The organism is Variovorax sp. DAIF25 (assembly GCF_050711835.1).
Lineage (GTDB): Bacteria > Pseudomonadota > Gammaproteobacteria > Burkholderiales > Burkholderiaceae_C > Variovorax.
In genome coordinates, this window is sequence record NZ_CP136636.1 from 2,193,117 (window position 1) to 2,308,459 (window position 115,343).

Sequence of the window (115,343 nt, forward strand, 5' to 3'; positions counted from 1 at the left end):
CCGCTGCCCGGCGACGTCGACCTGGTGCTGGCCTCCGAGCTGATGGAAGCCGGCCGCGCGGTGCAGCGCGGGCTGGTCACACCAGATCGAACCACGCTGATCGCCTCCACGCACCGCGTCTATTCGATCGCCGAGAAGAGCGCGATGGGCGACGGCCGCGTCGACAGCCGCGAACTGCTCGCGCATGCGGCGCGCGCCGCGCACCGCTTCATCCGCTTCGACATGGCGCAGGCCGCGGAAGACGCGGGCAGCGTGATCAGCGCCGTGCTGTTCGGCGCGCTCGCGGGCTCGGGCGTGCTGCCCTTCGGCCGCGCCCAGTTCGAGGCCACCATCGAGCGCGGCGGCGTCGGCGTGAAGCCCAGCCTGCGCGCCTTCGGTGCCGCCTTCGCGCGCGCCCAGGCCGAGGAGGGCGAAGCGCCCGCGCCGGCCCTGCCGCCGGCCGCGCCGCCGCAGCCGTGCCATCCCGCGGTGCGCGCGCTGGTCGAGCGCGTGCAGAAGGATTTCGCGCCGGCGCAGCAGGCGCTGCTGCTCGAGGGCGTGCGCCGCCTCATCGACTACCAGGACCCGGCCTATGCGGGTCTCTACCTCGACCGCGCCGCCGCGCTGCAGTCGCTCGGCAGCCCGGCGCTGCTCGAGGTCGCGGCGCGCCACCTGGCGCTGTGGATGTCCTATGAAGACACGGCGCGCGTCGCATCGCTCAAGATCCGCGCGACCCGCTTCGACCGCGTGCGCGACGAGTCGCGCGTGCAGGCCGACCAGCTGCTCGCGATCCACGAGTACATGCATCCGCGGCTGCAGGAGATCTGCGAGACCCTGCCCGCGGGCCTGGGTCGCTGGTTGATGCGCACCGGCTGGGCGCGCGGCCTGGTCGAGCGCTTCACGCGCAAGGGCCGCGTGGTGCAGACCAGTTCGCTGCACGGCTACCTGCTGCTGTCCACCGTGGCCGGCATGGGCCGCTGGCGCCGTTCCACGTTGCGCTACGCGGACGAGAACCGGCGCATCGAGGCCTGGCTGGCCGAGATCGCCGCCACCGCCGCGCGCAACACCGAGCTCGCGATCGAAGTGGCGCAGTGCCAGCGGCTGGTCAAGGGCTACAGCGACACGCACGAACGCGGCCTGCGCAACTACGACACCGTGATGGCGGCCCTGCGCCGCGCCGGCGATGCGCTCGCGCCGGCCACCTTGCGCGAGCTGCGCAATGCCGCGCTGGCCGACGAGCACGGCCACCAGCTGCAGGCGGCGCTGGTGCGCCACGCGCTGGCCTGAACGACGAAGAAGAGACGACACCCATGGCCTCCGATCCCACGCCCCTTCGCCTGCGCGTCGCCGAGGCGCGCGAACTCAATCCGCTGGTCCGGCTGTTCCGCCTGCGCGCCGACGATGGCGCCGCGCTGCCGGGCTTCGAGGCCGGTGCCCACATCCGCGTGCGCGTCGACCTCGGCAACGGCCAGTCGGACTGGCGCCACTATTCGCTGATCGACTTCGCGGCCGGCGGCCAGCCGGCACCGGCCGAGTACCTGATCGCCGTGCGCAAGGAGGCCGCGGGCCGCGGCGGCTCGCGCTTCATGCACGAGCGGCTGCGCGAGGGCGACGCCATCGAGGCCGAGCCGCCGAAGAACGACTTTCCGCTGCACGGCGGCGCGGGCCGCGCGGTGCTGCTGGCCGGCGGCATCGGCATCACGCCGCTCGCGAGCATGGCCGCGCACCGCCGCGCGCAGGGCCTGCCGGTGGAACTGCACTACGCGGGCCGCAGCCGTGCGCTGATGGCCTTCCTGCCCGAACTCGGCGAGCTGCTGGGCACCGACCTGCTGCTGCACGACGACGAATCGAAGGGCGCGCCTTTCGACGTGGGCGCGCTGCTCGCGCGTTGCGACCCGGCCGACCAGCTCTATGTCTGCGGCCCCAAGCCCATGCTCGACGCCGTGCTGGCCCAGACCCAGGCGCGCGGCTGGAACAGCGACCGCGTGCACTTCGAGCTCTTCACCGCACCCGTGGTGGAGGAAGGCGACCATGCCTTCGAGGTCGAGCTCGCCATGTCGGGCCAGCGCTTCACCGTGCCGGCCGACCAGAGCATCCTCGACTGCCTGATCGAGCACGGCTGCGATCCGATGTTCGACTGCAAGCGCGGCGAATGCGGCGTGTGCGCCGTGCCCGTGATCGACGGCGAGATCGACCACCGCGACTACGTGCTCACGGCACGCGAGAAGGCCGCGGGCAACGTGATCCAGATCTGCATCTCCCGCGCCAAGGGCCAGCGGCTGGTGCTCGACCTCTGAACCCAAGGAGTCCACGCATGACCAGCTACCGAGGCAATCCCGACGCGGTCCGCGCGCTGGTGCGGCCCGACCGCGTGCACCGCGACCTCTACATCAGCGAGGAAATCTTCGCGCTCGAGCAGGAGCACTTCTTCGCCAACACCTGGAACTACGTCGGCCACGAGAGCCAGTTGCCCAAGCCCGGCGACTACATCACCAACGAGATCGCGGGCCGGCCGCTGATCGTGGTGCGCCATGCCGACGGCAGCGTGCGCGTGCTGATGAACCGCTGCGCCCACAAGGGTTCGCGGCTGGTGAGCGCGCCCTGCGGCAACACCGGCAAGTTCTTCCGCTGCCCGTATCACGCCTGGACCTTCAAGACCGACGGCTCGCTGCTGTCGATCCCGCTGAAGAACGGCTACGAGGGCACGCAGCTGCACGACTGCGAGGCCTCCAAGGGCCTGGTGCCGGTGGCCGGCGTGCGCAGTTACCGCGGCTTCGTCTTCGTGAAGATCAACGACGTCGGCCCTTCGTTCGAGGAGTACTTCGGCGACTCGCTGAGCTCGATCGACAACATGGCCGATCGTTCGCCCGAGGGCGAGCTCGAGATCGCCGGCGGCTGCCTGCGCTTCACGCACCAGTGCAACTGGAAGATGTTCGTCGAGAACCTCAACGACACCATGCATCCGATGGTGGCGCACGAGTCCTCGGCCGGCACCGCCAAGACCATGTGGGCCGGCAAGCCCGCCGACGAGCCCAAGCCGATGGCGATCGAGCAGTTCGTGCCCTTCATGTCGGACTACAAGTTCTTCGAGGACATGGGCGTTCGCACCTACGACAACGGCCACAGCTTCACGGGCGTCAACTTCAGCATCCACAGCAAGTACAAGGCGATCCCCGCGTACGACGACGCGATGAAGGCCCGCTACGGCGAGGAGCGCACCGCGCAGATCCTCGGCATGGCGCGTCACAACACGGTCTACTACCCGAACCTCACGATCAAGGGCGCGATCCAGGCGATCCGCGTGGTCAAGCCGGTGTCGGCTGGCATGTCGATCGTCGAGAGCTGGACCTTCCGCCTCAAGGGCGCGCCGCCCGAGCTGCTGCAGCGCACCACCATGTACAGCCGGCTCATCAACTCGCCGTTCTCGGTGGTGGGGCACGACGACCTGCAGGCCTACCGCGGCATGCAGGCCGGCCTGCATGCCAGCGGCAACGAGTGGGTGAGCCTGCACCGCAACTTCGAGGACGGCGAGGCCGAGCGCAGCGGCGAGGCCACCACCGTCGGCACCAGCGAGCTGCCGATGCGCAACCAGTACCGCAGCTGGGCCCGTTACATGACGGAGACGATGTGATGAGCGCGAGCGTCACGCACCAGCAGCTGGCCGACTTCGTGGTGCGCGAGTGCCGCCTGCTCGACGCCAAGCGCTACGAGGAGTGGAACGCGCTCTTCACCGACGAGGCCTTCTACTGGGTGCCGCTGATTCCCGACCAGGAGGACGGCATCAACCACACCTCGCACATGTACGAGGACAAGCTGCTGCGCGAGCTGCGCATCGAGCGCCTGAAGAGCCCGCGCGCCTTCTCGCAGCAGCCGCCGAGCCGCTGCCACCACCTGCTGCAGGCGCCCACGGTCGAGGAGTTCGACGAAGCCGCCAACCGCTACGTGGTGCGCACGGAGTTCCACTACACCGAGTGCCAGGGCGACGAGCTGCAGTTCTACGTCGGCACCTTCTTCCACCACCTGCTGTGGCAGGACGGCGCGCTGCGCATGACGCTCAAGCGCGTGAACCTGCTGAACTGCGACGCGGCATTGCCCGCGGTGCAGCTCTTCATCTGAACGGACGGACACCGCGATGACGCATCCCACCGTCCATGCTGCCTTCGCCGCCTCGGCGGCGCGCACGCCCGAGGCCGAATTCCTGTGCGTCGAGCCGGTCACGGCCGCGAGCTATGGCATCGAGGCCGGCAGCATCCGCTGGCGCGAGGCCGTGGCCGAGGTCGATCGGCTGCGCGAAGCCTACGCGCGCGCGGGCTACGGCCATGGCCACCGCGTCGGGCTGCTGCTCGAGAACCGGCCGGCCTTCCTGTACCACTGGTTCGCGCTCAATGCGCTTGGCGTGAGCGTGGTGCCGATCAATGCCGAGATGCGCGCGGCCGAGCTGGCCTACCTGATCGGCCACAGCGGGATCGAGCTCGCCGTGAGCCTGTCGCAGCGCGCCGACGACCTGCGCGCGGCGGCGCAGCGCGAAGGCGCCACGCTCGACGTGATGCAGGCGTCGGACCTCGAAGTGCCGCCGGCCCGCGGCAGCGCACCGCGCGCGCACGAACCCGTCGGCCCGAACACCGAATGCGCGCTGCTCTACACCTCGGGCACCACCGGACGTCCCAAGGGCTGCATGCTGGGCAACGAATACTTCATCCGCGCGGGCGAGTGGTATGCGGGGATCGACGGCGTGTGCGAGGTGCGGCGCGACCGCGAGCGGATCATCACGCCGCTGCCGCTCAACCACGTGAACGCGATGGCCTTCTCGACCATGGTGATCCTGGTGGCCGGCGGCTGCCTGATCCAGCTCGACCGCTTTCATCCGAAGAGCTGGCTGCACAGCGTGCGCGAGACCGGCGCGACCATCGTCCACTATCTCGGCGTGATGCCCGCGATGCTGCTGGCCGCGCCCGCGTCGCCCTCCGACCGCGAGCACGCGGTGCGCTGGGCCTTCGGTGCCGGCGTGGACCGGCGCAACCATGGCGTGTTCGAGGAACGCTTCGGCTTCCCGCTGGTCGAGGCCTGGGCCATGACCGAGACGGGCGCCGCCGCCTGCGTGATGGCGAACCACGAGCCGCGCCACATCGGCACGAGCTGCTTCGGCCGGCCCGAGGATTTCGTGGAGCTGCGGCTGGTCGACGAAGCCGGCGCGGACGTGCCGGTGGGCACGCCGGGCGAACTGCTGGTGCGCAGCGCGGGTCCCGATCCGCGCCGCTATTTCTTCTCGGGCTATCTCAAGGACGAGGCAGCGACCCAGGAGGCCTGGGCCGATGGCTGGTTCCACACGGGCGACATGGTGCGCCGCGAATCCGACGGCAGCCTCTGCTTCGTCGACCGCAAGAAGAACGTGATCCGCCGCAGCGGCGAGAACATCTCGGCGGTGGAGGTCGAGAGCGTGCTGAACCAGCACCCGGCAGTGAAGAGCTCGGCCGTGGCCGCGACGCCCGATGCGGTGCGCGGCGACGAGGTGCTGGCCTGCATCGTGCTGCACGAGGCGGTGAATGAGGATGCTCGCTCCGCCATGGCGCTGAGCATCGTGTCGCATGCGCTCGACCAGCTCGCCTATTACAAGGCGCCTGGCTATGTGGCGTTCGTCGATGCCTTGCCGCTCACGGCGTCTCAAAAGATCCAGCGTGGGGAGTTGCGTGTGCTGGCCCAGGGTTTGCCTGGGCAGGTGCATTGCATCGATACGCGTGGGTTGAAGAAGAGGCAGGGGTGATTATGGAAATCCTCTGCGTTGTTCGTTCGGGACGGGCTCACGCCGACGAGGTACTCCCCTCCGCGAATGTCCTCCGGCCTGCGGCCTCCTCCTTGATTTCGCTGCGGGGAGTACCCCATCGACGTGAGCCTGGGACGCGCCGGTCGAACCGGCTGCACAACGACTGCGTCTCTCGTGCGGAGGGCATCGGGTGCTCCCCGCAGCGAAATAAAGGAGGAGCCGAAGGCGGGGGACATTCGCGGAGGGGAGTACCCGGTGTCCTCCGCACGCACCCCCGTCCGAACAAAGTGGAGCCCAACCAATGACCCACCGCCAATCCTACGAAGGCGTAGCCGTCGCGGCCCCCGTCACGGTGCCCTACCAACGCTACTCCACGCTCACAGCGCACTGGTTCCTGGGCCAGGCGATCGAGGCCCTCGTCAAGGACAGTGGCATCGAAAAAGACGCAATAGACGGCCTCTGCATCAGCAGCTTCTCATTGGCCCCCGACACCGCAGTAGGCGTCACCCAGCACCTGGGCCTCTCGCCACGCTGGCTCGACCACGTACCCACCGGCGGCGCCTCGGGCGTGATGTGCCTGCGCCGTGCCGCGCGCGCGGTGCAGAGCGGCGATGCCGATGTCGTGGCCTGCGTGGCGGCCGACACCAACCATGTGGACTCCTTCCGCCAGACCCTCGGCAGCTTCAGCAACTTCGCGCGCGATGCCACCTATCCCTATGGATCGGGCGGGCCCAATTCGATCTTCGCGATGATCACCGCGCACTACATGCGCCGCTTCGGTGCGAAGCGCGAGGACTTCGGCCGCATCGCGGTGGACCAGCGCGCCAATGCGCTGCGCAATCCCAACGCCATGTTCAAGAAGCCGCTCACGCTCGACGAGTACATGGACGCGCGGCCCATCGCCGAGCCCTTGCACCTGTTCGACTGCGTCATGCCCTGCGCGGGGGCCGAGGCCTTCCTCGTGATGAGCGAGGAGCGCGCGCGTGACCTGGGCCTTGCCCACGTCGCGATCCGTGGCGCCATCGAACGCCACAACGCCTATTCGGAAGACCCGGTGATGGTGCAGGGCGGCTGGCGCCGCGACCGCGACGACCTCTATGCCCAGGCCGGCGCCGCGCCCGCGCAGGTCGACTTCATCCAGACCTACGACGACTACCCCGTGATCGCCATGATGCAGTTCGAGGACCTGGGCTTCTGCGAGAAGGGCGAGGGCCCGGCCTTCGTGCGTTCGCACACCATGACCTGCGAAGGCAGCTTTCCCAACAACACCAGCGGTGGCCAGCTGTCCGCGGGCCAGGCCGGCGCCGCGGGCGGCTTCCTCGGCATGACCGAGACCATCCGCCAGCTCACCGACACCGCGGATGCGCGCCGCGTGCCCGACGCCAAGCTGGGCCTCGTCGCCGGCTTCGGCATGGTCACCTACGACCGCTGCCTGTGCACCGGCGCCGTCCTCCTGGGGAGAAGCCAATGACCATGCCCCTCATGCGCCCCCCGCGCAAGAACCCCGTGCTGCGCACGCGGCAGATGAACCTGCCGCCCTGGCAGCGCGGCCGCATCGCGCTGGGCATCACCGCCGCCGCGGCCGAGGGCCGCTTCGAACTGCAGACCTGCGAGGACTGCGGCACCGTGCAGTACCCGCCGCGCGCGGCCTGCCACAAGTGCCTGTCGCCGCACCTCGCCTGGCGCGAGCAGGACGGCGAGGGCGAGCTGCTGAGCAGCACCACGCTGCATCACAGCAACGACCTGTTCTTCCGCGAACGCCTGCCCTGGCGGCTGGGCCTGGTGCACCTCGATGCCGGCCCGACGCTGATGGTGCACCTGCACGGCGAGGTCGGCGAGGCCCCCTCGCGCGTCAAGGTGGGCGCGCGGCTCGACCGCGCGGGACAGGCGGTACTGATCGGATTCCCGAACCAAGGAAGTGCACACATGGCCGACGACAAGATGCTCAGAGAGATGACCAGCGACCCCAAGTTCCGCAAGGTGCTGGTGACCGACGGCAAGACCGAGGTCGGGCAGGCGATCGTGCGCGCGCTCGTCAAGGCCGGCGCCGACATCGTCTGGGTCGGCCATGCCGAACCCTGGAAGAAGCTCGGCGACGGCCTCGACGACATCGGTGCGCTGCCGCAGGTCACGCTGGTGCCGCTCGACCTCACCAACGGCCGGCAGGTGACCGAGCTCGCGGGCTCCATCGGCGGCAAGGTCGACATCGTCATCAACAACGCCGAGGTGCACCGCACCTTCGGCATCGCCTCGCGGCGCGGCACCGACGTGGCCAAGGCCGAGATGGACATCAACTACTTCGGCGCGCTGCGGCTGGCGCAGGAGTTCGGTCCCGCGCTCAAGGGCCGCTCGGCCGACGGCGCCACCGGCGCCACCGCCTGGGTCAACCTGCTGTCGATCTACGCGCTGAGCAACTACCCGGCGCACGGCACCTTCAGCGCCTCGAAGGCCGCCGCCTATTCGCTCGCCCAGTGCCTGCGCGCCGAGATGCGGCCGCCCGGCATCCGGGTCGTCAACGTGTTCCCGGGCCCGATCGACGACGAGTGGAACCAGCACATGCCGCCGCCCAAGCTCGGCGCCCCGGCGCTCGCGAGCGCGATCGTGAAGGCGCTGCGCGACGGCGTGGAAGACGTCTACCCCGGCGACGTGGCGCAGGAGTGGCTCGAGCGCTGGCGCGACAACCCCAAGGTGCTGGAACGCGAACTCGCGGCCGGCGGCAGCTGAAGACAGACAGAGACAGGAGCGCTCCCCGATGACCACCAGCAACCCCACGCTCACCCCGGCGCAGATCCTCGCGGGCCTGGCCGGCGCCCTGGCCGGCGGCGGCATCCGCGTGATCGACCTCACCCAGACCCTGACGCCCGAGTTCCCGCAGATCGCGCTGCCGCCCGAGATGGGCCAGTGCTGGCCGTTCCGCATCGAGGAGGTCTCGAAGTACGACGAACGCGGCCCGGGCTGGTACTGGAACAACTTCTCCTGCGGCGAACACACCGGCACCCACTTCGATGCGCCGATCCACTGGATCTCGGGCCGCGACCTGCCGAACAACTCGGTCGACACCATCCCCGTGCAACACTTCGTGGCGCCGGCCTGCGTGATCGACTGCTCGCCGCAGGTCAAGGACGATCCCGACTACCTGCTCACGCCCGCGGACATCGAGGACTACGAGGCGAAGCACGGCCGTATCCCGGCCGGCGCCTGGGTGCTGATGCGCACCGACTGGTCGAAGCGCCACGACCCCGAGGCCTACCAGAACTTCGACGAGACCGGCCAGCACACCCCGGGCCCGAGCACCGAGGCCGTGCGCTTCCTGGTCGAGCAGCGCGACGTGCTGGGCTTCGGCTCCGAGGCCATCGGCACCGATGCCGGCCAGGGCTACCACCTGCGCCCGCCGTACCCCTGCCACTACTACATGCATGGCGCGGGCCGCTACGGCCTGCAGTGCCTGAGCAACCTCGACCTGCTGCCGCCCGCGGGCGCGATGCTGATCTGCCCGCCGCTGAAGATCGAGAAGGGCAGCGGCAGCCCGCTGCGGGTGCTCGCGCTGGTGGGAGCGACGGCATGAGCGACGCACCGAAGACCGCCGTCGTCACCGGCGGCAGCGCCGGCATCGGCAAGGCCATCTGCCTCGACCTGCTCGAGCAGGGCTACGAGGTCGTCTCGCTCGCGCGCCGCAAGGCCGAGATCGACCATCCGAAGCTGCACAGCATCGAGGTCGACCTGGCCGACCGCGCGGCCACGGCCGAGGCCGCGAAGGAACTGGTGTCGCGCTTCGAGCTGACCACCGTGGTCCACAACGCCGGCGTGATCCGCGCCGCGCTGCTGCCCGAGGTCCAGCTGTCCGACCTCGACGCGCTGGTCGACCTGCACCTGGGCTGCGCGATCCAGCTCGTGCAGGCCGCGCTGCCCGCGATGCGCGCGCGCCGCTTCGGCCGCGTGGTGCTGCTGTCGTCGCGCGCCGCGCTGGGCCTGGCCACGCGCACCAGCTATTCGGCCACCAAGGCCGGCATGCTGGGCATGGCGCGCACCTGGGCGCTCGAGCTCGCGCCCGAGGGCATCACCGTCAACGTGGTGGCGCCCGGGCCGATCCGCACCGACATGTTCTACGACGTGGTCGAGGCCGGCAGCGAGAAGGAACGCGCGCTGGCCGCCAGCGTGCCGGTGCGCCGCCTCGGCGAATCGGCCGACGTGGCGCGCGCCGTGCGCTTCTTCGCCGACCCCGCCAACAGCTTCGTCACCGGCCAGGTGCTCTACGTCTGCGGCGGCACCAGCGTCGGCAGCCTCGCGCTCTGAATCCCCACCGAGTTCCCGTCACCCACCCCCATCACTCCAGGAGAAGAAGCATGACAGTCATGACCCGAATCCGTGCCCTCGCGGGCCTCGCCGTGGCCGCGGGTGCGCTCGCGGTATCGAATGCCTGGGCGGCAGACCTCAAGGTCGGTTTCATCACTTCGCTGTCGGGGCCGGTGTCCTCGCTCGGCATTCCCTACGACAAGGGCATCAAGGCCGCGCAGGCCTACAAGTCCGAGGTCGGCGGGCGCAAGGTGCAGCTGATCGCGCTCGACGACGCCTCCGATCCCTCGACCGCCGCGCGCAACGCGCGCAAGCTGATCGAGGAGGACAAGGTCGACGTCATCATCGGCACCGCCGGCGCGCCGGGCTCGCTGGCCATCGCCGGCGTGGCGCGCGAGACCAGGACCCCGCTGATCTCCATCGCCAACGCCGACCTGCCGGGCGAGGAGGGCGCGTGGATGGTGACGCTGCCGCAGCCCGCGCCGCTGATGATGGGCGCGATGGTCGAGAAGATGAAGCAGGCGGGCGTGAAGAGCGTGGCCTACATCGGCTACTCCGACGCCTGGGGCGACCTGGTCTACGACGCGCTCAGCAAGGCCGCGCCCGCGGCCGGTATCAAGGTGGTGAGCAACGAGCGCTATGCGCGCAGCGACTCCTCGGTCGCCGGCCAGGTACTCAAGATCGTCGCGCTGCGGCCCGACGCCGTCATCACCGGCGCCTCGGGCACGCCCGGCGCGCTGCCCTACCTCGCGCTGACCGAGCGCGGCTACAAGGGAAAGATCTACGGCATGCACTCGCTGATCAACCCCGACTTCATCCGTGTCGGCGGCCCGTCGGTCGATGGCCTGCTCGCGCCCACGGGCCCGGTGGTGGTGGCCGAGCAGCTGCCCGACACCAACCCGATGAAGAAGATCGCGCTCGACTTCCGCGCCGCCTTCCAGAAGGCCAACGGCGCGCCGCCCACCGACACCTTCTCGGCCTACAGCTTCGATGCCTGGCTGATCTACCTCGATGCCGCGCAGCGCGCGCTCGCCACCAAGGCCGAGCCCGGCACGCCGCAGTTCCGCCTCGCGCTGCGCGACGCCATCGTGAGCACCAAGGAGCTGGTGGGCACGCACTCGGTCTACAACTTCAAGCCCGACAACCGCTACGGCTCCGACGACCGCTCGCGCGTGGTGGTGCGGCTCGACAAGGGCCAGTGGAAGCTGGTGCCCTGAGCACGGCCCTTCGCGCGGCGCATCCCTTCCTTTCTTCCAAAGACACCACCCACCCATGAAACTCGCTCGCATCGCCGCGCTCGCGGCCGTCTCGCTCGCCGCGGCCCAGGCCTTCGCCGCCGACCTCAAGGTCGGCGTCATCAGCTCGCTCTCGGGCCCGGTCTCGGCGCTCGGCATTCCCTACGAGAAGGGCATCCGTGCCGCGCTCGCGCAGCAGCCGACCATTGCCGGCCACAAGGTCGAGCTGATCGTGCTCGACGACGCCTCCGATCCCACCACCGCCGGGCGCAACGCGCGCAAGCTGGTGACCGAGGACAAGGTCGACGTGCTGATCGGCACCTCGGGCGTGCCCGGTGCGATGGCGATCGCGGCGGTGGCGCGCGAGCTCGGCACGCCGTTGATCTCGCCCACGCCGGTGTCGCTGCCGGGGCCGGAGAACGTCTGGACCGTCTCGGTCTCGCAGCCCTTCGAGCTGATGGTGGCGGCGGTGGTCAAGCGCATGCAGCAGGCCGGCGTGAAGTCGGTGGCCTTCATCGGTTTTTCCGACGCGCTCGGCGACCTCGCCTACGACTCGCTGATGAAGAGCGCGGCCGCGGCCGGCATCAAGGTGGTGGCGAACGAGCGCTATGCGCGCAGCGATTCCTCGGTGGCCGGGCAGGTGCTCAAGATCGTGGCGGCCAAGCCCGACGCGGTGTTCGCAGGCAACTCGGGCACGCCCGGCGCGCTGCCCTACCTGGCACTGGCCGAGCGCGGCTACAAGGGCCAGATCTACGGTACGCACGGCCTGATCAACGCCGACTTCGTGCGCGTGGGCGGCAAGTCCATCGAGGGCCTGCAGGTGCCCAGCGGCCCGGTGCTGGTGGCCGAGCAGCTCGATGCGGCGAACCCGATCCGCAAGGTGTCGATGGACTTCCGCGCGGCCTATCAGAAGGCGCACGGCGCGGCGCCGGTCGATGCCTTCTCGTCGTACACCTACGACGCCTACCTGCTGCTGGCCAACGCCGCGGCGCGCGCCAAGGGCGAGCCGGGCACGCCGGCCTACCGCACATCGCTGCGCGATGCGATCAACGGCACCAAGGAGCTGGTCGGCACGCACGGCATCTACAACTTCAAGCCCGACAACCGCTACGGCTCGGACGAGCGCGCGGTGGTGATCGTGCGCATGGAAAAGGGCCAGTGGAAGCTGGTGCCCTGAGCGCCCGCACCTGACGCACGCCATGAGCCGCTACCGCGAACACCCCGAGGCGATCCGCGCGCTGGTCGAGGACCGGCGCGTGCACCGCGACGTCTACCTGAGCGAGGAGCTGTTCGCGCTCGAGCAGGAGCGTTTCTTCGCGCGCACCTGGCTGTTCGCGGGCCATGCGAGCGAGGTGCCCAAGGCCGGCGACTACCGCACGCTCGAGCTCGCGGGCCGGCCGCTGGTGATGGTGCGGCAGGCCGATGGCGCGCTGCGGGTGTTCTACAACCGCTGCGCCCACAAGGGCAGCCAACTGGTGAGCGACGAGCGCGGCAACGCCGGCAAGTTCTTTCGCTGCCCCTACCACGCCTGGACCTACAAGCTCGACGGCGCGCCGCTCGCACTGCCGCTGAAGTCGGGCTACGAGAACACCGGGCTCGCGCAGTGCGAGTCGGGGCGCGGCCTGTCGCCCGTGGCGGGCCTCGCGGTCTACCGCGACTTCGTGTTCGTGCGCCTGTCGCCGCAGGGTCCGAGCTTCGAGGACTACTTCGGCGGCGTGCTGCATGCCATCGACAACATGGTCGACCGCTCGCCCGAGGGCCGGCTCACGGTGGCCGGCGGCGTGCTGCGCAACATCGTCCACTGCAACTGGAAGATGTACCTCGAGAACATCAACGACACGGTGCATCCGATGTCGACGCACGAGTCGGCCACCGCCGCGGCGGAGGGCCTGTGGGTCGGCATCACGGCGGCCGAGCCCGAGGCGGCCAAGCCGATGGCGATGGAGCAGATCCTGCCCTTCGGCGCGGGCTACGACTTCTTCGACCGCATGGGCGGTCGCGTCTATCCCAACGGCCACAGCGTGCTGGGCATCCACTTCAGCATCCACTCGAACTACGCGCAACTGCCGGGCTACGAGGCCGCGATGCGCGCCGCGCACGGCGAGGAACGCGCCACCGAGATCCTGCAGCGCTCGCCACAGAACTCGGTGCTGTTCCCGAGCCTCTCGGTCAAGGGCTCGCCGCAGGCGATCCGCGTGATCCGCCCGCTCGCGGCCGACCGCACGCTGATCGAGGCCTGGAGCTTCCGCGCCGAGGGCGCGCCCGAGCTGCTGCTGGAGCGCTCGATGAACTACAACCGGCTCGTGTTCTCGCCGATGTCGGTGGTGGCGCACGACGACGTGCACCTGTTCGAGAGCATGCAGAAGGGCCTGCGCGGCGAGGGCAACGAGTGGGTGAGCCTGCACCGCGACTTCGATCCGGCCGAACTCGCGCAGGGAACGGCCGAGACCAACGGCACCAACGAGCTGCTGATGCGCAACCAGTTCCGCGCCTGGGCGAAGTTCATGGGCGAGCAGGGGGAGGGGGCATGAACGATGCCATCGACCTCGTGGTGCGAGAGGCCGCGCTGCTCGACGCGCGCCGCTTCGACGACTGGCTCGCGCTCTACGACGCCGAGTGCCTCTATTGGGTGCCGCTGCTGGGCGCCGCGCAGGCCGATCCGCGCAGTCACAACGCGATCGCCTGCGAGGACCGGCTGCTGCTGCAGCTGCGCGTCGACCGGCTGAAGAACCCGCGCGCGCATTCGCAGCATCCGGCGAGCCATTGCCAGCATGTGCTGCAGCGCTCGGTGCCGGAGGCCGGCGAAGGCGGCGAGGGCGGCGAGGCCGTGCTGCGCACTCCATTCATCTACATCGAGGCGCGCGGCGAGTCGCAGGTGCTGCTCACCGGCAGCTACCGCCATCGACTGGTTCGCATCGAAGACGGCTGGCGCATCCGCGAGAAGCGAGTCGACCTGCTCAACCCGGGCCAGGCCCTGCCGGCCATCCAGCTTTTCATCTAGTTCCCTCCCTCGTTCCACTCCCCACCCTTTCCTCCAGGAGCTTCGACATGACCCGCTTGATGCAGTCCCTTCGCCACGCCGCCGTGCTCGCGCTGGCCGCCGGCCTCGGCGCCGCCGCCTTCGCGGCCGACCTCAAGGTCGGCCTGAGCGTGTCGCTGTCGGGCCCGAACTCCTCGCTGGGCGTGCCCTATGCCAAGGGCATGCAGGCCGCGCTGGCCTACAAGGGCGAGATCAGCGGCCGCAAGGTGCAGCTGATCGTGCTCGACGACGGCTCCGACCCCACCACCGCGGGCCGCAATGCGCGCAAGCTGGTGGACGAGGAGAAGGTCGACGTGCTGATGGGCACCTCGGGCGTGCCGGCCGCGATCGCGATGGCGCAGGTCGGGCGCGATGCCAAGGTGCCGATGATCGGGCTCACGCCGATCCTGCTCGACCCGGCCGAGAACGGCTGGGTGATGACGGTCGCGCAGCCGACGCAGCTGATGATCGACGCAGTGGTCGAGCGCATGAAGAAGGACGGCGTGAAGTCGGTCGGCTACATCGGCTTCTCCGACGCCTGGGGCGACCTGGTCTACACCGCGCTGATGAAGGCCGCGCCGGCCGCCGGCATCCAGGTGCTGGGCAACGAGCGCTATGCGCGCGCCGACGCTTCGGTCACGGGCCAGGTGCTGAAGCTGCTCGCGATGAAGCCCGAGGCCGTGATGACCGGCGGCGCCGGCACGCCGGGCGCGCTGCCCTTTCTCGCGCTGCAGGAGCGCGGCTTCAAGGGCAAGGTGTACGGCCAGCACGGGCTGATCAACCCCGATTTCGTGCGCGTGGTCGGGGCCGCCGGCCAGGACGCGCTGATGCCCACCGGCCCGATCATCGTCGCAGAGCAGCTGCCGGCCGACCATCCCACGCGCAAGATCGGCCTCGAGTTCCGCAGCATCTTCCAGAAGGTCAACAACGCGCCCACCAGCGACGCCTTCTCGGCCTATTCCTTCGACGGCTACCTGGTGTTCGCCGATGCGGCGGCGCGCGCGCTCACGAAGGCCGAGGCCGGCACGCCCGAGTTCCGGGTCGCGCTGCGCGACGCGATCTTCAGCACCAAGGAGGTCGTGGGCACGCACGGTGTCTACAACTTCAAGCCCGGCGATCTCTACGGCGTGGACCAGCGCGCGCGCGTGATCGTGAAGCTCGACAAGGGTCAATGGAAGCTCGCCCCCTGAGCGCGCTGCCTCCGATCCTCCATCCACCCACAGCAAGCGAGAAGCGAGAGCGATGACGAAGCGAAGGACTGTGCAATGACCTGGGACGTGGCCCTCATCCTGGGCATCGACGGGCTGGCCAACGGGGCCATCTACCTGCTGGCCGGGCTCGGCCTGGTGTTGATCTTCTCGGTGACCCGGGTGGTCTTCGTGCCCTTCGGCGACATCGCGGCCTTCGCCGCGCTGACGCTGGCGGCCTTCGAGACCGGCAAGCTGCCGCCGACCATCGGCCTGGTGGCCGTGCTCGCGGCGCTGGCCGTGCTGACCGAGGTCGGCAGCCTGGTGCGGCGCGGCGAGGTGCGGCGCATTCCGAAGGCCGTGCTGGCCTGGGGCGTGCTGCCGCTGGTGCCCTGCGCCATCGCCTGGGCCGCGGCGAGCGCGGGTGTGCCGGCGCCGGTGCAGCTCGCGGTGTCGGTGCTGCTGGTGGTGCCGGTGGCACCGCTGCTGGCGCGCGTGGTGTTCCAGCCGATCGCCGATGCCTCGGTGCTGGTGCTGCTGATCGTCTCGCTGGCGCTGCACTTCCTGCTGTCGGGCCTGGGCCTGCTGTTCTTCGGGCCGGAAGGCTCGCGCACCAGCCCGCTGGCCTCGGGCACGCTCACGCTGGGCGACGGCTTCACCGTCAGCGGCCAGGTGATCCTGATGGTGAGTTCGGCGATCGTGCTCAGCGGCCTGTTCTTCCTGGTGTTCGAACGCACCGTGATGGGCAAGGCGCTGCGCGCCACGGCCGTCAACCGCGTCGGCGCGCGGCTGGTCGGCATCCGGCCCGCGCGCACCGCGCTGCTGGCCTACGGCTGCGCCTCGCTGCTGGCGGGGCTGATCGGCGTGCTGATCGCGCCGGTGACCACCATGTACTACGACTCGGGCTTCATCATCGGGCTCAAGGCCTTCGTGGCGGCCATCATCGGCGGGCTCGTGAGCTACCCGATGACCGCCATCGGCGCGCTGGCGGTCGGCGTGGTCGAGAGCTTCGCCTCGTTCTGGAGCGGCGCGCTCAAGGACGTGATCGTGTTCAGCCTGTTGATCCCGGTGCTGATGCTGCGCTCGTTCATGGCGCGGCACGTGGAAGAGGAAGAAGAGGAGGTGGACCAATGAGCCGCCGCCCAATGATCCTCTGCGCCGTGGTGATCGCCGCGCTGGCCGTGGTGCCGGCGCTGTTCGGCAGCTTCACCGTCTCGCTGCTCAACGACATCGGCATCGGCGCGCTGGTCGCGCTGGGGCTGGTGCTGCTCACGGGCGTGGGCGGCGCCACCTCCTTCGGGCAGGCGGCCTTCGTCGGCATCGCGGCCTACGCCACGGCCTGGCTCAGCACTACCCAGGGCTATTCGCCCTGGATCGGCCTGCTGTTCGCGCTGCTGCTGACCGGCCTCTCGGCGCTGGCCATCGGGCTGCTCACGCTGCGCCTGGGCGGGCACTTCCTGCCGCTGTCGACCATCGCCTGGGGCCTGTCGATCGCCATGCTGTTCGGCAACGTCGATGCGCTGGGCCGCCACACCGGACTGTCGAACATCCCGCCGCTGTTCATCGGCGGCTGGTCGCTGGCCGATCCGCGCGCCATGTACTACCTGATCTGGGCGATCGTCGGACTGGCCTTCCTGTTCAGCCACAACCTGCTGCGCTCGCGCCCGGGCCGCGCGATCCGCAGCCTGCGCGGCGGCGCGACCCTGCTGGCGAGCGTGGGCGCCGATGCCTACCGCGTGCGGCTGTCGCTGTTCGTGACGGCGGCGCTGTTCGCCGGGCTCGCGGGCTGGCTCTATGCGCACATGAACCGCTTCGTGAGCCCTTCGCCCTTCGACGTGCGCGCGAGCATCGAGTACCTGCTGATGGCGGTGGCCGGCGGGCTCGGCAGCCTGGTCGGCGCGCTGGTGGGCGCGGGCCTGGTGCTGGTGCTCAAGAACGGGCTGCAGGACGTGCTGCCGCTGATCACCCAGCGCGCCGGCCAGCTCGAGGCGGTGGCCTTCGCGGTGCTGTTCATCGCGCTGCTGCACTTCGCGCGCGGCGGGCTGATGGGCTTCGTGCGGCGGCTGCGCGGGCGCAAGGGCTCGGGCGCGGCGCGCGCACCCACGGCGCCGCTGGCGGCCGTCGAGCCGCTGCCGCACCGCGCGCTGCCGACACGCGGCACGCCGATCCTCTCGGTGCAGGGCGCGGTCAAGCGCTTCGGCGGGCTGGTGGCGGTCAACGACGTGAGCTTCGACGTGGCGGCCGGCGAGATCGTGGGCCTGATCGGGCCCAACGGCGCCGGCAAGTCGACCATGTTCAACCTGCTGACCTGCACCCTGCCGATGACCTCGGGCAGCGTGCGCTTCCTGGGCCAGGACATCGCCGGCATGCCGCAGCGCGAGGTGGCGCGGCTCGGGCTGGCGCGCACCTTCCAGCACGTGAAGCTGCGCCCGCAGATGAGCCTGCTCGACAACGTGGCGCTGGGCGCGCACTCGCGCACGCGCTCGGGCGTGCTGCGCGCGGGGCTGCGGCTCGATCGCGCGGAGGAGCGGCAGATCCTGCAGGAGGCGCAGCGCCAGCTCGAGCGCATCGGCCTGGGCGATCGCGCGCACGAGCTCGCGGGCAGCCTGCCGCTGGGCACGCAGCGCATCCTCGAGATCGCGCGTGCGCTCGCGGCCGACCCGGTGCTGCTGGTGCTCGACGAGCCCGCGGCCGGCCTGCGCCGCAAGGAGAAGATGGCCCTGGGCGAGCTGCTGCGCAAGCTGCGCGACGAGGGCGTGACCATTCTGATCGTCGAACACGACATGGACTTCGTGATGAAACTCGTGGACCGCCTGGTGGTGATGAACTTCGGCGCCAAGCTGGTGGAGGGCGCGCCGGCCGCGGTGCGTGCCGACGAGCGGGTGCAGGCGGCCTATCTCGGGAGCGTGGCATGAGTACGACGACCCCGATGCTGGAGATCGGCGACCTGCACGTTTCCTATGGGCAGGTCGACGCGGTGCGCGGCGTGTCGCTCGCGATGCGGCCGGGCCAGATCGTCTCGGTGATCGGCCCCAACGGCGCCGGCAAGACCACGCTGCTCGCGGCCGCGATGGGCTTGCTGCCCTCGAAGGGCGTGCTGCGCTTCGAGGGCGAGGACCTGCACGGCCTCGACGTGGAGGCGCGCGTGGAGCGCGGCCTGTGCCTGGTGCCCGAGAAGCGCGAGCTGTTCGGCGAACTCTCGGTGCTCGACAACCTGCAGCTCGGCGCCTTCTCGCGCCGGCTGCGCGGCAGCGTGCTCAAGAGCCGGCTGCAGGGCGTGTACGACCGCTTCCCGCGGCTGGCCGAGCGCCGCGCGCAGCGCGCCGACACGCTCTCGGGCGGCGAGCGCCAGATGCTGGCCGTGGGGCGCGCGCTGATGTCCTCGCCGCGCCTCTTGATGCTCGACGAGCCCAGCCTCGGGCTGGCGCCGCTGATCGTGCGCGACATCCTCGCGATCGTGCGCAAGCTGCGCGAGGACGGCGTGTCGATCCTGCTGGTGGAGCAGAACGCGCGCGCGGCGCTCGAGAGCTCGGACCACGGCTATGTGCTGGAAACGGGCGAGATCGCGCTCGATGGCGCCTCGCAGGACCTGGCCTGCGATCCGCGCGTGCAGGCCACCTACCTCGGCGGGGGCACGCACGATGAAGACTGAGCCGCACGCGCTGCCGCCCGCGCGACGCACGCTGCCGGCGATGCTCGAGCGGCAGGCGGCGCTGTTCGGCGAAAGGCCGCTGCTCGCGATCGCGGGGCGGCAATGGGTGCATGCCGATGCGCGCGCGGCCGCCGCATCGCGCGCCGGCGCGCTGGCCGCGGCGGGCGTGGAACGTGGCGACCGCGTGGCGCTGATGAGCGGCAACCGCCTCGAGGTGCTCGAGACGCTGGGCGGCTGCGGCTGGCTCGGCGCGGCGATGGTGCCGATCAACACCGCCTCGATGGCGCCGCAGATCGAGTACTTCCTGGCCGACAGCGCGGCGCGGCTGCTGGTGATCGAGAGCGCCTTCCTCGACCGGCTGGCCGGTGTCGACCTCGCGCGCACCGCGCTGCGCACGGTGTGGGTGATCGGCGAGGGCGGGATCGCGCTCGAGGGCGTGGCGGTGCAGGCCTGGCCGGCCGATGGCGAAGCGATCGCCGCGGCCGAGGTGCAGCCGGGCGACACGCTCGCGATCCTCTACACCTCGGGCACCACCGGCCCGGCCAAGGGCGTGACCTGCCCGCATGCGCAGTACTACTGGTGGGGCGTGAACAGCGCGGCCGTGCTCGGCGTGGGCGCCGACGACGTGCTGTGCACCACCTTGCCGCTGTTCCACATCAATGCGCTCAACACCTTCGCGCAGGCCGCGATCACCGGCTGCCGCGTAGTGTTCGAGGCGCGCTTCTCGGCCTCGGGCTTCTGGGAGTCGATGCGCGCGCACGAAGCCACGGTGGTCTACCTGCTGGGCGCGATGGTGCCGATCCTGTTGGCCCAGCCCGAGGGGCCGGGCGAGCGCGCGCACCGCGTGCGCGTGGGCCTGGGCCCGGGCGTGCCGGCGCATGCGATGCAGAGCTTTCTGGAGCGCACGGGCGTCCGGCTGCTCGAGGGCTACGGCTCGACCGAGACCAACTTCGTCATCAGCACCGCGCCCGATTCCGCGCGCGGCGGCGTGATGGGCTGGGTGCGCCCGGGCTTCGAGGCGCGCGTGGCCGACGCGCACGACGTGGAACTGCCCGACGGCGAGGCCGGCGAACTGCTGCTGCGCGCGAGCGAGCCCCATGCCTTCGCGAGCGGCTACTTCAACATGCCGGCCAAGACCGTCGAGGCCTGGCGCAACCTGTGGTTCCACACCGGCGACCGCGTGGTGCGCGATGCCGACGGCGCCTTCCGCTTCGTCGACCGGCTCAAGGACGCGATCCGCCGGCGCGGCGAGAACATCTCCTCCTTCGAGGTCGAGCAGGTGCTGCTGAGCCACCCGGGCGTGGCGGCGGTGGCGGTCTACCCGGTGCACTCGGAGCTGGCCGAGGACGAGGTGATGGCGGCGCTGATCGCGCGCCCCGGCACGGCGGTGGAACCCGCCGAGCTCGCGGCCTTCTGCGAGGCGCGGCTGCCGTACTTCGCGGTGCCGCGCTACATCGACATCCTCGAGGACCTGCCGCGCACCGAGAACGGCAAGGTCCAGAAGTACAAGCTGCGCGAGCGCGGCGTGACGCCCGGCACCTGGGACCGGCAGCCAGCGCGGCGCACCTAGGCCGGCGGCGGGTGTCCAGGGCCGCAAAACGCTAGAATGGTTTAGGACTAAATATTATTGCCATGCAAGCAAATTCTCTTTCCGGCCGCCATGCCCTGGTCACCGGTGCCGCGCGCGGCATCGGCGCCGAGATCGCGCGCACCCTCGCGGCCGAGGGCGCGGTGCTCACGCTGCTGGGGCGCGACCGCGAGGCGCTGCAGCGCGTGGCCGACACGCTGCCCGCCGCCGCCTCGCATCGCGTGGTGGCGGCCGACGTGGCCGACCCGGCGGCGGTGCAGCAGGCCTTCGCGCAGGCGCGCGCGGCGCTCGGCCCGCTCGCGATCCTGGTCAACAACGCGGGCGCGGCCGAGAGCGCGCCCTTCCTCAAGACCTCGGTCGAGCTCTGGCAGCGCATGCTGTCGGTCAACCTCACGGGCAGCTTCCTGTGCACCCAGGCGGCACTGCCCGACATGCTCGAGGCCGGCTGGGGCCGCATCGTCAACATCGCGAGCACCGCGGGGCAGAAGGGCTATGCCTACGTCGCCGCCTACACCGCTGCCAAGCACGGCGTGATCGGGCTGACGCGCTCGCTGGCGCTCGAGGTGGCGCGCAAGGGCGTGACGGTGAACGCGGTCTGCCCGGGCTACACCGACACCGACATCCTGCGCAACAGCGTCGCCAACGTGGTCGGCAAGACCGGCCGCAGCGAGGCCGACGCGCTGGCGGAGTTCTCGAGCGTGAATCCGCAGCGCCGCATCGTGCAGCCCTCGGAGGTGGCCGACGCGGTGCGCTGGCTGTGCGGCGAGGGCGCCGCCTCGGTCAACGGGCAGTCGATCTCGGTCTCGGGCGGGGAGGTCACATGAAGCACAACGATGCCTCGCATGCCGCGCTGAGCGACGCCGAGGAACTGGGCCACGAGGCGCGCGCGCGCACCGAGGACCATGCGGCCCTCAAGCTGTGGCTGCGCATGCTGGCCAGCACCACCCAGATCGAGGCAGAGATCCGGCGCCGGCTGCGCGAGCGCTTCGGCATCTCGCTGGCGCGCTTCGACTACATGGCGCAGCTCTACCGCCACAAGGAAGGGCTGAAGATGCGCGTGCTCTCGCGCTACCTGATGGTGACCGGCGGCAACGTCACCGGCCTCACCGACGAACTGGAGCGCGAGGGCGTGGTGGCGCGCGCGCCCAGCCCCGAGGACCGCCGGGCCTGGATCGTGAGCCTCACGCCCAAGGGCCGTACCAGCTTCGAGGCGATGGCCAGCGAGCACGAACAGTGGATCCTCGAGATGTTCTCGGGCCTGGACATGAAGACCATCAAGCAGATGCATGCCCAGCTCGGCGAGCTGCGCGTGCACGTGATGCGCAGCGAGCCCGCGGGCGAGGAGGGCTGAGCCATGGCCGAGACGCCCGCGCGCTTCGCCGAATTCAGCCGGCCGCGGCTGATCCGCTTCTCGGACTGCGACCCGGCCGGCATCGTCTTCTATCCGCAGTACTTCGTGATGCTCAACGGGCTGGTCGAGGACTGGGTCAACGAGGAGCTCGGCATCGGCTACGACGCGCTGGTCACCGGCCGCCGCGTCGGGCTGCCGACCGTCAAGCTCGAGGCCGATTTCCACGCCGTGAGCCGCATGGGCGACCGGGTGGCGCTGGGGCTGGCGGTCGAGCGGCTCGGTTCGCGATCGCTGACGCTGCGGCTGCGCTGCTTCGAGCCGGTGTCGGGCGAAGTGCGGATGCAGGTCAGCCAGGTGCTGGTGACCACTTCGCTGGAAACCCACAGGGCGATCGAGATTCCGCCCGACCTGCGCGCGGCGATCCTGCGGGGAGCGATACCTTCCTAAGCCCCGGGGAATGTCGATCCCTCTAAAGGAGGAGTTCCCCCTGCTTGTACTACCAGCGTACTGCTCCCACAATTCCGGGCCTGGGAAAATAAGGCGGAGATGAATGGGAACGGTTGATGAGAATTCTGCTGGTTGACGATCACGGCCTCGTGCGCGAGGGCGTGGCACTTCTTTTGCGCTCGCTCGATCCCAAGATCGGCGTGCACCAGACCGCCGACATCCACGATGCGATCGTGGCCATGCGCACGCACGGCCCGTTCGACATCGTGCTGCTCGACCTCGAGATGCCCGGCATGCGCGAGCTCGACTCGCTGCACCTGTTCCGTGGCCAGTTCCCCGAGCAGGCGGTGGTCGTGCTGTCGGCCAACGAAGACCCCAACACGGTGCGCCGCGCGATCGACGACGGCGCCATGGGCTACGTCAAGAAGTCGCTCGACCCGGCGACCATGATGCAGGCGCTGCGCGTGGTGCTCGACGACGGCATCTACGTGCCGCCGGTCTGCCTCGAGCCGCCGCGCACCGACGAGCCCTCGCCGGCCGACCGGCTCGCGAGCCTGCGGCTGTCGCCGCGCCAGGAGGAAGTGCTGCTGCGCCTGGCGCACGGCAAGTCGAACAAGGCGATCGCGCGCGAGCTCAACATCTCCGACACCACCGTGAAGTCGCACCTGAAGGTGGTGTTCGAGATCCTCGACGTCCACAGCCGCACCCAGGCCATGTACGAGCTCTCCCGCCTCGGCTGGCGCGCGATGGAAGCCGGATGAGGAACCGGGCCGCGGCGCTGGTCGCCGAGCAGGTCGGGTTGCTCGCGACCCAGTCGCGCAACGCCGTCCTCGGCTTGCTGGTCGGCTGCTCCTTCGTTTCCGCGATCCTGGCGCGGCACGTCTCTTGGGTGCTGATCGGCGCCTGGCTGGCGCTGTTCATCGGCGCCAATGCCTACCGCATGCGGCTGGGCGCGCGCCTGCTGAGCGACCGCGAGCCGCGCGATGCCGCGGCGCTGAGCAAGTTCTTCTACATCGCGCTGATCAATGGCATCTGGATCGGCCTGCTGCCCGTGATGTTCTTTGGCGTGCTGCCCGACGAGTCGCGGCTCGCGCTGACCGTGATCGTGCTGCTCGCGGCGGCCGGCGGCGCCGCCACCTATGCCTCGTTCGCGCGCGGCTACCTGTGCTTCCTGCTGGTCGGGGTGCCGCTGGTGGCGCTGGGCTGGGGCCTGCACGGCGGCCCGCGCGCCTGGGCGGTGGTGCTGTCGCTGCTGATGTACGCGGTGGTGATGGCGCGCTTCTCGACCTACCTCGCGAGCGTGTTCGAGCGCTCGGTGCTGATCCGCTTCGAGGCCGACGCGCAGCGCGAGCAGGCCGAGCGGATGCGCGTGATCGCCGAGGAGGAGCGCGGCAAGGCGGTGGAGGCGCGCCACGCGGCCGAGGAGGCGAGCCTGTCGAAGTCGCGCTTCCTGGCCAATGCCAGCCACGACCTGCGCCAGCCGGCGCAGGCGCTCGCGCTCTACACGGCGGTGCTCACGCACAACGCCGAGACCGACGAGCAGCGCCAGATCGCGCGCAGCATCGCCGAGGCCAGCCGCGTGCTGGGCGACCTGCTCGACAACCTGCTCGACATGTCGCGCCTCGACGCTGGCGCGGTGCAGCCGCGCGCGCAGGCGGTCGACATCGGCCAGATGCTGGCGCGCCAGGGCACCGAGGCACGCGCCATGCTGGCCGGGCGCAACGTGCGGGTGGAGGTGGAGGGCGGTGCCTTCGTGGCCCAGACCGACCCGGTGCTGCTCGAGCGCGCGCTGCGCAACATCGTCGGCAACGCGGTGAAGTTCACCGCCTCGGGACTGATCGCCATCCGCGCCCACATCGTCGGTCCGGTGATCCGCTTCGAGGTCGAAGACACCGGCCAGGGCATCGCGAGCGAGCACCAGACGCTGATCTTCGAGGAGTTCTTCCAGGTCGACAACAAGGAGCGCGACCGGGCCCGCGGCCTCGGGCTCGGGCTGTCGATCGTGCGCCGGCTGATCCACATGCTCGGCGGCGAGGTGAAGGTGGAATCGGCGGCCGGCAAGGGCTCGAAGTTCACGCTGACCATTCCCGCGCTGTTCACGCGCGCGCCCGACGAATCCGACCTGCGGCCCCGCCCCTCGGTGCCGATGCCCGACCTGCGCGGCCGGCGCGTGCTGGTGATCGACGACGAACAGATGGTGAGCAACAGCCTGAGCGCGCTGCTCCAGACCTGGGGTGCCGACGTCGACACCGCCGACGGCCTGCATGCGGCGCTCGCCCTCGGGCCGCCCGGCAACTGGCAGCTGTGCCTGTGCGACCTGCGCCTGCGCGGCGGCGAGGACGGCATCTCCACGGCGGCGCGGCTCAGCCGCGATGCGCCCGACCTGCCGATCGTCTTCATCACGGGCGACACGGCCCCCGGGCGCATCGAGCAGGCGACCCGCACCGGCCGGCCGCTGATGCACAAACCGGTGGACGAACTCCAGCTGGCCAGGCAGGTGCGCGCCTTGCTCTGAGCCCGACCGCCCAGGCTCACCGTCGGCGGGCCACGATTTCCTTTCTCTCGCTCCCGCCGTCCCATGTTCTCGCCCACCGCGCAGCCGCTGTCCATTCCCTTCGACGAATGGAAGCCTCCCGAGCCGCTGCAGCTCGATGCCGTCGTGATCGGCTCGGGCTATGGCGGCAGCGTGGCCGCGCTGCGGCTCGCGCAGGCCGGGCGGCGCGTGGTGCTGCTCGAGCGCGGCTCGGAGTTCCTGCCGGGCGAATTCGCCAACGACGTGGGCCAGCTGCCCAAGTACCTGCGCTTCCAGGGCCCGCAAGGGCCGATGGGCAGCCCCTGCGGCCTGTTCGAATGGCGTGCCGGACCGGGCATGGTCTCGCTGGTGGCCAACGGCTTCGGCGGCGGCAGCCTGATCAATGCCGGCGTGCTGGTGCAGCCCGACGACGACGTCTTCGCCCAGCCCGCCTGGCCGGCCCAGATCCGCCATGCGCTCGACGACGACAAGCCCGGCCTGCGCCTGCCGTCGGCCTTCGCGCGCGCCAAGGAGCAGCTGCAGGGCACGCGCTTCTCGATCCGCAGCGCGAACGGCGCCGAGGCCGAGCCGCTGCCCAAGTCGCAGGCCCTGGTGAAGCTCTGCGAGACGCTGCAGCGCGACAAGACGCTGCGCAAGCACGCGCCACGGGTGCACACGGCGGAGCTGACCATCGATCCGGCACGCTGCAGCCACTGCGGCGACTGCTTCACCGGCTGCAACACGCCCGGCGCCAAGCACACCCTGCCCACCACCTACCTGAAGCAGGCGGGCGAGCGGGGCGTGCAGTTCGTCAGCCGCTGCACGGTCTACGCCCTCGAGCCGCAGCGCAACACCGGCCGCTGGCGCTTCACCGCGGTGGAGACCGAGCGCAGCCGCGACCTGCGCAACATGGGCGACCTGGTGGAGCAGCACGGCCGTACCTTCGAGGCCGCGCTGGTGGTGGTCGCGGCCGGCACCTTCGGCAGCACCGAGCTGCTGATGCGTTCGCAGAAGGTGCACGAGCATTTCACGCTGTCGCCCACGCTGGGCACGCGCGTGAGCGCGAACGGCGACAGCGTGAGCGTGATCGCCGACCTCGAGACGCTGGTGAACAACGTGGGCCGCGGCGCGATCCCCGAGGCCAAGGCCGGCCCGCCCGTGGGGCCGACGATCACCACGCTGCTCGACCTGCGCGGCAGCGGCGACGACCGGCCGCCGTTGCAGGACCGCGTGATGCTGCAGGACGGTGCGGTGCCCGGCCCGCTGTCGCGCCTGTACGAGGAGATGCTGGCCATCGCCTGGACCCTGCGCCACATCGGCGCGCGGGCACCGGCGCCGCGCGCGCATGGCAACGGCATCGATCCGCTGGCCGCCTCGCCCGAGCTCGCCGCCCACAGCCAGCTGCTGCTGGCGATGGGCCATGACAGCTCGCAGGGGCGGGCGGTCTGGGTGCCCGAGATGGACGGCATCGCGCCCTACTGGCCGCGGCCGCAGGAGGCGCGTACCTACGCCGCGCAACAGCGCTTCTTCGACGCGGGCACGAAGCGCGATGGCGTGCACATGCACCTGCCGACCTGGCAGGCGCTGCCGCCGGGCGCCGCCACCTTGTTGTCGGGGCCGAAGCCCGACCCGTTCGCGATGACGGTGCACCCGCTCGGCGGCTGCCCGATGGGCGACAACCACGACTCGGGCGTGGTCGACCACCTGGGGCGGGTCTGGCGCGGCGACAACGAGCTCTGGCACGGCCTCCACGTGCTCGACGGCTCGATCGTTCCGACCTCGCTGGGCTGCAATCCGCTGTGGACCATCACCGCGCTGGTGGAACGCGCGATGGCGCACCTGGCCCCCGGACTGCGCGTGGCCGGCCCGACCGCCACGCCGACGCCCGTGCCGAAGCGCGGCCTGCCGCGCTCCACCGCGGGCTGGTCGCGGCCCGGACCGATGCGGGTCGAGGCCCGTGCGCGCGAGCGGCTGGAGTGCCGCGCGCTGCCGCTGCAGGGGCCGCTGCGCCGCATGCTGGGCACGCCGACGGCCGACTGCGACATGGTGGTCAGCATGCACACCTTCGACTGGCAGCAGCTGTGGAACGATGCGCGGCACCGCTTCACGGGCGTGCGCGGGTTGCTGCGCTTCGAACCCCTGGTCGAAGGTGCGGCCCTCGATGCCAGGCCGGCCAGCGAGCGCTTCGTCAACTACAAGATCCGCGGCGGCGCGGTCTCCATCCTCGCGGTGGAGCCTGGTGGTCCGCTCGCGACCCTGCGGCGCATCGCCAGCCTGCCGCGCACGGTGCTGACCTGGTTCACCTTGCGCGGCTACCTCGACTGGCGGCGCGGCGACACCGAGATCACGCTCGAGCGCAGCCGCAACATGTTCTGGGCCTGGTGGGCGGCGACCGAGATCCGTCACGTGGAATACGACCTCAAGCTGACGCTGCGCCCCGGTAGCGTGCCGCGGCCCGATCCGGTCCAGTGCCTGCGGCTGCGCGGCCGCAAGGAGATCGCCTATGCCGCGAGCTGGACCCAGCTCGTGGTGCATGGCGCGCAGCGGCTCTGGCAGTGGCGGTGGCTTGTCGACCATCCGGGCAAGGTCGTGCCGGCTGACCTGCGGCCCGACCTGTTCACCCAGCTCACCTGCCCGGTCATCACGCTCGATGCCGACGACCGGCCCGCGCCGTGGTGGTGGCCGTGGTGCAACCGTGCCGCGAAAGCGCGCTTCGCGTTCGACGTGGCGCATGCGGTGCGCAAGACCCCGATCGAGCTGCTCGGCGGCGCCGACGCCAGCTCGGCGATGGGCACGCTGGTGGCCTATCCGGCGCTGCTCGCGCGCTTCGCGCTGCAGACGCGCATGCTCGATTTCCGGCTGCCCGACTACAGCGGCAGTCCGCTGGTCGACATCGCCAGCCCCGAGGACCTGAAGCTGCGCGGCGAAGCCTGCGGCAGCACGCAGGGCGACGTCCATCCGCAGGCGCATTCGCTGTGGGTGCGGCGCGGCCGCTCGTCGAGCGACGACGGCACCGAGGCGGTGGAGAACGTGCAGCTTCGGCTGTGGCGCTACCGGCGGCCGGCCGCCGACGGGCTGCCGGAATTCGTGGGCGGAACGTGGTGCGGCGTGCCCGTGCGGCGCGCGCGCTCGGTGCTGCTGACCCATGCCTTCGGCATGTCGGGCCACACCTTCACCTTCAAGGGCACGACGCAGAACTTCGCCGAGTATCTGTACAGCCTGGGCTGGGAGGTCTGGGTGCTCGACACCCGCCTGAGCCCGCGCTCGCGGGCCTCGCAGGAGCCGGGTACTGCGGACCAGGTCGCGATGATCGACATTCCGCAGGCGGTCGATTTCGTGCTCGACCTGTTGCGCAGCGAGCGCGACCGGGTCGTCGGTCCCGAGGCCGGGCTGCCGCTGCCGCTGCAGCTCTACGCTTTCGGCCAGTGCCTCGGCGCGGCGGCCTTCCAGATGGCGCTGCTCGCCGGGCGGCTGTCCTATCCGATCGAGAGCGCCGGCTACGTGTCGGCCACCGGCGTGCGCCCGCTGCTGCCGAAGCTCGCGGGCCTGGTGAGCGCGCAGACGCACCTGTTCACGGTGGGCTCGCGCTCCTCGCAGGGCAAGACCTGGCTGCCGGCCTTCATCCGCAACCTGGCGGGCCGCACCACGGTGCCGCTGGCGGTGCGCGGGCCGGTCGAGTCGCTGGTCGAATCGCTGGTCGATCGCCTGTTCGCGGCGCTGCCGGTGCCACCCGGCGAACATTGCCCGGGCGAGGGCACGCTGGCCCGGCCGCACGACGACGATTGCGCGACCTGCAGGCGCGTGCGCTTCCTCGACGCCGAGCTGTTCAAGCACCGCAACCTCAACGCCCAGACCCACCGCGAACTGCCCAAGCTGTTCGGCAACGCCTCGGTGCGCGTGTTCGCGCATGCGGCGCGCTTCGTGGAGTACGAGCGGCTGGTCAGCGAGGACGGCTTCAACGTCTACGCCAACGACAGCGCGATCGCGCGCCACATGGCGCTGCCGGTGCGCTTCGTGCACGGCTGCGAGAACGAGCTGTTCGACAAGGAAGGGGCGCTGCGCTCGTCGCTGCAGTTCGCGCAGATTCATCCCGAATGGGTGCCGCTGTTCGGCAAGGCGGCTGACGGGCAGCCGCCGCACATGTGCGACCTGCTCGTGGGCTATGGCCACCTCGATCCGCTGATCGGCCAGGCGGCGATGGATCGCGTCGGCGGCGAAGCCAGTCCCTACGAGCGGCTGGCCGCCTTGCTGAACCAGGCCTGGGAGGCGGAGGCGCACGGCCCGGCCCTCTCTCCGTCGGAGAGCGATGAGGCGCTCCCGCCGGCGAGCCCGCATCCGAACCACGAGGTGCGCTTTCCGCGCGCCGGCCCCTGGGTCGGGCCGATCGAGCCGATGGAGGTCGATCCGCAACTGGCCCTGTATTGCGCCATGCCGCCGGGCCCGGCGCGCAGCGTGCGCGTGGCCTTCGTGGTCGACGACACCGCCGCCGATGCGCTGCTGAGCCGCGGGCTGGCGGCCAGCGCCATCGTGCATCTGGCGCAGCGCGTCTACCGGGTGCCGCTGGAGATCGTCGACTTTCCCGCGCCGATGGTGGCGCGCGACGGCTTCCTGCTGCCGCCGTCGCGGCGCCCCTGGGTGCTCGGCAGCGCCCAGGGCCGTACCGACGGCAGCAGCGCGATCCGCGTCGCCTGCGGCAGCATTCCGCTGCCCGAGGGCGGGGCGTGGGAGCGGGCGCGCATCGAGTGCGTCTCGCACGCACCCGCGCTCGATGCACGGACCGCCAGCCGGCCGCTGCAGCGATTGCCCGACGAGGTCGCGGAGGGGCTGCCGGTGGCGTTCTCGGCCGCCGCGGAGGCGGCCGAGCTGATGGCGCTGCAGGGCTCGATCCGCTTCGCCGCCGAAGCGGCGCTGCGCGAGCGCGAGGTGGGGCGTGGGCCCTTTCCCGCCTCGCTGTCGCACCAGCGCCGCAATGCGCCGCTGGCCGAGCATCGCTGGATCCGCCTCAGGCAACGCATGCTGGCCGAGCGCGACGGCGCGCTCTGCATCGCCATCGGCAGCTGCAGCTACCCGGGCTTCTCCTTCGACAGCGAGCCGGCCTCGGCCTCGTTCGAGCGGCTGTTGAAGACGGTGCGCAGGCTGGGGCCGGGCGGCCCCGAGATGCTGTTCATGCTGGGCGACCAGATCTATGCCGATGCGACCGGCGGCATCATCGATTCGACCAACCCGGTCGAGCGCTACACCGACCGCCACCAGCGGGCCTTCGCGCGGCCCGCGCTGCAGAAGCTGCTGGCGCGGGTGCCGTCGGTGTGCACGGTGGACGACCACGAGTTCACCGACAACTACCCGCTGGCCCGCTCGCTGTTCAAGCCGCATCTCGCGCGTTGCGGCTACAGCCAGTTGCGCGAGGCGCATGCACTGCGGGCCGCGCAGAACGCGCTGACCGCCTATCAGCTGATGCATGGCACCGAGAGCATGCGCCGCTTCGGCTTCGCGCGCTACGAGCGCGGTGGCGTGCGCTTCTTCGTGGCCGACACGCGGCGCTGGCGCAAGGCGGCGGAGCACAGCGAGCCGGGCAAGCCGGTCGCGGCGCGCACGCTGTCGGACCAGGCACGCGCGGCCTTCCATGCCTGGGTGGAGGAGGGCCGTCACAGCGACGCCTTCCATTGCCTGCTCACGGGCAGCGTGCTGCTGCCCGGGCTCGTGCCGGGCTGCGATCCCGCGAACCCCGGCCCGCCCGACTCGATGCAGGCCGCACCGGCCGAGCGCGCCGAGCTGCTGGGCCAACTGGCCGATGCGGTGCCGGGGCGCTTCGCCTGCATCTCGGGCGACTACCACCTGAGTTTCTCGGGCGCGGTCACGGTGGATGGCAAGCGCGTCGGCGCGGTGATGCTCGCGCCGGCCTTCTACGCGCCCTTGCCCTATGCCAACTGCTCGCCCGGCGATCTCTGGCTCGACGAGGCCCTGCCATTGCCGGGCGGCCGCACGTTGCGCCTCGAGGCGATCGATGGCGAGCTGCCGCAGCGCGGATCGGGCTATGGCCTGCTGCGCTTCGAGCGGCACGCCGGGGGATGGACGGCCGCGCTGTCGACCGACCTGCTGGTGCTCGAGGAGGGCACGACCCGGCAGCGCTTCGACTGGCCGAGCGTCGACCTCCGGTAGCGCCGCGCGGCGTTCTCCCCCAATTGGGGCATGCGCGCGGCACGGCGATGAACTCCAATCCCCGCATGCCGTTCAGCAGGGCCCGTGGGGTCCGCGTGCGGCGCATTGCAGTCTTCCAAAAAGAAAGCGCTCATGCCGGGACGGTTGGTTTCGATCGATGTGCCCTCGATCTACAAGGTGGCAGGCCAGTGGCTCGCGCTGCCGCGGCCCATGGCCTGGTGCACGCCCGACACGCGGCGCGCGCTCGCCGGCATCCGCAAGGAGGTCGAGCGCCGCGGCGGTCGCCTGCTGCTGTCCGACCTGTTCCATGACCGGACCGCCGAGTCCGGCCGGCCATCGTCCTTCGGTGCCTGCACGGGCGACGGCATGCACGAGGCCGGCCGCGCCTTCGACGTCGACCTCGGCGCGCTGCGCCTGCCGCTGGCCGAGTTCTGGGCGCTGGCGCGCGGCTTCGGCGTGGTGCCGATCCATCGCACGCCCGACCCGGCGCTCAGCGAGGCCTGGCATTTCGAATGCCGCGGCAGCCATCAGCGCGTGTACGACCAGCATGCGTCGAAGCCCGCGGGCCTGTTCAGGACGCCGTACCTCGCGATGGCCGCCAGCGCGACCCTCGCGGCCGGCCTGCCGCACGACCTGTTCATCCACAACGCCGACGAGGCGCGCCTGCAGAGCGGCCTGATCCGCCTGGGGCACGACATCGGCGGCATCGATGGCCTGATCGGCTTCCGCTCGATGCGGGCGCTGCGGGCCCTGGCGCTTGATGGCCTGTCGCTCGAGGCGCAACTGAGCGGGGTCGAGTGGTGGTTGCGGGGGATGTACCCCGCGGAGTACGGCGACGCGGAGTCGATGGAGACGGCGCTTGCGGCCTGAGCTTCCGGGGCTATTTCTTGTCCGCGGCGACGGGTGCAGCAGCTTCGGCGATCTTCTTCTTGAGCCAGCCCGCGAGTTCGCGCTTGCCCTTGGCATTGGCGGCGCGCCAGGCCTCGCGCGCCAGCGCGACGAAGCGCTCCTCGGCCTCGTCGGGCACTTCCGAAGGGCGGTCTTCCCGGTCGAGCCAGCCGGCCTCGACCTCGCAGTGCCGCTCGATCTGCCGCGCGAGGTTGTCGCCGATCGGCCGCGCGCTCTTGATCTGGCTCCACATGCTCGGCGACACCTCGATCTTCCGGGCGAAGGCCTGGTCGAGCCCCTTGGCGGGCAGGCCGGCGGCCACGGACGCTTCGAGAAAGCGGCGATGCAGCGCGAGCACATTGCGGCGGCGTGCGACGGTGAGATTGGGCACTGTTCAAAAACAACAACAAGACAAAAAAAGATTGTCCCGGTTGTTGACGCCCTCGTAAAGACTATTTACAGTGCAAGGCAATCGCAGGCCCAGGCCGCGAGAGGCCCGATCCCTCCACCCTTCTTCAAAGCGCGACAGCTTCAACCAAGGTCCCATCGTGAACACCGCACGCCAACTCTCCAGCATTCGACCCGTCTCGGGCCGGGCGCTCGTGCGCGCGCGTTTCAGCAAAGGATTCGACCTGCCGTTGCCCGCCACGAACCTGGGTCGCTCGTACGCCATGCATTCGCCGAACCACGCGAAAGCGCGCGTTGATGCATTCGAGGATCGACTGCCACCGGGTGGAGGTTGCGCTTAGGCGCTTGCCCTCCCCAGCTCTCTCACCAGAGGCCCGGACACCGAAAGGTTCCGGGCCTTTTTGTTTTTCGTCGCCGCATCCCGATGCGGTTCGCGTTCGCGGCGATCGTGCCGTGGCGGTGGTGTCTCCGGATGCCGTCGATGTTCTTCCACAACTTGCCGCGAGGCGCAGCCGTCACTGGATCGGCGCGCAGCTTCGCCATTTCGGGTGTGCCTTCACCACACCGCCAGGATCAGCCGCGTGGACGGTCTGGCGGGATGTGCAGGAGCGTGGACCACTCCTGTGCAGCGATGTCGCACGGGGCCTCGAGCGAGAGCGCGGGGCCTGTCGCGTGAGGACACAACCGAAATGGAAAGCGCCTTTTCCTCGATCACGTTCCGCTAACTCAGCGGCCAGAGTGCCTCCCTGTCTGGGGCCTGTTGACACTATGCAAGGGGTCGCGTTGCCCCGCAAAGGGGCTGGATGCAAGGCGCCCGCGCGCAGCAAGGCTGATGCCTTGCAAGCGCGGGCAACGCCGCAGACGGCCCCTTTGCGGGGCAACCCGAAGGGAAGCTCGCCAGAGCCCGCCCCTCGGCGTTGCGCTCCTAGCGTGTGCGGACGCACACGCGTCGTCGCGCGCCTTGATGGGCGGGCTCTGGCGAGCTTCGCGACCCCTTGCATAGTGTTAACAGGCCCCAAGAGGAAGCCAGGGGTTCGAGTCCCCTGCGGAACGCCAATGCTGTCACCACATCGCTCAACCCATACAACAAGGAGTCATCGCATGCGCAAGCGCAACAGCCCCATCCGCATGATCGCCGTGCATCCCGCGCCGGCGCGCAAGCCCTTCGTGTCCGCGCTGGCACGGCGCCTGGGCTTCGGTCGCAAGACCGATGTCCTGCGCGAGTCGGGCTCGCTGCGCGAGCTGCGGCTCGATCAGCTCGACCTCGACCAGCGCGTGCGCGAAGTCGGTGAGTGGTAGCGGATCTTTCTTTCTTTCGTTTTTCCATGGTGCGCGTAGCTCAATGGCAGAGCCGCGGGTTGTGATCCCGCTGACGACGGTTCGATTCCGTTCGTGTACCCCAGACTTTTCGACCATCGTTCGACATCGCCGCGAAAGGAGGCGAGCCATGCATTCACACGTCCTGCAACTCGACATTCAGGGCACGCCGCAAGCCTGGGTCTCGCTGGAGCAGGCGGTGCTGCACTACGCCTGCGACGACGTGGCCTGGGAAGACGGCGACGCGCCGCTGGCCACCATGCGCGGCGGCTTCAACGTGGCACGCGGCGTGCAGTCGCGCATCGAGGTGGCGCCGATCATCGCGCTGCGCGGTGCCTCGAAGATCAACCTCTTCGACGTCGTGCCCGGCCTCACCAAGCGCAAGCTGCTGCGCCGCGACCGCCATACCTGCGCCTACTGCGCGGGCGTGTTCCCGGAGCAGGTGCTGCAGTGCGAGCACGTGCTGCCGGCGTCGCGCGGCGGTGCCTGGAGCTGGACCAATCTCGTGACAGCCTGTGCCGCGTGCAACGGCCGCAAGGCCGCGCGCACGCCCGAGGAAGCCGGCATGCCGCTCGTGTACCTGCCGTACGTGCCGAGCCGCTTCGAGAACTTCCTGCTCGAGGGCCGCCACATCCGCGCCGACGTGCACGAATGGCTGGCCAGGCGGCTGCCGAAGGGGTCGCGGCTGCAATGAACCGGCGCCAATGCAAAGGCCCGCTGTCCTCGCGGACAGCGGGCCTTTTTCATGCGCGCCGTTCAGCGGCCGAGTCCGAAGTAGCGGTAGGCGATCGCACCGGCTGCCGCGAGGCCGCCGACGATCGCGAAGAGGACCTTGGCGGTGCGCCCGTTGCTGCGCCTGGAGCGCTGCCAGTGCTCCGGCCCGATCAGGTCGATGGGCACGGTGGGTTTGCCGATGTCGGGAGCCTTTTCCATGGGGCGGAAATATAGCGTAGGCCCGAAAAGCCGCTCGGGTGGCGGCTCATCGGACGGCGTTCCGCCGGTTCGCGCGCGGACAAAAAAATACCCGCCGAGGCGGGTGTGGCAACGAGCTTTCTGGCTTCGGTTTCTGGTCCCTGTGGTCATTGTTGTAGGGCGCTGTGTGACAGCAACAGCAAGATGCCATGCGGCACGGGAGCCGCCACTGCAGGGGCAGGATCGGCGATGCAGCTGTCATCCAAAAATGTGAAATAGTGCGGAAATGAACAAGGAAATCATCCTCAAGGCGCTGAAGGCCGCGCTGCAGAACTGGATCCGCAGTGCCTCGCCGGCGCAGCTGTGGCGGGTGCATCAGGTGGGTGGACTCGGTGCGGTCATCGAGGTCGACGGCGACGACCTGCGGGTGCGCATCGAGCTCGATGGCCCGCGCAGCATGTTGTCGGAGATCGGCATGACGGGCGGCCGGCTGCCCATCACCGAAGCCTTCCGCGGCGAGGACGGTGCCACGTGGGGTACGCCGCCGCCACTGGGCAGCGGCGAGCGCGAGCGCTGGTTCCTCGCGAGCGAGGTCGCGCAGGCGCATGCGCGTCAGTACCTCGAGGCGGAGGTGGTCGACAGGCAGGCGTTGCTGGCGGCCTATGCCTCCGACTGGCTGGCGCGGCGGTCTGCGGCTTGAGGCCTTCGCGTGAATGCGCGTGCTGTATGACGACGCCGAATCGTTGCGACGTGGTTCACGATCGTTCAGCACCTTGATTTGGGCCACGTGACTTATTCCTCCGTAAGGAGGTGTGCGCTCGCGAGGGTCAAACGTATTCTTCCGTGACAACTGCAAGTTTGTTTGTCGGTTGTTGTCACTCAAGGGAGAAGTCATGAGAAGCGCAGATTTCAGCAGGATGTCGGGTGCGCGCCTGCTTTCCATCGCAGCCGCGGCTGCGGCAATTTCGGCCTGTGGGGGCGGCGGGGGAGGGGGCGGAGGCTTTCCGTTGCTGCCCATGGCGTCGGCACCCGCGCCGGCACCAGCGCCCGCACCGGACCCGCAGGCCGAGAGCTCCGCGCCCTGCTTCAACGAAGCCGATTTCCGCGAAGGCACGCTGCTCGAGTTCGAGGCGGTCGCGCCCGGCAAGGACCCCGCGGCCGATTCCTTCCGCCGGAAGAGCGTGACCGAAGGGCGCGAGGCCTTTGCCGGTGCCACGCCGGTGGCCTTCAACGTCGGCACGGAGGTCGGTTCCTATCCAGCCTTCGAGCAGCGCATCGTCAAGAAGGAATACAAGGACCTGGTCGGCGGCAATCTCTTCCTCTATGGAAAGTCGACCTCGTACCACAGCAAGATCGATGACAAGTTCGCCGACGACATGAAGCTTCCCGCCATCGTGCCCCGGGAGTACACAGGCTACGCATCGCAGGTGTTCGAACCCCCGTTCTCGTTCCCGATCGACATGAAGCCCGGGCAGGTCGTGAGCAAGGAGTCCTCCGTGACCAAGACCGAGACCTCCAATGGCAGCGTGGTCTCGACGCGTACGCTGCCCGCGAAGGGCGAGCTCAGCTACAGCGGTCGCGAAAAGCTGGAGACGCCGCTGGGCACGTTCAGCACCTGCAAGTTCACGCTGAAGCTGACGCTGGGTTCGCTGGTCGGCCCGTCGGCCACCAAGGAGTTCTGGCTGGCGGCCGAAGGACCTTATCGCGGCCAGTTGCTCAAGGGTGTCGATCCGAAGTCGCCGATGGTCGCGACCAAGATGACCTACTCGCCCAAGTAACGCCGGTGGATTGAGCATCGATCGTGGCAGGTCCGGCGGGCCTGCCACCCGCGCCAAGGCAAGCAGTACGGACGCACAAAGAAAAACGGCCGAAACCCAGAAGGATTTCGACCGTTTTCAGTGTTGGTGGTGGGCCCTGAGTGACTCGAACACTCGACCTACGGATTAAGAGTCCGCTGCTCTACCAACTGAGCTAAGAGCCCTTGCGTTGAAAACATATTCGTTTTCAGGCAAGTCTGCGAGTATAGCGTAGAAATTCAGGTTTCTCAAAATTTTTGAGTGGAACGTGTGTGGCGGATTAGCATTCGGCACCGACGAAGGGGTTCGCCCCCTCTCTTTCCCATTCAGGAGAACTTCCATGAGCGATGCAAACACCGCGCCGCATGTCGTGATCACGGGCGCCGCGGGCGCACTCGGACGCGCCGTTGCACAACACTTCCTCGCGCAGGGCGCGCGCGCCGCGCTGATCGACCACCACGCCGGGCGCCTGGCCGAGGTGTTCCCGGGCCTCGACAACTCGCAGCACCTGCTGCTGGCCGGCGACGTGACCTCGGCCTCGTCCATGGCCGGCCTGTCCGGACAGATCCTCAAGGCCTTCGGCCGCGTCGACGCGCTGGTGCACATCGCCGGGGGCTTCGAGATGGGCGAGGCGACGCACGCGCTCACGCGCGAGAGCTGGGACCGGATGATGAACCTCAACGCATGGTCCTTCGTGGCCGTGACGCAGGCATTGCTGCCCTCGATGATCGAGCGTCGCGCCGGCCGCATCGTCGCGGTGACGGCGAAGGTCGCGGCGCGCGGCCTGCCCGCCATGGCGTCGTACATCGCGTCGAAGAGCGCGCTGCAGCGGCTGGTGGAGGCGATGGCGGCCGAGGCGGCGCCGCATGGCGTCAATATCAACAGCGTGGCGCCGAGCGTGCTCGACACGCCGGCCAACCGGCAGGCGATGCCCGATGCGAACCCGGCCGAATGGGTGTCGACCGCGGTCGCCGCGCAGACCATCGGCTTTCTCGCGTCGCCCGGCGCGGCGGCGCTGCACGGCCAGCACCTGGCGCTCGACTGACGCACAGCGAGGCAGAGCGCCCCAAGCAAAAGGGCCTTGGCGGATGCCAAGGCCCTTTTTTGTCGGTTGGTGGAGAGGATGAGGATCGAACTCACGACCTCCGCATTGCGAACGCGGCGCTCTCCCAGCTGAGCTACCCCCCCAACGCGACGCGAATTTTAGCCGGAACCCGCGATGGCGTGCTCGCCGCATGCCAAGATGCGCGCCTTTCAGGAACAGCACCGGCTCCCGGCACCACCATGGCCCCCACACGCGATCCCGCCTGGCTCGAAGGCATGTACAACAACCTCGCGCGGGTGAAGGAACACCCGGCGTACTTCGCGCGCTGGGCGCGCGAATCCGCCGCCGCGCGCGACACGCTGCCGAGCCGGATCGACCTGCGCTACGGCGAGGGCGTCAACGAGACGCTCGACGTGTTCCCGGCGCCGGTGCCCGACGCGCCCGTGCTGGTCTTCATCCACGGCGGCTACTGGCGCGCGATGGACAAGAAGGACCATTCCTTCATCGCGCCCGCGTTCAACGACCGCGGCATCTGCGTGGTGCAGCCCAACTACGCGCTGTGCCCGGGCACGCCCGAGCAGCCCGTGACGGTGCCGGGCATCCTGCTGCAGATGGTTCGTGCGCTCGCCTGGACCTGGCGCAACGTGGCGGCGCATGGCGGCAATCCCGCGCGGATCACGGTGGCGGGGCATTCGGCCGGCGGTCACATGGCGGCGGCGCTGCTGGCCTGCGACTGGAAGGCCGTGGCGCCGGACCTGCCCGAACACCTGGTGCGCAATGCGCTGTCGATATCGGGCCTGTACGACCTCGCACCGCTGCAGCGCACGCCCTTCCTCGAGCAGGTGCTGCGACTCAGCGACGAGGACGTGCGCCGTGCGAGCCCCGCGCACTGGCCGGCGCCGAGGCGCGGCCAGCTCTATGCGGTGGCGGGCGGCAACGAGAGCGAGGAATTCATCCGCCACAACGCGATGATCCGCGAGGCCTGGGGCTCGCGGGCGGTGCCGGTGTGCGAGGTGCTGCCCGGCCTCGACCACTTCGGCGTGGTCGATGCCCTGGCCGATTCCTCGCACCGGTTGCACCGGCTCGCGGTGCAGCTGCTCGAGGCTTGAAGACCTACATCAGCAGGTGTTCGCCGGCGTTGTCGCCGCCCAGCGTGACGTAGTTGACCTTGCGGATGTCCATCAGCGTGCGGCCGCCCGCGTAGCTGATCGAGCTCTGCACGTCCTGCTCCATCTCGACCAGCGTGTCGGCCAGCTTGCCCTTGATGGGCTCGAGGATGCGCTTGCCTTCGACGTGCTTGTACTCGCCCTTGTTGAAGTCGCTGGCCGAGCCGTAGTACTCCTTGAACAGCGCGCCGTCGACCTCGACCGTCTGGCCCGGCGATTCCTCGTGGCCCGCGAACAGCGAGCCGATCATCACCATCGAGGCGCCGAAGCGCACGCTCTTGGCGATGTCGCCGTGGTCGCGGATGCCGCCGTCGGCAATGATCGGCTTGGTCGCCACGCGCGAGCACCACTTGAGCGCGCTGAGCTGCCAGCCGCCGGTGCCGAAGCCGGTCTTGAGCTTGGTGATGCAGACCTTGCCCGGGCCGATGCCGACCTTGGTCGCGTCCGCGCCCCAGTTCTCGAGATCGATCACGGCCTCGGGCGTGCCGACGTTGCCGGCGATCACGAAGGTCGCGGGCAGCTTCTGCTTGAGGTAGCCGATCATGTTCTTCACGCTGTCGGCGTGGCCGTGCGCGATATCGATCGTCACGTACTCGGGCACCAGGCCCTGCGCGACGAGCTGGTCGACCGTGTCGTAGTCGGCCTTCTTCACGCCCAGCGAGATCGAGGCGAACACGCCATGGCCCTGCATGCGCTTGACGAGCGCGACGTTGTCGAGGTCGAAGCGGTGCATGACGTAGAAGTAGCCGTTCTGCGCCAGCCACAGGCAGATGGACTCGTCCACCACCGTCTTCATGTTGGCGGGTACCACCGGCAGGCGGAAGCTGCGGCCGCCGAGCGTGACGCTGGTGTCGCACTCGGAGCGGCTCTCCACGCGGCACTTGCGCGGCAGCAGCAGGATGTTGTCGTAATCGAAGATTTGCATGAAACCAAGCTCCTGGAGGAAGTCGTTGAAAACGAGTGAGCGCTTGGTCTGGCCGGCTTCGGCGGCGTCGCTGCGAAAGCCCCTGCGGGGGCGGGCGACGCGCACAAAAAACCGGGCACAAAAACTTGGGCCCGGTGATTGATTCTACGCAGCCTCCCGTGGGGAGGTCTTCCGGAACTTCATATAACCCGCATACGCCGTGGTTTCTACAATCGACGGATGTTTGAAGAATTCGCGGCCGATGACCGCACCCCGCCGCCGGTCGACCTGCCGCTGCTGCACAACCTCAACGCCGAGCAGCTCGCAGCGGTCACGCTGCCGGCCGGCAACGCGCTGATCCTCGCGGGCGCCGGCTCGGGCAAGACCCGCGTGCTCACCACCCGCATCGCCTGGCTGCTGCAGACGCGCCAGGTGTCCGCCGGCGGCATCCTGGCCGTGACCTTCACCAACAAGGCCGCCAAGGAGATGATGACGCGGCTCACGGCGATGCTGCCGGTCAACGTGCGCGGCATGTGGATCGGCACCTTCCACGGCCTGTGCAACCGCTTCCTGCGCGCGCACTGGAAACTGGCCAACCTGCCGTCGACCTTCCAGATCCTCGACACGCAGGACCAGCTCTCGGCCATCAAGCGGCTGATGAAGCAGTTCAACGTCGACGACGAGCGCTTTCCGGCCAAGCAGACGCAGTGGTTCATCGCCGGCGCCAAGGAAGATGGCCTGCGCCCCGACGCGGTCGAGATCCGCAGCGAGGACGACCGCAAGAAGGTCGAGCTCTACCGCCTCTACGAGGAGCAGTGCCAGCGCGAGGGCGTGGTCGACTTCGGCGAGCTGATGCTGCGCAGCTACGAGCTGCTGCGCGACAACGAACCGGTGCGCGAGCACTACCAGCGGCGCTTCCGCCACATCCTGATCGACGAGTTCCAGGACACCAACCGGCTGCAGTACGCCTGGATCAAGATGCTCTCGGGCAACACCGTCGCGGGCCAGTTCGTGCCGGGCGAGAACAGCGTCGTGGCCGTGGGCGACGACGACCAGAGCATCTATGCCTTCCGCGGCGCGCGCGTGGGCAACATGGCCGACTTCGTGCGCGAGTTCGACGTCACGCACCAGATCAAGCTCGAGCAGAACTACCGCAGCTACAGCAACATCCTCGACTCGGCCAACGAGCTCATCAGCCACAACAAGAAGCGCCTGGGCAAGAACCTGCGCACCGACCAGGGCCCCGGCGAGCCGGTGCGCGTCTACGAGTCCTCGAGCGACCTCGCCGAGGCGCAGTGGATGGTCGAGGAGATGCGCCAGCTGGTGCGCGACGGCATCGACCGCAAGGAGATGGCCGTGCTCTACCGCAGCAACGCGCAGAGCCGGGTGATCGAAACCGCGCTGTTCAATGCCTCGGTGCCGTACCGCGTGTACGGCGGCCTGCGCTTCTTCGAGCGCGCCGAAATCAAGCATGCGCTGGCCTACCTGCGCCTGCTCGAGAACAAGGACGACGACACCAGCTTCCTGCGCGTCGTCAACTTCCCGCCGCGCGGCATCGGCGCCCGCACGCTCGAGCAGCTGCAGGACGCCGCGCGCGCCGCGGGCCGCTCGCTGCACGACGCGGTGCACGCGGTCGGCGGCAAGGCCGGCTCCAACCTCACGGCCTTCGTCGCCAAGATCGACGTGCTGCGCGAACAAACGCAGGGCGTGAGCCTGCGCGAGATCATCGAGCTGGTGCTCGACCACAGCGGCCTGGTCGAGCACTACCGCGCCGACCGCGAAGGCGCCGACCGCATCGAGAATCTGGAAGAACTGGTGAACGCGGCCGAGAGCTTCGTCACCCAGGAAGGCTTCGGCCGCGACGCCGTGGCGCTGCCGGTCGACGAGCTGCGCCAGTCGCCCGCGAGCCAGGGCCTCGACCCGGGCCGCCCGCTGCTCGACGAGCCGCTGGCACCCGACGCCGAAACCGGCGAAACGCTGAGCCCGCTCGCGGCCTTCCTCACGCACGCGGCGCTCGAATCGGGCGACAACCAGGCCCAGGCCGGGCAGGACGCGGTGCAGCTGATGACGGTCCACGCGGCCAAGGGCCTCGAGTTCGACTGCGTGTTCATCACCGGCATGGAAGAGGGCCTGTTCCCGCACGAGAACTCGATGAGCGACTACGAGAGCCTCGAGGAAGAGCGCCGCCTGATGTACGTCGCGATCACGCGCGCGCGCAAGCGGCTGTACCTGAGCCACTCGCAGACCCGCATGCTGCACGGCCAGACCCGCTACAACGTCAAGAGCCGCTTCTTCGACGAGCTGCCCGAGGGCGCGCTCAAGTGGCTCACGCCCAAGAACCAGGCCTTCGGCAACTCCGCCTTCGGCTATGGCAACGGCTACGGCAGCACGCGCGGCGCGGGTGGCGGTGGCTACGGCGGCGGCAAGGCCTATGGTGGCGGCGCCGCCAAGGAGACCTTCGCGAGCCCGCCGGTGCCGCCGCAGAAGAGCGCGCCCTCGCATGGCCTGCGCTCGGGCATGCAGGTGTTCCACAACAAGTTCGGCGAAGGCACGGTGACCGCGCTCGAGGGCACGGGCGACGATGCGCGCGCGCAGGTCAAGTTCACGCGCCACGGCGTGAAGTGGCTGGCGCTGTCGGTCGCCAAGCTCACGCCGGTCTGAGCCGGGGCGCGGCCCGCGGGGCCGCCCGGCTCAGTTCGGATCGAAGCTGTCGCGGAAGGTGAACCAGGTCGAGGCCAGCGACATCGCCGCCAGCACCAGCGCCGTGCCCACGATCAGCACGGTGCCGATCGCGGTGGCGCCCGAGCCCGCGCCCACGGCGCCGACGCCCACCAGCACGGTGGCGATCAGGCCGACCGCGATGCCGGCCAGCAGGAACACGCCGAACCAGGCCAGCCCGAACAGCGCATAGGCGCCGAAGTTGCGGAACAGCGCCACGATACTGAAGAAGATGCTCTTCACCGGCTCCACGCGGTGCCAGTGCACCAGCGCGGGCGCATGCCACATCGCGAGCGACAGCGGCAGGTTCAGGCACAGGTGGACCATGCGCGCGACCTGGAACTCGCTGCTGGCCAGCACCTCGGGCGAGAGCGCCTCGTCGAGCAGGTAGGCGCGCGCGAGCTGGCCGCCGTCGACCAGCGCGGTGGCCAGCACCGCGAGCACGAAGTACACGGCCGAGATCAGGCCCAGCACCACCAGCGGACGCCATTCGGCGCGCAGCGCGGCGAAGACCTCGACGAACATCGCCGAGCCGGTGGGCCGGCGCGCGCCGGCCTGCGCGTTGCCGCCGGCCTGCTCGTCGGCGTAGGCCACCGAGGTGGCGACCATCAGCCCCAGCGTCATGAAGGGCAGCAGCACCGGCGCCAGCACGCTGCCCAGCAGCGGCACCACCGACAGCGTCGAAATCAGCGCCATCAGCAGGAAGAACAGCGACACGAAGGCCAGCGGTTGCCGCCAGAAGGTCTTGAGTCCGAGGCGGACCCATTGGGCGCCGGTCTTGGCCGGCACGAGGTGGAGTTTCATGGGGTACGGGTCAGGCGGCCACGGGCTCGAGGGCGCGGGCCATGACATGCGGGTGCCGCACGCGCTCGCGCAGCACGCGCTCGAAGTGCGTCGGATCGTGGGGCTTGAGCATGCTGGCCTCGCGCGGCAGGTGGAAGTCCCAGAGGCGGGAGATCCAGAAGCGCAGCGCCGCGGCGCGCAGCATCGCGGGCAGCAGGGCGCGTTCCGAGGCGTTGAGCGCGCGCACGCCCTCGTAGGCGGCGAGCAGCGCCTCGGCGCGTTCCTCATCGTGGCGGCCGGTCGGCAGGTCGATCGCCCAGTCGTTGAGGCACACGGCGAGGTCGAACAGCCAGGTGTCGGTGCCCGCGAAGTAGAAGTCGAACACGCCGGTCAGGCGCGGGGCGGCGCCTTCTTCGTGGCCGGTCTCGAACATCGCGTTGTCGCGGAACAGGTCGGCATGCACCGGCCCGCGCGGCAGGGCGGCATAGGCCGAGGACTCGGCCACGTGGTTCTGGTAGGCGAGCTCGCCGCGCAGCAGCGCCGACTGGGCCTCGTCGATGTGGGGCAGCACCACCGGCACGGTGTCGTTCCACCACGGCAGGCCGCGCAGGTTGGGCTGGATGCGCGGGAAGTCGCGCCCCGCCAGGTGCATGCGCGCCAGCAGCGCGCCGAGTTCGGCGCAATGCGCGGCGCCCGGCGCGAGCTCGCTGCGGCCCGCGAGCTTGCGCACCACCGCGGCCGGCTTGCCCGCCACCTTGAGCAGCAGCTCGCAGGGTGCGTTGGCCGGCACCGACAGCGGGTGCGTGTTCTGGACGTCGATCGCCTGCACGGCCGGGTCGGCCACCGGCTCCGGCACCGGCAGGCCGCGCGCGGCCAGGTGCTTCATCAGGCACAGGTAGTAGGGGAGCTGCTCGGCGCTCAGGCGCTCGAACAGCGTGAGAACGTACTCGCCCGACTCGGTGGTGGCGAAGTAGTTGGTGTTCTCGATGCCGCCCTCGATGCCGCGCAGCTCGCGCAGGGGGCCCAGGCCGAGGCGCTGCACGAGCGCGTCGGCCTCGCCGAATTCGACTTCGGTAAAGACTGCCATGGAAAGCGCCCTCAGCGCGGTTGGGATGCGGCTGCCGCTGCGATGCGTCGCACGGTCAGAACTTCATGACGTTCCAGACCCGGGGCGAGGTGCCCGCGGGGCCGTCGGCCGCGTTGGGACGCGCGCCGGACGGATCGTTCGGCAGCACCTGGTAGCCGGGCATGTTGGCCTTGGGCGTCACGTTGATGCTCTGTGTGCGGCCGCCGTAGCGGACCTCGTCGACCGAGGCGCCGCTGTCCTCGGTGTGCAGGTGCTCGATCTTCTGGTTGCGCCGACCGTCGGCCTGCTGCTCCTGATTCTGTAGCGAAGGATCCGCTGCAGCCGGTGCCGCCGCGGGCGCGTTCTGCGCTTGCACGGCGGCGAAGGGGGTGGCGAGGGCCAGCGCCAGCAGGAGGCGGCGGGCAACCAGGAGTGTGGAGTCGGGCATGCACGGATTGTAGGCGGCGCGCCGTATCGGGGTTGTCGTCGCAGGGCCCGTGGCGGCGTGGTCCGCAAGGACATTCGGGGGCTCCTGGAGGCAGGCAAAATGCCCCGATGACCGACAAGAAAACGCTGCTGCTCGTCGATGGATCGAGCTACCTCTATCGCGCCTTCCACGCCATGCCCGACCTGCGGGCCGTGCCCGGCGATCCGAAGAGCCCGGCCACGGGCGCGATCCGGGGAATGATCAACATGATGACGGCGCTGCGGCGCGAGGTGCGCGCCGACTACGCGGCCTGCATCTTCGACGCCCCCGGCAAGACCTTCCGCGACGACTGGTATCCCGAGTACAAGGCCAACCGCTCGCCGATGCCCGACGACCTGCGCAGCCAGATCGACCCCATCCACGAGGTGGTCAAGCTGCTGGGCTGGCCGGTGCTCAGCGTGCCCGACGTGGAGGCCGACGACGTGATCGGCACCCTCGCCAAGGTGGCGGCCGCGCAGGGCATCGAGGTGATCGTCTCCAGCGGCGACAAGGACCTGAGCCAGCTGGTCGACGAGCACATCACCATCATCGACACGATGAACGGCAAGAAGCGCGACGTGGCCGGCGTCACGGCCGAGTTCGGCGTGCCGCCGAACCTCATGGTCGACTACCAGACGCTGGTGGGCGACTCGGTCGACAACGTGCCCGGCGTCGAGAAGGTCGGCCCCAAGACGGCTGCCAAGTGGCTGCTCGAATACGGCTCGCTCGACGCGCTGGTCGAGCGCGCGGCCGAGGTCAAGGGCACGGCCGGCGAGAACCTGCGCAAGGCGCTCGACAAGCTGCCGCTGAGCCGCAGGCTCGTCACGATCCGCACCGACTGCGACCTGGCCGGCCACGTCGATGGCCTGCCCTCGCTCGAAGGCCTGCCCGTGGGCGCACCGCAGACCGGAGAGCTCAAGCCCTTCTACGAGAAGTTCGGCTTCAAGAGCCTGGTGAAGTCGCTCGAGGCGCAGGAAGTGCCGCCCGAGCTGATCGAGGAGAACATCAAGAAGAAGGCCTCGAAGGCGGCCAAGGCCAACGACGACCAGAGCGGCCTGTTCGACGAGCCGTCCGAGGAAGGCGCCGCGATGGAAGCCGCCGCGCCCGCGAGCAACCTCCAGTACGACACCATCTTCACCTGGGAGCAGTTCGACAGCTGGCTCGCGCGCCTCGAGGCCGCCGAGCTCGCGGCCATCGACACCGAGACCACCTCGCTCGACGAGATGGTGGCGCAGATCGTCGGCATCAGCTTCAGCGTGAAGCCCGGCGAGGCGGCCTACATCCCGCTCACGCACAACTATCCCGACGCACCCGCGCAGTTGCCGATCGACGAGGTGCTCGCCAAGCTCAAGCCCTGGCTCGAGAACGGCGCGAAGAAGAAGCTCGGCCAGCACATCAAGTACGACCGCCACGTGTTCGCCAACCACGGCATCGAGGTGCAGGGCTACGCGCACGACACCATGCTGCAGAGCTACGTGCTCGAGGTGCACCGGCCGCACGGCCTGGCCAGCCTGGCCGAGCGCCACCTGGGCCGCAGCGGCATTTCGTACGAGGACCTCTGCGGCAAGGGCGTGCACCAGATTTCGTTCAGCCAGGTCGACATCGCCAAGGCGGCAGAGTATTCGTGCGAGGACAGCGACCAGACGCTCGACGTGCACGCCACGCTGTGGCCGCAGCTCGAAACGAACGAGAAGCTGCGCTTCATCTACCAGCTCGAGATGGATTCGAGCGAGGCGCTCTACCGCATCGAGCGCAACGGCGTGCTGATCGACAGCGCCACGCTGGCCGCGCAGAGCCACGAACTCGGCACGCGCATCATGGCGCTCGAGCAGGAGGCCTACGACATCGCGGGCCAGCCCTTCAACCTCGGTTCGCCCAAGCAGATCGGCGAGATCTTCTTCACCAAGCTCGGCCTGCCGGTGGTCAAGAAGACGCCGAGCGGCGCGCCCAGCACCGACGAGGAAGTGCTCGAGAAGCTGGCGGAAGACTATCCGCTGCCCGCCAAGATCCTCGAGCACCGCGGCCTGTCGAAGCTCAAGGGCACCTACACCGACAAGCTCGGCCAGCTCGCCAATCCGCGCACCGGCCGCGTGCACACGCACTACGCGCAGGCCGTGGCCGTCACCGGGCGCCTGTCGAGCAACGACCCCAACCTGCAGAACATCCCGATCCGCACCCCCGAAGGCCGGCGCGTGCGCGAGGCCTTCGTGGCGCCCGCGGGCAGCGTGATCGCGAGCGCCGACTACTCGCAGATCGAGCTGCGCATCATGGCCCACATCAGCGGCGACGCATCGCTGCTGCGCGCCTTCACCGAGGGCATCGACGTGCACCGCGCCACCGCGGCCGAGGTGTTCGGCTCCACGCCCGACCAGGTGTCGAGCGAGCAGCGCCGCTATGCCAAGGTCATCAACTTCGGCCTGATCTACGGCATGAGCAGCTTCGGCCTGGCGAAGAACCTCGGCATCGAGACCAAGGCGGCGGCCTCCTACATCGAGCGCTACTTCGCGCGCTACCCGGGCGTGAAGGCCTACATGGACGAGACCAAGGCCTCGGCCAAGGAGCAGGGCTATGTCGAGACCGTGTTCGGCCGGCGCCTGTACCTGCCCGAGATCAACTCGCCCAACGGTCCGCGCCGCGGCGGCGCCGAGCGCGCGGCCATCAACGCGCCGATGCAGGGCACGGCGGCCGACCTGATCAAGCTCAGCATGGTCAAGGTGCAGGACGTGCTCGACGCCGAGAAGCGCGGCACGAAGATGATCATGCAGGTGCACGACGAACTGGTGTTCGAGGTGCCCGAGGCCGAGATCGAATGGGTGCGCACCGAGATCCCGCGCATCATGGCCAGCGTGGCCGACCTCAAGGTGCCGCTGCTCGCGGAGATCGGCGTGGGGCCGAACTGGGACAAGGCGCATTGAGCCTGGCGCGGGCCCTCGTCGCGGCGGCCGTTCTCATCGCGTGCATCGCGTCGCCCGCGGCCGCGCAGCCCGTGCCGACCAAGGTGCCGCCCACCGGCGTGCGCATCTGCCTGGGCTTGACAAAAGAGGACTGGCCCACGCCCCAGGCCTGCGCCGACACCGGGCCGCTGGCCCTGGTCCCCAAGCAGGACGGCCGGCAGGGCGCGGGTCCGCTGGCCTACGAGCCCGTGCCGGGCCAGCCACGCGGCGCCTGCGTGCGCGACCGCGTGTCGGGCCTGGTCTGGGAGGGCAAGCGCGACAACGGCCGGCCCGCCGACGCCATGGCTTACGTGGCACAGATCAATGCGAGCCGGCTGTGCGGCTACGCCGACTGGCGCCTGCCCACCGTGGCCGAGCTGCACGGCCTGGTCGACCTGGGCAAGGAACGCGTGCCCGAGGTGCGCCCCGACCAGCCGCTGGCCGAGCAGTCGGTCATCGACGCGCGCTGGTTTCCGAACACCGTGCCAGCCCTCTACCTGACCTCCGACATGCGCGATCCCACGAGCCCGTGGTGCGTGAACTTCGCGAACGGCTTCGTCTACGACTGCGATCCCGACATGTCGCGCGAGCCGCCGCTCTTCGTGCGCCTGGTGCGCGGCCCCGAGGCGCCGAAGGCCGGACGCTGGCGCGAACTGCCCGACGAGCGCGGTGTGGCCGGCGGCGCGGTCGAGGATCGCCACACCGGCCTGGTGTGGCGCCGCTGCGAGGAACCGCAGACCTGGAACGGCAAGCGCTGCACCTGGAGCGCGAAGCGCTACGACTACGTGCAGGCGCTGCAGCGCGCCAGCGAGCAGGCCGGCTGGCGCCTGCCCACCATCAAGGAAGTCAACAGCCTCGCGCGCCGAGAGGCCGATCGCTTCGAGTTGCCCCCGTCGGACTTCCCGGCGCAGGGCAAGGAGGCGTCGCGCGCGGGCCAGTGGTCTTCCACCGTCTGCAACGGCAGCCCCGAGACATCGACGGCCCGCGCATCGATCAGCGCCTGGGTGCTGAGCCGCGAGGGCGCCATCTACTGCGAGGCACGCATCATGCATCTCGGCGTCCGGCTCGTGCGCGAATGAGAGGGTCGCGTCGCAACCGCGCCCGTGCTTGAATCCGGCGTTCGAACGCCATCATCGTCAGGAGACCAGAACATGCACTTTCACCCCTCCCGCTTCTTCGCACGCGCACTGCTGCCGATGCTGCTGGCCGGTGCCGCCGCCACGGCAGTCGCCGCGCCCGACGCTCGCATCGCCGAACTGGCCGCCGCGCAGAAGCAGCCGCTGCTCGATTCGCTCTCGCAACTGGTGGCCATCGAGTCCGGCAGCCGCGACCTCGAGGGCCTGGAAAAGATCTCCGACCTGATCGCCGCCAAGCTCAAGGCGCTCGGCGGCGAGGTCGAGCTGATCGACCCGAGCGCCGAGGCCTATCGCATGGAGGACACGCCCGAGAAGATCGGCCGCGTGGTGCGTGCCACCTTCAAGGGCACGGGCACGAAGAAGATCATGCTGATCGCCCACATGGACACGGTCTACACCATCGGCATGCTCAACAAGCAGCCGTTCCGCGTCGAGGGCGACAAGGCCTACGGCCTGGGCATCGCCGACGACAAGCAGGGCGTGGCCGTCATCCTCCATGCGGTGGCGATGCTGCAGGCGCTCAAGTTCAAGGAGTACGGCACGCTCACGGTGCTGATCAACGGCGACGAGGAGATCAGTTCGCCCGGCTCGCGCGCGCTGCTCACGCGCCTGGGCGGCGAGCACGACGCGGTGCTGTCCTTCGAGGGCGCCTCGGTCAAGGACGACAAGCTCTCGCTGGCCACCGCCGGCATCGCCTCGGTCACGCTCAACGTGAGCGGCAAGGCCTCGCACGCGGGCTCGGCGCCCGAGCTCGGCGTGAACGCGCTCTACGAGCTGTCGCACCAGATCCTGCAGATGCGCGACCTGTCCGACCCGGCCACCGGCCTCAAGATGAACTGGACCACCTCGAAGTCGGGCAGCAACCGCAACGTGATCCCGGCCTCGGCCACCGCGGGCGCCGACGTGCGCGTGCTCAAGGTCGCCGACTACGACCGCATCGAGCAGCAGGTCAACGAGCGCGTGAAGAAGCAGCTGATCCCCGAGGCCAAGGTCGAGCTCAAGTTCGAGCGCCGCCGTCCGCCGCTCGAGGCCACCGATGCTTCGCGCGCGCTCGCCCAGCATGCGCAGGCGATCTACAAGGACGAGCTCGGCCGCCCGCTGGGCGCCGACGACAAGGCGGCCGGCGGCGGCACCGACGCGGCCTTCGCCTCGCTCAAGACCAAGGCGCCGGTGATCGAGCGCTTCGGCCTGCAGGGCTTCGGCGCGCACTCGGCCGATGCCGAATACGTGCTGATCGATTCCATCGAGCCGCGGCTGTACCTGGCCACGCGCATGGTGATGGACATCGCGCGCGGCAAGACCAGCGTGCGCTGAGCCCGCCATGCGGCTGCGCCACATCGAGGTCTTCAACGCCATCATGCTCACGGGCAGCGTGAGCGCGGCGGCGCGGCTCATCAACATCACGCAGCCGGCGGTCAGCCGCACGCTGCAGCATGCCGAGCTGCAGCTGGGCTTCCCGCTGTTCCAGCGCGCCAAGGGGCGGCTCACGCCGACCACCGAGGCGCTCACGCTGTACCCGCACATCGAGCGGCTGTTCGCGCAGCTCGACGAGGTGCAGCGGCTCGCGGCCAACCTGCGCGCGGGCGCCGACACCGGCGAACTGCGCATCCTCAGCGTGCTGGCGCTGAGCTACGAGATCCTGCCGCGCGCCCTCAAGGCCTTCCGCGAGAAGCATCCGGGCTACGCGATCAGCGTGGAGTCGCTGCATTCGCCGCAGATCATGTCGGCGCTGCTGCTGCAGGAGGCCGACGTCGGCTTCGTGTTCAGCCCGGCCGTGCATCCCTCGCTCACGCAGGAGACGCTGGCCGACAGCCGCATGGTCTGCATCGCGCCCAAGGGCATGCTGCCGCGCCTGCTGGTGCGCAACGGCTCGGTGGCGCTGCACGACCTGGCCGAGCGGCCGGTGATCGGCCTCGACAGTCGCGACCCGGTGGGCACCAGCCTGAGTCAGGCCTGCCGCCAGGCCGGCGTGGGCTTCCACCAGGCGGTGGTCACGGTGCAGACCTACCACGCGGCGCTGGCGATGGCGCACCACGGCCTGGGCGTGGCGCTGGTCGACGGCTGCACCGCGCGCTCGGCCGATACCTCCAAGGTCGACGTGCTCACGCTCGAACCGCACATCCCGGTGCCGATCCGCGCGCTGCGCTTCACGGGCCGGCCCGATTCGGTCGCGGTGCGCGGCATCACGCGCTGCATGCAGCAGGCGATCGTGGAGGCGGGGGTCTAGCGTTTCAGGCGGCCAGCGCGGCCGCGACGCGCCGCGCCGACCCGAAGGCCAGCGTGAAACCCAGCGCGCCGTGGCCGGTGTTGAACAGCATGTTCGAAGGCGCGCCCTCGAGCCGCCCGACGATCGGCAGGCCCGTGGGCGTGGCCGGGCGCATGCCGGTCCAGGGATGCAGCTCGGCCAGCCGGCTCGCGTGCGGGAACACGGCGCGCGTGGCCTCGGCCAGGGTCTGGATGCGGGTCGCGGGAATGCTCGCATCGTGCCCCACGAGCTCGGCCATGCCCGCCACGCGCAGGCGCGAGCCGATGCGCGCGAACACCACCTTGCGCGCGCTGTCGGTCACGTTCACGGTCGGTGCCGCGCCCGGCGCCGGGTCGACGTCGAGCGTGATGCTGTAGCCCTTGAGCGGATAGACCGGCAGGTAGGCGCCGAGCGCGCGACCGAGCTTGTGCGAGGCGGTGCCGAGCGCCATCACGAAGGCATCGGCCTCGATGTCGCCCGCGGCCGTGCGCACCGCGGCGATGCGCCCGCCGCTCTGCGCGAAGCCCCGGGCCTCGGTGCCGAGCTCGAAGCGCACGCCGCGCGCGCGCAGCACCCGCATCAGCTCGGCGCAGACCTTGAGGCAGTCGGCCGCGCATTCGCTGGGCGTGTAGACCGCGCCCGCGATGCCGCGCGCGTAGTCGGCGAGCGCGGGCTCGATGGCCACGCACTCGTCGGGGCGCACGATGCGCTGTTCGCTGCCCATGGTGCGCTGCAGCTCGAGCTGGGCGCGCGCGCCGGCCAGCGAGGCTTCGCTCGCATACAGCACCAGCTTGCCGGTGGCCGAGAAGTCGCAGTCGGGCGCGGCGTCGGCCTGCATGGCCTCGAAGCCGGCGCGGCTCTCGGCCGCGAGCGCCAGCAGTTTTTCGGTGGTATCGCGCGAGGTGCGCGCATTGCAGGCCGCGAGGAAGGCCAGGCCCCAGCGCCATTGCAACGGATCGAGCTGCGGGCGCAGCTTGAGCGGCGAGCTGGGCGAGAGCAGCAGCTTCGGCAGCTGCCGCCAGATCGCGGGATCGGCCAGCGGTTGCACGTACGAGTAGCTGAGCTGCGCGCCATTGCCGCCGCTCGCGCCCGCGCCGGGCGCCGCGCGATCGACGACGCTGACCTGGTGGCCCTGGCGTTCGAGTTGCCAGGCGGTGGCCAGGCCCACGATGCCGGCGCCGAGCACGCACACATGCATGAGAGGCAACTTTCGGGAACAGAAAGGGAAGGGGTGAGCCTCGACTGTAGGCGCGCCGCCGCCGGCGCGGAAATGCAAAAAGAGGCGTGGCCCATAGCCAAAGGGCATGCCCCGCCGCGGCGCTTCGAAATCGGGGGGCGCCCGGGTTTTCCCTGCCCATAACCTTTGGGTATGGCCCAGCCCGCTATTGGAATTGCCGTCCTGAGTCACTCTTTCTTACACTGGTCCTCCTGTTCAACCTCCCTCGAAGAAGGCACGCATGAAACTCTCCGCATTGATGGCCGCCACCGCCACGGTCCTGCTCGCTGCCACCGGCGCCCAGGCCGCCGACACGCTGGCCAAGATCGCCGAGTCCGGCAAGATCACGCTGGCCTACCGCGAGTCGTCGGTGCCGTTCAGCTACCTCGACGGCCCCAACAAGCCGATCGGCTTCGCGGTCGAGATGTCGAACGCGGTGGTCGAGGCGGTGAAGAAGAAGCTCAACAAGCCGAACCTGCAGGTGCAGCTGATGGCCGTGACCTCGCAGAACCGCATCCCGCTGATCACCAACGGCACCATCGACCTCGAGTGCGGCTCCACCACCAACAACACCGCGCGCGGCAAGGACGTGTCCTTCGCGGTCAACCACTTCTACACGGGCACGCGCCTGCTGGTGAAGAAGTCCTCGAAGATCAAGGACTACGCCGACCTCGCGAAGAAGACCGTGGCCAGCACCACCGGCACCACCAACGCGCTGGTCATGCGCAAGTACAACACCGAGAAGAACCTCGACATGAACATCGTGCTCGGCAAGGACCACGCCGACGCGTTCCTGCTGGTGGAGAGCGACCGCGCCGTCGCCTTCGCGATGGACGACATCCTGCTGTTCGGCCTGATCGCCAACTCGAAGAACCCGGCCGACTACGAGGTGGTGGGCGAGTCGCTGCAGGTCGAGCCCTACGCCTGCATGCTGCCCAAGGACGACCCGGCCTTCAAGAAGCTGGTCGACGACACCTTCATCGGCATGATGAAGAGCGGCGAGTTCGAGAAGCTCTACACCAAGTGGTTCATGTCGCCGATCCCGCCGAAGAACCTGCCGCTGAACCTGCCGATGAGCCCGCAGCTCAAGGACAACCTCAAGGAATTCAGCGACAAGCCGGCGACCTGAGCCGGACTTCGATCGGAAACAAGGACATGGTCTCCACGCAGGTCGTAGGCATCCTGGGCGGCATGGGCCCGGCCGCGGGCGCCGACTTCGTCCGCCTGTTCGTGCAGGCCTGCGCGCAGCAGATGCGCGCGCGCGGCGAGCCGGTGCGCGACCAGTCCTTTCCCGAGCACTGGCTCGCGCAGGTGCCGGTGCCCGACCGCACCGGCGCGCTGCTGTCGAGCGCCGAGAACGGCGCGCACCAGCCGCTGGAGCCGATGCTGCAGGCGCTGGGCCGGCTGGCGGCGCTCGGCAGCCGCACGGTGGCGATCGCCTGCAACACCGCCCATGCCTGGCATGCGCGGCTGCAGGAGCGTTTTCCGCAGGTCGAGCTGCTGCACATGGCGCGCGAGACCGCGCAGCACCTGGCGGCGCAGGGCGCGGGCGAGGTGGCGCTGATGGCCACCGAGGGCACCTACCGCATCGGCCTCTACGAGCAGGCGCTGGCCGAGGCCGGCCTCGGCTGCCACGTGCCGAGCGAGGTCGAGCGCCGCACCATCGCGCGCGGCATCTTCGAGGGCGTGAAGGCCGGCGACATGGCGCTGGCCGAGCGCTGCTTCTCCGAGGTCGCGCTGCGGCTGGCCGAGCGCCACGGGCCGGTCACCATCATCATGGGCTGCACCGAGGTGCCGCTGGGGCTCGCGGGCTCGAGCGCGGTGGCGGGGCTGCGGCTGGTCGATCCGGCGCAGGTGCTGGCGGCGGCGCTGGCGCGCAGAGCCTACGAACCGCGCTGAGCGGCAAAAGGGCGTCCGCGCGGGGTCATCAACCCCGCGAACAGGGAGGACGGGCCGTTATCGCCTACATTGCGGCGTGCGTTTTTTCGCATCTGCCCCTTGTCCGACGATCCCTCACCTGGAGCCCTCCTCATGCCCCAACTCGACGACCGCCGTTCCGACCTGCAATCCGACTTCGATTCGCTGCGCCCCGGCGACAGCACCGAACAGGGCGCGACGCGGCGCACCGCGCTCAAGGCCGCCATCGGCGTGGGCTATGCCGCCGCCGTGATGCCGGTGATGGCGCAGACCGCCATCAGCACCCCGGCCGACGGCCTCAAGGCCGGCCCGATCAAGTACACGGTCAACGGCTTCGAGGTGCCGGCCTACGCCGCCGCGCCGGCCAACAAGACCGGCCTGCCGGTGATCCTGGTGGTGCAGGAGATCTTCGGCGTGCACGAATACATCGCCGACACCTGCCGCCGCTTCGCCAAGCTCGGCTACCTCGCCATCGCGCCCGAGCTCTATGCGCGCCAGGGCGATCCGCGCGGCTACACCGACATTCCCAAGCTGCAGGCCGACATCGTGAGCAAGGTGCCCGACGCGCAGGTGCTGGCCGACCTCGACGGCGCGCTGCAGTACGCCGCGGCCAACGGCGGCGACACCTCCAAGGCCGGCATCACCGGCTTCTGCTGGGGCGGCCGCATCACCTGGCTCTACGCCGCCACCGGCAAGGTCAAGGCCGGCGTCGCCTGGTACGGCCGGCTGGTCGGCCAGGCCAGCGACCTGAACCCGAAGCACCCGGTCGACATCGCCGCCAGCCTGCAGGCGCCGGTGCTCGGCCTGTACGGCGGAAAAGATCAAGGTATCCCCCTTGACACCGTTGATAAGATGAAATCGGCCCTGGCAAATGGCTCTCCGGCTGCCAAGGCGTCGAGCTTCGTCGTGTATCCCGAAGCAGGCCATGCGTTCCATGCCGACTACCGTCCCAGCTACGTCAAGAGCGCGGCCGACGACGGATGGCAGCGAGCCACCGCCTGGTTCAAAGCCAACGGCGTCGCCTGAGCGATCAGCGCCCAGGACGACCCCAGAGCCAGCTTCCGCCGAAGGCCGTCCCCGCAAGGGGCGGCCTTTTTGCTTTTAATGAATGGAACTGGGCGCATCGGGCGTCCTTATTGCGTAAGCAGCTATGAACTTGATAGTGATCATCTTGGCGACCCTGGTCGCCGGCATCGGCAGCGTGTGGCTCGCGGCGCTGCTGCTGCGCGTGGGCGTGCGCAGCGGCTCGGGCGGCGTGAACCCGCAGCACCTGCTGAGCCTGGCGGCGGGCGCGCTGCTCGCCACCGCCTTCATGCACCTGTTGCCCGAGGCCTTCGAAAGCCGCATCGAGCCCGCGCTGCTGTTCGCGGTGCTGCTGTTCGGCGTGGTGTTCTTTTTCCTGCTCGACAAGGCCGAGCTGTGGCACCACGGGCACGAGCACCATCACGGTGGCGACACCGCCGGGCAGCCGGCGCAGCTCGGCCCCATCTACGACAACCACGGCCATCACGACCACGCGCACGGCCACGGCCAGGCGCACGGCCACGGCCATGCGCACCACGGCCACGACCACGGTCCGCGCGCCGGCGGCTGGGCCGTGCTCACCGGCGACAGCGTGCACTGCTTCGGCGACGGCATCCTGATCGCCTCGGCCTTCATCGCCGACCTGCGCCTGGGCCTGGTCGCCGCCCTCGCCGTGCTTGCGCACGAGGTGCCGCACCACATCGGCGACCTCGTGGTGCTGCGCCAGAGCTCGGCCAACCAGCGCGCCGCGCTCGTGAAGGTGTCGCTGGCCGGCACCATGACCATGCTCGGCGGCATCGCCGGCTGGTGGCTGGTCGACCAGCTGCATGGCTGGCTGCCGTATTTCCTCGTGCTGGCCGGCAGCAGCTTCGTCTACGTCGCGCTGGCCGACCTGATCCCGCAACTGCAGAAGCGCCTGCCGATGCGCCAGACCCTGGCGCAGATCGTCTGGCTGGTCGCGGGCATCGCGCTGGTCACGGGCGTGAGCCGGCTCGCGCACAGCGGCGAGCATGGCCATGACCACGACCACGGGCACGACCACGCGGCGCATGCGCACGAGGAAGGGCATGACCACGACCATGCACACGAAGGCGAGGCCAAGCCCGAGGCGAACAAGAACTGATCGTTTGAACAGGTGCGGTTGCGGCGATACGTCCCGTCACCCGCACCGTCTTCCGGATGACGCGAAATCGGCGCAACATAGGGGCCTGCTTCGCCCAGCCATCCGTGAGGAAAAGACCATGACCACCCGAGCCGCCGTCACCAGCGCGCGCCCCGCGCCGATCCCCGAGGAAGTCGACGAGGACCTCGATGCCGACGGCCTGCCCGAGGACGACTTCGATGCCATCGACGCGGAGGCCGCCGATTCCCTGTCCGAGGAAACCGGCATCGACCTCACCGATGCCAGCGAGCTCGATGCCGACAACGTTCCGGCCGACGAGGAGTTCGACCGCGTGATGAACGCGCCCGACTGAGGGCGCTTTTTTTCGGGCCCGCGCGCTAGGCCGATGCGGGATGCAGCCAGCCCTGGTGCTTCTTCATCAACGCGCCTACCACCTTGCGGATCTCATCCATCGCCGCCCGCGCGATCGCTGACGTGCCGCCCTGCCTGCGCGTGACCATCCCGACCGAGCGCAGCGGCCCGTCGGCAATCGACGAGATCTTCATGCCCCGCAGGCTCACCATCGGCATCATTCCCAGATAGGGCAGCACCGCAACGCCCAGCCCCTCCTTGAGAAAGCCCGCGATCGTGCCGACCTGGTCGAGCTGCATCTTCGGCCGGAACTCCACGCCACGCTGCAGGAAGGCGGCGCTGATGTAGCGCATCGCGGTGCTGGCGTCGGTCATGCTGATGACCGGCAGCCGCAGCAGCTCCTCCAGCATGACTTCGTCGGCGATGCGCTTGCGCCACGCACCGCACGACAGCAGCACGAACTGGTCGCGCAGCAACTCCTCGTATTGCAGGTCCGGGTGCGAAGGCATGACGGACGCCAGCGCGAAATCCACCTGGTAGTTGAGCAGCCGCTGGATGCTCGCGCTGTTGGAGCAGTCGTGGATGGCGATGCGCGGCTGCGCGAAGCGCCGCTCGAGCGCACTGCAGGCGGCCGGAAGGATCACGCTGGCCAGCGACGGCAGTGAAGAGATGCACAGCTGCTGCGCCTCCTGCTCGGCCGACGCGCGCATGCGCTCGAGGCCGCTGTCGAATTCCCCGATCACGCTGCGCGCCATGCTGGCCAGCCGCGTGCCGCTCGCGGTGAGATGCACGCTGCGCGTGGTGCGCTCGAACAGCACGAGGCCCAGCGCCTCCTCGAGATCGCGGATCGCCTTGCTCAGCGAGGGCTGCGTCATGAACAGCTGCTCCGCGGTCTTGCTGAAGTTCAGCGATTCGCTGAGCGCGAGGAACAGGCGCAGCTGACGCGGGGAGATATTCATTCCCTGATTCTATAAATCGATAGATAGAAAGAATTTCAAAGATAAATGGGTTCTTCCTACGATCGCCGCTCAGGCAAATCGAAGGAGACGACAAGGTGCTGGATCTCAAGGGAAAAGTGGCGTTGGTCATGGGCTGCGGCGCCGTGGCCGATGGCTGGGGCAATGGGCGCGCCACCGCGGTGCTGCTCGCGCGGCAGGGCGCGAAGGTGTTCGGCACCGACCTCGTGCTCGCCAACGCCGAGGCCACGCGTGCCCTGGTCGTGGCCGAGGGCGGCGAGGCCGAGGTCCAGGCCTGCGATGTCACCCAGTCCGCGCAGGTCGAGCAGGCGGTGGCCGCCTGCATCCAGCGCTTCGGGCGCATCGACATCCTGGTCAATAACGTCGGTGTCTCGCAGCCCGGTGGTCCCGTCGACATGGACGAGGCGGTGTGGGACGCGCAGATCCAAGTCAACCTCAAGAGCGCGTTCCTCGGCTGCAAGCACGTCATCCCGCACATGCGCGCGCAGGGCGGTGGCGCCATCGTCAGCGTGGCGTCCGTGGCCGGCCTGCGCTACATCGGCAAGCCGCAGGTCGCCTATGCCGCGGCCAAGGCGGGGCTGCTGCAGTTCACGCACACCTCGGCGGTCATCCACGCGCCCGAAGGCATCCGGCTCAACTGCGTGGTGCCTGGGCTGATGCACACGCCGCTCATCGAAGGCCTGGCGGCGAAGTACGCGAAGGGCGATACGCAGGGCTTCATCGACCATCGCAACAACCAGGTTCCGATGAAGCACATGGGCACCGGCTGGGACACGGCGCATGCGGTGCTGTTCCTGGTGGCGGACGAGAGCCGCTACGTGACCGGCACCGAGATCGTCGTCGACGGCGGGCTGGTCGCGGCCACGCGCTGACGGCCCGCTCCCTTCCCACCGCTAGCCACCGCTTCCCCCAAAAACAAGGAGACACACCATGCTCGAGACCGGGCGACGACTTCTGTTGGCCTGCGCAGTCGCAACGGCCGCCGCCGCGCTGATGCCGGCCGCCCATGCGCAGGGCTATCCGCGCCAGCCCATCCGCCTCATCGTGCCGTTCGCGCCGGGCGGCGCGGTCGACCAGACGGCACGCATCATCGGCAACACCCTGGGCGAGAAGCTGGGCCAGACGCTGGTGATCGACAACAAGCCCGGTGCCAGCGGTTCGCTGGGCGCGGGCGACCTGCATCGCGCCAAGCCCGACGGCTACACGCTCATGCTCGCGCTCGATTCGCAGGCGGTGAACCACCTCACGGTGAAGAACCTGCCCTTCGATACCTTCAAGGACTTCGACTACCTGAGCCTGCTCGTCACCACGCCGCAGGTGCTGGTCACGCGCAACGACCTGCCGGTGAAGAACCTCGACGAGCTGGTGGCGTACCTCAAGGCCAACCCCAAGAGCTCCTACGGCTCCGCCGGCACCGCATCGGCCGGGCATGTGAACAGCGCGCAGCTCTCGCTGGCCAAGGGGCTGCGCACCGAGCACGTGCCCTACAAGGGCGCGGGCCCGCTGCTCACCGACATGCTCGGCGGCCACATCGACTACGCGTTCGCGGGCCTGTCGGTGATGCTGCCGCAGATCAAGGCCGGCAAGGTCCGGGCACTGGCCGTGAGCTCGCCCGGACGCTCGGCGATGCTGCCCGATGTGCCCGCGATGAACGAGCTGATCCCGGGCTTCGAATACCCCACCTGGATCGGCATCGTCGCGCCGCCGGGCATGCCGCCCGAGGTGCGCCAGAAAATCCTCAAGGCCGTGCGCGAGGCGATGCACGACCCGCAGGTGGCCAAGCGCTTCGGCGAGAACGCCTACGACATCGTGAACGGCACGCCCGAGCAGTTCATGGAGCGCGTCAGGAAGGACGCCGAAGTGATGAACGACCTCGTCAAGCGCGGGATCGTCACCAGCGGCTGAACTCGATCCACGAACAAGGAAGGAACACCCCATGGCCCGGATTCCCTACGCGGACAGCCAGAACCCCGCCGTCAAGCCGCTCGCGGACCGCATCGTCGCCGAGCGCGGCGAGGTGCTGCATCTCTATCGCATGCTGCTCAACAGCCCGCCCGTGGCCGAAGGCTGGCTCCACTACCTGACCGCGATCCGGCAGAAGTCGTCGCTGTCCGGCGCGATCCGCGAGATGGTCATCATGCGCGTGGCGCAGCTCAACCACGCGCCCTACGAAGCGGACCAGCACGCGCCGATCGCGCTGAAGGAAGGCATGTCGCAGCCGCAGCTCGATGCGCTGCAGGACTGGGCGCGAAGCGAGCTGTTCAGCGAACGCGAGCGCGCGGTGCTGGCCTATGCGGACGCCATGACGCTTCACGTGCAGGTGCCCGATGCGATCTTCGCCGCGGTGTCGGCGCAGTTCGAGCCGCAGCAGCTGGTCGAACTCACGGCGACGGTCGCGGCCTACAACATGGTCTCGCGCTTCCTCGAGGCGCTGCAGATCCATTCGCACGACGCGCGCTGAGGGCCGCCGCCGGCGTCAGCTCGTCTGCCGCACGATCACCTGCCCATTGCGCGCCCCGCTGTGCGCGCCATCGCGCCAGGTCAGCGCGCCATTCACGATCACCGCCTCGATGCCTTCGGCCGCCTGCGTCGGCTCCTGGTAGTTCGCGGTGTCGCGCACGGTCTTCGCATCGAACACCACCACGTCCGCGTGGTGCCCGGGCTTGAGCGTGCCGCGCTCGTGCAGGCCGAAGTTGCGCGCCGTGAGGCCGGTCATCTTCCACACCGCGGTCTCGAGCGGGAACAGGCCGACGTCGCGGCTGTAGTGGCCCAGCACGCGCGGGAAGGTGCCCCACAGCCGCGGATGCGGCTTCTCGCCGAGCGGAATGCCGTCGGAGCCGATCATGGTTTCGTCGAAGGCGAGGATGCGCTGCACGTCGTCCTCGTCCATCATGAAATAGATCGCGCTGCCGGGCTGCAGCCGCCTGGCGGCTTCCTCGCCCGACACGCCCCAGTCGGCCGCGATGTCCTTGAGGTCGCGGCCCGCGCATTCGGGATGCGGCACGCTCGAGGCGATCAGCACGCGGCCGTCCATCATGCCGCGGTCGGTGCGGATCATGGTGGAGCCGGCCGTGTAGGGATAGCAGTCGAGGCCGATGCACTGGTGCTTCATCGCCTCCTGGATGAAGGGCAGCGTGACCTTGGTCTTGCCGTGGTTCTGCACGTTCTGCACCTTGTGGTGCGACACCACCACCGGGATGTCGAGCGCGCGGCCGATGGCGAAGGTCTCCTCGAGCGATTCCATCACGCGGTCGGCCTCGTCGCGCATGTGGGTCACGTAGAGCGCCTTGCGCGCCGTGAGCGGGCGTCCCACCTCGATGATCTCCTCGGTCGTGGCCTTCACCGCGGGCGGGTAGAAGGTGCCGGTCGACAGGCCGATCGCGCCGGCCTGCATCGCTTCCTCGACCAGCGCCTGCATGGCCGCGATCTCGCTCGCGGTGGCGGGGCGGTCGAGGTCGGCCATGGTCACGGCGCGCAGCGTCGAATGGCCCACCATCGCCGCCACGTTGACCGAGGAGGGCGTGGCGCGCAGCGCGTCGAGGTAGGCCGCGAAGGTGGTGAAGCGGCCCTCGACCGGCGAGTCGAGCAGGCTCAGCGGCATCGGCAGGTCCATGTCCTCGCGCAGCGGCGCCGCGCTGATGCCGCAGTTGCCCGCGATCACCGTGGTCACGCCCTGCGACACCTTGAACGGCATCTGCGCCTGCGACAGCACCGCCTGGTCGTCGTGCGTGTGCGAGTCGATGAAGCCCGGCGCCACGATGCGGCCCGTGGCGTCGAGCACCTGGTCGGCCGTGTGGCCCTCGAGCTTGCCGATGGCGGCGATGCGCCCGCCCGAGATGGCCACGTCGGCCTCGAAGCGCGGCGCCTTGGTGCCGTCGATCACGGTGCCGCCGCGGATCAGCAGGTCGTGGTGGGTGGGGTTCGACATCGCGTCTTCCTTCTTCGTGTGGGTGTGTTCGGGTTCAGCGGAAATGGCAGGCCACCAGGTGGCCCTCGGCCTCGCGCGGCGTGAGCGCGGGCTGCTGCTCCTTGCACACGGCCTGCGCCATCGGGCAGCGGGTGTGGAAGCGGCAGCCCGAGGGCGGGTTCGCGGGGCTCGGCGGATCGCCCTGCAGCAGCATGCGCCTGGCGGGCGTGCGCGGGTTGGGCACGGGCACCGCCGACAGCAGGATCTCGGTGTACGGATGGCGCGGCGCCGAGAACAGCGTGTCGCGGTCCGCGATCTCCACGATGTGGCCCAGGTACATGACGGCCACGCGATGGCTGATGTGGCGCACCACCGCGAGGTCGTGCGCGACGAACAGGTAGGCGATGCCGAACTCGGCCTGCAGGTCCATCAGCAGGTTCACCACCTGCGCCTGCACCGACACGTCGAGTGCCGACACCGGCTCGTCGCAGACGATCAGCTTGGGCTGCAGTGCCAGTGCACGCGCGATGCCCAGCCGCTGGCGCTGCCCGCCCGAGAACTCGTGCGGATACTTCTTCGCCGCCTCGGGCCGCAGGCCCACGCGCGAGAACAGCCAGCGCACGCGCTCCTCGCGCGCGGCCGCGTCGGCGCCGCCGAAGTTGCGCAGCGGCTCGGCCACGATCTCGCCCGCGGTCAGGCGCGGGTTGAGCGAGGCGTAGGGGTCCTGGAAGATGATCTGCAGGTCGCGCCGGCGCTGGCGCATCTGCGAGGGCGACAGTCCCACCAGCTCCTCGCCGTCGAGCTGCACCGAGCCCGCGCTCGGCTCCACCAGCCGCAGCACCGACTTCGCGGTGGTCGTCTTGCCGCAGCCCGATTCGCCAACCAGCGCGAGCGTCTCGCCGCGCGCCACCGAGAACGACACGCCATCGACCGCCCGGATCGGCGGCCGCGCCGGCCGCAGCCAGCGCTTGGGCGAAACGTAGTGCTTGCGCAGCTCGTGCACGCGCAGCAGCGGCGCGGCATTGGTTGTCGTCATCGTCGTCGTTGTCGTGCTCATACGGCCACCTCCTGTTCGACCGAAGCCGTGGCCCAGCCTTCCTGCACCGCGAAGCAGGCCACCACGTGGCCGCCGTCGGCGTCGTTCGCATCGCCCTGGCGCGTGAGCCGCGGCGTCTCGTGCCGGCAGCGTTCGCGCGCCGAGGCGCAGCGCGCCGCGAAGGCGCAGCCGCGGCCCAGCTCGTGTGCGGCCGGCACCAGCCCCGGGATCTCGGTGAGCCGCGCGCTCGCGGTGTTCATCGCGGGCATCGAGGCCATCAGCGCGCGCGTGTAGGGATGCAGCGGCCGGTCGAACAGCTCGACCACCTCGGCCTCCTCCACCTTCTTGCCCGCGTACATCACGACCACGCGGTCGCAGCTCTCGGCCACCACGCCCAGGTCGTGCGTGATCATCACCACGCCCATGCCCAGCTCCTTCTGCAGCCGCTTGATGAGGTCGAGGATCTGCGCCTGGATCGTCACGTCGAGCGCGGTGGTGGGCTCGTCGGCGATCAGCACCTCGGGGTTGCAGGCCAGGGCCAGCGCGATCATCACGCGCTGGCGCATGCCGCCCGAGAGCTGGTGCGGGTACTCGTTCACGCGCCGCTCGGGCTCGGGGATCTGCACCAGCCGCAGCATCTCGACCGCGCGCTGCAGCGCCTCGGCGCGGCTGGCCTTCTGGTGCAGCTGCACCGTCTCGGCGATCTGCCGGCCCACGGTCAGCACCGGGTTCAGCGAGGTCATCGGCTCCTGGAAGATCATCGAGATGCGGTTGCCGCGGATCTGGCGCATCTCGCGCTCGCTCAGCTGCATCAGGTCGGTGCCGCGCAGCCGCACCGCGCCCGCGTGGTGGCCCGGCGGCGTGGGCACCAGCCGCAGGATCGACAGCGCGGTCACGCTCTTGCCGCAGCCCGATTCGCCGACCACGCCGAGCGTGCGGCCGGCGCGCACGGTGTAGGACACGCCGTCGACCGAGCGCACCACGCCGGCCAGCGTGTGGAAGTGGGTGCGCAGCGCGTCGACCTCGAGCAGCGCCTCGCCGGTCGCGAGCGCGACGCGGGACAGGGGAGTGGTCATGGGGCGTCGTCCCTCAGAGTTGGCGCGCCAGGCGCGGATCGAGCGCATCGCGCAACCCGTCGCCCACGAGGTTGATCGCGAGCACCGTGGCCGCGAGCAAGAGGCCCGGGTACAGGATGATGTGGAAGGCCACGGCGACGAAGTTGCGTCCCTCGGCCATCATGTTGCCCCAGCTCGGCGTCTGCGCGGGCACGCCCACGCCGAGGAAGGACAGCGCTGCCTCGGTCAGCACCGCGGCCGCCGCGACGAAGGTCGACTGCACGATCAGCGGCGCCACCATGTTGGGCAGCACGTGGCGCCACAGGATCGTCGGCAGCCGCGTGCCCACCGCATGCGCGGCCTCCACGAACAGCTGTTCGCGCAAGGTGAGCGCCAGCGAGCGCACCAGCCGCACCACGCGCGGTATCTCGGGAATGGTGATGGCCACGATCACGGTCGTGAGGCTGGCGCGCGTGACCGCCATCAGCGCGATCGCCAGCAGGATGCCGGGGATCGCCATCAGCCCGTCCATCACGCGCATCACGAAGCCGTCGATGCGGCGCACGAAGCCCGCCAGCAGCCCCAGCACGATGCCGAAGACGGTGGCCAGCACGGCGACCGAGGCGCCGACGATCATCGACACCTGGCCGCCCCACACCGCGCGGCTGAACACGTCGCGGCCCAGCGCGTCGGTGCCGAACCAGTGCTCGGCCGAGGGCGGCTGCATGCGCGCCAGCGGGTCGATGTCCTGCGGGTCGTGGGTGGCGATCCAGGGCGCGGCGATCGACAGCGCCGCCACCGCGAGCAGCAGCAGCAGGCCGACGATCAGCGTCGGGTGCTTGCGCAGCCAGCGGAAGCGTGGCGGGACGAAGGGCACGATGTCGGCCTCGGCGCTGGCCGAAGTGCTGGCCGAAGTTGGGGGCGTGTCGCTGTCGCTCATGGGGAGTACGGTGGACATGGCGCGGTTCAGTACTGGATGCGCGGATCGAAGAAGCGGTAGCTCAGGTCGATCAGCAGGTTGATCAGCACGTACACGCCGGCCGACAGCAGCAGCACGCTCTGGATCACGGGATAGTCGTGGCGCTGCACCGAATCGATGACCAGCCGGCCCACGCCGGGGATCGCGAACACCGTCTCGGTGACCACCACGCCGCCGATCAGCAGTGCGATGCCCACGCCCACCGTGGTGGCGATCGGGATCGCCGCGTTGCGCAGCGCATGGCCCAGCACCGGCAGCACGCCCAGGCCCTTGGCGCGCGCGGTGCGGATGTAGTCCTCGTGCAGCACCTCGAGCACGGTGGCGCGCGTCATGCGCGTCACCAGCGCGATGTAGACCAGCGCCAGGTTCACGCAGGGCAGCACCAGCCCGAGCAGCCAGTCGGTCGGGCTATGGCCGAAGCGCACGTAGCCCTGCACCGGGAACCACGGCAGCTGGATCGCGAAGGCGTAGATCAGCAGGTAGCCGACCAGGAACACCGGCACCGAGAAGGCCAGCACCGCGAACAGCATCACCAGCCGGTCGATCCAGGTGCCGGCGCGGTAGGCCGCGAGCGTGCCCAGCGGCACTGCCACCACCAGCGTGATCGCCATGGTGAGCAGCGCGATCGACACCGTGGGCTCGAGCCGCTGCCCGAGCAGCTGCGACACCGGCACCTGCGTGAAGATCGAGGTGCCGAGGTCGCCGGTGGCGAGCCGGCCGAGCCACAGCGCGAACTGCTGCCACAGCGGCAGGTTGAGGCCGAGCACGGCGCGCAGCTTCTCGATGTCCTCGCCGGTGGCGAGGTCGCCCGCGATCAGCGCGGCCGGATCGCCGGGCGACAGGTGGATCAACAGGAACACCACCACGGCGACCACCGCCATGACCGGGAGCGTCGAGAGGAACCGACGGAGGATGTAGCCCATGGCTTCGAGGTTCTCGTGGCTGGGGAGGAGGGCCTACTTGTCGAGCATCCAGACCGTCGGCATGCCGGCCCAGAGCTTGTCCACGCCCTTGAGGCTGGAGCGCGCGGCGAACGCGGCCGAGTACTGGCCCGCGTTGATGTAGGGCACGGCCTCGTAGGCGCGCGACTGGAAGGCGTCGAGCAGTTCCTTGCGCTTGGCCGGCACCGTCTCCTTGAGCCAGGCGGTGCGCAGCTCGTCGAGCTTCTTGTCGCAGGGCCAGCCCGGCAGGCTGTTGCCGCAGGCCGCGCTCAGGTAGGCGTTGGCGATCGGCGAGTTGGCGTCGAACTCGCCGGCCACGGTCACGTACATGTTCCAGCCGCCGGCCTCGGGCGCATCGCGCTTGGCGCGGCGCGCGCCGATCGAGGCCCAGTCCATGGTCTGCGCGTCGACGTTCAGGCCGATGCTGCGCATGGTCTGCGCGGCCATCAGCGCCTCGGCGTTGAGGTAGGGCACGTCGCTGGGCACCAGCAGCACCACCTTCTCGCCCTTGTAGCCCGCGTCGGCCAGCATCTTCTTGGCCTTGGCCACGTCGGCCTTGCGGAAGGGCTCGGCGCCGGCGGCGGTCTCGTTCGGGCTGCCGCAGATGAAGTAGGTAGCGCAGTAGCTCATGCGCATGTCCAGCGGATAGCCCATGGCCGCGACGAAGCGCTCCTGGCTCACGGCCTGCAGCAGCGCCTGGCGCACCTTCGGATCGTTGAACGGCGCGTGCAGCTGGTTCATCACCAGGAAGGCCTGGTAGGCGCCGCCCGAGCCGATCTTGACGTTGCTGTCGGTGCGCAGCGGCGCGATGTAGTCGGGCGGCAGCTGCTCGACCAGGTCGACCTCGCCGCGCTTGAGCGCCGCGACCGCGCTGTTGGCGTCGGGCAGGTAGAGCCACTCCACGCGGTCGAAGCTGGTCTTCTTGCTGCCCGAGAGGCCGCTCGGCGGCTCGCTGCGCGCCACGTAGTTGGTGTTGCGCACGAACACCGCCTTGTTGCCCGGCACCCACTCGTCGCGCTTGAACACGAACGGGCCCGAGCCCACGACCTCGGTCAGCGGCGCCGTGGCCGGCATCTTCGCGATGCGCTCGGGCAGGATCACCGGCGGAAAGCCCGAGGGCTTGGCCAGTCCGTCGAGCACCATGCCGAAGGGCTCGGTCAGCGTGAGCGTGAAGCTGTGAGCGTCGACCGCCTTCCATTCCGCGCCGCTGGCCACCATCGCGCGGCCCAGGCTGTCGCGCGCGGCCCAGCGCTGCAGCGACGCGATGGCGTCGGCCGAGGTCACGGCGCTGCCGTCCGAGAACTTCAGGCCCGGGCGCAGCGTGAAGCTCCACTGCTTGCCGTCCTTCGAGGTGCTGTATTTCTCGACCATCTGCGGCTGCGGCTTGCCGTTCGCGTCCTGCGCGAACAGCGTGTCGTAGACCATGTAGCCGAAGTTGCGCGAGATGTAGGCCGTGGTGAAGGTCGGGTCGAGGATCTTCAGGTCGGCATGCGCGACCACGCGCAGCGTCTTGGGCTGCTGCTGGGCCGGCGCGTGCAGGCTCGCCGTGGCGAGGGCGAGTCCGCCGAGACAGGCGGCGAGAAGGCGGCGTGGTGAAGTCATCGCGGAACTCCGTGGGCTGAGGAAAAGGGAAGGGAACGAGGGAGAAAAACGAAAACGGGGTGCGTCAGGCCGTGGCGCCGATCGGCCACTTGGGCAGCCGCGCCTTGCGGTAGGGCAGGGTGCTGAGGTCGAGCGTGACCGCGCCCGGCGCACCCGCGTAGATCACGTGCCTGGCGACCTTCGAGTACGAGGCATAGAAATGCTGCGAGGACTTCACCACCACGATCTTCTTGGCCGCCAAGTCGCAGCCCAGTTGCGTGAAGAGGTCGGTGCCCATCGCCTGGTTGCGCAGCGTGATCAGCACGATCTCGATGCCGTTGGCCTCCACCAGCGCGCTGTCGCCCATCAGCACGGGCGTGCCCGCCAGGCCGGTCATCACCAGGTCGCGCTGCAGCGCCTTCACCGTGCACTCGAGGTCGATCGGGTCGCCCGACAGCGGGCTGATCTTGCCGCCGATGCGCATCGTGAGCTTGGCGCCCACGCCCGCGTCGAAGGCGATGCGCACCGCGATCGGGTCCCACATCGGGCCCAGCGCCGCGTTGGTGATGCCGCGCTCGACCAGGCGGCGCAGGATGAAGGTCGAATCGCTGGCCGCGCCGCCGCCGGGGTTGTCGGCGCCATCGGCCAGCACCACCGGGCCGCCGTCGAAGGCCAGCGCCGCGTCGAGCGAGGCGTCGATGCCGGGGTAGGGGACCGTGAGCTCGTCGCGCATCGCGATCACCTCGTCGGCCAGCTGGCGCGCCAGGGCCTGCGCCTTGGCCGCGTCGCCGTCGGTGTAGACCAGCAGCTTGGTGCCCATCTCGGGCACGTCGCCCCACGAGAAGCCGTGCGTGAGCGAGACCGAGAGCACGCCGTCCTTGCCCTCGAGCGACTGCATGCGCTCGACGAAGCCGCGCGCCGGCTGGCGCGAGGTGTGGACCGTCACGATCATGTCGCAGTCGACCATCGCGGCCACCGGCTTCACCTTGCCCTCGACCTGCGCCGCGCAGATGTCGACCAGCTCCATGCCGCGCTCGAGCACGTCGGTGTGCGGGTACTCCTTGAACGAGATCATCAGGTCGGCGTTGGCCACCATCTCGGGCGTGAGGTGGTTGTGCGGATCGAGCTCGGCGCCGATCACCACCTGCGGGCCCACGATCTCGCGCACCCGCTTCAGCAGGTCGCCCTCGCAGTCGTCGTAGCCGTCGGCCACCATCGCGCCGTGCAGGCCCAGCAGCACCATGTCGACCGGCAGCACCGCGCGCAGGTCGGCCAGCAGTTCGTCGCGCAGCGTCTCGTAGGCATGGCGCGTGGTCGTGCCGCTGGGCTGCGCGCCGGCCACCATGCCTTCGAACAGCGTCCAGCCGTGCTCCTTGCCGCGGATGCGCGCGGCCCACAGCGGGCCCGAGAACAGCGTCATCGCTTCGGGATGCTTGCCGGCGGGGAAGTAGCCGCGGTCCTTGAACGAGGCCAGGCCCGTGGGCATGGGCGCGAAGGTGTTGGTTTCGGTGGCGAGGGAGGCACTGAAGACACGCATGGGGTTTCTCTTGTTCTCGGGGTGGAGGGAAGAAGGAGGAAAAGGGGGGCGTTGCCGCGTCAGGCCGCGACCTTGCTGCGCAGCCGCTGCGGCCCGAGCATCTCGGCCGTGAGCCCGAAGCCCGCGATGCGCTCGGGCAGCGGCAGCCCGCGTGCCAGCGCCGCGCAGGCCTCGCCCATCGCGGCCGAGGTCTGGATGCCGTAGCCGCCCTGCGCCGCGACCCAGAAGAAGCCCGGCGCCTCGGGATCGAAGCCGCCGACCAGGTCGCCGTCGGCCACGAAGGAACGCAGGCCGGCCCAGGTGCGCGTGGGGCGGCGGATCGAGAGCGTGGTCACCTGCTCGATGCGGTCGATCGCGATCGCGATGTCGAGCTCCTCGGGCTGGATGTCCTGCGGCTCCACCGGGTCGGCATTGGCCGGCGAGCCGAGCAGCATGCCGGCGTCGGGCTTGATGTACCAGTCCTCCTCGGCGCCGAACACCATGGGCCAGCGCGCGGCCGTCGCGGCCTCGCCCTCGGGCGGCGCGAAGATGAAGGCCGAGCGCCGGCGCGGCTCGATGCCGATGGGCGGCACGCCCGCGAGCCGAGCCACGGTATCGACCCAGGCGCCCGCCGCATTGAGCAGCACCGGGGCCTCGTAGCTGCGCCCGCCGGCCTGCACGCGCCAGATGTCGCCCACGCGCTCGATGGCCGTCACGCCCGCGTCGCACACCAGCTGCCCGCCCGCGCGCCGCATGCCGCGCAGGTAGCCCTGGTGGATCGCATGCACGTCCATGTCGGCCGCATCGGGTTCGTAGACCGCGCCGATCACCTGCTCGGGCCGCAGCGCCGACACCATCGCGCATGCTTCGTCGGCACTGAGCCGGCGCGGATCGCCGGGCATGCCCTGCAGCACCTGCCAGTGCTCTTCGAGCTGCGCCTCCTGCCCCGGGCCCGCGATCATCATCGCGCCGCGCGGCGTGAGCAGCGGATGTTCGGCGAAGCCCGGCGGCGGGTTCTCGAGGAAGGCGCGGCTGGCCATCGTGAGCGCGCGCACCTGCGGCGTGCCGTAGCTCTCCATGAACAGCGCGGCCGAGCGGCCCGTGGAGTGGTAGCCGGGCTGGTTCTCGCGTTCGAGCAGGATCACGCGGGCATGCGGCGCGAGCCAGTGCGCCACCGAGGCGCCGGCGATGCCGCCGCCGATCACGAGGAAGTCGGTGGTGGCGGTGGTGTGTTCGGTCGTTGTCATCGCGGCGCAGTGTAGGAACAAATTTGCGTATACGCAAATTATCGAAAGCCCTGAGTTCCTTTGGCATCGTCTCGTGCAGAGTGAGGACGCGGCGAAGGACTCAGGACGTTCGTTGCACCATGGCGGTGAAATTTGCGTACTTGCAATTTGCGCATACGCAAATTCCGGGCCCGGCCGCGGCGGCCCGGCGGTGGAGCGGCGGCGGATGGACTGGCAGAATCCTGCGCATCACAAGAGAGAGCCAAGCGTGAATCCACATACAGGGACCAAGCAGGCGGCGAAGCCGAAGGAGGCCGCGCCCACGCTGGACCGCACCACTTTCGGCTATCGCCTGCGCACCGCGCGCAAGCGTTTCGGCTGGACGCTGGCGCAACTGGCCGAGCGTTCGGGCGTGTCGATCACCACCATCTCGCGCGCCGAGCGCGGCCAGCTCGCGCTGGGCTACGAGAACTTCACCGCCCTGGGCCGCGCGCTCGACATGGACATGAACGCCATGTTCGCGGGCGCCGGCGTCAAGCCCGCCCAGTTCGACGGCCCCGTCGTCACGCGCGCCGGCAAGGGCGTGGTGTACCGCGGCCTATCGATCGCCTACGAGTTCCTCGGCACCACCGCCGCCGGCAAGCAGATGAGCCCGATCGTCGGCGTGGTGCACGCGCGGCGCATCCACGGCCCCGAGGACTTCGTGCGCCACTCGGGCGAGGAGTTCGCCTATGTGCTCTCGGGCGAGATCGAGGTGCACTTCGACAACGGCGAGGTGGTGCGGCTGGGGCGTGGGGATTCGCTCTATTTCGACAGCCGGCTCGGGCATGCGTACATCAGCGTGAGCAGGCAGCTGGCGAAGATCGTGGGGATGACGATCGGGGAGAGCGGGCACATGAAGTCGGCGCGGGAGGCGCCGGAGGTGGAAGCCGTGGAGGCGGTGGCGAAGAAGAGGATTGGGCGCGCCGGCAAGGGTTGACTCGTCCGTCCACCGAGCGATCCAACATGAACATCGATAACCATCTGCTTGCACTTGAGTCACTCAGCGTATGGAGCTGCAGCGGTGCCTGCTCCTACGCGTTCAGCCGTTTGCCTGCGAGCGACACGCTGTTGAATTCTCTGGTGGACCACCTCAAGCTCTCGAGGCAATACCAGGAACGGTTCCCGCTGCAGCTCTTTCCCCTGGACGCGAACTGGCGGCCAGCCGTCGAATCCTTCGTCTTTGATTGGGTGTTTGGGGCGCAGCCTTCGTCAGGGCCCGGCGCTGCCGCACAGAACGCCGTAGTGGTTCGCGAGCTAGTCGGTGGGATTGGCGAGAAGGTTGGCGATGCCGCGGCATTCATGGTCATGGGGGAAGGCACGATGGTGCCAAACACGATCTGGAACGCGATTGCTTTCACCAGCGCGGAGGCCTCCTGGCTCCTCGAATTCGGTTGGGACGACTAGCCTTCCGAGGTCGAGAAGCCTGCCCGACACCGACCAGCATTCGACTCAGGTATCTCCAAGCCCGAACTCCCATCTAATTCTTGCCGCGTAGCATCCGCGCCGCCCACGATGAAGCGATGCGCCGTACGCAAACCCGGCCGGGCAGGATGGACGAATGAACACGAGAAACAAGATCGCGACGCTGCTGGTCGTCGCGGCTGCTGCCGTTGGCGCGGCCTTTGCCTATGCGTGGGAGCCGGCCATCGCGGCCTTGCCCGCGCCACCGCCGCCAAGCGGCGACCAGGCGCTGCTGGTGCGAGGCTCGCACGTGGCCAGCACGGGCGACTGCATGGTGTGCCACACGGCCGCCAACGGCAAACCCTTCGCGGGTGGCCTGCCGCTCAACACGCCCTTCGGCACGATCTACAGCACCAACATCACGCCCGACGCCGAGACCGGCATCGGCACCTGGTCGCTCGAGGCCTTCACCCGCGCCATGCGCGCCGGCGTGTCGCGCGACGGGCACCTGCTGTACCCGGCCTTTCCCTACCCGCACTTCACGCGCATGTCGGATGACGACATCGGCGCGCTCTATGCGTACCTGATGGCGCGCACGCCGGTGCATGCGCCGGCCAGGGCCAACCAGCTCACCTTCCCGCTCGGCTTTCGGCCGCTGGTCGCTGGCTGGAACCTGCTGTTCCTGCAGAAGGGCCCGCTGCCCGCGCCCGCCACGGCGCAGTCCGACGAATGGCTGCGCGGCCGCTATCTGGTGGAGGGCGCGGCGCACTGCGCGGCCTGCCACACGCCGATGAACCTGCTCGGCGCCGAGAAGGGCAGCCAGCCCTTCGCGGGCAACCTCATCGACGGCTGGGAGGCGCCGCCGCTGAATGCGCTGGCCAGCGCGCCCAGGCCGTGGACGAAGGAGCAGCTCGTGTCCTACCTGCGCACCGGCCTCGCGAGCGAACACGGCGCGGCCGCGGGGCCGATGCTGCCGGTGACGCAGCACCTGGCCGACGTGCCCGAGTCGGACGTGCGCGCGATCGCGACCTACATCATGGGCCTGCAGCCCGCGGCCCCTGCCGTGGCGCAGGCCGAGCCGGCCAAGGCGGCTGCGTCGGCTTCGGTTGCCGCGGCGGCCGTGCCCGCGGGCCAGCGCGTCGATGCCGGTACCGCGCTGTTCAACGGCTCGTGCGCCGGCTGCCACGGCGGCGCGGCGCCCATGCGCACCATCGGCGACCGGCCCGCGCTCGGCCTGAGCACGGCGGTCAATGCCGACAGCGCGCGCAACGCCATCAACCTGGTGCTGGGCGGCAACCCGTGGGGCGGCTCGGCATCGGCGCACTACATGCCGCCGTTCGCCGATGTGCTGAGCGACGAGCAGATCGCCGAGGTGCTGCGCTACGTGCGCGCCAGCGCCACGCAGCGTCCGGCCTGGCCCGACCTGCAGAACGAGGTTGCGAAGGTTCGCAAGGAGAAGGAGGCACTGCCGAAATGATCACGCTCACCGTCAACGGCGTCGACCACGCGCTCGACATCGACCCCTCCATGCCGCTGCTGTACGCACTGCGCAACCACCTCAAGCTCAACGGCGCCAAGTACGGCTGCGGACTCGGCCAGTGCGGCGCCTGCACCGTGATCGTCGACAAGCGCCCCGTGTTCTCGTGCCTGATGCCGGTGTCGGCGGTGGGCAAGCGCGCGGTGCGCACCATCGAGGGCCTGGGCAGTGCCGACAAGCCGGCGCCGATCCAGCAGGCCTTCATCGAACAGCAGTCGGCCCAGTGCGGCTACTGCATCGCCGGCATGGTGATGCGCGCGCAGGCGCTGCTCGACGAGCGCCCGGGCGCCGACGAGGAGGAGATCCGCCAGCACATGCAGCCCAACCTCTGCCGCTGCGGCACCCACATGCGCATCGTGGCCGCGATCGTCGAGGCGTCGAAGACGCTGGCCGGCACCGCGCGGCAAGGAGCATCGCGATGAGCCACCCCGCACAGCGGCAGGACGCCGCGCTGCGCAACCCGAGCCGGCGCCACTTCCTGGCCGCAGGCTCGCTCACCGTGAGCTTCTCGCTCTGGCCCGGGGCCGCCGCGCTGGCCCAGCAGGGCAAGCAGGCCACCGAGGCGGGCGCGCCCAGCGCGCTCGATGCCGGCACCGCCAAGCTGCCGGGCGACCTCACCGGCACGCCCATGCTCGACGCCTGGATCCGCATCGACGAGCAGGGCCGCATCACCGTGTGGACCGGCAAGGCCGAGCTCGGCACCGGCATCCGCACCGCCTTCACGCAGATCGCCGCCGAGGAGCTGAGCGTGCCCTTCGAGGCGGTGCACCTGGTGACGGCCGACACCGCCGTCACGCCCAACGAGGGCTACACGGCCGGCAGCCATTCCACCGCCGACAGCGGCACCGCCATCCTCAACGCGGCGGCGCAGGTGCGCGTGCTGCTGGTCGGCTCGGCCGCCGGCAAGCTCGGCGTGGCGGCCGACACCCTCAAGCTGCGCGACGGCGTCATCTCCGCCCCCGACGGCCGCACCCTGAGCTACGGCCAGGCCGTGAGCGGGCTCGACCTGCACCGGCGCGCCGAGCCGCGCTCCGAGCTGGTCGACCCGAAGCAGCACCGCCTCATCGGCCAGTCGCGCCGGCGGCTCGACATCCCGGGCAAGGTCACCGGTGGCGCGAGCTATGTGCAGGACATGCGCCTGCCGGGCATGGTGCATGCGCGCATGGTGCGGCCGCCGTCGTACGGCGCCGTGCTGACCGGCGTCGACAGCGCGGCCGTCGAGAAGATGCCGGGCGTCGTCAAGGTGGTGCGCGACGGCAGCTTCCTGGCCGTGGTGGCGCAGGACGAGTGGCAGGCCATCCAGGCCATGCGCGCCCTCACCGAGGCCGCGCGCTGGCAGGAAAGTGCCTCGCTGCCCACGCCGGCCACCATTCACGACACGTTGATGAAGCTGCCCCGGCAGGAGATCCACGTCGGCGACCGCCATGGCGAGACCGTGCCGGCGGCCAGGACCCTGCATGCGCGCTTCACCAAGCCCTACCTCGCGCATGCGTCGATCGGCCCCTCGTGCGCGGTCGCGCAGTTCGATGCGCAGGGCAAGCTCACCGTGTGGACCCATTCGCAGGGCGTGTTCCCGATGCGTGGCGCGCTGTCGGAACTGCTTTCGATGAAGCCCGAGGACATCCGCTGCGTGCACGTCGAAGGCTCGGGCTGCTACGGCCACAACGCCGCCGACGATGCCGGCGCCGAGGCCGCGCTGATCGCGCGCGCCGTGCCGGGGCGTCCGGTGCGGCTGCAATGGATGCGCGAGCACGAATTCACCTGGGAACCCTTCGGGCCCGCGATGGTCACCGACGTGAAGGCCTCGCTCGACGCCAGCGGCCGCGTGGTCGACTGGCAATACGAGATCTGGAGCAACTCGCACAACCAGCGCCTGGACAACGCCGGGCGCTTCATCTCCGCGCAGTACCTCGCGAAGCCCTTCACGCCGGCGCCGCCCAAGCCCATTCCCATGCCCGAGGGCGGTGGCGACCGCAACAGCCTGCCGCTGTACAACTTCGCCAACTACAACGTCGAGCACCACTTCCTGCCCGACATGCCGGTGCGCGTGTCCGCCATGCGCGGCCTCGGCGCGTACATGAACGTCTTCACCATCGAGAGCTTCATGGACGAGCTGGCCGCCGCCGCGGGCGCCGATCCGGTCGAGTTTCGGCTGCGCCACCTCGACGACCCGCGCGGGCGCGACGTGGTGCAACTCGCGGCGAAGAAGTTCGGCTGGGACCCCAGGCGCAAGCGCGTGCCGAACCGCGGCGTGGGTTTCTCATTCGCCCAGTACAAGAACCTGATGAGCTATCTGGCGCTGGCGGTCGAGGTGTCGATCGTGCCGGAGACCGGCGAGATCCGCATCGAGCGCGCCATCGCGGCCATCGACTGCGGTCAGGTCGTCAACCCCGACGGCGTGCGCAACCAGGTCGAGGGCGGCATCCTGCAGTCGGCCAGCTGGACCCTGTACGAGCAGGTGCAGTACGACGCCCAGCGCATCCGCAGCTATGACTGGAGCCGCTATCCGATCATGCGGTTCTCGGACGTGCCGCGGAAGGTGGAGGTGCACATCATCGATCGGCCCGGGGCGCCGTTTCTGGGGACCGGCGAAGCCTCGCAGGGGCCGGCGCCTGCGGCGTTGGGGAATGCGATTGCGGATGCTACGGGGCGGAGGTTGCGGGGGTTGCCGTTGGCGGCGGGGCGGAGGTTGAAGGAATACAGGCAGGGTTGAGGCTGGGGAGGTTGGCGGCAGGCGCCACGCTTGTGAGGCTTTGCCTAAATAGATCGCTACTTGGGCCAGTGTGCGCAAACGATCTCTAGCCTGAAGTTTCTTTGAGATGGCGCGGCTCCATCCGTTTGCTCTGCATTGTCAGGGGAGGGGAGGCTACTCGGCAGCGATAGCCGAAGCTGGTTTCAGTGCACCCACCGACCGCTGTAGCTCGGTTCGCAGCCGCTCGACGCGAAGGCGCGACTCCTCGCCTCTTTTGCAGCGATTGAAGTCGGACGATGAAGTCGCGCGAATCTACGATCTCGGCCGCATTGCAACCGTCCGAACCACAAGTTTTACATGGGCAGCCGTGTCATGTGCGAGCCGGCGGACGGGTACTCCCCGCGATGCTCCTGAACCGGCCGCACTGCGCGCTCGCGGACTTCAGGTGAAAACTTGTTCGACTTGTTCATGGCTCCATCTTCTCAAAGGTTGGAGCCTCCGCAAATCCCGGGCCGATTCAGTCCTTCGCGCAAGTTCTGTAAGGAGATGCTCGCTGTGGCCGGCGTGAGCGTGTACCAAAACTCGTCGGCAGTCCGCACCATGACGAGCTCGAAGCCCGGGATGCAACAACCGTCGCTTCAACGATGTCTGTATCCTCGTCCAGATCGCCGGCCTCAGGCATTCGCACCTCTACGCGCCCGAATTTACCTCGCAGATCGCTCTGGCTTTAGGTTAGCCGCCATGGTGCAAAGTACGTTTTTCGTCGCCAGCCCAGTTCCGAGTCAAAACCCATTGCTCGGAGCCATGGCTCGAAGGCCTGGATGCAACGCTACGATTGACCTGAATGACTAAATTCGTCGACCTAGGCCGTCAATTTCGAGCTCTCACAAGCAAGGAACTTGAGCAGCCAGAGATACTCGATTCCCTGAGCGATCGCACGTATCTGTCGTCCGGGCTGAAGTGGGATGAGCTCCTAGAACGCCCTCGCGTCCTTCTTCTGGCGGAGGCAGGCTCAGGGAAGACCGCCGAGATGCGGCACATGGCGGAAGCGCTTACCAAGACGAACAAGTACGCTTTCTTCGTGGCGCTCGAGTCCCTGGACCACGTGAAATTCTCAGACGTGCTGTCGGCGAAAGATGAGATTCGGTTCGATGCCTGGAAAGCCGATGGGAGAACACCGGCCTGGTTCTTTCTGGACGCTGTCGATGAACTCAAGCTGACACGAGGCAAGCTAGAGCGCTCACTCGGCATCTTTGCCAAGGCGGTTGATGGTCTCCTGGACCGCACCCGGGTGGTGGTCTCGTGCCGCCCCAATGATTGGCGTCCGGTGACTGACATGTCCACTTACAGGACTCAGTTGCCCATCTCCGAGCCAAGTTCCGACATCGAGCAGACGTCGGAGGAGGCGTTTCTGAGGCGGATCCGCACGCCCAAGACCAAAACTGAAAAGGAGACTCCGCTAGAAGGCGCATCGGATGTGTTCGCCGTCATTCTCTTGCCGCTGGGGGACAAGCAGATCGAGAGCTTTGCACGGTCAATCGGTGGGCTCGGCGACGCCCAGGTGTTTCTCGAAGAATTGGCGCGTCAACGAGCCTGGACCTTTGCTCGCAGACCTCTCGATCTATCGGAACTTGTGGCGAACTGGAAGCTGCACGGGAAACTCGGCAGTCGATCGCAGCAGCACGAAGCGAACATCAGTTCCAAGCTGAAAGACGACCCCGAGCGGCCGGACGGTGGAGAACTGTCAGAGACGATGGCGCGAGTCGGAGCGGAGCGACTGGCTCTGGCGATGACACTCATGCGCCGCCGAACCGTTCAGGCGCCTGACCAGCCTCTCGATGTCGACCGGAGCGAAACAGTACTCGACCCGGTCCTCGTCCTGCCTGATTGGACATCTAATCAGCGAAATGCCCTCCTTCGCCGCGCTTTGTTCGACCCAGCGACGTATGGTCGCGTCCGCTTTCATCATCGATCGGTTCAAGAGTACCTGGCAGCAAGCCGGCTGCGGGCACTACGCGCAGGGCAAATGGGCGTCAAGGCGCTATTGCGCCTGCTATTCGCCGATCCGTATGGAGAACGAGTCGTCATCCCGTCAACGCGGCCCGTGGCTGCGTGGCTAGCACTATGGGACGACAGCGTGATGAAGGAGCTCTCCAGTCGTCAACCGGAGGTTCTGCTGTCATTGGGCGACCCAGAGGCGCTCTCGCTTCAGGCCAAGGCCGATGTCGTGAGGCGATTCGCAAATGCCTACAGGACTGGCACTTCGCGCGGTATCAACATTCCGATTGACGAGGTTCGACGGTTGGCCACTCCGGAGCTCGACCCTGTGATCCGAGACCTTTGGCAAACGAGTCGTGCAAATGAAGACGTGAGCGAGTTGTTGCTCGAAATCATTTGGCAGAGCAAGACGACCGGATGCTCGGACATCGCAGAGGCCGCGGCAATGGACACGAACCTGCCACCGTACCAGCGCGTGGTGGCAATTCGGGCCTTGGTAGACAGCGGCGCACACGTTGCGGCACGTCGCGTGACCAACTCGATCGTCGCATTTCCAGTTGCGTGGCCGGACCGAGTCATCCATGGCGCTGCGGCCGACCTCTTTCCACTCATCGCGACCGTGGGCGAGCTGCTAATGCTTGTTGAGCGCATCGAGGAGCCCCGCTATGCTGTTAGTGGATTCGGGTGGCAAATGCAACTCATCTGCAAATCGATCGAACCCACCACGGCGATCGCCGTGCAACTGCGTGACGGTCTCACCGACCTCATCTGGCGAGGACGATTTCTGGATCGTCCGTTCTATCAGATTGCCGGCGCTTTCGACCATGTAACTACGGGACTTGCAATCCTCTGCACGAGACAGCTTCAGGCCAGTGGTGCTGCGTCGCGCCCTGGACTGGCACGCGCGTGCGCTATTGCCCACAGATTCGCTCCAGACCGAACCGGTGATGCCGAGGTCTTGCAAGTTCTGCGACAGAAGCTTTTCGAGGTACCGAGCGTTCGTACAGCGGCGTTCTGGGAGGAACTCTCCGCCATGGACGAGATGGTGCCCAACCCAGACCCGTGGCATCGGTACTATCACGTGGTCCACGGTGGGGTCGTTCCAACCATTGTGGAACAAGACCGCACGTGGCTCGAGGAGGCCTTGCGGACAGCCTCGGTACCCTCCCGTCGAGGCGTTGCTCTACATGCTCTCTTGCAACTCTGGCGCGAACGAGGCTCGCCGGCTGACGAACTTCAGGTGTTGAAGAACAGCGTCGCGGATGACGAACACCTGAGGTCCTCCTTGGAAGCGTGGGTCGCCCCGACAACGGGCGGCGACATCCAAGAAGAATGGATGCGCAACGAACGCAAACGAGAGCAGTCCCAGAGGCGAAAGGAGCGCGATCGACTTGCCAATTGGAAGAAGTGGCGCACAAATATTCTTTCCCAGCGCGATAGAGCGTTTGCACCTGAGAAGCTCGAGGCGACGATCGCGAATGTGTACAAGTGGCTGTCGATGGGTGGAAATCTCAGCAGTCGCTCCAAGGTGTGGGACAGGCGCGCGATTTCCGACGCGTTTGGCCCGGAGTTTGCCGAGGAGTTGGCTGCCGGGCTGCGGAGGTACTGGCGCACGCTCACACCCGTGCTCTGGTCCAAGAGGCCGGAAAACGACCGCAACACAACGCTCTGGGCTTGGACGTATGGCCTCTTTTCGGTATCCGCCGAGGCAGACGATCCGGATTGGGCGCGGCGTCTCACTGGCGATGAAGCCCGACTTGCGACTGCGCTGGCCACGCTGGAGTTCAATGGGTTTGCAGAGTGGCTCTCAACTCTCGCGGAGAGTCATCCAGAAGCCGTTGCGTCGATACTCGGAGCGGAACTGCTGGCCGAAGCAGCTGAGAGTCCGGAGCAGTCCTACCTCCCGACCCTTCAGGATTTGACCTATGCCAAGGCGAATATCAAGATGCTGCTATCGCCAGTCTGCCTTCAACTCTTCCTGAGCTGGGCCACGAAGACTGAGAGCGATGCAGGTGATGCGAGGGTGCTGCATGCGCTCGACCAGTTGGTTCGGATACTGGACGAGACAAGTGACGGCGAGCAACGAGTAAGGCTGGCGCGTCATTGCATTCAGAAGGCTTCCCATGAGGAGACGGAGTCCCTCGCACTCCACTGGCTTCGGTCCGCCCTGCGCTTCGACTTCGCGGTCGGTGCACAGGCCGTTCTCGATGCGTTGAAGGCGTCCACCGTTGCCACTGGGGTGCCTGCATTCGCGGCCATTTTTGGTGGACGGGACGGAATTCCAATTCGCATTGATGACGCTGCAGCTCGAGCTCGTATTCTCGGACGGTTGGTACGGGCGGCGTACGCAATCATCCGTCGCGAGGATGACCGGACTCATGAAGGGGTGTACACACCGAACGTCCGGGACAATGCTGAAGACGTCAGGAACTTCCTGCTATCCGCGCTCCTCGACACGCCCGGTGCAACGTCCCGAGCCGAGCTTTTGTCACTTGCCTCGGCAAGTACTTTCGCCCATATGCCCGACAGGCTGAGACTGCTGGCCAGAGAGCGCGCCGCCATTGACGCCGAGTTGCCCGCCTTCGACCAACTGGACATCTCGGCACTCGACGAATACGGAGAGCCTCCGGCAGTTGATCGAGACAGTCTCTACAGGTTGATGCTCGACCGGATCGACGACCTGCAGCATGACATAACGCACCACGACTTCAGTGACAGGAGAACCCTTTGCTCCATCAGTGAAGAGACCGAGATGCAGCTCGCTATCGCCATGCGATTGGACGCGGCAAAGAGAGGAGCCTACGTCGTCACCCGCGAGGACGAGGTTGCCGACAAAAAGAGGACAGATATTCGACTCGCCACAGTGCGGGGACAAAGTCGCGCTGTCATCGAGCTGAAAGTCGCCGACAAGCGCTGGTCCATCGGAAACCTCGAGCACGCTCTGGAGCACCAAGTACTCGCCCAGTATTTACGGCATGAGCACACTACAGTGGGCTGCCTGCTTCTGACTTACAACGGAGATACAAGCCGCTGGAGGGTGGGTCGGAGTGGGCCGTTTCTGAATTTCGACGAGCTTGTTGCTCGTCTTGCCACTCGGGCAAAGGAGCTCGAACTTCGAGAGGAAGGGCGTGTGCGACTCGCGGTCATCGGTTTGGATCTGAGAGACGCAGAACTTTTACCGGTCCAGCGCTAGTCTAGAGCTGCATGGGCTGCCTGCCACACGAAATTGAAGCTGCTTGCTGAAGCGAGAAAGTGATGACACTCATCGAAGCCGAATCCCCGATCGCGCTTAGCGTACAGCTGTCCCGACTGGACATATCGGTTCCCAGACGCTCCGACGGCAGAACTACCGAGCAGGCTGAAAGGTACTGCATCGCTCACTTGCTCTCCTCGCTGCCATCCGATCGGATGAGATTTCCGCTGTCGGTCATACATCGTGACAAGCCAGACTTTCTGCTCGAATCGGGCGACTGGAGGGTCGGGATAGAGCACACCGAAGCCGTTCCGCCGAACATCGCCCACGCGAGTTTCCTGCGCGAGAAGGGCGAAGGGCCCGAGGTGTATTTCACGCCTCGCGCAGTCCCCGGTGAAGCCGTAAGGTCTGCCGCTCAACTTCGCGAAGAAATCCGAGCCGACGAACCCGGAGAGCCATGGTGCGGCGACACGCCAGAGCGGGAGTGGGCTACGGCCATGCTTTTCTCGGCCGAAGCGAAAGTGAGCAAAGCGCGACACCCCGAGTTCGAGGCGTTCGGTGAAAACTGGCTACTGATTTACGACGCCTGGCCGCTCCCACCGATCAAGCCGGACAGGGCTGGCCCATTGCTGTGGGAGGCGCTAAGCACCAGTTCCGTCCCGCTGACATTCGATAAGATCTTTGTACTCGACTCGACCTGCCTCTTCGAATTTGACACGACCTGGAGGACTCATGCCGTGCGCCGCCCTCGCCGTCCCTTGATTCCTTGCGCCTAAAATGAGCGGCCCGGCATGCCCGCACCGAGGGTTTAGAGCTCGCTTGGTTGCGTCCTCAAGCGGCTGGCTTCGAGTCCGCTAGCAGCGTTGAGCGAGTCAGCCTTCTCGAGCGTCTCGCCTTCCTGCGCAGCCGCGGACGCGCCGGTGACGCGCCGTCCCGGAACCTGTTGTCAATCTCGTCCAGCATCTCTCTTGCTTGAAACGCGTCGATCTGAAGCAGGTACTCAAAAATCTCCAGTCCTGCAGATCTGGTGCTTTCGCCGATGCGGTGTAACGTCATAGCCAGATTGAAGAGTTCCCCGGATGCCGTAGCCCTTGCTGTCCGGATGTCGCCAAGTTGATCGCGCCACAGTCGTACCAAGACCGCAGCGATCTCGGCGACAAGGGGTGCCTCGTGCGGGAGTAGAGTTGCCAACCGTTCCACAACGTAGGTTTCGTCTGGCGGGGGTGCATCCGCCAAATGCGAGGCGATAGCCTGAAGGAGACGTATGGTGTGTTCTTCCGGATGCAGTTCGTCGACCAGGGAGAAAACCGTGAACACAGCGTGCCAAACTGGAGCTTCATTCGTTTCGAGCATTCGTACCAAGAGATCAGTGGCCTGTCCCCTGTACTTGTGGGTCGGCCAAAGCTGAGCCGCAGTCATCGCGGCGCCGGCGCGAGCCTCTTGAAGCATTGGCTCGGCCAGAGCCTCATCCACGCGCGCCAAAACGCCTGGAGCGGACGGGTTCACCAGTGCAATGAGCCCGATAAGCTCTCCATACCCCTTGCGCGCCGAGGCACCTGGGGCGCCTCGCCAGCGCTCAAGCTCGTCCATCACTTCTTTGGGTGCATACCAATGCGCGTGGGCCAACACCGTTGCTCCTCCCTCGGAGCCGGCGAGTGTCGGGACCTCGGCGAAGATATCGCGAACGAGCGCGGGCCGTTCGTCAGGATCTTCGGGCTGTAAATAAACGATGAACTTCACGAGGACTTGCCAGATGCGCCTGTCGTGCGACACCGTCAAATATGCGCGAAGGATTCGCACCACGTCCGACCACTCTTGGCGAATCAGCCGTGACCTAACTAGCGCTGAAAGAGCCGGGAAGTCTCCAGAGGGAAGAAATGTCGCCAACCGATGACCAGAAAGAAGGAACGTCTTTGATGAATCTTTGCCGTCATCTCCGCCGTCCCTGGTTCCGCTGTCCTCTTCGACGGCTTCACCTGAGTACGCAGGCGCAGCCAACGCCTTCGCCACCCACTGTTCGAGCATGTCAACGGTCGCGTCGTCAATGCGAACTTTTCGAGATATGAGGTGCTCGATCGCCTGCGTCACGGACGCCCTGAACTCGTCGTTCTCAAAGTGCATCGAGTCGAGCTTGCGAGAAAGCTCCTGTACTGTCACAGGGTCACCCTTCTCCGCCAGAGCATCTAGCGCGTATCCGGCCGCCCGCTGTCCATAAGAGGGTTCCAGTCGCTCAATCAGGCGCGGTGCTCGTATCGGGTCGGTCTTCACAAAGGCGGCGAATGCTTGCGCAAGCTGCACGTTCCCTCCCTTCATGAATTCGCGCGGATGATCCCATCCGGTCGCGTCCGGAAGCTCCTTGAACGCATTGACGATCGCATCGTCCGAAGCCTGCGCAAACTGCTCCACGCTCATCGGCGACCCGATCCACCCTCCTATGTCTTCGTCCAAGAGTGAAGTCTCTGGGAACACTCGTCCATCCTCTTCAATCTGGCGGCTGGTCTGGGCTGACCGGGCAGCGTCCGGCAGACACCGTAGCAGTTCCACCTTCGTTCGCCGCACGAGTCGAGAGAATCCGCGGATTTGGTCTGCGGTGGTCCACTCTGCAGGGCGTGGTGGCGCGTAAGCATGAACCGCTTCGGTAAATTCCGTGACATCCGCTTGACTCCAATGCGGCGCACAGGCACGTATTAACGCCTTCGTGGTGCTGCGTGCGTCGTGGAGAGAGCCCAAATGAAACCGTCGACTGTCGCCAAGCAAGAATGAAAGCGCATCCCGAGCCAGTACGGCCGGATTCGATGCGAAGGCGTGGGCGATGAGTCTCTGCACTGGGTGTAGTTCAAAGCGGCTCTGCGACTGAACCCAGGAGAGAAATTCGGAAGGCTGCTCACACGCGAGTTTCTTCATCGCAACTGACATTGCGTCGACAAGTGGCGCTGGAGCGAGCTTCGAGTTCTCCTCCTCAAACCGGTAGTCCACGTTCCACCGCAGCGGATATCCCAGCCACTGGCTCTTCTCTTGGGATGCATCGAATAGGGCGTGAAAGACGGCCACGTACCAAGGCCACATCAGCTCGACAAACCGGTTCGGAACGACCTCTGCGAGCGCCGGCACACTGTCCCATTCGTTCGATTCCGAAAGCAGACTCTCGATCTCCCGTCCGGTCTTGGGCGGGTCCGCCGGGACCAAGTCGCCGGTTTGGACCGTCACTGAGGCCAGGGCTCGGTCAAGCACAAGCCGCAAGAAATGGACAGCCACATCCGGGGCCACTGCGCCGATCGTGGAAATAAGATAGTCCTGTTGAAAGCGCGCCAGATCGATTCGGCCGAAGAGCACTTGTCCTATCGCAATCGCTTTCGGTGTCCAAGCCGGAGCATCCTCCAGGACCCTCAGCGTTCTATGGTCGTTGACGGGATCCGGCAGCCAATGCGACTCTAGAAGAGTCAGAACGCGACTTGAGTCAAACTTCCAAGCCTGATTCAGTACTCTTACCACGCTATCGGTCGTGTTCGGATCGGACATGCTCTCGGCTATAACCCCGCCAGCCAATCGCTTGAACCACCCTTCACTGCCGGCGATGCCTTTGAGCGCCAAGTTCCGCTCGGTGACATCGCGCATCGCGTCGGCCAACAACATTTGCTCCACGTCCGTCGGATCGGCTTGGAGCGCAAGGAAGTCGATCAGCAAATAGCGCAGGTGCTTGCGCAGGCCGGGTGACCGCCAGATTGCCGAAATCTCAAACTCATACGTGGTTCGCTCCGTGTTTCGCAGATATCCGAGCGTTGCCCAGAGCTTCGGGCGGAGGAACAGAGACTCTTGTCGGGCAAGCGCGTATGCCGAGATGCTCGCTTCGTCAGAGGCGAAGGTCCTGGCCAACGCATACTCGAACATGGTCTGATGCGCGAAGCCGAGTGACCCAGTGGCGTTAGCGGTCAACAGGCCGGCGCTCTTCAGCGCATCGATTTGGCTTTGAAACCGCTCGAATCTTGATGCACTGAGCCACAACACCTCCTTCTGCGCCATGGCGTTCACCATTGCATAGATGAGCCCCGATCGTTGTGTGCCGTCGGGTGCGCCGAGCACTCGCTCTTTCCACAGCTGATCGAGCATAGCCTGATAGGTGGCGTACGGCTCAGAGGACCCGCTCGTCGCCAGCAACAGATATGTGTTCAGGTGCTGCGGTACCCGCATGACTTCACGTGCATCTTGTGGCCATCCTCCGGCTTGCACACCACAACGCTGGAGGACTGCGAGGACTTCAGTCCATTGCGGAAGCTCCAGTGTCAGGTTGGTTGCGTTGATAGAGCGAAGCCGGACATCGTGGTTGAATTCGAACTGACGACACGACACAACGACGTGCACCTTGTCCACGTTGCCGACCGCTCTCGCTAGATTCAGGAGAACGCTGAGACGCGCGGTCTTTACGTCAACGTAACTCGCCAATGCATCGAGCTGGTCTATAAGGAGAACGACGCGACCGAGATTCGCCAGCTGCTTGAGCATCACGCTTGGCAATGCCGGGAGCTCGAGCTGCCTCTGCAGATCAGCCTCTGTCTCGATCTCCTCGAGTAGTAGGTCGGCCTTGATGGCAAGCACCGTCACGCTGGGGTCCAGCTGCAGGCTCCGACCGAAGCTGGCTAGCAACGCAGACTTGCCGGATCCGGGTGCTCCAAGAAGTGCGACGGCGCTTCGCGCACCCTCAGCTACCCCGGCAGCAAGTTGCGCCAGCTCAGGACGGGGAATAGCCTCCTTGTTTGGCAACGTCGTAGGCCACGCGAGAAGTTCCGCCGAAGCTTTCGACAATGCTCCCCGCCACTGCTCGGCTTTCTGGGAATCGAACGGCTCGTCGATAGCGGCCTCATTAGCGCCGGCGACCATGCCAGTTAGCGTGTCGAGCTTGCTATGAACATCGGCAAAACCCTCCGAGATTCCAGTCACCACTTCGTCCTTCGCCAACATCACGAGGGATGCGGTGCCTGGATCCGCAATGCTGCCCGCGTTACCTTCGCTTAGGACGATAACAACGGCAGATACAACGGATTCCCCATGCTGGCGATCCTCTCCGGTCGCCTGCATGTAAGACTGAATCAGCTTCTCGACCTCATCCGCCGGGGCCGGGCCACTCACCGCCTTGGCGCCAGCGGCGGCAAATAGCCAGCTCTTGACATCTTCGCTGGCCAGCCAATCCTGAACATGCGGTTGCCTGAGATAGCCGGGGGCCGCAATCACGCCACCGATGCGGTTTAACTGTTGCTTGAGAAATGAATCCGCCGCATTGGGTGTCCGCAGACGATCCAACGCACTCGTGAAAGCACGATGCTCGAACCGAACTACTCCCTCTGGATTTATACCGGCGCCCCGTTCCGCCAGAACCTGCTTGGCCCGTCGTGCGGCGCTAGACCCCACGACTTTTCCCACTCCGCCCAACGCGCCAAGCCCAAGCTTGGCAACCCATACACCGATGAATTCGAACATCCGGTCTCCACTGCCTTGCACGGTCGGGAGGATCTGCGCTCCATCCATCCCGGCGAAGCCTCAGGAGCAAACGCACAGTGCGCGAGGCATTTGATCGTACCAGAGAGGGCGACCAGAACCCTATCCGGCGCGGGTTCAAGCACGACGTCTGCCCAGCAATCGTCCAAAGTACTAGACGACTTCGTGGTCAGCGTCCACGCTGCTATCGCTCACGCAATGTCGTTATACGACGGCACTGCCTCCGGCAGTACACCACGGTGGTGACTTAAGGGCACATCGACGGCCAGGCGGCCATCTCTCGATCCAACTCGACTAGAACGTCGACAGGTCGATATCCTTCGCCATAGCCGCATAGCCGCATAGCCGCATAGCCCGCATCGTTCGGATGCAGATTGTCCCCACTGTTGTAATCGGCTCTAAGGTGGCTAGGGGCGACCGGGTCTCGCAGTGTGAGATCGAAATCGACGAACTGGTCAAAAGTGTAGACGCTGACGCTTAGTTGTTGGCCAGCATCTACAGAGACTGCCGCAAGGTCGCTGGTGAGTTGCCCGTCGGCCGGGATCCTCCAACGACTATTCGGACGAACGTCTGAAATGGGTGCGGCGCAACATCCGCCGTCGGCGAGAGCAGTCACTTGAAATGTTCGCACCGAACAGCAGCTATCAGTCTCGAACGGCCACTCGATCCTCTCGATTTACTTGATCGTGGGCGCGTCCGCTGACCCAATTCACCCTGGCGCCGTGTTGCGCCAGCGTCGACTGGTGGACCCTGCGCTATTTCTTCATCGTCTCGCACTGCTCTTCGATTCGCGCATGAAGCAAACCCAGCGACACCGCAACGAAACGCTGCAGCGAACCGCGTTGGCACGCATCGAACACGGCGGCGGGGTCGGATGACGCAGCATCGTGTCGCTCTTCATCCCACTGCAGCAGTTGAACCAGCAACAGCGCCCCTTGAACCACATCGCGCGCATCGTTCAAGAAGGCGGCTTGGTGCGGTCGGCTGGGATCGAGTCCCCGAGGAGGAACCCATTCGAAGGGTTTGAACTGAGAGACGGGGCGTGCCCCTGAATCACCGGCGTCGGTACCTGCATCGAAGTCTTTGGCCATGTGGGCCTCCAAAGTGAATCGCAGGATGTCTTCAGGCCGCCAAACCCGGCCTCGTTCACACGAGGCGAGGGCACTGTAGGCGGTCGCGGCGAGGGCCGTCAAGTTTCGTGTCCGGCGGCGCAACATTGCTCGGGCCGATCGGCGACCCTGTCGCCCATTTGCTCCTCATCCCGCCCCGCCTCGCTATCCTTCCGCTCGCCATTCACTTCAAGAAAAGGGGACCCCCATGACTCAACCTTCCTCACCCATCTTCTCGCTGCGCTCCATCGCGCTGGCCTGCACCTTCGCCCTCGGCGCCGCGACCGCCGCCCATGCCGCCCCCGACGCCAAGCTGCTCGCCGCGGCCGAGAAGGCGCAGCCCGCCGTGATCGAGAACCTCAAGGAGATGGTGCTGATCGAGTCGGGCAGCCTCAATGTCGACGGGCTGATGAAGATGGCCGACGTGGTGGAAGGCCGGCTCAAGGCGGCCGGCTTCAAGGTCGAGCGGCGCAAGGCGACGGCCGGGGCGGGGGCCGACATCGTGATCGGCACGATGAAGGGCAACGGCAAGCGCAAGATCATGCTGCAGGGCCACATGGACACGGTCTACCAGCCCGGCATCCTGAACTCGCAGCCCTACAAGGTCGACGGCAACCGCATCTACGGGCCCGGGATCGCGGACGACAAGGGCGGGCTCGCGGTGATGATGGCCTCGCTCAAGATCCTGGCCGACGCGGGCTGGCGCGACTACGACACGCTCACGGTGCTGATGAATCCCGACGAGGAAGTGGGCTCGGTGGGTTCGGGCGAGCTGATCGCGACCACGGCCGACCTGCACGACACGGTGCTGTCGTTCGAGCCGACGGCGGCGAAGTCGGTGGTGAAGGGCGAATCGCTGCTGCTCGGCGCGGCGGGCATCGCGCAGGCCACGCTCGAGGTGAAGGGCCGCGCTTCGCACGCGGGCGCGGCGCCCGAGCTGGGCCGCAATGCGCTGTACGAACTCTCGTACCAGATGCTGCAGACCAAGGACCTCGCGAAGGACATCCCGGGCGTGACGCTCAACTGGACGGTGGCGCGCGCGGTGGGTCCGATCAACCAGATCACCGAGAAGGCGCAGGCGCTCGGCGACGTGCGCATCACCGAGCCCGGCGCGGAGAAGAAGCTCGACGCGGCACTGCAGGCGAAGATCGCGAGCGGCAAGCTGATTCCCGACACCGAGACCACGGTAAAGGTGGAGGTGGGCCGCCCAGCCTTCGTGGCGGGCGAGAAGGGCCGCGCGCTGGCCGAGAAGGCGCAGGCGATCTACAAGGAGATCGACCGCGAGCTCGCGCTCACGCCGATGACCGGTGGCGGCACCGACGCGGGCTACGCGGGGCGCTCGGGCAAGGCAACGGTGGTCGAGAGCTTCGGCCTCGCGGGCTTCGGCTACCACGCGCGCGACGAGTACATCGAGGTCGACTCGATCGTGCCGCGGCTGTACCTGGTGACGCGGCTGCTGACGGAGATCGGCAAGGGCCGCTGAAGCACGCCGCACTCGACGTGAGAAAGGCGCATGCGAAGGACTCGCATGCGCCTTTTTGCTGGGGGCTGAAGGCTTCGATCGTTGGGCGCACCGGGGCGCCTGCCGTCACTGCGGACGCTGATCGCCGGGCGGGCGGTTGCGGTGCGCGGCGGCCTGGGCTTGTGCCTGGGCCTGCGCTTGAGCCTGTGCCTGCCGTTGCTGCATCTGCTGGGCCTGTTGCTGCTGGCGCTGCGCGGCCTGTTGCTGAGCCTGTTGGGCCTGCTGCTGTTGGCGCTGCATCGCCTGTTGCTGGGCTTGCTGCGCCTGTTGTTGCTGACGTTGCATGGCTTGCTGCTGCGCCTGTTGAGCCTGCTGCTGTTGTCGCTGCATGGCCTGCTGCTGGGCTTGTTGCTGGGCCTGTTGCGCTTGCTGCTGCTGGCGACGGATCTGCTCCTGTTGCTCCTGTTGCTGCTGGGCCTGCTGTTGCTGGCGTTGCGCGGCCTGTTGTTGCTGCTGCTGTTGTTGCTGCATCTGCTGGCGCCGCGCCTGTTCCTGCTGCTGTGCCTGCTGGGCGGCCTGCTGCTGTAGCTGCCGTGCCTGGTTCTGCGCGACCTGCTGCTGTTGCATCTGCTGGCGGCGTGCCTGCTCCTGCTGCGCTTGCTGCTGTTGGCGGGCCTGGTTCTGCTGGGCTTGCTGTTGCTGCTCCTGCTGGCGACGGACCTGTTCCTGCTGCGCCTGCTGTTGTTGCTGCTGCCTGCGGCCCTGGTCTTGCTGAGCCTGCTGTTGCTGGCGTCGCGCCTGTTCCTGCGCCTGTTGTTGCTGCTGCTGTTGTTGGCGGCGCGCCTGTTCCTGTTGTGCCTGTTGCTGGCCGGGCTGGTTCTGGGCCAGTTGCTGCTGGCGACGAGCCTGCTCCTGCTGCGCTTGCTGCTGCTGCGCCTGCTGGCGCGCGGCCTGGGCCTGCTGGGCTTGCTGCTCGCGCGTCTGCTGTTGCGTCATCAACTGCTGGCGCCGCGCCTGGTCCTGCTGAGCTTGCTGTTGCGCCTGTTGTTGATGCGCCTGCTGCTGCATCTGCTGTTGGCGCGCCAGGGCCTGCTGCTGGGCTTGTTGCTGCGCCTGCTGCTGGCTCTGCAACTGCTGCGCGTGTTGCTGCTGCTGTTGCTGCATCTGCAGCTGGCGCGCCTGTTGCTGCTGCGCGAGCAGCGCGGCGGCCTGCTGTTGCTGGGCCTGCTGCTGCATCGCGAAGTTGGGCGCCTGCCCCGGATGCGCGGCCTGCCAGCCCGCCACGCCCGGGTCGCCGCGCGGGCGGTCACGGTCGCGGCCACCGCCGTTGTTGTTGTAGACGTTGTTGACGACGGTGGTCGAGCGCGAGACGTAGGTGTTGTTGTTGTAGACCACGGCCGGGCGATAGGCCGGCGGCGGCGGCGCGGCGCGCGGATAGTCGCGGTCGCGCGGACGGCCCCAGTTCACGTTCCAGGAGTTCCAGCCCCAGCCATGGCGCTCGAGCGCCGAGGCCACGACCACGCCGGCACCGAAGGCCAGCACGCCGGCCGTGGCGACCTGGGCGCCGCTGTAGCCGCGGTCGACGTACACGGGCTGCGGCGGGGGCGTGTAGGCATAGCCGGGGTAGGCGGCCACGGGCTCGCCGTAGATCTGCTGCGGGTTGTAGCTGGGCACGTAGACCACGTCGGGCTGCGCCTGCTGGATGGTGATGAGCTGCTGCGGCGGCTCGACGATGAGCGGGCCCGCATAGGCACCCTGCGGGTCGGGCGCGGGCGTGTAGTTGGCCGGCGCCGCGGCGGTGGCGACCTTGAGCTTGTCGTTGTTCTTGAGCCGGCCGGCCTTGGAAGCGCGCTGGCGCATGACCTGGATGGCGTTCATCACGTCGGCCGGGTCGTTGTAGTAGGCCTTGCCCAGTGCCTCGGTCCAGGGCAGGTTGCCGGCCATCTGGTCCATCACGTTGCGGAAGGCGGTCAGCGACTTGACGCTCGGGTCCCAGGGCTGCTGGTTGACGGCATCGGCGAGGGCGCCGGCCTTGAGCGTGGGGTTCTGCTTGAGCCAGTCCTGCGCGGCGGTGATCTGCTCGGGATAGGTGGCGCCGGCCAGCACCTGCGCCACGAGCTTGTCGGGGTACAGCGCGATGGGCGCGACCATCTGGTAGAGCTCCTCGGCCGCGGGTGGCACGTAGGCCACCGGCATGGGGGCCGCGGGGGCCGGTGCCGCGGCGGCGGGCACGGAGGCCGCGGCCTGGGGCGCGGGTGCGGCGGCATTCTGCGCGGCGGGGGTCTCGGACTTGTCGCAGCCCGCGAGCACCAATGCTGCAGTGCACAGCGACAGCGTGAGTGCACGCGCGAGGGGGGTGTGATTGGAGGGGATCATCCTGGCCTTCCTGGGGCGCTGTTGGAGCACCCGCTCGTACAGAACGGGTGCCGCAACTCGAGCGATGACGAAGCATGGCCCGAGGATGCAACGGGCTGTGTCGTCTGCCGGGCGCTGGCCGGGTAGGAACAGGCCTGTCAAGAAAGGTGAAGGGCCGGTGAATGCCGGCCCCTTGCTCCCAGTCAGCTCGCGGTCAGTGCCGCGGCGTGCGGCTGTCGGCTACTTCGCGCCGCCGGTGTACTTGGTGACGCTGCTCGCGCTCACGTGGTAGCCGCTCACGCCCATCATCGAATCGTTGCGCAGGGTCTGCAGCTTGCCCGTGACCCACACGGTGTCCATGGCGCGGAACTTGGCGCCCTTCTGCGGCACCACGTGCAGGATCTGGTTGGCCGGCGGCGGCGGGGTGTGGATGCAGGCGCCGAAGTAGGGCACGAGCAGGAACTCGGTGACCTCGCCCTTGGCTTCCTCGAGCGGCACGATGAAGCCGGGGATCTTCACCTCCACGCCGTTCATCGCGGGATTGGTCGGCGCGTTGTTCGACACCTCCTGCATCTTCATCAGCAGCTCGTTGGCGCGCGGGTCGCCGTCGTCGAGGGCGCTGAGGTCCATGCCCTTGAACTCCTTCGACGGGTCCCAGTCCTTGGGCACGAGTTCTTCCCAGGTGATCTGGCGCGGCTGGCCGGCCGGGGCCTTGGCGGTGGCCGCGGGGGCGGCCTTGCCGCCGAGCGGGTTGGTGGCGGTGGTGTCCTTGGGCGCGGGCTCGGCGGCCCAGGCGGCGGCCGCGAGGCTGGCGCCGGCCATCAGCAGGGCGAAGCGCTTCGAGGCCTGGACGGCGGGATGGAGAGTCTTTGCGTGGCGCATGGGATCAGATCCTCGGTGAAAGCCCGTCGGCGAGCGAGAGCCGGTAGGCGCGAATGCCGGGCAGCAGGCTCGCCAGCCAGCCGGCGGCCAGCAGGCTCGCGAGCAGCAGCCATTCGTTCAGTGTAGGTTCGGAAAGCCGCAATGTCAGCCCGAACTGCGACTGCAGCCAGGGCGCGAGGCCGGCGATGCCCAGCACCGCCATCAGCACGCCCACGAGCACGCCGAGCACGGTGACCAGCGCGCCCTCGAGCGCGAGCAGCGCCAGCACGTGGCGCAGGCCCGCGCCCACGGCGCGCAGCACGGCCAGTTCGCGCCGCCTTTCGTTGAGACCGGCCATCACCACCGACACCAGGCCCGCGAGGCTCACGAGCGCGACCAGGCCCGACATCAGCAGCAGCGCGTTCTCGCCCACGCCGATCACGCTCCAGAGCTCGTCGAGCGCCACACCGGGCAGGATCGCCATCAGCGGCTCGCCGGTGTAGGTGGAGATCCAGCGCTGCACCGAGAACACGGCGGCGCGGTTCTTCAGGCCCACGAGCGCAGCCGTCACGTTCTTGGGCGTGAGGTCGAACTTGCGCACCTGGTCGGCCGGGATCTTCACGCCGGGCATGGGCGCGCCACCCACCCATTCGAGGTGGATCGCCTCCATGGCCGCGAGGCCGATGTGCACCGTGCGGTCGACCGGCGTGCCGGTGCGCGCGAGCACACCCACCACGGTGAAGGGCTTGTCGGCATGCTCGGCCACGTTGAGCTCGCCGCTGCCGTGTGCCAGCGTGATCTTCTGGCCCACGTGGTAGCCGAGCTTGTCGGCCACCTCGGCGCCGACCACGGCGTCGAACAGCTCGCTGAAGGGCTTGCCCTCGCGCAGCGCGAGCGACTGGCGATCGCCGTAGCGAAAACGCGTGAAGTACTCGGGCGAGGTCGCGAGCACGGCGAAGCCGCGGTGCGAATCGCCGAGCGACAGCGGCACCACCCAATCGACCCCCGGGTGTGCCTGCAGCGCCTGCACGCTCTTCCAAGAGATGTTGTTGGTGGCCGCGCCGATGCGGAACACGGAGTACAGCAGCAGCTGGGTGGAGCCGGTGCGCGCGCCCACGATCAGGTCGGTGCCCGAGACCGAGGAGGCGAAGTTCTCGCGCAGCTCGGTGCGGATGCGCTCGACGCCCAGCAGCAGGAAGGTCGACAGCGCGATCGAGAACACGGTGAGCGCGAGCGTGAAGCGGCGGTTCCAGGCGCTGCGCCAGGCGATGGAGAACAGGGCCTTCATGCGTCGGTCGCCATCGTCGCGCTCGAGGCGCGGTTGATCTCGGGGAGCAGCACGTGCCGCGCGAAGCGCTGCGCGATGCGCTGGTCATGGCTCACGAACACCAGCGCGCTGTCGTTCTCGGCGCAGGCGGTGAGCAGCACGTCGAGGAAGGCTTCGCGCCGGTCCTCGTCTAGCGCGGAGGTGGGCTCGTCGGCGATCACCACCTCGGGCTGGCCGATGAGCGCGCGCGCCGCGGCCACGCGCTGCTGCTGGCCCACCGAGAGCTGCAGTGCCTGGCGCTGCCAGAGCTTGCGGTCCAGGCCCATCTGGTCGAGCAGGTGCTCGGCCTCTTCGCGCGCGCCGCGCTGGCGCGAGGCCTGCTCGCGGCGCCGTGCCGAAAAGCGGCAGGGCAGCAGCACGTTGTCGACCACGCTCAGATAGGGCAGCAGGTTGAACTGCTGGAAGATGTAGCCCACGTGCGCCACGCGGCAGCGGTCGCGCGCGGCGCCCGAGAGCTTGGACCAGTCGTGGCCCAGCAGGCACACGCGGCCCTCGTCGGCCACCAGCACGCCGGCCAGCAGCGACAGCAGGGTGCTCTTGCCGCAGCCGCTGGGGCCATGCAGGAACACCGATTCGCCGGCCGTGATGCGGAAGGCTTCGATGTCGATGCAGGGCGTGGCGCTGCCGGGCCAGGAGAAGCGCAGCGATTCGGCCGAGAGCACCACGCGCAGCGGCGTGGATTCGGCCTGCGAAGGAAGGCTCACGACCTCACTTGCCCCAGGTCAGGCGGGCCGGCTGCGCGGCTTGCGCGCCGGCGGGGCGCTTGAGCTGGCGCTTGAACTGGCCTTGCGCCGAGGCGATCTGCGCATCGATCTGGCGCGTGCCCTTGAAGGCGGCGAACAGGCCGATGTCGATGTACTTGGCGGCGGCCGCGTTGGCGCAGTTGAACGAGAAGGTGGCATCGAGGTCGGCATGGCCCTCGGGCTCGCTGGCATCGGGCTTGCCGAGGCCCAGCGCGCTGGAGCGCAGGTCGACCGGGCCGAGCTTGCAGCTCGCGGCGGGGTCGATGGCGAACAGCTTGTCGGCCGCGCGCAGCTGGGCCACGGCATCCTCGACGGTCTTCTTCTCGACATCGGTCTTGGGTGCGCGCTCGAAGCCGACGATGTTGTCGAGCGGCGACTCCATGTCGATCACGACCGTGGGGCCGTCGATGGCGACGTCGAGCTTGATCTGGCCGTGCACGTGGGCGTGCTGCTGCTGGGCCTGCGCGGCGGCGAACGGGGCCGAGGCCACCAGCGCGAGGGCGGCGGAAGCGAGGATGCGTCGGAGAGCGCGTCGGTCGGTGCTGGATCGGGTCAGGGTCATGGTTGGGCGCCTTGCCGGGTCGGCAGCCCCGGGGTGTTGCTCCATTCGCTCCAGCTGCCGGCATAGAGCGCGGCCGTTCCGAGCCCCGCGATGCGCATCGCGAGCAGATTGGGAACGGCGCTCACGCCGCTGCCGCACTGGTGGACGACCGTCGCCGGATCGCGGCCTTCGAGCAGCGTTTCGAACTCGGCGCGCAGTTGCGCGGCGGGCTTGAACTTGCCGTCGGGACCGAGGTTCTCGGCGAAGGGGCGGTTGAGTGCCCCGGGGATGTGACCGGCGATCGGGTCCAGAGGTTCCACCTCGCCGCGATAGCGTGCACCGGCCCGCGCGTCGATCAGGTTCTGGTCAGGCTGGCCCAACCGACGCACCACGGTGTCGGTGGTGACGAGGCGCACCAGCGGTTCGCCCATGACGAAGTTCGACTGGAAGCGCGCGGGCTCCTCGCGGTCGGTGACCTCGCCGCCCGCGGCCTGCCAGCCCTGCAGGCCGCCGTCGAGCACGGCCACGGCGTCGTGGCCCATCCACTTGAGCATCCACCACAGGCGCCCGCAGTAGTTGGCGCCGTTGCGGTCGTAGACCACGGCCTGCATGTCGTTCGAGAAGCCGATGCCGCTGAGCCAGGCCGCGAAGCGCTCGCGGCTGGGCAGCGGATGGCGCCCGCCCGAGGCGGGCACGCCGTCTTCCTGCGCCACCACCACCTCGCCATGCGCGCCGGGCTTGCCATGCTTGGCGCTGAGGTCGGTGTCGAGGTTGGCATGCAGCGCGCCCGGGATGTGCGAGGCCGCGTACTGCTGGGCGCCCGACTCGGGCTTCATGAGGTCGAAGCTGCAGTCGAACACCATGAGCGGCGTGCCGGCGGCCTGCAGGGCGCGCAGATCATCGGCGGAAACGAGGGTGGTGAAGGTCATGGCGAAGAACTCCTGGACGCATGGGCCGCGCAATAGTTGCGGCGGATGTGAAGGGGACTGCGAACCGGCCTCAATGTTCCTCGGCCGGCGCCTGTGGCACTGTACGCTGACGCAACACGGTTGCGGCAACCCCGCTCGCGATGATGAGCGCCATGCCGGTCCAGCCGGCGGCGTCGATGCGGTCGTCGAACAGCACCACGCTGTAGAAGGCCGCGAAGATGATGCCCGAGTACTGCAGGTTGGCCACCACCAGGGTGCCGCTCTCGGTCTTGGCGGTGGCGTAGGCGCGGGTCATGCAAAGCTGTCCGAGGGCCGCCAGCAGGCCGATCGGCAGCAGCCAGAGGCCGTGGCGCCAGTTCCATTCCGAAAAGCCGGTGAAGGCCGTGGCCAGCGCCCCGGCCACGGCCGAGCCCAGCGCGAAATAGAACACCGTGCGCATCTCGGGCTCGCCGATGCGCGAGAGCGCCACCACCTGCATGTAGGCGAAGGCGGCGGTCAGGCCCGACAGCAGGCCCAGCAGGCCGGCGAAGCCCTGGCTCGAATCCACGCTGGGCTTGAGCATCAGCACCACGCCGGCGAAGCCGGTGAGCACGGTCAGCACCAGCGGCGCCTGCAGCGGCGGGCGCGAGACGCGGCCGTCGCGGCCCGGCACCGGCATCCAGGCCAGCAGCGCGCCGCCGACCAGGAAGGCGGCGATCCACACGCTGCTCATGTAGTTGAGGGTAACGGCCGTGGCCAGCGGCATGTGGGCGATGGCATAGAACCACGCGCCCAGCGAGACCACGCCGATCAGGCTGCGCCAGGCATGCATGCCGGGGTATTGGGTGGCGAGCGAGACGCCGCGGCTGCGCGCCAGCAGCCACAGGAAGACGATGCCGATGACGCCGCGCCAGAGCACCATCTCGCCGCTGGTGAACCAGGCCGAGGCGATCTTCACGGCCACGCCCATGGAGGCGAACAAAAAGGCGCCGAGCACCATCCAGAGCGCTTGCATCGTCTTGACTTCTTACAAAAGAAAAATAGCTGAAACGCCCGCCAACCGGGCGCATTCAGCTATCAAGAGAATAGCAGGAAACGGAACCGAAGCAGCGGCTTCGGCGCCTCAGCCGGCGGCCTGCAGCTCGCGCCGGTACCACTCGTGGAACTGCTGCATGCCGTCTTCCATCGGGCTCTGGTAGGGGCCGGTCTCGTTGTCGCCGCGCAGCATCAGCGCGCGGCGGCCGGCGTCCATGCGCTCGGCGATCTCGTCGTCTTCCACGCAGGTCTCCATGTAGGCGGCGCGCTGGGCCTCGACGAACTCGCGCTCGAAGGCGACGATTTCCTCGGGGTAGAAGAACTCCACCATGTTGAGCGTCTTGGTAGGGCTGACCGGGTGCAGCGTCGAGACCGTGAGCACGTGCGGATACCACTCGATCATCACGTGCGGGTAGTAGGTGAGCCAGATCGCGCCGTACTTGGGCGGCTTGCCCTCGCGGTACTGCAGCAGCTGCTCCTGCCACTTCTGGTAGACCGGGCTGCCCGCGCGGCCCAGGCGGTTGGCCACGCCCACCGTCTGCACCGAATAGTTGCGGTTGAACTCCCAGCGCAGGTCGTCGCAGGTGACGAAGCTGCCCAGGCCCGGATGGAACGGGCCGACGTGGTAGTCCTCGAGGTAGACCTCGATGAAGGTCTTCCAGTTGTAGTTGCACTCGTGCAGCTCGACGTGGTCGAGCGCGAAGCCCTCGAACGAGAGGTCGGCGCGCGGTCCCAGGCCGGCCATGTCGGCCGCGATGTCGCGGCCGTTGGCCTCGAACAGCAGGCCGTTCCATTCGGTGAGCGGGTAGTTGTGCAGGTTCAGGCAGGGGTCCTGCGCGAAATGCGGGGCGCCGATCAGCGTGCCGGTGGTGCGCGCGTCGGCCGCGGCATAGGTCCAGCGGTGCAGCGGGCAGACGATGTTGCCGCCGGTGCGCGCGTCGAGTTCGCCGCGGCCCTGCAGGATCACGGCCTGGCGGTGGCGGCAGACGTTGGAGATCAGTTCCACGCCCTTGGGCGTGTGGACCAGCGCGCGGCCCTGGTGCTCGTGGGGCAGCGTGTGGAAGTTGCCGGCCTCCGGCACGGCAAGGCGGTGGCCGACATAGCGTGGGCCACGGGCAAAGAGCGTTTCCATCTCGCGGGCGAAGAGCGCCTCGTCGAAATACGCGGAAACCGGAAGTTGGCTCGTGGCCTGCTGCAGTTGAAGACTTAAATCAGACATGGAGGACCTGACCAAGCTCCCCACAGGGAGGAAAACAAAATTGAAACGGAAGGTACCGACGACAGGAGAGGCGTGTCGGCCCGAGAGTTGCGCCGGCGTGACCGGCTGGGGGAGGGGGATTGTACCCGGGGGGCCTTCCTTGTGGCCCCTGGGGCTTTCACCCTGGTCGGGCCGGCGCCCTGTCCGGCCGTGCACGACGCCGCGCCGCGGTGTCACGCAAGCCGCCGATGTGCCATCGGCCGCGACCTAAAATGCGCGGTTTCATCCTCGTTGCCCCCGCATGCCCAAGGTGCCTTCCTCTCCCGCGTCCAGTCCGGCGCCCACGCCCGACACGGGCCCGATGCCCGTCAGCTACGAAGCGGGACTCCAGGAACTGGAGCAACTGGTCGCGGAACTCGAATCGGGCCAGCTGCCGCTCGACCAGCTGCTGGGCAGCTACCAGCGCGGCGCCGCGCTGCTGGCCTTCTGCCGCGACCGGCTGCAGGCGGTGGAAGACCAGATCAAGGTGCTCGACGCGGGCAGCCTCAAGCCGTGGGCCGCCGAATGACCGCGGCCACCACGTCCTCCGCCTGGGATCAGGCCCGCCTCGCGCTCTGGAGCCGCCCGCACCTCGAGCGCGTCGAACAGGCGCTGTCGGGCTGGGTCGGCGTCGATTCGCCGGTGCTGCTCGGCGAGGCCATGCGCTATGCGGTGCTCGACGGCGGCAAGCGGCTGCGGCCGCTGCTGGTGCTCGCGGCCAGCGAGGCGGTCGGCGGCAATGCGGCCGCGGCGCTGCGCGCGGCCTGCGCGACCGAACTGATCCACGCCTATTCGCTGGTGCACGACGACCTGCCGTGCATGGACAACGACGTGCTGCGCCGCGGCAAGCCCACGGTGCACGTGAAGTTCGGCGAGGCCGACGCGCTGCTCGCGGGCGACGCGCTGCAGGCGCTGGCCTTCGAGCTGCTCACGCCCGATGGCGACGAGGTGCCGCCCGCGATGCAGGCCACGCTGTGCCGCATGCTGGCGCGCGCCGCCGGCAGCCAGGGCATGGCCGGCGGCCAGGCGATCGACCTCGCGAGCGTGGGCGTGGCCTTGAACGAAGCGCAGTTGCGCGAGATGCACCGGCTGAAGACCGGCGCGCTGCTGCAGGGCAGCGTCGAGATGGGCGCGGCCTGCGGCACCGGCGTTTCGGCAGCGGCGCTGGCCGCGCTGCGCGGCTACGGCGCGGCGATCGGCCTGGCCTTCCAGGTGGTCGACGACATCCTCGACGTCACGGCCGATTCGCAGACCCTGGGCAAGACCGCCGGCAAGGATGCCGCGGCCGACAAGCCCACCTATGTGTCGCTGCTGGGGCTCGAGGGAGCCCGGGCCCAGGCCTCGCAACTGCTCGACGACGCGCTCGCCGCGCTCGATGCGAGCGGCCTGCAGGACACTGCAGCGCTGCGCGCGCTGGCCCACATGGTCGTAGACCGCGACCGCTAGACAAGAACGAACACCACGATCCATGGCCGCTCCGCTGCTTCCCACGCTCCACGATCCGTCCCCCATCCGCCAGTACGACCGGGCCCAGCTCAAGCAGCTGTCCGACGAGGTGCGCGCCTGCGTGCTCGACAACGTCTCGCGCACCGGCGGCCACCTGAGCTCGAACCTCGGCACGGTGGAGCTCACGGTCGCGCTGCACCACGTGTTCAACACGCCGCACGACCGGCTGGTGTGGGACGTGGGCCACCAGACCTATCCGCACAAGATCCTCACGGGTCGGCGCGAGCGCATGCCCACCCTGCGCCAGCTCGGCGGCATCTCGGGCTTTCCGCAGCGCAGCGAGAGCGAGTACGACACCTTCGGCACCGCGCACTCGTCGACCAGCATCTCGGCCGCGCTCGGCATGGCCATGGCCGCCAAGCAGAAGGGCGAGGACCGCTTCACCGTGGCCATCATCGGCGACGGCGCGCTCACGGCCGGCATGGCCTTCGAGGCGCTCAACAACGCGGGCGTGTGCGACTGCCGGCTGATCGTGATCCTCAACGACAACGACATGTCGATCAGCCCGCCGGTGGGCGCGCTCAACCGCTACCTGGCGCAGCTGATGAGCGGCAACTTCTACGCCGCCGCCAAGAATGTGGGCAAGAGCGTGCTGCGCGCCGCGCCGCCGCTGTTCGAGCTGGCCAAGCGCTTCGAGCAGCATGCCAAGGGCATGGTGGTGCCGGCCACGCTGTTCGAGCAGTTCGGCTTCAACTACGTGGGCCCGATCGACGGCCACGACATCGACTCGCTGGTGCCCACGCTCGAGAACCTCAAGCACCTCGAGGGCCCGCAGTTCCTGCACGTGGTGACCAAGAAGGGCCAGGGCTACAAGCTGGCCGAGGCCGATCCCGTGGCCTACCACGGCCCCGGCAAGTTCGATCCGCAGGTCGGCCTGGTCAAGCCCGCGTCGGCGCCCAAGAAGACCTTCACCCAGATCTTCGGACAGTGGCTGTGCGACACGGCGGCCAAGGACGGCCGGCTGGTCGGCATCACGCCCGCGATGCGCGAGGGCTCGGGGCTGGTGGAGTTCGAGCAGCGCTTTCCCGACCGCTACTACGACGTCGGCATCGCCGAGCAGCATGCCGTGACCTTCGCCGCGGGCCTGGCCTGCGAGGGCCTGAAGCCGGTGGTGGCGATCTACTCGACCTTCCTGCAGCGCGGCTACGACCAGCTGGTGCACGACGTCGCGATCCAGAACCTGCCGGTGGTGTTCGCGCTCGACCGCGCGGGCCTGGTGGGCGCCGACGGCGCCACGCACGCGGGCGCCTACGACATCCCGTTCCTGCGCTGCATCCCGAACATGAGCATCGCCTGTCCCGCCGACGAGCGCGAGACGCGGCAGCTGCTGACCACCGCCTACGAGCAGGACCACCCGGTGGCGGTGCGCTATCCGCGCGGCGCGGGCGCCGGCGTCGAGCCGCACCTCGCGCTCGACGGCCTGCCCTTCGGCAAGGGCGAGCTGCGCCGCCAGGGCAAGCGCATCGCCATCCTGGCCTTCGGCACGCTGCTGTATCCGGCGCTCACGGCCGCAGAGGCGCTCGACGCCACGGTGGCCAACATGCGCTGGGCCAAGCCGCTCGACGTGGAACTGCTGCTCGAGGTGGCGCGCTCGCACGAGGCGCTGGTCACGCTCGAGGAAGGCGCGTTGATGGGCGGCGCGGGCAGCGCGGTGCTCGAGGCGCTGCAGGCCGCGGGCGTGCAGGTGCCGGTGCTGCAGCTGGGCCTGCCCGACCGCTTCATCGAGCACGGCGATCCGGCCAAGCTGCTGTCCTCGATCGGGCTCGATGCGGCGGGCATCGAGCAGTCGATCGCGCAGCGCTTCGGCCGCGAAGGCTGAGTCCGTTGTCTTGCTCCCTCCCCAGCGGGGGAGGGAGGAACAGCCGAAACGATCAGCTGCCCAGGTAGGCTTCCTGCACCTTCGGATCGCCGAGCAGGTCGCGACCGCTGCCCGACAGCACGATGCTGCCGGTCTCGATCACGTAGGCCCGGTCCGCGATCTTCAGCGCCTGGCGCACGTTCTGCTCCACCAGGAAGATCGTCAGCCCCTGGCGGTTGATCTCGCGCAGCGTGCGGAAGATGTCCTGCACGATGATCGGCGCCAGGCCCATCGAGGGCTCGTCCAGCAACAGCACGCGCGGCTTCGCCATCAGGGCGCGGCCGATCGCCAGCATCTGCTGCTCGCCGCCCGAGAGGTTGCCGGCCAGGCCGTCGGCGCGGTCCTTGAGCACCGGGAACAGGGCGTAGATGCGCTCCAGGTCGGCCGTGCGCGCGGCCGCGCCGTCGCGCCGCGTGTAGGCGCCGAGCTCGAGGTTCTCGCGCACCGTCAGCGTGGTCAGCGTGGCGCGGCCCTCGGCCACCTGCACCACGCCGCCGGCCACGATCCTGTGCGGCGCGAGCGCGGAGATGTCCTGGCCCGCGAACACGACGCGCCCGGCCGTCTTCTTCACCAGGCCCGACAGCGCCAGCAGCGTGGTCGACTTGCCGGCGCCGTTGGCGCCGACCAGCGTGGTGATCTGTCCTTCGTGCAGTTCGAAGTCGATGCCCTTGACGGCCTGCACATGGCCGAAGGAAACCTTCAGGCCCTGGACCTGCAGCAGGGGTTGCTTGTCGCCTGCGCTCATGCCGCGGCCTCCGGTTCGTTGGTGGCTTCGTCGTCCTCGCGGCCGAGGTAGGCCTCGATCACCTGCGGGTCGTTGCGGATCTGCTCGGGGCCGCCGCGCGCGATGATGCGCCCGAAGTTCAGCACCGCGATCTGCTGGCACAGGCCCATCACGAAGCGCATGTCGTGCTCGATCATGAAGACCGTGAAGCCGCGCGCCGCGATGTTCTCGATCTCGATCATCAGCTCGCTCTTCTCGGTGCTGTTCATGCCGGCGACCGGTTCGTCGAGCAGCAGCAGCTTGGGCTCGGTGGCCAGTGCGCGCGCCAGCTCCAGCTTGCGCTGCTCGCCGTACGAGAGGTTGTCGGCGATGTCGTGCGCCTTGTGGTCCAGGCGCACCCAGCCCAGCAGCTCGTGCGCGCGCTCGCGGGCGCGCTTCTCCTCGCCGCGGAACAGGCCCGAGCCCGCGAGCAGACCCAGCGGGCCGTAGCGCAGCTTCGAATCCATGCCCACGATCACGTTCTCCAGCAGCGACATCTCCTTGAAGACGCGGATGTTCTGGAAGGTGCGCGCGATGCCGCCGCGCGTGATCTGGAAGGGCTTGCGGCCCGCGAGGTCGCGGCCCTCGAAATGGATGCTGCCGCTGGTGGTCGGCAAGAGGCCGGTGATCAGGTTGAACACCGTGGTCTTGCCGGCGCCGTTCGGTCCGATGAGCCCGAAGATGCCGCCCTGCGGGATCTCGAGGTTCACGTCCTGCAGCACCTTGAGTCCGCCGAAATGGCGCGACACGTTCTTCAATGTCAGCAGGGTCTGGCTCATGCGGCGCTCCCCTTGCGGCCGAACCACTGGCGGATGCGCGCCGGGTCCCAGATGCCCTTGGGCAGGAACAGCACGATCAGCACCAGGATGAAGCCGTTGACCACGAGGCGGAAGGCGCCCAGGCCGCGCAGCATCTCGGGCAGCAGCGTGAGGATGGTGCCGCCGAGCACCGGGCCGGTGAGGCCGCCGATGCCGCCGAGGATCGCCATCGTGAGGATGTCGACCGCGCGGTTGAAGCCGTATTCGGACGGGCCGATGAAGAAGGTCAGGTGCGCGTTGAGCGTGCCGGCCAGGCCGGCGATCGCGCCGCCGAGCACGAAGGCCAGCATCTTGTGGCCCGCCACGTCGATGCCCATCAGGCCGGCGGCGGTCTCGTCCTCCTTGATGGCCTCGAAGGCCCGGCCCACCTTCGAGCGGCGGATGCGCCACAGCACCAGCAGCACCAGCACCAGCGCGAGCGCCACGTGCCACCACTCGGTCGACTGCGGGATGCCGTTGAGGCCCAGCGCGCCGCCCGTGAGCGACTCGGCGTTGAGCACGGCGATGCGCACCACCTCGCCGAAGGCCAGCGTGGCCATCGCCAGGTACACGCCCGACAGGCGCAGCGTGGGCTTGCCGATGGCGAAGGCCACCAGCGCCGGCGCGGCCATGCCGGCCGCGATGGCGACCGGGAACGGCACGCCGTAGTTGAGCGTGAGGATCGAGGCCGCGTAGGCGCCGATGCCCATGAAGGCCGCGTTGGCCAGGGCCAGCATGCCGCAGGCCAGGGTGAGCCAGATCGAGAGCGCCAGCAGGCCGTTGATGCCCAGCGAGAGCACCAGGTTGCTGTAGACCGACCAGAAGTTGTCGAGCGCTTCCATGGTCAGACCTTGCGCTCCTTGAGCGAGCCGAACAGGCCTTTGGGACGCACCAGCAGCACCAGGAACAGCAGGCCGAAGGCCACCGCGTCGCGCATGGTGGAGCCCACGTAGGCCACCGACAGCACCTCGGCGAAGCCGAGGAACAGGCCGCCGAGCAGCGCGCCGCGGATGTCGCCCATGCCGCCCAGGATGATCACGGCGATGCCCTTCTCGAGCATCGGCTGGCCCATCAGCGGGAACAGCGCGTTCGAGTACAGGCCGATCAGCACGCCGGCCACGCCGCCCAGGCCCGCCGCCACGAAGGAGGTCAGGTAGAACAGGCCCTCGACGTTCACGCCCACGAGGTAGGCCGCCTTGGGCGATTCGGCGATGGCGCGCAGCGCGCGGCCGAGCTGCGTGCGCTGCAGCGACAGCAGCAGCACCGCCATCAGCGCGAAGGACGCGATGATGATGCCGAGCTCGAGCGCCGTGACGTGGATGCCCGCGAGCACCAGCGCGTCGTCGGGGATGGTGCCGGACGGGAAGCGCAGGTTCTCCGCGCCGAAGATGCCCTGCACGCCGTTGTTCAGGATGATGGCCACGCCGATGGTGGCGATCATCGGGATCAGGTGGGGCGCGTCGCGCTTGCGCAGCGGCTTGAGCACCAGCACGTCGATCAGCAGGCCCAGCACGCCGCACAGCACGAACGCGAAGGGCAGGCCGGCCCACAGGGGCAGGTTCGTCAGGCGCATGAACTCGGCGGCCGCGTAGGCGCCCACCATGAATACCGCGCCGTGCGAGAGGTTGATGACGCCGAGCACGCCGAAGATGAGTGTGAAGCCCAGCGCGAAGAGTGCGTAGACGCACCCCAGCGACAGGGCGTTGACAAGCTGCTGATCGAGCACGATGGGCTTTCGTCGGGCCGCGGCCGAAGGGCGCCGCGGCGAATCAAAACAGGAAGAACGAAGGGCGCAGTGGGTCGTCCTGCGCCGGGTGCGAAAGGCAGGGCGGGCCGCGCGGCCCGCCGCGAGCGGCGAGGGTGCCGCCCCTTGCTTACTTCTCGATCACGAACTGCGTGCCGCGCGTCACGCTCACGATGGCCGTCTGTTGCGCGTCGTAGCCGGCGGGCTTGCCGGCCTTGTCCTTGGCGCGCGCGAAGGTGAAGGCGCCGGTGGCGCCGGTCCACTTCACGTTGGGCAGCGCGTCGCGCAGGGCGGTGCGGTCGGCCGGCAGGTTGCCCGACAGCTTCACGCCCTTGAGCGCCTGCGCCACCACGTACAGGCCGTCGTAGGCCTGGGCGGCGAACTGGTCGGGCGCGACCTTGAACTTGTCGTTGTAGGCCTTCTGGAACTTGGTGTTCTCGGGCGTGGCGTTGCTGGCCGACCAGGGGCTGCCGACGTAGAGGTTGTCCGAGCTGCCCTTGGCCAGGTCGAAGATCTTGGTCGAGTTCATGCCGTTGCCGCCGATGACCGGCACGTTCAGGCCGAGCTGGCGGGCCTGCACCATGATCGGCGCGCCCTCGGCCAGCAGGGCCGACAGCACGATGGCGTCGGGGTTGGAGGCCTTGATCTTGGTCAGCTGGGCCTTGAAGTCCACGTCGCCCTTGGCGAAGGTCTCGGTGGTGGTCACGGGCAGCTTCAGGTCCTCGAGGGCCTTCTTGAAGTTGTCGTAGCCGCTCTTGGTGAACACGTCGTCGTTGCCGTAGAGCACGGCGACCTTCTTGACGTTGGCGTGCTTGATCGCCACGCGCAGGGTCTCGGGCAGCACGTCGGCCTCGGTCACCGAGTTGCGGAACACGTAGTCGCCGATCGAGGTGATGCCGTCGGCGGTGTTCGAGGTGCCGAAGGCCACGGTCTTGGCGGCCTGGGCGATCGGGTCGGCCGCCTGGGCCGAGTTCGACAGCGTGGGGCCGAAGGTCATCAGGACCTTGTCCTGGAAGATCAGCTTCTTGAAGACGTTGATGGCGTCTTCCTTCTTGCCCTGCTCGTCCTCGATGGCGAGGACGATCTTGTCGCCGTTGATGCCGCCGGCGGCATTGATCTCGTCGGCCGCGAGCTGGAAGCCGTTGCGGATCGCGGCGCCGTACTGGGCGGCACCGCCGGACAGCGCGGCGGCGACGCCGATCTTGATGTCGGCGGCTTGCGCGCCGAAGGCGGTGGCTGCGGCGAAGGCGAGCAGCGCGGGCTTGAAGGAATGGGAGAGTCTCATGTCGGATGCCGTATCGGAGGTGTGTGTAAGGCGGATTAACATTTTATGCCTCGTCGGAATCCGGGCTTCGGGGGCGTCCGCAACAGCCTTCCTGGCGCTTCGAGCGGCTTCCCCGCCGGCGTGATCCGCATCGCTCGCATTGCTGCAGCGCAGGGTAAACCCCCGCCGGTCGCTGTAAGCGCGTTTTTACAATCGCCCGGGCTTCTACAAGAGTCCCCAGCGGTCACAAGCCGTGCCTCGTTTTTTCCAAGTATTCGGAGAGCTATCCATGGATCGTCGTTCCCTCATCAAAAACGCCGGCATCGCTGGCGTCCTGGCTGCCGGCATCGCGCCTGCCGTTCATGCGCAGGCCACCGTCCGCTGGCGCCTGGCGTCGAGCTTTCCCAAGTCGCTGGACACCATCTTCGGCACCGCCGAGGTGTTCGCGAAGAGCGTCAGCGACATGACGGGCGGCAAGTTCCAGATCTCGGTGCATGCCGGCGGCGAGCTGATGCCCGCGTTCGGCGTGGTCGACGGCGTGCAGAACGCCTCGGTCGAAATGGCCCACACGGCGCCGTACTACTTCTACGGCAAGGACCCGACCTTCTGCCTCGGCTGCTCGGTGCCCTTCGGCATGAACACCCGCCAGCAGAACGCCTGGATGTACGAAGGCAACGGCCTGAAGCTGATGCGCGCCTTCTACGCCAAGTACAACATCATCAACCTGCCCGGCGGCAACACCGGCGCGCAGATGGGCGGCTGGTTCCGCAAGGAAATCAAGTCGGTCGCCGACCTCAAGGGCCTGAAGTTCCGCACCAACCCGTTCGCGGGCAAGGTGCTCGAGCCCTTCGGCGTGATCCCGCAATCGATCCCCGGCGCCGACCTGTACCCCGCGCTCGAAAAGGGCACGCTGGACGGCCTCGAGTGGGTCGGCCCGTACGACGACCAGAAGCTGGGCTTCAACAAGATCGCCCCGTTCTACTACTACCCCGGCTGGTGGGAAGGCGGCCCCGAGCTCGACTTCTACATCAACACCAAGGCCTGGGAAGGCCTGTCGGCCGACTACAAGGCGATCGTCGAGGCGGCCGCCGCGCACGCCAACATCACGATGACGGCCAAGTACGACGCCAAGAACCCGATCGCGCTCAAGCAGCTCGTGGGCTCGGGCACCAAGCTGCGCCCGTTCTCGCAGGACGTGATGAACGCGGCCTTCAAGTCGGCCCAGCAGGTCTACTCGGACCTCAACAACTCCAACCCCGAGTGGAAGAAGATCTACGGCGACTGGTCCAAATTCCTGGCCGACCAGAACGCCTGGTTCCGCTACACCGAAGGCACCTTCGACCGCTTCATGCAGCAGCAGAAGCTGTAAGCGCGGCGGCGAAGACTTCGCTCCGTATCGAAAGCCCCGCCGGCAACGGCGGGGCTTTTTTCATTTGGAGGGCGTGCCGAGCAGCACGGCGCGCGCGGCCTCGGACGGGAACACGCAGGCCACGTCGTGCGCGCAGCCGGGCACCACCGTGACCTCGCGGCGCTTGGCCGGCGCGAGCAGCGTGCGGTCGTACTGCGCGTAGGCCAGGCCGCGCTGCAGCCGGTAGGGGCCTTGCGCGGTGGCCGCGCAGGACTTGTCGAGCACCCGGTAGGCCGTGCCCTTGCCCTCGCCGGTGTCGAGCTCGCCCTGCAGGTAGTGGATGTCGGCGGCCGCATAGCGCGCGCGGGCCTGCGCGGCGTCGCGGCCCAGGTGCGCGGGCAGGCCCTCGGTGCCGTACTTCCAGCGGTTGAGGGCGGGGCAGGCGGCGGCGTCGCCCGGAGGAAACGGGCGGTACGCGTCGAAGTAGAGCCAGGTGCCGGGGTCGGCCACCACGTAGCGCAGCGCGAGCGAGGCCGCGGGCGGGTCGGCCGCGAAGCCGATGTAGTGCTGCACCATCTGCGCGCCGGCCGAGAAGCCCGCGAGGGTGACCGTGCGCAGGCCGGGCCAGCGCCGGTGCAGCTCGGCCACGAGCGCGTCCATGGCCGCGAACGAGGACAGGCCATTGCCGTTCTCCGCGCGGCCGCCTTCGAGCCAGGAGGCGCAGGTCCACAGCAGGTCGCCGTCCTGCGCCGCCGGCACGCCCGCGCTGCTGCACTTGCCGGCCTTGTCGGCCGCGACCTGGAACAGCGGCGCGACCACCAGCGTGCGCTCGAGCGCGCCGGCCTGGCGCACGGTGCGCAGCGCCGCGTCGAAGGTCTTGCCGGCATCGCGCGGATGGCCGTGCATGGCGATGAGCGCTTGCGTGGGGCCCGTGCCGGGGGCGAGCGAGGCGTAGTAGTGCAAGGTGCCGCCCGCTTGCGGCGGCTCGAAGGCGCGGTAGCAGTCGGGCGCGGCCGATGCCGTGCAGTCGGCGGCGGTGGCGGCCGCGGCGCCGGTCGCCGATGCGGCGAGGCACAGGGCTGCCGCGAAGGAACGCACACCGTTCGACGGGAGAAGGGATCTGGGATGCATGCGGCTATCTTCGCCGCATCGGGTGCCGCGAGGCTGACTCAGGCGCCGTTGTCGTCGGAAGCCGGGGGGCGCGCCGGCACCGCGCGCAGCGCCACCTGCTCGCCGAAGGCGACCAGCACCTTCGGGTCGTAGGCATGGAACCAGGTGATGCCGCCATTGCGACGGCGCACCAGCAGGCGCGGCGCGACGACGCGCTCAAGCATGCGGATATGGACCAGCTTGAGTTGCGAGGCATCCTGCGCGCGCACGCGCTTGGTCCACAGCCAGGTCTGGACCAGTTCGTCGCCCTCGAGCCGCGTGCGGCTGTAGACGATCCAGTAGCCGACCCACACCACGCACAGGCCCGCGAGGCCGAAGACCACGAGGCTGGAGGTCGACCAACTGGTCTCGCGCAGCGAGGGCAGGCTCCAGAGCGCGATGGCGAAGAGGTCGACGACGATCACGACCGCGAGCGTGCGCAGCAGCGGCGGGAAGGCGGCGCTCTCGAGCGCAGCGCCTTCGTCGGCGCCGGCCTGCGTCACTGCTTGGCGCCGTCGGCGGGCGCCGGCGCGGGCTCGGCCGCCGGGGCCGGCTCGTCCTTCTTCTCGTTGCCGAACGGGTCTTCCATGTTCACGCCGTTGGCGTCGGGCGCGTTCGACTGCTCGTCCACCGGCATCTCGAGGATCACCTTGTCGATGTCGACCACCTTCTCCTTGTCGAGGAACACGGTCACCGTCTGCGGGAAGAAGATCACGATGGCCACCAGCAGCAGCTGCATGATGACCCAGGGCACGGCGCCCAGGTAGATGTCGCGCGACTCCACCTTCTTGGGCAGCGCCCCGTTCTTGAACAGGGTGTCGGCGATCCCTCGCAGGTAGAACAGCGCGAAGCCGAACGGCGGATGCATGAACGAGGTCTGCATGTTCACGCACAGCAGCACGCCGAACCACACCATGTCGATGCCGAGCTTGTGGGCCACGGGGCCCAGCAGCGGCAGGATGATGAACGCGATCTCGAAGAAGTCGAGGAAGAACGCGAGGAAGAAGACGAAGATGTTGACCGCGATCAGGAAGCCGACCTGGCCGCCCGGCAGGCCCGAGAGCATGTGCTCGATCCACTTGGCGCCGTCCACGCCCTGGAACACCAGCGAGAACACGCGCGAGCCGATCAGGATGAACACCACCATGGCCGTCAGGCGCATCGTGCCTTCCATCGCGCCCTTGAGCAGTTCCCAGTTCAGCCGGCGGTGGACCAGCGCGAGGATCAGCGCGCCGACCGCGCCCATGGCGCCGGCCTCGGTCGGGGTGGCGATGGCCTTGTCCATGAACGGCAGGCCGCCCATCGAGCCGAGCACCGCGAAGATCAGGATCGCCGAGGGAATGATGCCGCGCAGGCACTTGCCCCACAGCGCCCAGCCGTTGAGCGTGCGCGCGCTGGCCGGCAGGCCCGGCACGTAGCTCGGGTAGATGCGCCCGATCAGGAAGGTGTAGATCGCGAAGATGATCACCTGCAGGATCGACGGACCCCAGGCGCCCTTGTACATCTGGCCGACGTCGGTGCCGAGCTGGTCGGCCATGACGATCAGCACCAGCGAGGGCGGCACCAACTGCGTGATGGTTCCCGAGGCGGCGAGCACGCCGGTCGAGTAGCGCATGTTGTAGCCGTAGCGCATCATCACCGGCAGCGAGATCATCGCCATCGCGATCACCTGGCCCGCCACCGTGCCGGTGATGGCGCCGAGGATGAAGCCCACGATGATCACCGAGTAGCCGAGGCCGCCGCGCACCGGGCCGAACAACTGGCCCATGGAGTCGAGCATGTCCTCGGCCAGCCCGCATTTCTCCAGTACCGCTCCCATCAGCGTGAAGAAGGGGATCGCCAGCAGCGTCTCGTTCGACAGGATGCCGAAGACGTTGAGCGGGAGGTTGGCCATGAAGCCGGCCGGGAACCAGCCCATCTCGATCGCGAAGAAGCCGCAGATCAGGCCGAGTGCCGAGAGCGAGAACGCGACCGGGAACCCGATCAGCATGATCACGACGAGCCCCGCGAACATGATCGGGGCGAAGTTTTCCATGTGCATTTCTACTTATCCTGCCGTTGGGACACAGAGAAGGGGGACGGTGACGGGGCGAGGGCGCTGCGCGCTCACTGCACCGGCTTCTCGTAGTGCGTGTTCATCTCGATGAGCCCACGCAGGTAGGCAATGCGCTTGACGATTTCCGCCACGCCCTGCAGGAACATGGCGGCGAAACCCACTGGCATCAGCAGCGCGGCGGGCCAGCGGACCAGGCCGCCGATGTTGCCCGACATCTCGCCCGTGACCCAGGTGTTCCAGAAGTAGGGCCAGGTGAGGTAGGTGAACATGCCCATCACCGGCAGCAGGAAGAAGATCAGGCCGAACAGGTCGACGTAGACCGGGCCGTTGCCCTTGAGCTTGCCGTAGATGATGTCCACGCGCACGTGCTCGTTGAAGCGCAGCACCACGGGCGCACCGAGCATCACGGTGGCCGCGAACAGGTACCACTGGATCTCGAGGAAGGCGTTGTTGCTGAAGTCGAAGCCGTAGCGCACCAGTGCGTTGGCGGCGGAGATGAGCGAGGCCGCCAGGACGGTGTAGCCGGCGAACTTGCCGAACTTTTCGCTGATCCAGTCCATGCCGGCCGCGAATTTGAGGAATGCAGACAAGGGGTGTCTCCCACAAAGCCCAGGGTGATAGCGACCGGCCCTGGTGGGGTCGACGCAAAGCCCGCAATGGTAACGCGGTGTACCTTTGTATTGCCCCGTCCGCCCAGGCCGCGACGCCCGGGTTTACCCGGGAGTCGGCGCCCACGACGCCCGCCGGCGGGTGCCCATAATCGCCCGATGTCTTCCAGCCCGCTGCCCTCGACTCCCTCAGGCGCCCTGGGCCTGCCGCATTCGATCGACTCGCCCGACATGCACCGTGCCGGCCGCGAACTGCTGTCGCTGGCGCTGATCGATGCGCGCAACCACACCCTGCACCTGCTGTCGCTCTACGAGCAGGCGCTCGGCTCGGCCGCGCTGCCGGTGCCGCGCGAGCTGCAGGCGCAGGAGGGCATGCTGCCGCCGGTCTGGCTGGCCGGCCACATCGGCTGGTTCGCCGAATGGTGGATCGGGCGCAACACCCAGCGTGCCTTCGGTGCCGACTGCCCGGTGCGGCCGACCCGGCTCGCGGCCATCGACCCCGGCGCCGACGACTGGTGGAACCCGGCCCAGGTCGCGCCCGATCGCCGCTGGTCGCCCGAGTTGCCGGACCTGGGCCAGACCAAGGCCTACCTGCTCGAGACGCTCGAGAGCACGCTCGAGCTGCTCGACCACGCGGCCGAGACCGATGCGGGCCTGTACTTCTACCGTCTCGCGCTGTTCCACGAGGACCTGCGCGGCGAGCAGTTCGTGGTGATGGCGCAGACCCTCGGGCTGCCGTTGGGCATCGAGCAGGCGCCCGTGAGCGTGGTGCGCGAACCGCTGGCGCTGCCGGCCACGCGCTGGAGCCTGGGCCGCGACGAAGCCGGCTTCGCCTTCGCGCAGGAGCGCGGCGCGCACCGCGTCGACGTGCCCGAGTTCGAGATCGATGCCCAGCCGGTCACCTGGAACCAGTTCACCGAATTCGTCGACGACGGCGGCTACGACCGCGAGGAGCTGTGGCACGGCGAGGGCTGGCGCTGGCTGGCCGCGCAGGCCGAGGGCCGGCGCGGGCCGCGCCACGTGGAGCAGATCGGCGCGGCGCGCAGCGCCACCGGCGGCTCGGTGCTGCAGCAGCGCTTCGGCGCCACCGTGCGCGCCGCCGGCCACCACAGCGCGGTGCACCTGAGCTGGTGGGAGGCCGATGCCTGGGCGCGCTGGGCCGGTCGCCGCATCGCGACCGAGGTCGAGTGGGAGATCGCGGCCCACACCGCGGCGCGCCGCGGCTTCCGCTGGGGCGACGTGCACGAATGGACCGCGGGCACGCTGCAGCCCTGGCCCGGCTACCGCGCCGATCCGTGGAGCGGCGGCGGCGAGTTCGATCCCGCCGCGGCCTTCGGCCATGCGCGCGTGCTGCGCGGCGCTTCGTTCGCCACGCGCGCGCGCCTGCGTTCGGCGCGCCGGCGCGGCTTCGCGCTGCCGCAGCGCGACGACGGGTTCTTCGGGTTCAGGACCTGCGCGCTGTAGCGGGCGTCAGTTCATCCGCTGCAGCTGGACGTCGGTGACGGCCACGCTGCCCGAGGCCTTGGGGAAGCGCAGCGTCACCTGCCGGATGTGCGCGAGGTCCACCCCGTGCACCGCGAAGGCCTTCAACGGAACCGCCACCATGTTCAGCAGCGGCCGCGTGGTGCCGGTGTCGGCATAGAGCGCGTCCTCGGGCGCGTCGACCAGCGGGATCGCGCCGTCGGGCTTGCGCGCGATGCCATAGAGCGCATCGCTGAAGTCGCTGCCCCTGAGCGCCGCCTTGCGGCCCTGCGTGTCGGTCAGCGCGATCTCGACCTCCTGGCCGATCGGCGCCAGCACGGCGACGCGCACGCTCAGCGTGTCGAAGCCCTGGGTCGAAAGATCGCCGGTGTCGATGGCCACCGTGGGGCCGGCCGTTTTCCACTGCAATTGGGCCTGGTCCGTGATCGACCAGATCAGCAGGGTCTTGGCGTCGTAGGAGGACGGGTTGTATTTCTCGCCTTCGGTGAACAGGCGCTCGACCGGACGCTGGCTCACGGGATCGGTGCATGCCGCGCTGCGCAGCGGCGGGCCGCTGAGCTGCAGGGTCTGGCATTGCACGGCCTTGCCGAAGTTCTCGAAAACGGTCGCCAGGCCGTTGGCGTTCTTCGCGCTCGCATCGGCACTGCGGAAGTTCTGCAGCAATCGGCGCTGGCTCGCGGGCTGATGGATGGTCAGCACCACGCGCTCGTCGCAACGGGCTTCACCCACCGGGCAGCCTGCGGACGGCACGGGCGCCTGTCCCTTCCAGTAGGGCGCGAACTGGAACTCGTCGCCCACGAAGTAGCGCAGGAAGGACTCCATCAGGAACACGCCATTGCGCCGCTGGTCGGTCGGGCTCAGGCGCAGCGTCTCGATCTTTCCGGCCTTGCAGTAGAGCGGGGCCCTTCCTTGGGCATCGTCGGTCTCGGACCAGTGGGCGTTGTAGAAATTGTGGTTGGCGCCGCGCAGCGCGATCTGGTACTTGGGAGCGCTCTCGTCGGATGCCGTGTAGCGGCTGTCGTCGAAGATCTGCGCGCCGTTGAGCGTGTAGACATCGCCGTCGCAGGTGGGCAGCAGGGTCGCGAACGGCACATGGGTCACGCGCGAGAGCTGCCTGGCATTGATGGGTGCCAGCGAGAAGACGGCGCGGATCCGGTGCGGTGCTTCGGTGGCGGAGGGCAACACGACGCCGGACTGCCGCAGGGCTTCGGGCGATGTGAGCTGCGCGAGCCATTTTTCGCTGTCCGCGTTGATCATCCGGGAGAACGAGTTCACGTCCCGGTACTTGGCGCTCACTTCCTCCAGCGCGGCCTGCTCGGCGGTGAGCCGGGCTTGTGCCTGGGCCGTTTCGCTCAGCAATTGCTGGATCGACTGCGTCAGGAAGTCGATCAGGGACGCCGGCGCGGGCGGCGACTGGCTCTGCGCCGCCTGCAGCATGGCCTTGGCCATGAACAGCTTCACGGTGAGATCGGAAACGACGGTGGAGGCGGCGTCGACCCGCTTCTGGGCCTTGTCCCTTTCGGCCTCGGCCTGCACGACGGCCTCGCGGCTGCGGCGCGCCGTCTCCACATCCTGGTAGCTGATGCCCACGCGCTGCTTGTTCAGCTCCACTGCATACGCGACCGCTTCGGCACCGCGCGAATGGCCGACGATGCCCACGCGGTCGAGGTCCATCTTTCCCTTGAGCTCCGGCAGCGCGATGCCGTTGAACACGCCCGTCGCATTGCCGGCGCGCAGCAGGTCCAGCGTGGTCATCAGCAACTGGCCGCGCGCGAGCGCGCCGGCGTCCGATGCATTGCGGTTGTTGAGCCCGTTGATCTTGCCCGCGTCGATGGAGAAGGCCACGTAGCCGTTCTCGGCCAGGCCCTTCTGCAGGTAGTCGTAGCCCTTGGCGTTGTTGAGGTCGGAGGCATCGTGCATGCCGTGCAGGAACACCACCACCGGGTAGCCGCCGCCGGCCGACGGCTGCACCTTCGACGTTCCCGGCGCGCTGGCGGCGCTGGCCGGATAGCGCACCGTGCCCTGCAGCGGCACGGTGTAGATCACTTCCTTGTACTGCGGGTCGGCGACCGCGGTGGTGCCGAAGCCGTAGACGATCTGTTCGGAGGCGACATGGCTTCCCTTCTCGCCGAACGGCACCGTCGCCGTGAAGCGCGCGATCGCCGTGGGGTCCTGTGGATCGGGTGCGGGGGTCACGGGTATCGTCGGCGCGGGGTCCGCGGTCGAGGTGGACGGCGGCGGCGTGAGCGACAGCGCGACGCCGTCGTCGCCACCACCGCATCCGCTCGCGAGCGCGAGCACGAGAACCATCGCGCAGGCTGTCGCCATGCGCATCGAACGCCTTCTTTTCATTTGCTTTCTCCCAAGATTTCTTAAGGATTGAGGTGATTCGCGTTGGCCGCGACTCGCCCCTGGCGATGTCGGCATCGCGATAGCCAATGAATCGAAGACGGGTGTCGACGTTCGTGAGAGTCCTGCATCTCGCGCTGCGGACCGCCGGGCACAAGCAATTCACGTGCCCTTGCGTGGCACCTTCCTAGTGCAACCGTGTGGCGCTGCGCTTGGCGCGCCTCAGCGCTCGCCGCCGTGCTCGGAGGCCAGCGGCGGCGCCACTTCCTCGAGCGGCTTGCGTTCGGCGTCGGCCGCGTAGCGCAAGGCCAGTAGCCCGGCCACCACCACCAGCACCGAGGCCAGGCAGTAGCCGGCCATCACCGCGCCGCGGCTGCCGGTCTCGATCAAGAGGCCGAACAGCACCGGTGCCGCGAAGCCGCCCGCGCCCATGCCGATGGCATAGAAGATCGCGATCGCCATCGCGCGCATCTCGAGCGGGAACACCTCGCTGACCGTGAGATAGGCCGAGCTCGCGGCGGCCGAGGCGAGGAAGAACACGGCCGACCAGCACAGCGCCTGGCTGCGCGCGTCGAGCCAGCCCTGCATGAAGGCCCAGCCGGTGAAGGCCAGCCCCACGCCCGCGAGCACATAGGTCAGCGCGATCATGCGGCGCCGGCCCACGCTGTCGAACA

The 115,343-nt window shown here is 68.5% G+C and carries 95 protein-coding genes and 3 tRNA genes (2 of these 98 cut by a window edge); 58 read left to right on the forward strand and 40 right to left on the reverse strand.

The annotated features are described in order from the left end of the window. The 25 genes from R0232_RS10040 to R0232_RS10160 all read left to right on the forward strand — a co-directional run. Window positions 1–1,266: the 3' portion of an indolepyruvate oxidoreductase subunit beta family protein gene (locus R0232_RS10040; protein WP_431512005.1), read on the forward strand. Its footprint begins 228 nt before the window's first position; only the last 1,266 of its 1,494 coding nucleotides appear in the window; the start codon falls outside the window, past its left edge; it ends in the stop codon at window positions 1,264–1,266. Between the two features lie 23 nt (window positions 1,267–1,289). Beyond that, the gene (locus tag R0232_RS10045) at window positions 1,290–2,276 is read left to right on the forward strand and encodes a PDR/VanB family oxidoreductase (protein ID WP_431512006.1); all 987 of its coding nucleotides are present in this window, start codon (window positions 1,290–1,292) and stop codon (window positions 2,274–2,276) included. A 17-nt stretch (window positions 2,277–2,293) separates the two neighbouring features. Beyond that, a complete protein-coding gene (locus R0232_RS10050) occupies window positions 2,294–3,610 on the forward strand; it encodes an aromatic ring-hydroxylating dioxygenase subunit alpha (protein WP_093348943.1) in 1,317 nt (438 codons plus the stop codon). Beyond that, window positions 3,610–4,095: an aromatic-ring-hydroxylating dioxygenase subunit beta gene (locus R0232_RS10055; RefSeq protein ID WP_431512007.1), complete on the forward strand. Its 486-nt coding sequence runs from the start codon at window positions 3,610–3,612 to the stop codon at window positions 4,093–4,095. Before R0232_RS10050 ends, R0232_RS10055 begins: the two co-directional genes overlap by 1 nt. Window positions 4,096–4,111: 16 nt before the next feature. Further along, window positions 4,112–5,740 carry an AMP-binding protein gene (locus R0232_RS10060; protein WP_431512008.1) on the forward strand — a complete coding sequence of 543 codons (1,629 nt, stop codon included), beginning with the start codon at window positions 4,112–4,114 and terminating at the stop codon, window positions 5,738–5,740. A 301-nt stretch (window positions 5,741–6,041) separates the two neighbouring features. Continuing rightward, window positions 6,042–7,211, forward strand: coding sequence for a thiolase family protein (locus R0232_RS10065; RefSeq protein WP_431512009.1), 1,170 nt, complete (start codon window positions 6,042–6,044; stop codon window positions 7,209–7,211). Further along, window positions 7,208–8,464, forward strand: a complete 1,257-nt coding sequence (locus R0232_RS10070) for an SDR family NAD(P)-dependent oxidoreductase (RefSeq protein WP_431512010.1) — start codon at window positions 7,208–7,210, stop codon at window positions 8,462–8,464. Before R0232_RS10065 ends, R0232_RS10070 begins: the two co-directional genes overlap by 4 nt. Before the next feature lie 28 nt (window positions 8,465–8,492). Further along, complete coding sequence (locus R0232_RS10075) at window positions 8,493–9,305, forward strand: cyclase family protein (protein WP_431512011.1); 813 nt, start codon at window positions 8,493–8,495, stop codon at window positions 9,303–9,305. Continuing rightward, window positions 9,302–10,033: an SDR family NAD(P)-dependent oxidoreductase gene (locus R0232_RS10080; RefSeq protein WP_431512012.1), complete on the forward strand. Its 732-nt coding sequence runs from the start codon at window positions 9,302–9,304 to the stop codon at window positions 10,031–10,033. Before R0232_RS10075 ends, R0232_RS10080 begins: the two co-directional genes overlap by 4 nt. Window positions 10,034–10,083: 50 nt before the next feature. Then, the gene (locus R0232_RS10085) at window positions 10,084–11,250 is read left to right on the forward strand and encodes an ABC transporter substrate-binding protein (RefSeq protein ID WP_296781595.1); all 1,167 of its coding nucleotides are present in this window, start codon (window positions 10,084–10,086) and stop codon (window positions 11,248–11,250) included. Between the two features lie 55 nt (window positions 11,251–11,305). Next, the gene (locus R0232_RS10090) at window positions 11,306–12,445 is read left to right on the forward strand and encodes an ABC transporter substrate-binding protein (protein WP_431512013.1); all 1,140 of its coding nucleotides are present in this window, start codon (window positions 11,306–11,308) and stop codon (window positions 12,443–12,445) included. Between the two features lie 22 nt (window positions 12,446–12,467). Further along, on the forward strand, window positions 12,468–13,799 hold the full coding sequence (locus tag R0232_RS10095; RefSeq protein ID WP_431512014.1) for an aromatic ring-hydroxylating dioxygenase subunit alpha: 1,332 nt from the start codon (window positions 12,468–12,470) through the stop codon (window positions 13,797–13,799). Next, entirely contained in the window at window positions 13,796–14,269 is a 474-nt protein-coding gene (locus R0232_RS10100) for an aromatic-ring-hydroxylating dioxygenase subunit beta (RefSeq protein ID WP_431512015.1), read from the forward strand. Before R0232_RS10095 ends, R0232_RS10100 begins: the two co-directional genes overlap by 4 nt. Before the next feature lie 47 nt (window positions 14,270–14,316). Further along, window positions 14,317–15,477 carry an ABC transporter substrate-binding protein gene (locus R0232_RS10105; protein ID WP_431512016.1) on the forward strand — a complete coding sequence of 387 codons (1,161 nt, stop codon included), beginning with the start codon at window positions 14,317–14,319 and terminating at the stop codon, window positions 15,475–15,477. A gap of 75 nt (window positions 15,478–15,552) precedes the next feature. Then, window positions 15,553–16,608, forward strand: coding sequence for a branched-chain amino acid ABC transporter permease (locus R0232_RS10110; RefSeq protein ID WP_431512017.1), 1,056 nt, complete (start codon window positions 15,553–15,555; stop codon window positions 16,606–16,608). Then, the gene (locus R0232_RS10115; protein ID WP_431512018.1) at window positions 16,605–18,389 is read left to right on the forward strand and encodes a branched-chain amino acid ABC transporter ATP-binding protein/permease; all 1,785 of its coding nucleotides are present in this window, start codon (window positions 16,605–16,607) and stop codon (window positions 18,387–18,389) included. The genes R0232_RS10110 and R0232_RS10115 overlap by 4 nt, the downstream gene beginning before the upstream one ends. Beyond that, a complete protein-coding gene (locus R0232_RS10120) occupies window positions 18,386–19,126 on the forward strand; it encodes an ABC transporter ATP-binding protein (protein WP_296781600.1) in 741 nt (246 codons plus the stop codon). Before R0232_RS10115 ends, R0232_RS10120 begins: the two co-directional genes overlap by 4 nt. Continuing rightward, window positions 19,116–20,696, forward strand: coding sequence for an ATP-dependent acyl-CoA ligase (locus R0232_RS10125; RefSeq protein ID WP_431512019.1), 1,581 nt, complete (start codon window positions 19,116–19,118; stop codon window positions 20,694–20,696). Before R0232_RS10120 ends, R0232_RS10125 begins: the two co-directional genes overlap by 11 nt. A 62-nt stretch (window positions 20,697–20,758) precedes the next feature. Then, entirely contained in the window at window positions 20,759–21,538 is a 780-nt protein-coding gene (locus R0232_RS10130; protein WP_057590612.1) for an SDR family NAD(P)-dependent oxidoreductase, read from the forward strand. Beyond that, window positions 21,535–22,065 carry a MarR family winged helix-turn-helix transcriptional regulator gene (locus R0232_RS10135; RefSeq protein WP_093348989.1) on the forward strand — a complete coding sequence of 177 codons (531 nt, stop codon included), beginning with the start codon at window positions 21,535–21,537 and terminating at the stop codon, window positions 22,063–22,065. Before R0232_RS10130 ends, R0232_RS10135 begins: the two co-directional genes overlap by 4 nt. A 3-nt stretch (window positions 22,066–22,068) precedes the next feature. Beyond that, window positions 22,069–22,512 carry an acyl-CoA thioesterase gene (locus R0232_RS10140; RefSeq protein WP_431512020.1) on the forward strand — a complete coding sequence of 148 codons (444 nt, stop codon included), beginning with the start codon at window positions 22,069–22,071 and terminating at the stop codon, window positions 22,510–22,512. A gap of 116 nt (window positions 22,513–22,628) precedes the next feature. Continuing rightward, window positions 22,629–23,273, forward strand: a complete 645-nt coding sequence (locus R0232_RS10145; RefSeq protein WP_431512021.1) for a response regulator — start codon at window positions 22,629–22,631, stop codon at window positions 23,271–23,273. Then, the gene (locus R0232_RS10150; RefSeq protein ID WP_296781604.1) at window positions 23,270–25,027 is read left to right on the forward strand and encodes an ATP-binding response regulator; all 1,758 of its coding nucleotides are present in this window, start codon (window positions 23,270–23,272) and stop codon (window positions 25,025–25,027) included. The genes R0232_RS10145 and R0232_RS10150 overlap by 4 nt, the downstream gene beginning before the upstream one ends. Window positions 25,028–25,090: 63 nt before the next feature. After that, window positions 25,091–31,183: an FAD-dependent oxidoreductase gene (locus R0232_RS10155; RefSeq protein WP_431512022.1), complete on the forward strand. Its 6,093-nt coding sequence runs from the start codon at window positions 25,091–25,093 to the stop codon at window positions 31,181–31,183. 132 nt (window positions 31,184–31,315) lie between these two features. After that, window positions 31,316–32,053, forward strand: a complete 738-nt coding sequence (locus R0232_RS10160; protein ID WP_296781606.1) for a hypothetical protein — start codon at window positions 31,316–31,318, stop codon at window positions 32,051–32,053. A gap of 10 nt (window positions 32,054–32,063) precedes the next feature. Here the strand turns inward: R0232_RS10160 and R0232_RS10165 are convergent, their stop codons facing one another. Together R0232_RS10165 and R0232_RS10170 are read right to left on the reverse strand one after the other, a co-directional pair. Beyond that, window positions 32,064–32,462, reverse strand: a complete 399-nt coding sequence (locus R0232_RS10165) for a hypothetical protein (protein WP_093349002.1) — start codon at window positions 32,460–32,462, stop codon at window positions 32,064–32,066. A 380-nt stretch (window positions 32,463–32,842) separates the two neighbouring features. After that, complete coding sequence (locus R0232_RS10170; RefSeq protein WP_296781607.1) at window positions 32,843–33,022, reverse strand: hypothetical protein; 180 nt, start codon at window positions 33,020–33,022, stop codon at window positions 32,843–32,845. A 558-nt stretch (window positions 33,023–33,580) separates the two neighbouring features. On the opposite strand from R0232_RS10170, the gene R0232_RS10175 reads away from it, so the two are divergent. From R0232_RS10175 to R0232_RS10185, 3 genes are all read left to right on the forward strand, one after another. Then, the gene (locus R0232_RS10175) at window positions 33,581–33,778 is read left to right on the forward strand and encodes a hypothetical protein (protein WP_057590604.1); all 198 of its coding nucleotides are present in this window, start codon (window positions 33,581–33,583) and stop codon (window positions 33,776–33,778) included. A gap of 29 nt (window positions 33,779–33,807) precedes the next feature. After that, window positions 33,808–33,881 (forward strand) — tRNA-His (locus R0232_RS10180). 45 nt (window positions 33,882–33,926) lie between these two features. After that, complete coding sequence (locus tag R0232_RS10185; RefSeq protein WP_093349005.1) at window positions 33,927–34,490, forward strand: HNH endonuclease; 564 nt, start codon at window positions 33,927–33,929, stop codon at window positions 34,488–34,490. A gap of 62 nt (window positions 34,491–34,552) precedes the next feature. Here the strand turns inward: R0232_RS10185 and R0232_RS10190 are convergent, their stop codons facing one another. Next, window positions 34,553–34,729, reverse strand: coding sequence for a hypothetical protein (locus tag R0232_RS10190; protein ID WP_296781609.1), 177 nt, complete (start codon window positions 34,727–34,729; stop codon window positions 34,553–34,555). A 265-nt stretch (window positions 34,730–34,994) separates the two neighbouring features. Here R0232_RS10190 and R0232_RS10195 point away from each other — a divergent pair, with 265 nt between their 5' ends. Together R0232_RS10195 and R0232_RS10200 are read left to right on the forward strand one after the other, a co-directional pair. Beyond that, window positions 34,995–35,408, forward strand: coding sequence for a hypothetical protein (locus tag R0232_RS10195; protein ID WP_431512023.1), 414 nt, complete (start codon window positions 34,995–34,997; stop codon window positions 35,406–35,408). A 316-nt stretch (window positions 35,409–35,724) separates the two neighbouring features. Further along, the gene (locus tag R0232_RS10200; protein WP_431512024.1) at window positions 35,725–36,486 is read left to right on the forward strand and encodes a hypothetical protein; all 762 of its coding nucleotides are present in this window, start codon (window positions 35,725–35,727) and stop codon (window positions 36,484–36,486) included. Window positions 36,487–36,613: 127 nt separating this feature from the next. Here R0232_RS10200 and R0232_RS10205 read toward each other — a convergent pair. Next, window positions 36,614–36,689: transfer RNA gene (locus tag R0232_RS10205), tRNA-Lys, on the reverse strand. 155 nt (window positions 36,690–36,844) lie between these two features. On the opposite strand from R0232_RS10205, the gene R0232_RS10210 reads away from it, so the two are divergent. Beyond that, window positions 36,845–37,549, forward strand: a complete 705-nt coding sequence (locus R0232_RS10210; protein ID WP_431512025.1) for an SDR family oxidoreductase — start codon at window positions 36,845–36,847, stop codon at window positions 37,547–37,549. Between the two features lie 67 nt (window positions 37,550–37,616). Here the strand turns inward: R0232_RS10210 and R0232_RS10215 are convergent. After that, window positions 37,617–37,692, reverse strand: a tRNA-Ala gene (locus R0232_RS10215). A 96-nt stretch (window positions 37,693–37,788) separates the two neighbouring features. Between R0232_RS10215 and R0232_RS10220 the strand changes: the two genes are divergently transcribed. Continuing rightward, the gene (locus tag R0232_RS10220; RefSeq protein WP_431512026.1) at window positions 37,789–38,658 is read left to right on the forward strand and encodes an alpha/beta hydrolase; all 870 of its coding nucleotides are present in this window, start codon (window positions 37,789–37,791) and stop codon (window positions 38,656–38,658) included. 4 nt (window positions 38,659–38,662) lie between these two features. On the opposite strand, the gene R0232_RS10225 is transcribed toward R0232_RS10220, so the two are convergent. Further along, window positions 38,663–39,640 (reverse strand): GMP reductase, encoded by a 978-nt coding sequence (locus tag R0232_RS10225; protein WP_093349288.1) that lies wholly within the window; start codon window positions 39,638–39,640, stop codon window positions 38,663–38,665. A gap of 219 nt (window positions 39,641–39,859) precedes the next feature. Between R0232_RS10225 and R0232_RS10230 the strand changes: the two genes are divergently transcribed. Further along, a complete protein-coding gene (locus R0232_RS10230) occupies window positions 39,860–42,280 on the forward strand; it encodes a UvrD-helicase domain-containing protein (protein ID WP_431512027.1) in 2,421 nt (806 codons plus the stop codon). A 30-nt stretch (window positions 42,281–42,310) separates the two neighbouring features. Here the strand turns inward: R0232_RS10230 and R0232_RS10235 are convergent, their stop codons facing one another. Genes R0232_RS10235 through R0232_RS10245 form a run of 3 tightly spaced genes read right to left on the reverse strand, consistent with a single transcriptional unit; the run spans window position 42,311 to window position 44,634 of the window. Further along, window positions 42,311–43,141, reverse strand: a complete 831-nt coding sequence (locus R0232_RS10235) for a BPSS1780 family membrane protein (protein ID WP_431512028.1) — start codon at window positions 43,139–43,141, stop codon at window positions 42,311–42,313. A gap of 10 nt (window positions 43,142–43,151) precedes the next feature. Next, window positions 43,152–44,207, reverse strand: a complete 1,056-nt coding sequence (locus R0232_RS10240; RefSeq protein ID WP_431512029.1) for a homoserine kinase — start codon at window positions 44,205–44,207, stop codon at window positions 43,152–43,154. A gap of 55 nt (window positions 44,208–44,262) precedes the next feature. Beyond that, the gene (locus R0232_RS10245) at window positions 44,263–44,634 is read right to left on the reverse strand and encodes a hypothetical protein (protein WP_093349026.1); all 372 of its coding nucleotides are present in this window, start codon (window positions 44,632–44,634) and stop codon (window positions 44,263–44,265) included. A gap of 107 nt (window positions 44,635–44,741) precedes the next feature. On the opposite strand from R0232_RS10245, the gene polA reads away from it, so the two are divergent. From polA to R0232_RS10265, 4 genes are all read left to right on the forward strand, one after another. After that, window positions 44,742–47,567 (forward strand): DNA polymerase I, encoded by a 2,826-nt coding sequence (gene polA / locus R0232_RS10250; RefSeq protein WP_431512030.1) that lies wholly within the window; start codon window positions 44,742–44,744, stop codon window positions 47,565–47,567. After that, window positions 47,564–48,664 carry a DUF1566 domain-containing protein gene (locus tag R0232_RS10255; protein ID WP_431512031.1) on the forward strand — a complete coding sequence of 367 codons (1,101 nt, stop codon included), beginning with the start codon at window positions 47,564–47,566 and terminating at the stop codon, window positions 48,662–48,664. Before polA ends, R0232_RS10255 begins: the two co-directional genes overlap by 4 nt. 72 nt (window positions 48,665–48,736) lie before the next feature. Continuing rightward, window positions 48,737–50,035 carry a M20/M25/M40 family metallo-hydrolase gene (locus R0232_RS10260; RefSeq protein ID WP_431512032.1) on the forward strand — a complete coding sequence of 433 codons (1,299 nt, stop codon included), beginning with the start codon at window positions 48,737–48,739 and terminating at the stop codon, window positions 50,033–50,035. Window positions 50,036–50,042: 7 nt separating this feature from the next. Then, entirely contained in the window at window positions 50,043–50,948 is a 906-nt protein-coding gene (locus R0232_RS10265; protein WP_208508831.1) for a LysR family transcriptional regulator, read from the forward strand. Between the two features lie 4 nt (window positions 50,949–50,952). Here the strand turns inward: R0232_RS10265 and R0232_RS10270 are convergent, their stop codons facing one another. Further along, window positions 50,953–52,164 (reverse strand): D-amino acid dehydrogenase, encoded by a 1,212-nt coding sequence (locus R0232_RS10270; RefSeq protein ID WP_296796826.1) that lies wholly within the window; start codon window positions 52,162–52,164, stop codon window positions 50,953–50,955. Between the two features lie 259 nt (window positions 52,165–52,423). Between R0232_RS10270 and R0232_RS10275 the strand changes: the two genes are divergently transcribed. The 5 genes from R0232_RS10275 to R0232_RS10295 all read left to right on the forward strand — a co-directional run bounded on the left by R0232_RS10275 (window position 52,424) and on the right by R0232_RS10295 (window position 56,597). Further along, complete coding sequence (locus R0232_RS10275; protein ID WP_431512033.1) at window positions 52,424–53,311, forward strand: transporter substrate-binding domain-containing protein; 888 nt, start codon at window positions 52,424–52,426, stop codon at window positions 53,309–53,311. A 26-nt stretch (window positions 53,312–53,337) separates the two neighbouring features. Further along, window positions 53,338–54,081, forward strand: coding sequence for an aspartate/glutamate racemase family protein (locus tag R0232_RS10280; RefSeq protein WP_296781621.1), 744 nt, complete (start codon window positions 53,338–53,340; stop codon window positions 54,079–54,081). 132 nt (window positions 54,082–54,213) lie between these two features. Beyond that, window positions 54,214–55,125 carry a dienelactone hydrolase family protein gene (locus R0232_RS10285; RefSeq protein ID WP_093349043.1) on the forward strand — a complete coding sequence of 304 codons (912 nt, stop codon included), beginning with the start codon at window positions 54,214–54,216 and terminating at the stop codon, window positions 55,123–55,125. Between the two features lie 124 nt (window positions 55,126–55,249). Beyond that, window positions 55,250–56,245 (forward strand): ZIP family metal transporter, encoded by a 996-nt coding sequence (locus R0232_RS10290; RefSeq protein WP_431512034.1) that lies wholly within the window; start codon window positions 55,250–55,252, stop codon window positions 56,243–56,245. Between the two features lie 118 nt (window positions 56,246–56,363). Then, window positions 56,364–56,597, forward strand: a complete 234-nt coding sequence (locus tag R0232_RS10295) for a hypothetical protein (protein WP_296781624.1) — start codon at window positions 56,364–56,366, stop codon at window positions 56,595–56,597. A 25-nt stretch (window positions 56,598–56,622) separates the two neighbouring features. Here the strand turns inward: R0232_RS10295 and R0232_RS10300 are convergent, their stop codons facing one another. After that, window positions 56,623–57,555, reverse strand: a complete 933-nt coding sequence (locus R0232_RS10300; RefSeq protein ID WP_431512035.1) for a LysR family transcriptional regulator — start codon at window positions 57,553–57,555, stop codon at window positions 56,623–56,625. A 95-nt stretch (window positions 57,556–57,650) separates the two neighbouring features. Here R0232_RS10300 and R0232_RS10305 point away from each other — a divergent pair, with 95 nt between their 5' ends. From R0232_RS10305 to R0232_RS10315, 3 genes are read left to right on the forward strand one after another with little or no spacing between them, the layout of a single operon-like run. Next, complete coding sequence (locus R0232_RS10305) at window positions 57,651–58,445, forward strand: SDR family NAD(P)-dependent oxidoreductase (protein ID WP_431512036.1); 795 nt, start codon at window positions 57,651–57,653, stop codon at window positions 58,443–58,445. A 58-nt stretch (window positions 58,446–58,503) separates the two neighbouring features. Beyond that, on the forward strand, window positions 58,504–59,478 hold the full coding sequence (locus tag R0232_RS10310) for a Bug family tripartite tricarboxylate transporter substrate binding protein (RefSeq protein WP_431512037.1): 975 nt from the start codon (window positions 58,504–58,506) through the stop codon (window positions 59,476–59,478). Window positions 59,479–59,509: 31 nt separating this feature from the next. After that, window positions 59,510–60,034 (forward strand): carboxymuconolactone decarboxylase family protein, encoded by a 525-nt coding sequence (locus R0232_RS10315; RefSeq protein ID WP_431512038.1) that lies wholly within the window; start codon window positions 59,510–59,512, stop codon window positions 60,032–60,034. A gap of 15 nt (window positions 60,035–60,049) precedes the next feature. On the opposite strand, the gene R0232_RS10320 is transcribed toward R0232_RS10315, so the two are convergent. The 8 genes from R0232_RS10320 to R0232_RS10355 all read right to left on the reverse strand — a co-directional run bounded on the left by R0232_RS10320 (window position 60,050) and on the right by R0232_RS10355 (window position 69,835). After that, window positions 60,050–61,501 carry an N-acyl-D-amino-acid deacylase family protein gene (locus R0232_RS10320; protein WP_431512039.1) on the reverse strand — a complete coding sequence of 484 codons (1,452 nt, stop codon included), beginning with the start codon at window positions 61,499–61,501 and terminating at the stop codon, window positions 60,050–60,052. Between the two features lie 34 nt (window positions 61,502–61,535). Continuing rightward, complete coding sequence (locus tag R0232_RS10325) at window positions 61,536–62,537, reverse strand: ABC transporter ATP-binding protein (RefSeq protein WP_431512040.1); 1,002 nt, start codon at window positions 62,535–62,537, stop codon at window positions 61,536–61,538. Continuing rightward, complete coding sequence (locus tag R0232_RS10330) at window positions 62,534–63,592, reverse strand: ABC transporter ATP-binding protein (RefSeq protein WP_431512041.1); 1,059 nt, start codon at window positions 63,590–63,592, stop codon at window positions 62,534–62,536. The genes R0232_RS10325 and R0232_RS10330 overlap by 4 nt, the downstream gene beginning before the upstream one ends. A gap of 13 nt (window positions 63,593–63,605) precedes the next feature. Further along, window positions 63,606–64,529, reverse strand: a complete 924-nt coding sequence (locus R0232_RS10335) for an ABC transporter permease (RefSeq protein WP_431512042.1) — start codon at window positions 64,527–64,529, stop codon at window positions 63,606–63,608. An 8-nt stretch (window positions 64,530–64,537) separates the two neighbouring features. After that, window positions 64,538–65,473 (reverse strand): ABC transporter permease, encoded by a 936-nt coding sequence (locus R0232_RS10340; protein WP_431512043.1) that lies wholly within the window; start codon window positions 65,471–65,473, stop codon window positions 64,538–64,540. 33 nt (window positions 65,474–65,506) lie between these two features. Then, window positions 65,507–67,093 (reverse strand): ABC transporter substrate-binding protein, encoded by a 1,587-nt coding sequence (locus tag R0232_RS10345; RefSeq protein ID WP_093349074.1) that lies wholly within the window; start codon window positions 67,091–67,093, stop codon window positions 65,507–65,509. Between the two features lie 64 nt (window positions 67,094–67,157). Next, window positions 67,158–68,609 carry a M81 family metallopeptidase gene (locus tag R0232_RS10350; protein WP_431512044.1) on the reverse strand — a complete coding sequence of 484 codons (1,452 nt, stop codon included), beginning with the start codon at window positions 68,607–68,609 and terminating at the stop codon, window positions 67,158–67,160. A gap of 59 nt (window positions 68,610–68,668) precedes the next feature. Further along, complete coding sequence (locus R0232_RS10355) at window positions 68,669–69,835, reverse strand: NAD(P)/FAD-dependent oxidoreductase (RefSeq protein ID WP_431512045.1); 1,167 nt, start codon at window positions 69,833–69,835, stop codon at window positions 68,669–68,671. 247 nt (window positions 69,836–70,082) lie between these two features. On the opposite strand from R0232_RS10355, the gene R0232_RS10360 reads away from it, so the two are divergent. From R0232_RS10360 to R0232_RS10390, 7 genes are all read left to right on the forward strand, one after another. Continuing rightward, window positions 70,083–70,793, forward strand: a complete 711-nt coding sequence (locus R0232_RS10360) for a helix-turn-helix domain-containing protein (protein WP_431512046.1) — start codon at window positions 70,083–70,085, stop codon at window positions 70,791–70,793. Window positions 70,794–70,819: 26 nt separating this feature from the next. After that, entirely contained in the window at window positions 70,820–71,260 is a 441-nt protein-coding gene (locus R0232_RS10365) for a hypothetical protein (RefSeq protein WP_431512047.1), read from the forward strand. A gap of 154 nt (window positions 71,261–71,414) precedes the next feature. Next, window positions 71,415–72,734 (forward strand): c-type cytochrome, encoded by a 1,320-nt coding sequence (locus R0232_RS10370; protein ID WP_431512048.1) that lies wholly within the window; start codon window positions 71,415–71,417, stop codon window positions 72,732–72,734. Next, on the forward strand, window positions 72,731–73,216 hold the full coding sequence (locus tag R0232_RS10375; protein WP_208508813.1) for a (2Fe-2S)-binding protein: 486 nt from the start codon (window positions 72,731–72,733) through the stop codon (window positions 73,214–73,216). Before R0232_RS10370 ends, R0232_RS10375 begins: the two co-directional genes overlap by 4 nt. After that, window positions 73,213–75,507, forward strand: coding sequence for a molybdopterin cofactor-binding domain-containing protein (locus tag R0232_RS10380; protein ID WP_431512049.1), 2,295 nt, complete (start codon window positions 73,213–73,215; stop codon window positions 75,505–75,507). Before R0232_RS10375 ends, R0232_RS10380 begins: the two co-directional genes overlap by 4 nt. An 823-nt stretch (window positions 75,508–76,330) precedes the next feature. Next, window positions 76,331–80,677, forward strand: coding sequence for a hypothetical protein (locus tag R0232_RS10385; protein ID WP_431512050.1), 4,347 nt, complete (start codon window positions 76,331–76,333; stop codon window positions 80,675–80,677). A 62-nt stretch (window positions 80,678–80,739) separates the two neighbouring features. Next, on the forward strand, window positions 80,740–81,453 hold the full coding sequence (locus tag R0232_RS10390; RefSeq protein WP_431512051.1) for a hypothetical protein: 714 nt from the start codon (window positions 80,740–80,742) through the stop codon (window positions 81,451–81,453). 55 nt (window positions 81,454–81,508) lie between these two features. Here R0232_RS10390 and R0232_RS10395 read toward each other — a convergent pair whose 3' ends face one another. After that, window positions 81,509–86,149, reverse strand: a complete 4,641-nt coding sequence (locus tag R0232_RS10395) for a hypothetical protein (protein ID WP_431512052.1) — start codon at window positions 86,147–86,149, stop codon at window positions 81,509–81,511. Window positions 86,150–86,922: 773 nt separating this feature from the next. Then, the gene (locus R0232_RS10400; protein WP_431512053.1) at window positions 86,923–87,258 is read right to left on the reverse strand and encodes a hypothetical protein; all 336 of its coding nucleotides are present in this window, start codon (window positions 87,256–87,258) and stop codon (window positions 86,923–86,925) included. A 226-nt stretch (window positions 87,259–87,484) separates the two neighbouring features. Here R0232_RS10400 and R0232_RS10405 point away from each other — a divergent pair, with 226 nt between their 5' ends. Then, entirely contained in the window at window positions 87,485–88,759 is a 1,275-nt protein-coding gene (locus R0232_RS10405; protein WP_261208022.1) for a M20/M25/M40 family metallo-hydrolase, read from the forward strand. 105 nt (window positions 88,760–88,864) lie between these two features. Here R0232_RS10405 and R0232_RS10410 read toward each other — a convergent pair whose 3' ends face one another. The 8 genes from R0232_RS10410 to R0232_RS10445 all read right to left on the reverse strand — a co-directional run bounded on the left by R0232_RS10410 (window position 88,865) and on the right by R0232_RS10445 (window position 97,727). Continuing rightward, window positions 88,865–91,114 carry a DUF3300 domain-containing protein gene (locus R0232_RS10410; protein ID WP_431512054.1) on the reverse strand — a complete coding sequence of 750 codons (2,250 nt, stop codon included), beginning with the start codon at window positions 91,112–91,114 and terminating at the stop codon, window positions 88,865–88,867. 219 nt (window positions 91,115–91,333) lie between these two features. Further along, the gene (locus R0232_RS10415; protein WP_093349113.1) at window positions 91,334–91,975 is read right to left on the reverse strand and encodes a DUF3299 domain-containing protein; all 642 of its coding nucleotides are present in this window, start codon (window positions 91,973–91,975) and stop codon (window positions 91,334–91,336) included. Between the two features lie 4 nt (window positions 91,976–91,979). Further along, on the reverse strand, window positions 91,980–93,242 hold the full coding sequence (locus R0232_RS10420) for an ABC transporter permease (protein WP_093349115.1): 1,263 nt from the start codon (window positions 93,240–93,242) through the stop codon (window positions 91,980–91,982). Continuing rightward, window positions 93,239–93,985, reverse strand: a complete 747-nt coding sequence (locus R0232_RS10425; protein WP_431512055.1) for an ABC transporter ATP-binding protein — start codon at window positions 93,983–93,985, stop codon at window positions 93,239–93,241. The genes R0232_RS10420 and R0232_RS10425 overlap by 4 nt, the downstream gene beginning before the upstream one ends. A gap of 4 nt (window positions 93,986–93,989) precedes the next feature. After that, window positions 93,990–94,586, reverse strand: a complete 597-nt coding sequence (locus R0232_RS10430; protein WP_431512056.1) for a DUF2796 domain-containing protein — start codon at window positions 94,584–94,586, stop codon at window positions 93,990–93,992. Then, on the reverse strand, window positions 94,583–95,494 hold the full coding sequence (locus tag R0232_RS10435; protein ID WP_431512057.1) for a sulfurtransferase: 912 nt from the start codon (window positions 95,492–95,494) through the stop codon (window positions 94,583–94,585). Before R0232_RS10435 ends, R0232_RS10430 begins: the two co-directional genes overlap by 4 nt. A gap of 70 nt (window positions 95,495–95,564) precedes the next feature. Continuing rightward, on the reverse strand, window positions 95,565–96,488 hold the full coding sequence (locus tag R0232_RS10440) for a DMT family transporter (protein WP_177239455.1): 924 nt from the start codon (window positions 96,486–96,488) through the stop codon (window positions 95,565–95,567). Window positions 96,489–96,596: 108 nt separating this feature from the next. Beyond that, window positions 96,597–97,727, reverse strand: a complete 1,131-nt coding sequence (locus tag R0232_RS10445) for an aromatic ring-hydroxylating oxygenase subunit alpha (RefSeq protein ID WP_057589543.1) — start codon at window positions 97,725–97,727, stop codon at window positions 96,597–96,599. A gap of 280 nt (window positions 97,728–98,007) precedes the next feature. On the opposite strand from R0232_RS10445, the gene xseB reads away from it, so the two are divergent. From xseB to dxs, 3 genes are read left to right on the forward strand one after another with little or no spacing between them, the layout of a single operon-like run. Next, complete coding sequence (gene xseB, locus R0232_RS10450) at window positions 98,008–98,274, forward strand: exodeoxyribonuclease VII small subunit (RefSeq protein ID WP_093349123.1); 267 nt, start codon at window positions 98,008–98,010, stop codon at window positions 98,272–98,274. Then, a complete protein-coding gene (locus tag R0232_RS10455; protein WP_431512058.1) occupies window positions 98,271–99,191 on the forward strand; it encodes a polyprenyl synthetase family protein in 921 nt (306 codons plus the stop codon). Before xseB ends, R0232_RS10455 begins: the two co-directional genes overlap by 4 nt. A 22-nt stretch (window positions 99,192–99,213) precedes the next feature. Beyond that, window positions 99,214–101,070, forward strand: a complete 1,857-nt coding sequence (gene dxs, locus R0232_RS10460) for a 1-deoxy-D-xylulose-5-phosphate synthase (RefSeq protein ID WP_431512059.1) — start codon at window positions 99,214–99,216, stop codon at window positions 101,068–101,070. A 52-nt stretch (window positions 101,071–101,122) separates the two neighbouring features. On the opposite strand, the gene R0232_RS10465 is transcribed toward dxs, so the two are convergent. From R0232_RS10465 to R0232_RS10485, 5 genes are all read right to left on the reverse strand, one after another. After that, window positions 101,123–101,854, reverse strand: coding sequence for an ABC transporter ATP-binding protein (locus tag R0232_RS10465; RefSeq protein WP_431512060.1), 732 nt, complete (start codon window positions 101,852–101,854; stop codon window positions 101,123–101,125). Further along, a complete protein-coding gene (locus R0232_RS10470) occupies window positions 101,851–102,651 on the reverse strand; it encodes an ABC transporter ATP-binding protein (protein WP_431512061.1) in 801 nt (266 codons plus the stop codon). Before R0232_RS10470 ends, R0232_RS10465 begins: the two co-directional genes overlap by 4 nt. Beyond that, window positions 102,648–103,511: a branched-chain amino acid ABC transporter permease gene (locus R0232_RS10475; protein WP_398501285.1), complete on the reverse strand. Its 864-nt coding sequence runs from the start codon at window positions 103,509–103,511 to the stop codon at window positions 102,648–102,650. Before R0232_RS10475 ends, R0232_RS10470 begins: the two co-directional genes overlap by 4 nt. A gap of 2 nt (window positions 103,512–103,513) precedes the next feature. After that, entirely contained in the window at window positions 103,514–104,395 is an 882-nt protein-coding gene (locus tag R0232_RS10480) for a branched-chain amino acid ABC transporter permease (protein WP_208508800.1), read from the reverse strand. Window positions 104,396–104,543: 148 nt separating this feature from the next. Continuing rightward, window positions 104,544–105,698, reverse strand: coding sequence for an ABC transporter substrate-binding protein (locus tag R0232_RS10485; RefSeq protein WP_203205021.1), 1,155 nt, complete (start codon window positions 105,696–105,698; stop codon window positions 104,544–104,546). A gap of 268 nt (window positions 105,699–105,966) precedes the next feature. On the opposite strand from R0232_RS10485, the gene R0232_RS10490 reads away from it, so the two are divergent. Further along, window positions 105,967–107,046 (forward strand): TRAP transporter substrate-binding protein, encoded by a 1,080-nt coding sequence (locus R0232_RS10490; RefSeq protein WP_208508799.1) that lies wholly within the window; start codon window positions 105,967–105,969, stop codon window positions 107,044–107,046. A gap of 60 nt (window positions 107,047–107,106) precedes the next feature. On the opposite strand, the gene R0232_RS10495 is transcribed toward R0232_RS10490, so the two are convergent. The 4 genes from R0232_RS10495 to R0232_RS10510 all read right to left on the reverse strand — a co-directional run bounded on the left by R0232_RS10495 (window position 107,107) and on the right by R0232_RS10510 (window position 110,820). Beyond that, window positions 107,107–108,156, reverse strand: a complete 1,050-nt coding sequence (locus R0232_RS10495) for a hypothetical protein (RefSeq protein ID WP_431512062.1) — start codon at window positions 108,154–108,156, stop codon at window positions 107,107–107,109. Window positions 108,157–108,194: 38 nt separating this feature from the next. Next, entirely contained in the window at window positions 108,195–108,677 is a 483-nt protein-coding gene (locus R0232_RS10500) for a hypothetical protein (protein WP_431512063.1), read from the reverse strand. Beyond that, entirely contained in the window at window positions 108,674–110,215 is a 1,542-nt protein-coding gene (locus R0232_RS10505; RefSeq protein ID WP_208511214.1) for a TRAP transporter large permease, read from the reverse strand. The genes R0232_RS10500 and R0232_RS10505 overlap by 4 nt, the downstream gene beginning before the upstream one ends. A 65-nt stretch (window positions 110,216–110,280) precedes the next feature. Continuing rightward, complete coding sequence (locus R0232_RS10510) at window positions 110,281–110,820, reverse strand: TRAP transporter small permease subunit (protein ID WP_208511215.1); 540 nt, start codon at window positions 110,818–110,820, stop codon at window positions 110,281–110,283. 177 nt (window positions 110,821–110,997) lie between these two features. Between R0232_RS10510 and R0232_RS10515 the strand changes: the two genes are divergently transcribed. Then, the gene (locus R0232_RS10515; protein WP_431512064.1) at window positions 110,998–112,302 is read left to right on the forward strand and encodes an SUMF1/EgtB/PvdO family nonheme iron enzyme; all 1,305 of its coding nucleotides are present in this window, start codon (window positions 110,998–111,000) and stop codon (window positions 112,300–112,302) included. Window positions 112,303–112,308: 6 nt separating this feature from the next. Here the strand turns inward: R0232_RS10515 and R0232_RS10520 are convergent, their stop codons facing one another. Both R0232_RS10520 and R0232_RS10525 read right to left on the reverse strand, forming a co-directional pair. Continuing rightward, complete coding sequence (locus R0232_RS10520) at window positions 112,309–114,654, reverse strand: hypothetical protein (RefSeq protein WP_431512065.1); 2,346 nt, start codon at window positions 114,652–114,654, stop codon at window positions 112,309–112,311. Between the two features lie 237 nt (window positions 114,655–114,891). Beyond that, on the reverse strand, window positions 114,892–115,343 hold the 3' end of the coding sequence (locus tag R0232_RS10525) for an MFS transporter (RefSeq protein ID WP_431512066.1). It continues 988 nt past the right edge of the window; only the last 452 of its 1,440 coding nucleotides appear in the window; its start codon lies beyond the right edge, outside the window; the stop codon is at window positions 114,892–114,894.

Coding starts and splice junctions, on each gene's coding strand:
- R0232_RS10440 (WP_177239455.1), bottom strand. CDS start 96,488: ATGCAAGCGCTCTGGATGGTGCTCGGCGCCTTTTTGTTCGCCTCCATG.
- R0232_RS10210 (WP_431512025.1), top strand. CDS start 36,845: ATGAGCGATGCAAACACCGCGCCGCATGTCGTGATCACGGGCGCCGCG.
- R0232_RS10385 (WP_431512050.1), top strand. CDS start 76,331: ATGACTAAATTCGTCGACCTAGGCCGTCAATTTCGAGCTCTCACAAGC.
- dxs (WP_431512059.1), top strand. CDS start 99,214: ATGGCCGCTCCGCTGCTTCCCACGCTCCACGATCCGTCCCCCATCCGC.
- R0232_RS10520 (WP_431512065.1), bottom strand. CDS start 114,654: ATGCGCATGGCGACAGCCTGCGCGATGGTTCTCGTGCTCGCGCTCGCG.
- R0232_RS10355 (WP_431512045.1), bottom strand. CDS start 69,835: ATGACAACGACCGAACACACCACCGCCACCACCGACTTCCTCGTGATC.
- R0232_RS10345 (WP_093349074.1), bottom strand. CDS start 67,093: ATGACTTCACCACGCCGCCTTCTCGCCGCCTGTCTCGGCGGACTCGCC.
- R0232_RS10515 (WP_431512064.1), top strand. CDS start 110,998: ATGTCTTCCAGCCCGCTGCCCTCGACTCCCTCAGGCGCCCTGGGCCTG.
- R0232_RS10280 (WP_296781621.1), top strand. CDS start 53,338: ATGGTCTCCACGCAGGTCGTAGGCATCCTGGGCGGCATGGGCCCGGCC.
- R0232_RS10475 (WP_398501285.1), bottom strand. CDS start 103,511: ATGGAAGCGCTCGACAACTTCTGGTCGGTCTACAGCAACCTGGTGCTC.
- R0232_RS10490 (WP_208508799.1), top strand. CDS start 105,967: ATGGATCGTCGTTCCCTCATCAAAAACGCCGGCATCGCTGGCGTCCTG.
- R0232_RS10130 (WP_057590612.1), top strand. CDS start 20,759: ATGCAAGCAAATTCTCTTTCCGGCCGCCATGCCCTGGTCACCGGTGCC.
- R0232_RS10155 (WP_431512022.1), top strand. CDS start 25,091: ATGTTCTCGCCCACCGCGCAGCCGCTGTCCATTCCCTTCGACGAATGG.
- R0232_RS10095 (WP_431512014.1), top strand. CDS start 12,468: ATGAGCCGCTACCGCGAACACCCCGAGGCGATCCGCGCGCTGGTCGAG.
- R0232_RS10495 (WP_431512062.1), bottom strand. CDS start 108,156: ATGCATCCCAGATCCCTTCTCCCGTCGAACGGTGTGCGTTCCTTCGCG.
- R0232_RS10340 (WP_431512043.1), bottom strand. CDS start 65,473: ATGGGCTACATCCTCCGTCGGTTCCTCTCGACGCTCCCGGTCATGGCG.
- R0232_RS10320 (WP_431512039.1), bottom strand. CDS start 61,501: ATGTCGAACCCCACCCACCACGACCTGCTGATCCGCGGCGGCACCGTG.
- R0232_RS10430 (WP_431512056.1), bottom strand. CDS start 94,586: ATGACCCTGACCCGATCCAGCACCGACCGACGCGCTCTCCGACGCATC.
- R0232_RS10275 (WP_431512033.1), top strand. CDS start 52,424: ATGAAACTCTCCGCATTGATGGCCGCCACCGCCACGGTCCTGCTCGCT.
- R0232_RS10170 (WP_296781607.1), bottom strand. CDS start 33,022: ATGGCGAAGCTGCGCGCCGATCCAGTGACGGCTGCGCCTCGCGGCAAG.
- R0232_RS10190 (WP_296781609.1), bottom strand. CDS start 34,729: ATGGAAAAGGCTCCCGACATCGGCAAACCCACCGTGCCCATCGACCTG.
- R0232_RS10230 (WP_431512027.1), top strand. CDS start 39,860: ATGTTTGAAGAATTCGCGGCCGATGACCGCACCCCGCCGCCGGTCGAC.
- R0232_RS10045 (WP_431512006.1), top strand. CDS start 1,290: ATGGCCTCCGATCCCACGCCCCTTCGCCTGCGCGTCGCCGAGGCGCGC.
- R0232_RS10225 (WP_093349288.1), bottom strand. CDS start 39,640: ATGCAAATCTTCGATTACGACAACATCCTGCTGCTGCCGCGCAAGTGC.
- R0232_RS10195 (WP_431512023.1), top strand. CDS start 34,995: ATGAACAAGGAAATCATCCTCAAGGCGCTGAAGGCCGCGCTGCAGAAC.
- polA (WP_431512030.1), top strand. CDS start 44,742: ATGACCGACAAGAAAACGCTGCTGCTCGTCGATGGATCGAGCTACCTC.
- R0232_RS10235 (WP_431512028.1), bottom strand. CDS start 43,141: ATGAAACTCCACCTCGTGCCGGCCAAGACCGGCGCCCAATGGGTCCGC.
- R0232_RS10350 (WP_431512044.1), bottom strand. CDS start 68,609: ATGCGTGTCTTCAGTGCCTCCCTCGCCACCGAAACCAACACCTTCGCG.
- R0232_RS10080 (WP_431512012.1), top strand. CDS start 9,302: ATGAGCGACGCACCGAAGACCGCCGTCGTCACCGGCGGCAGCGCCGGC.
- R0232_RS10220 (WP_431512026.1), top strand. CDS start 37,789: ATGGCCCCCACACGCGATCCCGCCTGGCTCGAAGGCATGTACAACAAC.
- R0232_RS10135 (WP_093348989.1), top strand. CDS start 21,535: ATGAAGCACAACGATGCCTCGCATGCCGCGCTGAGCGACGCCGAGGAA.
- R0232_RS10100 (WP_431512015.1), top strand. CDS start 13,796: ATGAACGATGCCATCGACCTCGTGGTGCGAGAGGCCGCGCTGCTCGAC.
- R0232_RS10470 (WP_431512061.1), bottom strand. CDS start 102,651: ATGAGCCAGACCCTGCTGACATTGAAGAACGTGTCGCGCCATTTCGGC.
- R0232_RS10085 (WP_296781595.1), top strand. CDS start 10,084: ATGACAGTCATGACCCGAATCCGTGCCCTCGCGGGCCTCGCCGTGGCC.
- R0232_RS10270 (WP_296796826.1), bottom strand. CDS start 52,164: ATGCATGTGTGCGTGCTCGGCGCCGGCATCGTGGGCCTGGCCACCGCC.
- R0232_RS10330 (WP_431512041.1), bottom strand. CDS start 63,592: ATGACCACTCCCCTGTCCCGCGTCGCGCTCGCGACCGGCGAGGCGCTG.
- R0232_RS10300 (WP_431512035.1), bottom strand. CDS start 57,555: ATGAATATCTCCCCGCGTCAGCTGCGCCTGTTCCTCGCGCTCAGCGAA.
- R0232_RS10435 (WP_431512057.1), bottom strand. CDS start 95,494: ATGACCTTCACCACCCTCGTTTCCGCCGATGATCTGCGCGCCCTGCAG.
- R0232_RS10200 (WP_431512024.1), top strand. CDS start 35,725: ATGGCGTCGGCACCCGCGCCGGCACCAGCGCCCGCACCGGACCCGCAG.
- R0232_RS10245 (WP_093349026.1), bottom strand. CDS start 44,634: ATGCCCGACTCCACACTCCTGGTTGCCCGCCGCCTCCTGCTGGCGCTG.
- R0232_RS10065 (WP_431512009.1), top strand. CDS start 6,042: ATGACCCACCGCCAATCCTACGAAGGCGTAGCCGTCGCGGCCCCCGTC.
- R0232_RS10365 (WP_431512047.1), top strand. CDS start 70,820: ATGAACATCGATAACCATCTGCTTGCACTTGAGTCACTCAGCGTATGG.
- R0232_RS10075 (WP_431512011.1), top strand. CDS start 8,493: ATGACCACCAGCAACCCCACGCTCACCCCGGCGCAGATCCTCGCGGGC.
- R0232_RS10185 (WP_093349005.1), top strand. CDS start 33,927: ATGCATTCACACGTCCTGCAACTCGACATTCAGGGCACGCCGCAAGCC.
- R0232_RS10410 (WP_431512054.1), bottom strand. CDS start 91,114: ATGATCCCCTCCAATCACACCCCCCTCGCGCGTGCACTCACGCTGTCG.
- R0232_RS10415 (WP_093349113.1), bottom strand. CDS start 91,975: ATGCGCCACGCAAAGACTCTCCATCCCGCCGTCCAGGCCTCGAAGCGC.
- R0232_RS10070 (WP_431512010.1), top strand. CDS start 7,208: ATGACCATGCCCCTCATGCGCCCCCCGCGCAAGAACCCCGTGCTGCGC.
- R0232_RS10145 (WP_431512021.1), top strand. CDS start 22,629: ATGAGAATTCTGCTGGTTGACGATCACGGCCTCGTGCGCGAGGGCGTG.
- R0232_RS10140 (WP_431512020.1), top strand. CDS start 22,069: ATGGCCGAGACGCCCGCGCGCTTCGCCGAATTCAGCCGGCCGCGGCTG.
- R0232_RS10295 (WP_296781624.1), top strand. CDS start 56,364: ATGACCACCCGAGCCGCCGTCACCAGCGCGCGCCCCGCGCCGATCCCC.
- R0232_RS10260 (WP_431512032.1), top strand. CDS start 48,737: ATGCACTTTCACCCCTCCCGCTTCTTCGCACGCGCACTGCTGCCGATG.
- R0232_RS10455 (WP_431512058.1), top strand. CDS start 98,271: ATGACCGCGGCCACCACGTCCTCCGCCTGGGATCAGGCCCGCCTCGCG.
- R0232_RS10050 (WP_093348943.1), top strand. CDS start 2,294: ATGACCAGCTACCGAGGCAATCCCGACGCGGTCCGCGCGCTGGTGCGG.
- R0232_RS10055 (WP_431512007.1), top strand. CDS start 3,610: ATGAGCGCGAGCGTCACGCACCAGCAGCTGGCCGACTTCGTGGTGCGC.
- R0232_RS10505 (WP_208511214.1), bottom strand. CDS start 110,215: ATGCACATGGAAAACTTCGCCCCGATCATGTTCGCGGGGCTCGTCGTG.
- R0232_RS10380 (WP_431512049.1), top strand. CDS start 73,213: ATGAGCCACCCCGCACAGCGGCAGGACGCCGCGCTGCGCAACCCGAGC.
- R0232_RS10375 (WP_208508813.1), top strand. CDS start 72,731: ATGATCACGCTCACCGTCAACGGCGTCGACCACGCGCTCGACATCGAC.
- R0232_RS10090 (WP_431512013.1), top strand. CDS start 11,306: ATGAAACTCGCTCGCATCGCCGCGCTCGCGGCCGTCTCGCTCGCCGCG.
- R0232_RS10120 (WP_296781600.1), top strand. CDS start 18,386: ATGAGTACGACGACCCCGATGCTGGAGATCGGCGACCTGCACGTTTCC.
- R0232_RS10110 (WP_431512017.1), top strand. CDS start 15,553: ATGACCTGGGACGTGGCCCTCATCCTGGGCATCGACGGGCTGGCCAAC.
- R0232_RS10390 (WP_431512051.1), top strand. CDS start 80,740: ATGACACTCATCGAAGCCGAATCCCCGATCGCGCTTAGCGTACAGCTG.
- R0232_RS10325 (WP_431512040.1), bottom strand. CDS start 62,537: ATGAGCACGACAACGACGACGATGACGACAACCAATGCCGCGCCGCTG.
- R0232_RS10060 (WP_431512008.1), top strand. CDS start 4,112: ATGACGCATCCCACCGTCCATGCTGCCTTCGCCGCCTCGGCGGCGCGC.
- R0232_RS10150 (WP_296781604.1), top strand. CDS start 23,270: ATGAGGAACCGGGCCGCGGCGCTGGTCGCCGAGCAGGTCGGGTTGCTC.
- R0232_RS10405 (WP_261208022.1), top strand. CDS start 87,485: ATGACTCAACCTTCCTCACCCATCTTCTCGCTGCGCTCCATCGCGCTG.
- R0232_RS10160 (WP_296781606.1), top strand. CDS start 31,316: ATGCCGGGACGGTTGGTTTCGATCGATGTGCCCTCGATCTACAAGGTG.
- R0232_RS10240 (WP_431512029.1), bottom strand. CDS start 44,207: ATGGCAGTCTTTACCGAAGTCGAATTCGGCGAGGCCGACGCGCTCGTG.
- R0232_RS10125 (WP_431512019.1), top strand. CDS start 19,116: ATGAAGACTGAGCCGCACGCGCTGCCGCCCGCGCGACGCACGCTGCCG.
- R0232_RS10395 (WP_431512052.1), bottom strand. CDS start 86,149: ATGTTCGAATTCATCGGTGTATGGGTTGCCAAGCTTGGGCTTGGCGCG.
- R0232_RS10285 (WP_093349043.1), top strand. CDS start 54,214: ATGCCCCAACTCGACGACCGCCGTTCCGACCTGCAATCCGACTTCGAT.
- R0232_RS10315 (WP_431512038.1), top strand. CDS start 59,510: ATGGCCCGGATTCCCTACGCGGACAGCCAGAACCCCGCCGTCAAGCCG.
- R0232_RS10105 (WP_431512016.1), top strand. CDS start 14,317: ATGACCCGCTTGATGCAGTCCCTTCGCCACGCCGCCGTGCTCGCGCTG.
- R0232_RS10265 (WP_208508831.1), top strand. CDS start 50,043: ATGCGGCTGCGCCACATCGAGGTCTTCAACGCCATCATGCTCACGGGC.
- R0232_RS10370 (WP_431512048.1), top strand. CDS start 71,415: ATGAACACGAGAAACAAGATCGCGACGCTGCTGGTCGTCGCGGCTGCT.
- R0232_RS10290 (WP_431512034.1), top strand. CDS start 55,250: ATGAACTTGATAGTGATCATCTTGGCGACCCTGGTCGCCGGCATCGGC.
- xseB (WP_093349123.1), top strand. CDS start 98,008: ATGCCCAAGGTGCCTTCCTCTCCCGCGTCCAGTCCGGCGCCCACGCCC.
- R0232_RS10335 (WP_431512042.1), bottom strand. CDS start 64,529: ATGTCCACCGTACTCCCCATGAGCGACAGCGACACGCCCCCAACTTCG.
- R0232_RS10420 (WP_093349115.1), bottom strand. CDS start 93,242: ATGAAGGCCCTGTTCTCCATCGCCTGGCGCAGCGCCTGGAACCGCCGC.
- R0232_RS10445 (WP_057589543.1), bottom strand. CDS start 97,727: ATGTCTGATTTAAGTCTTCAACTGCAGCAGGCCACGAGCCAACTTCCG.
- R0232_RS10485 (WP_203205021.1), bottom strand. CDS start 105,698: ATGAGACTCTCCCATTCCTTCAAGCCCGCGCTGCTCGCCTTCGCCGCA.
- R0232_RS10400 (WP_431512053.1), bottom strand. CDS start 87,258: ATGGCCAAAGACTTCGATGCAGGTACCGACGCCGGTGATTCAGGGGCA.
- R0232_RS10465 (WP_431512060.1), bottom strand. CDS start 101,854: ATGAGCGCAGGCGACAAGCAACCCCTGCTGCAGGTCCAGGGCCTGAAG.
- R0232_RS10115 (WP_431512018.1), top strand. CDS start 16,605: ATGAGCCGCCGCCCAATGATCCTCTGCGCCGTGGTGATCGCCGCGCTG.
- R0232_RS10310 (WP_431512037.1), top strand. CDS start 58,504: ATGCTCGAGACCGGGCGACGACTTCTGTTGGCCTGCGCAGTCGCAACG.
- R0232_RS10175 (WP_057590604.1), top strand. CDS start 33,581: ATGCGCAAGCGCAACAGCCCCATCCGCATGATCGCCGTGCATCCCGCG.